Annotated in this window: 102 protein-coding genes, 6 tRNA genes and 1 pseudogene (2 of these 109 running past the window's edge); 35 read left to right on the forward strand and 74 right to left on the reverse strand. The window is 68.1% G+C overall.

Features of this window, described 5'->3' with window-relative positions; all coding sequences use genetic code 11:
• A protein-coding gene (locus FHR90_RS05970) for a carbohydrate porin (protein WP_246330071.1) crosses the window boundary here: on the forward strand, positions 1 to 322 show its final stretch. It extends 1217 nt beyond the left edge of the window; only the last 322 of its 1539 coding nucleotides appear in the window; its start codon lies off the left edge, out of view; it ends in the stop codon at positions 320 to 322.
• 149 nt (positions 323 to 471) lie between these two features.
• On the opposite strand, the gene recO is transcribed toward FHR90_RS05970, so the two are convergent.
• The 3 genes from recO to rpsB form a co-directional block, all read right to left on the reverse strand.
• Positions 472 to 1212, reverse strand: a complete 741-nt coding sequence (gene recO, locus FHR90_RS05975) for a DNA repair protein RecO (protein WP_176622884.1) — start codon at positions 1210 to 1212, stop codon at positions 472 to 474.
• Positions 1213 to 1376: 164 nt separating this feature from the next.
• Entirely contained in the window at positions 1377 to 2285 is a 909-nt protein-coding gene (gene tsf / locus FHR90_RS05980; RefSeq protein WP_176622882.1) for a translation elongation factor Ts, read from the reverse strand.
• Between the two features lie 107 nt (positions 2286 to 2392).
• Positions 2393 to 3175 carry a 30S ribosomal protein S2 gene (gene rpsB / locus FHR90_RS05985; RefSeq protein WP_176622880.1) on the reverse strand — a complete coding sequence of 261 codons (783 nt, stop codon included), beginning with the start codon at positions 3173 to 3175 and terminating at the stop codon, positions 2393 to 2395.
• Positions 3176 to 3473: 298 nt separating this feature from the next.
• Here rpsB and FHR90_RS05990 point away from each other — a divergent pair, with 298 nt between their 5' ends.
• Positions 3474 to 6272, forward strand: a complete 2799-nt coding sequence (locus FHR90_RS05990) for an EAL domain-containing protein (protein ID WP_183274920.1) — start codon at positions 3474 to 3476, stop codon at positions 6270 to 6272.
• A 27-nt stretch (positions 6273 to 6299) separates the two neighbouring features.
• Here FHR90_RS05990 and FHR90_RS05995 read toward each other — a convergent pair whose 3' ends face one another.
• The 5 genes from FHR90_RS05995 to FHR90_RS06015 all read right to left on the reverse strand — a co-directional run bounded on the left by FHR90_RS05995 (position 6300) and on the right by FHR90_RS06015 (position 14047).
• Positions 6300 to 6683, reverse strand: coding sequence for a VOC family protein (locus tag FHR90_RS05995; RefSeq protein WP_176622876.1), 384 nt, complete (start codon positions 6681 to 6683; stop codon positions 6300 to 6302).
• Positions 6684 to 6736: 53 nt separating this feature from the next.
• A complete protein-coding gene (dnaE, locus tag FHR90_RS06000; protein WP_183274921.1) occupies positions 6737 to 10171 on the reverse strand; it encodes a DNA polymerase III subunit alpha in 3435 nt (1144 codons plus the stop codon).
• Positions 10172 to 10494: 323 nt separating this feature from the next.
• A complete protein-coding gene (locus FHR90_RS06005; RefSeq protein WP_183274922.1) occupies positions 10495 to 11964 on the reverse strand; it encodes a hypothetical protein in 1470 nt (489 codons plus the stop codon).
• An 86-nt stretch (positions 11965 to 12050) separates the two neighbouring features.
• The gene (locus tag FHR90_RS06010) at positions 12051 to 13181 is read right to left on the reverse strand and encodes an acyltransferase family protein (protein WP_221188226.1); all 1131 of its coding nucleotides are present in this window, start codon (positions 13179 to 13181) and stop codon (positions 12051 to 12053) included.
• Complete coding sequence (locus tag FHR90_RS06015) at positions 13178 to 14047, reverse strand: S1 family peptidase (protein WP_183274923.1); 870 nt, start codon at positions 14045 to 14047, stop codon at positions 13178 to 13180. The genes FHR90_RS06010 and FHR90_RS06015 overlap by 4 nt, the downstream gene beginning before the upstream one ends.
• 19 nt (positions 14048 to 14066) lie before the next feature.
• Between FHR90_RS06015 and FHR90_RS06020 the strand changes: the two genes are divergently transcribed.
• The 4 genes from FHR90_RS06020 (at position 14067) to FHR90_RS06035 (ending at position 21087) form a co-directional block, all read left to right on the forward strand.
• Positions 14067 to 16016 (forward strand): M1 family metallopeptidase, encoded by a 1950-nt coding sequence (locus tag FHR90_RS06020; protein WP_246330072.1) that lies wholly within the window; start codon positions 14067 to 14069, stop codon positions 16014 to 16016.
• 86 nt (positions 16017 to 16102) lie between these two features.
• Positions 16103 to 17380 carry an MATE family efflux transporter gene (locus FHR90_RS06025; protein ID WP_266152801.1) on the forward strand — a complete coding sequence of 426 codons (1278 nt, stop codon included), beginning with the start codon at positions 16103 to 16105 and terminating at the stop codon, positions 17378 to 17380.
• A 190-nt stretch (positions 17381 to 17570) separates the two neighbouring features.
• Complete coding sequence (locus FHR90_RS06030) at positions 17571 to 19937, forward strand: TonB-dependent receptor (RefSeq protein WP_246330073.1); 2367 nt, start codon at positions 17571 to 17573, stop codon at positions 19935 to 19937.
• Between the two features lie 7 nt (positions 19938 to 19944).
• Positions 19945 to 21087, forward strand: a complete 1143-nt coding sequence (locus tag FHR90_RS06035) for a nucleoside hydrolase (protein ID WP_183274924.1) — start codon at positions 19945 to 19947, stop codon at positions 21085 to 21087.
• 6 nt (positions 21088 to 21093) lie between these two features.
• Here FHR90_RS06035 and FHR90_RS06040 read toward each other — a convergent pair whose 3' ends face one another.
• From FHR90_RS06040 to proS, 3 genes are read right to left on the reverse strand one after another with little or no spacing between them, the layout of a single operon-like run.
• A complete protein-coding gene (locus FHR90_RS06040; RefSeq protein WP_176621651.1) occupies positions 21094 to 21774 on the reverse strand; it encodes an ABC transporter ATP-binding protein in 681 nt (226 codons plus the stop codon).
• Complete coding sequence (locus tag FHR90_RS06045; protein WP_176621650.1) at positions 21767 to 23011, reverse strand: lipoprotein-releasing ABC transporter permease subunit; 1245 nt, start codon at positions 23009 to 23011, stop codon at positions 21767 to 21769. Before FHR90_RS06045 ends, FHR90_RS06040 begins: the two co-directional genes overlap by 8 nt.
• Positions 23011 to 24327, reverse strand: a complete 1317-nt coding sequence (gene proS, locus FHR90_RS06050) for a proline--tRNA ligase (RefSeq protein WP_176621649.1) — start codon at positions 24325 to 24327, stop codon at positions 23011 to 23013. Before proS ends, FHR90_RS06045 begins: the two co-directional genes overlap by 1 nt.
• Before the next feature lie 991 nt (positions 24328 to 25318).
• On the opposite strand from proS, the gene FHR90_RS06055 reads away from it, so the two are divergent.
• Positions 25319 to 25966, forward strand: coding sequence for a hypothetical protein (locus tag FHR90_RS06055; RefSeq protein ID WP_176621648.1), 648 nt, complete (start codon positions 25319 to 25321; stop codon positions 25964 to 25966).
• A 207-nt stretch (positions 25967 to 26173) separates the two neighbouring features.
• On the forward strand, positions 26174 to 26479 hold the full coding sequence (locus FHR90_RS06060; protein WP_176621647.1) for a hypothetical protein: 306 nt from the start codon (positions 26174 to 26176) through the stop codon (positions 26477 to 26479).
• 60 nt (positions 26480 to 26539) lie between these two features.
• Here FHR90_RS06060 and FHR90_RS06065 read toward each other — a convergent pair whose 3' ends face one another.
• The 17 genes and pseudogenes from FHR90_RS06065 to FHR90_RS06145 all read right to left on the reverse strand — a co-directional run bounded on the left by FHR90_RS06065 (position 26540) and on the right by FHR90_RS06145 (position 43206).
• Positions 26540 to 28186, reverse strand: coding sequence for a ribonuclease J (locus FHR90_RS06065; protein ID WP_176621646.1), 1647 nt, complete (start codon positions 28184 to 28186; stop codon positions 26540 to 26542).
• A 159-nt stretch (positions 28187 to 28345) separates the two neighbouring features.
• Positions 28346 to 29113, reverse strand: a pseudogene (locus FHR90_RS06070) (type III pantothenate kinase); the annotation flags it as partial.
• Positions 29114 to 29130: 17 nt separating this feature from the next.
• Positions 29131 to 29955, reverse strand: coding sequence for a biotin--[acetyl-CoA-carboxylase] ligase (locus FHR90_RS06075; protein ID WP_408871429.1), 825 nt, complete (start codon positions 29953 to 29955; stop codon positions 29131 to 29133).
• Positions 29877 to 31313, reverse strand: coding sequence for an NADH-quinone oxidoreductase subunit NuoN (gene nuoN / locus FHR90_RS06080; RefSeq protein ID WP_176621644.1), 1437 nt, complete (start codon positions 31311 to 31313; stop codon positions 29877 to 29879). The genes FHR90_RS06075 and nuoN overlap by 79 nt, the downstream gene beginning before the upstream one ends.
• 13 nt (positions 31314 to 31326) lie before the next feature.
• The gene (gene nuoL, locus FHR90_RS06085) at positions 31327 to 33255 is read right to left on the reverse strand and encodes an NADH-quinone oxidoreductase subunit L (protein WP_176621643.1); all 1929 of its coding nucleotides are present in this window, start codon (positions 33253 to 33255) and stop codon (positions 31327 to 31329) included.
• Between the two features lies 1 nt (position 33256).
• Complete coding sequence (gene nuoK / locus FHR90_RS06090; RefSeq protein ID WP_176621642.1) at positions 33257 to 33574, reverse strand: NADH-quinone oxidoreductase subunit NuoK; 318 nt, start codon at positions 33572 to 33574, stop codon at positions 33257 to 33259.
• Positions 33571 to 34245, reverse strand: a complete 675-nt coding sequence (locus FHR90_RS06095) for an NADH-quinone oxidoreductase subunit J (protein ID WP_176621641.1) — start codon at positions 34243 to 34245, stop codon at positions 33571 to 33573. The genes nuoK and FHR90_RS06095 overlap by 4 nt, the downstream gene beginning before the upstream one ends.
• A gap of 13 nt (positions 34246 to 34258) precedes the next feature.
• Positions 34259 to 34750 carry an NADH-quinone oxidoreductase subunit NuoI gene (gene nuoI / locus FHR90_RS06100; protein WP_176621640.1) on the reverse strand — a complete coding sequence of 164 codons (492 nt, stop codon included), beginning with the start codon at positions 34748 to 34750 and terminating at the stop codon, positions 34259 to 34261.
• Positions 34747 to 35811, reverse strand: coding sequence for an NADH-quinone oxidoreductase subunit NuoH (gene nuoH, locus FHR90_RS06105; protein WP_176621639.1), 1065 nt, complete (start codon positions 35809 to 35811; stop codon positions 34747 to 34749). The genes nuoI and nuoH overlap by 4 nt, the downstream gene beginning before the upstream one ends.
• A 6-nt stretch (positions 35812 to 35817) precedes the next feature.
• Positions 35818 to 37875, reverse strand: a complete 2058-nt coding sequence (nuoG, locus tag FHR90_RS06110; protein ID WP_176621638.1) for an NADH-quinone oxidoreductase subunit NuoG — start codon at positions 37873 to 37875, stop codon at positions 35818 to 35820.
• 6 nt (positions 37876 to 37881) lie between these two features.
• Complete coding sequence (gene nuoF, locus FHR90_RS06115; protein ID WP_176621637.1) at positions 37882 to 39213, reverse strand: NADH-quinone oxidoreductase subunit NuoF; 1332 nt, start codon at positions 39211 to 39213, stop codon at positions 37882 to 37884.
• 1 nt (position 39214) lies between these two features.
• Positions 39215 to 39967, reverse strand: coding sequence for a complex I 24 kDa subunit family protein (locus FHR90_RS06120; protein WP_176621636.1), 753 nt, complete (start codon positions 39965 to 39967; stop codon positions 39215 to 39217).
• A 3-nt stretch (positions 39968 to 39970) separates the two neighbouring features.
• Positions 39971 to 41242: an NADH-quinone oxidoreductase subunit D gene (locus FHR90_RS06125; RefSeq protein WP_176621635.1), complete on the reverse strand. Its 1272-nt coding sequence runs from the start codon at positions 41240 to 41242 to the stop codon at positions 39971 to 39973.
• The gene (locus FHR90_RS06130) at positions 41239 to 41868 is read right to left on the reverse strand and encodes an NADH-quinone oxidoreductase subunit C (protein WP_246330091.1); all 630 of its coding nucleotides are present in this window, start codon (positions 41866 to 41868) and stop codon (positions 41239 to 41241) included. The genes FHR90_RS06125 and FHR90_RS06130 overlap by 4 nt, the downstream gene beginning before the upstream one ends.
• Before the next feature lie 43 nt (positions 41869 to 41911).
• Complete coding sequence (locus tag FHR90_RS06135; protein WP_176621633.1) at positions 41912 to 42478, reverse strand: NuoB/complex I 20 kDa subunit family protein; 567 nt, start codon at positions 42476 to 42478, stop codon at positions 41912 to 41914.
• Positions 42479 to 42483: 5 nt separating this feature from the next.
• The gene (locus FHR90_RS06140; RefSeq protein WP_176621632.1) at positions 42484 to 42849 is read right to left on the reverse strand and encodes an NADH-quinone oxidoreductase subunit A; all 366 of its coding nucleotides are present in this window, start codon (positions 42847 to 42849) and stop codon (positions 42484 to 42486) included.
• A 280-nt stretch (positions 42850 to 43129) separates the two neighbouring features.
• Positions 43130 to 43206, reverse strand: a tRNA-Asp gene (locus FHR90_RS06145).
• Between the two features lie 60 nt (positions 43207 to 43266).
• On the opposite strand from FHR90_RS06145, the gene FHR90_RS06150 reads away from it, so the two are divergent.
• Positions 43267 to 43821 (forward strand): hypothetical protein, encoded by a 555-nt coding sequence (locus FHR90_RS06150; RefSeq protein WP_176621631.1) that lies wholly within the window; start codon positions 43267 to 43269, stop codon positions 43819 to 43821.
• A gap of 32 nt (positions 43822 to 43853) precedes the next feature.
• Here the strand turns inward: FHR90_RS06150 and FHR90_RS06155 are convergent, their stop codons facing one another.
• Genes FHR90_RS06155 through FHR90_RS06165 form a run of 3 tightly spaced genes read right to left on the reverse strand, consistent with a single transcriptional unit; the run spans position 43854 to position 46139 of the window.
• Positions 43854 to 44168 (reverse strand): hypothetical protein, encoded by a 315-nt coding sequence (locus tag FHR90_RS06155; protein WP_176621630.1) that lies wholly within the window; start codon positions 44166 to 44168, stop codon positions 43854 to 43856.
• On the reverse strand, positions 44165 to 45091 hold the full coding sequence (gene msrP / locus FHR90_RS06160; RefSeq protein WP_176621629.1) for a protein-methionine-sulfoxide reductase catalytic subunit MsrP: 927 nt from the start codon (positions 45089 to 45091) through the stop codon (positions 44165 to 44167). Before msrP ends, FHR90_RS06155 begins: the two co-directional genes overlap by 4 nt.
• A 10-nt stretch (positions 45092 to 45101) precedes the next feature.
• Positions 45102 to 46139: a lipid A deacylase LpxR family protein gene (locus FHR90_RS06165; protein ID WP_176621628.1), complete on the reverse strand. Its 1038-nt coding sequence runs from the start codon at positions 46137 to 46139 to the stop codon at positions 45102 to 45104.
• 74 nt (positions 46140 to 46213) lie between these two features.
• Between FHR90_RS06165 and puuE the strand changes: the two genes are divergently transcribed.
• Positions 46214 to 47140, forward strand: coding sequence for an allantoinase PuuE (gene puuE, locus FHR90_RS06170; RefSeq protein ID WP_176621627.1), 927 nt, complete (start codon positions 46214 to 46216; stop codon positions 47138 to 47140).
• Between the two features lie 203 nt (positions 47141 to 47343).
• Complete coding sequence (locus FHR90_RS17620) at positions 47344 to 48042, forward strand: cold-shock protein (protein WP_183274925.1); 699 nt, start codon at positions 47344 to 47346, stop codon at positions 48040 to 48042.
• Positions 48043 to 48109: 67 nt separating this feature from the next.
• Here FHR90_RS17620 and FHR90_RS06180 read toward each other — a convergent pair whose 3' ends face one another.
• From FHR90_RS06180 to FHR90_RS06220, 9 genes are all read right to left on the reverse strand, one after another.
• Positions 48110 to 48334 (reverse strand): hypothetical protein, encoded by a 225-nt coding sequence (locus FHR90_RS06180; protein ID WP_176625790.1) that lies wholly within the window; start codon positions 48332 to 48334, stop codon positions 48110 to 48112.
• Between the two features lie 26 nt (positions 48335 to 48360).
• Complete coding sequence (gene hpxZ, locus FHR90_RS06185; RefSeq protein WP_176625788.1) at positions 48361 to 48741, reverse strand: oxalurate catabolism protein HpxZ; 381 nt, start codon at positions 48739 to 48741, stop codon at positions 48361 to 48363.
• A complete protein-coding gene (locus tag FHR90_RS06190) occupies positions 48738 to 49709 on the reverse strand; it encodes an ABC transporter substrate-binding protein (protein ID WP_176625786.1) in 972 nt (323 codons plus the stop codon). The genes hpxZ and FHR90_RS06190 overlap by 4 nt, the downstream gene beginning before the upstream one ends.
• Positions 49706 to 50467, reverse strand: coding sequence for a cysteine hydrolase family protein (locus FHR90_RS06195; protein WP_183274926.1), 762 nt, complete (start codon positions 50465 to 50467; stop codon positions 49706 to 49708). The genes FHR90_RS06190 and FHR90_RS06195 overlap by 4 nt, the downstream gene beginning before the upstream one ends.
• Entirely contained in the window at positions 50464 to 50880 is a 417-nt protein-coding gene (locus FHR90_RS06200; protein ID WP_176626941.1) for a cupin domain-containing protein, read from the reverse strand. The genes FHR90_RS06195 and FHR90_RS06200 overlap by 4 nt, the downstream gene beginning before the upstream one ends.
• A 5-nt stretch (positions 50881 to 50885) precedes the next feature.
• Complete coding sequence (locus FHR90_RS06205) at positions 50886 to 52550, reverse strand: CocE/NonD family hydrolase (protein WP_183274927.1); 1665 nt, start codon at positions 52548 to 52550, stop codon at positions 50886 to 50888.
• A gap of 4 nt (positions 52551 to 52554) precedes the next feature.
• Positions 52555 to 53328, reverse strand: a complete 774-nt coding sequence (locus FHR90_RS06210; protein ID WP_176625549.1) for an ABC transporter permease — start codon at positions 53326 to 53328, stop codon at positions 52555 to 52557.
• The gene (locus tag FHR90_RS06215; RefSeq protein ID WP_176625547.1) at positions 53325 to 54113 is read right to left on the reverse strand and encodes an ABC transporter ATP-binding protein; all 789 of its coding nucleotides are present in this window, start codon (positions 54111 to 54113) and stop codon (positions 53325 to 53327) included. The genes FHR90_RS06210 and FHR90_RS06215 overlap by 4 nt, the downstream gene beginning before the upstream one ends.
• Before the next feature lie 106 nt (positions 54114 to 54219).
• Positions 54220 to 54720 (reverse strand): DUF2165 family protein, encoded by a 501-nt coding sequence (locus tag FHR90_RS06220; protein WP_183274928.1) that lies wholly within the window; start codon positions 54718 to 54720, stop codon positions 54220 to 54222.
• A gap of 185 nt (positions 54721 to 54905) precedes the next feature.
• On the opposite strand from FHR90_RS06220, the gene FHR90_RS06225 reads away from it, so the two are divergent.
• The 3 genes from FHR90_RS06225 to FHR90_RS06235 are packed head-to-tail and all read left to right on the forward strand — an operon-like array spanning position 54906 to position 58359.
• Positions 54906 to 55742 (forward strand): creatininase family protein, encoded by an 837-nt coding sequence (locus FHR90_RS06225; protein WP_266152804.1) that lies wholly within the window; start codon positions 54906 to 54908, stop codon positions 55740 to 55742.
• On the forward strand, positions 55739 to 57085 hold the full coding sequence (locus FHR90_RS06230) for an FAD-binding oxidoreductase (protein ID WP_183274929.1): 1347 nt from the start codon (positions 55739 to 55741) through the stop codon (positions 57083 to 57085). The genes FHR90_RS06225 and FHR90_RS06230 overlap by 4 nt, the downstream gene beginning before the upstream one ends.
• The gene (locus FHR90_RS06235) at positions 57082 to 58359 is read left to right on the forward strand and encodes a cytosine deaminase (RefSeq protein WP_176624790.1); all 1278 of its coding nucleotides are present in this window, start codon (positions 57082 to 57084) and stop codon (positions 58357 to 58359) included. The genes FHR90_RS06230 and FHR90_RS06235 overlap by 4 nt, the downstream gene beginning before the upstream one ends.
• On the opposite strand, the gene FHR90_RS06240 is transcribed toward FHR90_RS06235, so the two are convergent.
• Complete coding sequence (locus tag FHR90_RS06240; RefSeq protein ID WP_246330074.1) at positions 58286 to 59224, reverse strand: LysR family transcriptional regulator; 939 nt, start codon at positions 59222 to 59224, stop codon at positions 58286 to 58288. The genes FHR90_RS06235 and FHR90_RS06240 overlap by 74 nt on opposite strands.
• A 131-nt stretch (positions 59225 to 59355) precedes the next feature.
• Between FHR90_RS06240 and FHR90_RS06245 the strand changes: the two genes are divergently transcribed.
• From FHR90_RS06245 to FHR90_RS06255, 3 genes are all read left to right on the forward strand, one after another.
• Positions 59356 to 59431: transfer RNA gene (locus tag FHR90_RS06245), tRNA-Glu, on the forward strand.
• A gap of 30 nt (positions 59432 to 59461) precedes the next feature.
• Positions 59462 to 60724: a metallophosphoesterase gene (locus FHR90_RS06250; protein ID WP_221188228.1), complete on the forward strand. Its 1263-nt coding sequence runs from the start codon at positions 59462 to 59464 to the stop codon at positions 60722 to 60724.
• Positions 60724 to 64167 carry an ATP-binding protein gene (locus FHR90_RS06255; RefSeq protein WP_183274930.1) on the forward strand — a complete coding sequence of 1148 codons (3444 nt, stop codon included), beginning with the start codon at positions 60724 to 60726 and terminating at the stop codon, positions 64165 to 64167. Before FHR90_RS06250 ends, FHR90_RS06255 begins: the two co-directional genes overlap by 1 nt.
• A gap of 2 nt (positions 64168 to 64169) precedes the next feature.
• Here FHR90_RS06255 and FHR90_RS06260 read toward each other — a convergent pair.
• The 4 genes from FHR90_RS06260 to FHR90_RS06275 all read right to left on the reverse strand — a co-directional run bounded on the left by FHR90_RS06260 (position 64170) and on the right by FHR90_RS06275 (position 67771).
• Positions 64170 to 64245 (reverse strand) — tRNA-Glu (locus tag FHR90_RS06260).
• Positions 64246 to 64281: 36 nt separating this feature from the next.
• Positions 64282 to 66120, reverse strand: coding sequence for a single-stranded-DNA-specific exonuclease RecJ (gene recJ, locus FHR90_RS06265; protein WP_183274931.1), 1839 nt, complete (start codon positions 66118 to 66120; stop codon positions 64282 to 64284).
• Positions 66105 to 67103, reverse strand: coding sequence for a class II fructose-bisphosphatase (gene glpX, locus FHR90_RS06270; RefSeq protein ID WP_394367834.1), 999 nt, complete (start codon positions 67101 to 67103; stop codon positions 66105 to 66107). The genes recJ and glpX overlap by 16 nt, the downstream gene beginning before the upstream one ends.
• 68 nt (positions 67104 to 67171) lie before the next feature.
• Positions 67172 to 67771, reverse strand: a complete 600-nt coding sequence (locus FHR90_RS06275) for a hypothetical protein (RefSeq protein ID WP_176623476.1) — start codon at positions 67769 to 67771, stop codon at positions 67172 to 67174.
• A gap of 354 nt (positions 67772 to 68125) precedes the next feature.
• On the opposite strand from FHR90_RS06275, the gene FHR90_RS06280 reads away from it, so the two are divergent.
• The 3 genes from FHR90_RS06280 (at position 68126) to FHR90_RS06290 (ending at position 72249) form a co-directional block, all read left to right on the forward strand.
• Positions 68126 to 68758 (forward strand): TetR/AcrR family transcriptional regulator, encoded by a 633-nt coding sequence (locus FHR90_RS06280; protein ID WP_176623474.1) that lies wholly within the window; start codon positions 68126 to 68128, stop codon positions 68756 to 68758.
• The gene (locus tag FHR90_RS06285; RefSeq protein WP_176623471.1) at positions 68755 to 70743 is read left to right on the forward strand and encodes an acyl-CoA synthetase; all 1989 of its coding nucleotides are present in this window, start codon (positions 68755 to 68757) and stop codon (positions 70741 to 70743) included. The genes FHR90_RS06280 and FHR90_RS06285 overlap by 4 nt, the downstream gene beginning before the upstream one ends.
• 93 nt (positions 70744 to 70836) lie before the next feature.
• Positions 70837 to 72249, forward strand: coding sequence for a lipase family protein (locus tag FHR90_RS06290; protein ID WP_176623469.1), 1413 nt, complete (start codon positions 70837 to 70839; stop codon positions 72247 to 72249).
• A 60-nt stretch (positions 72250 to 72309) separates the two neighbouring features.
• On the opposite strand, the gene FHR90_RS06295 is transcribed toward FHR90_RS06290, so the two are convergent.
• The 4 genes from FHR90_RS06295 to FHR90_RS06310 all read right to left on the reverse strand — a co-directional run bounded on the left by FHR90_RS06295 (position 72310) and on the right by FHR90_RS06310 (position 76702).
• Entirely contained in the window at positions 72310 to 73650 is a 1341-nt protein-coding gene (locus FHR90_RS06295) for a homoserine dehydrogenase (RefSeq protein WP_183274932.1), read from the reverse strand.
• A gap of 13 nt (positions 73651 to 73663) precedes the next feature.
• Complete coding sequence (locus tag FHR90_RS06300; RefSeq protein ID WP_176625649.1) at positions 73664 to 74896, reverse strand: LL-diaminopimelate aminotransferase; 1233 nt, start codon at positions 74894 to 74896, stop codon at positions 73664 to 73666.
• A gap of 136 nt (positions 74897 to 75032) precedes the next feature.
• On the reverse strand, positions 75033 to 75737 hold the full coding sequence (locus FHR90_RS06305; RefSeq protein WP_176625651.1) for a transporter substrate-binding domain-containing protein: 705 nt from the start codon (positions 75735 to 75737) through the stop codon (positions 75033 to 75035).
• Positions 75737 to 76702: a hypothetical protein gene (locus FHR90_RS06310; RefSeq protein ID WP_183274933.1), complete on the reverse strand. Its 966-nt coding sequence runs from the start codon at positions 76700 to 76702 to the stop codon at positions 75737 to 75739. The genes FHR90_RS06305 and FHR90_RS06310 overlap by 1 nt, the downstream gene beginning before the upstream one ends.
• A 169-nt stretch (positions 76703 to 76871) precedes the next feature.
• On the opposite strand from FHR90_RS06310, the gene FHR90_RS06315 reads away from it, so the two are divergent.
• Together FHR90_RS06315 and FHR90_RS06320 are read left to right on the forward strand one after the other, a co-directional pair.
• On the forward strand, positions 76872 to 77531 hold the full coding sequence (locus FHR90_RS06315) for an ATP-dependent Clp protease proteolytic subunit (RefSeq protein WP_176626329.1): 660 nt from the start codon (positions 76872 to 76874) through the stop codon (positions 77529 to 77531).
• On the forward strand, positions 77528 to 77776 hold the full coding sequence (locus FHR90_RS06320) for a DUF3126 family protein (protein ID WP_176626331.1): 249 nt from the start codon (positions 77528 to 77530) through the stop codon (positions 77774 to 77776). The genes FHR90_RS06315 and FHR90_RS06320 overlap by 4 nt, the downstream gene beginning before the upstream one ends.
• A 30-nt stretch (positions 77777 to 77806) precedes the next feature.
• On the opposite strand, the gene FHR90_RS06325 is transcribed toward FHR90_RS06320, so the two are convergent.
• Genes FHR90_RS06325 through FHR90_RS06335 form a run of 3 tightly spaced genes read right to left on the reverse strand, consistent with a single transcriptional unit; the run spans position 77807 to position 80336 of the window.
• A complete protein-coding gene (locus FHR90_RS06325; RefSeq protein ID WP_183274934.1) occupies positions 77807 to 79186 on the reverse strand; it encodes an AtzE family amidohydrolase in 1380 nt (459 codons plus the stop codon).
• Positions 79183 to 79386, reverse strand: coding sequence for an AtzG-like protein (locus FHR90_RS06330; protein WP_183274935.1), 204 nt, complete (start codon positions 79384 to 79386; stop codon positions 79183 to 79185). The genes FHR90_RS06325 and FHR90_RS06330 overlap by 4 nt, the downstream gene beginning before the upstream one ends.
• Before the next feature lie 5 nt (positions 79387 to 79391).
• Positions 79392 to 80336 carry an acetamidase/formamidase family protein gene (locus FHR90_RS06335; RefSeq protein ID WP_176625714.1) on the reverse strand — a complete coding sequence of 315 codons (945 nt, stop codon included), beginning with the start codon at positions 80334 to 80336 and terminating at the stop codon, positions 79392 to 79394.
• A gap of 125 nt (positions 80337 to 80461) precedes the next feature.
• Between FHR90_RS06335 and FHR90_RS06340 the strand changes: the two genes are divergently transcribed.
• Positions 80462 to 81583, forward strand: coding sequence for an AI-2E family transporter (locus FHR90_RS06340; protein WP_176625712.1), 1122 nt, complete (start codon positions 80462 to 80464; stop codon positions 81581 to 81583).
• Positions 81584 to 81634: 51 nt separating this feature from the next.
• On the opposite strand, the gene FHR90_RS06345 is transcribed toward FHR90_RS06340, so the two are convergent.
• The 7 genes from FHR90_RS06345 to FHR90_RS06375 form a co-directional block, all read right to left on the reverse strand.
• A tRNA-Pro gene (locus FHR90_RS06345) sits at positions 81635 to 81708 on the reverse strand.
• 76 nt (positions 81709 to 81784) lie between these two features.
• The gene (locus FHR90_RS06350) at positions 81785 to 82369 is read right to left on the reverse strand and encodes a MerR family transcriptional regulator (protein ID WP_183274936.1); all 585 of its coding nucleotides are present in this window, start codon (positions 82367 to 82369) and stop codon (positions 81785 to 81787) included.
• Complete coding sequence (locus tag FHR90_RS06355) at positions 82359 to 82679, reverse strand: integration host factor subunit alpha (protein WP_176624487.1); 321 nt, start codon at positions 82677 to 82679, stop codon at positions 82359 to 82361. Before FHR90_RS06355 ends, FHR90_RS06350 begins: the two co-directional genes overlap by 11 nt.
• Before the next feature lie 141 nt (positions 82680 to 82820).
• Positions 82821 to 83801: a beta-ketoacyl-ACP synthase III gene (locus FHR90_RS06360; protein ID WP_394367843.1), complete on the reverse strand. Its 981-nt coding sequence runs from the start codon at positions 83799 to 83801 to the stop codon at positions 82821 to 82823.
• A complete protein-coding gene (gene plsX / locus FHR90_RS06365) occupies positions 83795 to 84910 on the reverse strand; it encodes a phosphate acyltransferase PlsX (RefSeq protein ID WP_176624483.1) in 1116 nt (371 codons plus the stop codon). Before plsX ends, FHR90_RS06360 begins: the two co-directional genes overlap by 7 nt.
• 38 nt (positions 84911 to 84948) lie before the next feature.
• Complete coding sequence (gene rpmF, locus FHR90_RS06370; RefSeq protein ID WP_176624481.1) at positions 84949 to 85161, reverse strand: 50S ribosomal protein L32; 213 nt, start codon at positions 85159 to 85161, stop codon at positions 84949 to 84951.
• Positions 85162 to 85419: 258 nt separating this feature from the next.
• Positions 85420 to 85968: a YceD family protein gene (locus FHR90_RS06375; RefSeq protein WP_176624479.1), complete on the reverse strand. Its 549-nt coding sequence runs from the start codon at positions 85966 to 85968 to the stop codon at positions 85420 to 85422.
• 152 nt (positions 85969 to 86120) lie between these two features.
• Between FHR90_RS06375 and FHR90_RS06380 the strand changes: the two genes are divergently transcribed.
• A complete protein-coding gene (locus FHR90_RS06380) occupies positions 86121 to 86681 on the forward strand; it encodes an outer membrane protein assembly factor BamE (RefSeq protein WP_176624477.1) in 561 nt (186 codons plus the stop codon).
• Between the two features lie 19 nt (positions 86682 to 86700).
• On the opposite strand, the gene FHR90_RS06385 is transcribed toward FHR90_RS06380, so the two are convergent.
• From FHR90_RS06385 to FHR90_RS06395, 3 genes are read right to left on the reverse strand one after another with little or no spacing between them, the layout of a single operon-like run.
• Positions 86701 to 88068: a sensor histidine kinase gene (locus FHR90_RS06385; RefSeq protein WP_183274937.1), complete on the reverse strand. Its 1368-nt coding sequence runs from the start codon at positions 88066 to 88068 to the stop codon at positions 86701 to 86703.
• Positions 88069 to 88074: 6 nt separating this feature from the next.
• Complete coding sequence (locus FHR90_RS06390) at positions 88075 to 88776, reverse strand: response regulator (protein WP_183274938.1); 702 nt, start codon at positions 88774 to 88776, stop codon at positions 88075 to 88077.
• Complete coding sequence (locus FHR90_RS06395) at positions 88773 to 89282, reverse strand: MarR family transcriptional regulator (protein WP_266152803.1); 510 nt, start codon at positions 89280 to 89282, stop codon at positions 88773 to 88775. Before FHR90_RS06395 ends, FHR90_RS06390 begins: the two co-directional genes overlap by 4 nt.
• A gap of 150 nt (positions 89283 to 89432) precedes the next feature.
• Here FHR90_RS06395 and FHR90_RS06400 point away from each other — a divergent pair, with 150 nt between their 5' ends.
• From FHR90_RS06400 to FHR90_RS06415, 4 genes are read left to right on the forward strand one after another with little or no spacing between them, the layout of a single operon-like run.
• Positions 89433 to 90335, forward strand: a complete 903-nt coding sequence (locus tag FHR90_RS06400) for a branched-chain amino acid aminotransferase (protein ID WP_176625321.1) — start codon at positions 89433 to 89435, stop codon at positions 90333 to 90335.
• Positions 90336 to 90387: 52 nt separating this feature from the next.
• Positions 90388 to 91953, forward strand: coding sequence for a hypothetical protein (locus FHR90_RS06405; protein WP_176625319.1), 1566 nt, complete (start codon positions 90388 to 90390; stop codon positions 91951 to 91953).
• Positions 91950 to 93110 (forward strand): HlyD family secretion protein, encoded by a 1161-nt coding sequence (locus FHR90_RS06410; protein ID WP_183274940.1) that lies wholly within the window; start codon positions 91950 to 91952, stop codon positions 93108 to 93110. The genes FHR90_RS06405 and FHR90_RS06410 overlap by 4 nt, the downstream gene beginning before the upstream one ends.
• Positions 93107 to 94453 carry an efflux transporter outer membrane subunit gene (locus FHR90_RS06415; RefSeq protein WP_183274941.1) on the forward strand — a complete coding sequence of 449 codons (1347 nt, stop codon included), beginning with the start codon at positions 93107 to 93109 and terminating at the stop codon, positions 94451 to 94453. The genes FHR90_RS06410 and FHR90_RS06415 overlap by 4 nt, the downstream gene beginning before the upstream one ends.
• 49 nt (positions 94454 to 94502) lie before the next feature.
• Here the strand turns inward: FHR90_RS06415 and FHR90_RS06420 are convergent, their stop codons facing one another.
• The 4 genes from FHR90_RS06420 to def all read right to left on the reverse strand — a co-directional run bounded on the left by FHR90_RS06420 (position 94503) and on the right by def (position 97213).
• Positions 94503 to 95279 (reverse strand): SIP domain-containing protein, encoded by a 777-nt coding sequence (locus FHR90_RS06420; RefSeq protein WP_266152802.1) that lies wholly within the window; start codon positions 95277 to 95279, stop codon positions 94503 to 94505.
• The gene (locus FHR90_RS06425) at positions 95276 to 95992 is read right to left on the reverse strand and encodes a PadR family transcriptional regulator (protein ID WP_176624527.1); all 717 of its coding nucleotides are present in this window, start codon (positions 95990 to 95992) and stop codon (positions 95276 to 95278) included. Before FHR90_RS06425 ends, FHR90_RS06420 begins: the two co-directional genes overlap by 4 nt.
• A 77-nt stretch (positions 95993 to 96069) precedes the next feature.
• Positions 96070 to 96672: a COQ9 family protein gene (locus FHR90_RS06430; protein ID WP_176624525.1), complete on the reverse strand. Its 603-nt coding sequence runs from the start codon at positions 96670 to 96672 to the stop codon at positions 96070 to 96072.
• A 13-nt stretch (positions 96673 to 96685) separates the two neighbouring features.
• Complete coding sequence (def, locus tag FHR90_RS06435) at positions 96686 to 97213, reverse strand: peptide deformylase (protein ID WP_176624523.1); 528 nt, start codon at positions 97211 to 97213, stop codon at positions 96686 to 96688.
• A gap of 238 nt (positions 97214 to 97451) precedes the next feature.
• On the opposite strand from def, the gene rpsU reads away from it, so the two are divergent.
• A complete protein-coding gene (gene rpsU / locus FHR90_RS06440) occupies positions 97452 to 97655 on the forward strand; it encodes a 30S ribosomal protein S21 (RefSeq protein WP_176612259.1) in 204 nt (67 codons plus the stop codon).
• Between the two features lie 119 nt (positions 97656 to 97774).
• On the opposite strand, the gene guaD is transcribed toward rpsU, so the two are convergent.
• Positions 97775 to 99073, reverse strand: coding sequence for a guanine deaminase (guaD, locus tag FHR90_RS06445; protein WP_176624521.1), 1299 nt, complete (start codon positions 99071 to 99073; stop codon positions 97775 to 97777).
• 53 nt (positions 99074 to 99126) lie between these two features.
• Here guaD and uraD point away from each other — a divergent pair, with 53 nt between their 5' ends.
• The 6 genes from uraD to FHR90_RS06475 all read left to right on the forward strand — a co-directional run bounded on the left by uraD (position 99127) and on the right by FHR90_RS06475 (position 107527).
• The gene (gene uraD, locus FHR90_RS06450; protein ID WP_176624519.1) at positions 99127 to 99636 is read left to right on the forward strand and encodes a 2-oxo-4-hydroxy-4-carboxy-5-ureidoimidazoline decarboxylase; all 510 of its coding nucleotides are present in this window, start codon (positions 99127 to 99129) and stop codon (positions 99634 to 99636) included.
• Positions 99637 to 99691: 55 nt separating this feature from the next.
• Positions 99692 to 101101 (forward strand): sugar porter family MFS transporter, encoded by a 1410-nt coding sequence (locus tag FHR90_RS06455; protein WP_183274942.1) that lies wholly within the window; start codon positions 99692 to 99694, stop codon positions 101099 to 101101.
• Between the two features lie 120 nt (positions 101102 to 101221).
• The gene (locus tag FHR90_RS06460; protein ID WP_256123755.1) at positions 101222 to 102133 is read left to right on the forward strand and encodes a LysR family transcriptional regulator; all 912 of its coding nucleotides are present in this window, start codon (positions 101222 to 101224) and stop codon (positions 102131 to 102133) included.
• A 133-nt stretch (positions 102134 to 102266) separates the two neighbouring features.
• Positions 102267 to 103571, forward strand: coding sequence for an MFS transporter (locus tag FHR90_RS06465; RefSeq protein WP_218061918.1), 1305 nt, complete (start codon positions 102267 to 102269; stop codon positions 103569 to 103571).
• Between the two features lie 51 nt (positions 103572 to 103622).
• A complete protein-coding gene (locus FHR90_RS06470) occupies positions 103623 to 105053 on the forward strand; it encodes an amidase (protein WP_176622010.1) in 1431 nt (476 codons plus the stop codon).
• A gap of 146 nt (positions 105054 to 105199) precedes the next feature.
• Positions 105200 to 107527, forward strand: coding sequence for a TonB-dependent receptor (locus tag FHR90_RS06475; RefSeq protein ID WP_246330075.1), 2328 nt, complete (start codon positions 105200 to 105202; stop codon positions 107525 to 107527).
• A gap of 69 nt (positions 107528 to 107596) precedes the next feature.
• On the opposite strand, the gene FHR90_RS06480 is transcribed toward FHR90_RS06475, so the two are convergent.
• From FHR90_RS06480 to FHR90_RS06510, 7 genes are all read right to left on the reverse strand, one after another.
• Positions 107597 to 107671, reverse strand: a tRNA-Val gene (locus FHR90_RS06480).
• A 61-nt stretch (positions 107672 to 107732) separates the two neighbouring features.
• Positions 107733 to 110180 carry an endopeptidase La gene (gene lon / locus FHR90_RS06485; protein WP_176622012.1) on the reverse strand — a complete coding sequence of 816 codons (2448 nt, stop codon included), beginning with the start codon at positions 110178 to 110180 and terminating at the stop codon, positions 107733 to 107735.
• A 123-nt stretch (positions 110181 to 110303) separates the two neighbouring features.
• The gene (gene clpX / locus FHR90_RS06490) at positions 110304 to 111560 is read right to left on the reverse strand and encodes an ATP-dependent Clp protease ATP-binding subunit ClpX (protein ID WP_176622013.1); all 1257 of its coding nucleotides are present in this window, start codon (positions 111558 to 111560) and stop codon (positions 110304 to 110306) included.
• A 167-nt stretch (positions 111561 to 111727) separates the two neighbouring features.
• Positions 111728 to 112372 carry an ATP-dependent Clp protease proteolytic subunit gene (locus FHR90_RS06495; RefSeq protein WP_176622014.1) on the reverse strand — a complete coding sequence of 215 codons (645 nt, stop codon included), beginning with the start codon at positions 112370 to 112372 and terminating at the stop codon, positions 111728 to 111730.
• Between the two features lie 210 nt (positions 112373 to 112582).
• Positions 112583 to 113914, reverse strand: a complete 1332-nt coding sequence (gene tig, locus FHR90_RS06500) for a trigger factor (RefSeq protein WP_176622015.1) — start codon at positions 113912 to 113914, stop codon at positions 112583 to 112585.
• 135 nt (positions 113915 to 114049) lie between these two features.
• Positions 114050 to 114134: transfer RNA gene (locus FHR90_RS06505), tRNA-Leu, on the reverse strand.
• A 26-nt stretch (positions 114135 to 114160) separates the two neighbouring features.
• Positions 114161 to 114541: the end of an NAD(P)H-hydrate dehydratase gene (locus tag FHR90_RS06510; protein WP_183274943.1), read on the reverse strand. 1098 nt of this gene lie beyond the right edge of the window; the window shows 381 of its 1479 coding nt (coding positions 1099–1479); its start codon lies off the right edge, out of view — the gene reads right to left on this strand; its stop codon occupies positions 114161 to 114163.

Raw genomic sequence — 114541 nt, forward strand, 5'->3', positions numbered from 1 at the left:
CCGCGGCTTCTGGAAGGCGCGTCCGGGCGATGCGATCGCGGTGGCGTTCAGCTACACCAAGGTGTCGGGCGACCTGATCCGCACCGAGGAGCTGCAGGAGGAGCTCGGCCTGCCGATCACCGGCGTGGGCAACTTCTACAACAATGCAGCACCCACCGGCGTGCAGAGCCACACGATGAACTTCGAGGCGAACTACCAGATCCAGATCTACCGGGGCGTGAGCTTCCAGCCGAGCTTCCAGTACTACATCCGCCCGAACGCCCAGAAGGGCCTGCCGGACGCCGCCCTGCTCGGCTTCAAGTCGCATATCGAGTTCTTCTGAGACAGCCTGGCGCTCGCGGGGATCCCCCCCGGGACGCGATCGGGGACAGGGCGCCGGCGGGAGACCGCCAGCGCCCTTTTTTGTCGCGCTCTCCCCTGTCAGAGGTCGGGCATGGGCGGCGCTGGCGGCCGGGTGCCCCCGATTCGGGGTCAGGCTGAAAGGGCGGCGCGATCGGCGAGGCGGATGCGGGCGGCGGGCAGCGGACGGTGCCGGTTGCCGAAGACATCGCGGTCGAGGAAATGTCCGGTCAGTCGCAGCCCATCGCGCCAGTCCGGATCCGAGATGTGCGCGATGGTGTCATCGAGGAGCGCTTCGGGAAGGGTCAGTAGCCGCCCGGCCCATTCACCTGCCCCTGCGCGCGAGACGGCGCGGCCCGAGCGCGGCGAGACATAGACGAGATCGTCGCTGGCGCCGGTGACGGCGCAGGCGGAGAGATCGAGGCCGAAGCCGAGCTCGGCGAGCAGGTCGCGTTCCCAGCGCAGCAGGTCAGCCCGGCAGTCGGAGGCGCGGTCAGGTGCGAGGCTGAGGCGGGTGACGAGGCTGAGCAGCCCGTCGAAGACCGGCTTGTGCGCCTCTCGCTCGGGCAGCGCGCCGTCGGCGACCGCACAGCAGGAGGCCAGCATCGACAGCGCGTCGGGTGCCGCCAGGACGAAGGCGGCAGAGGCGTGGACGGGCTCGCCCGTCAGAGTGCCGAGCTGATCGGCGAGGCGCGCCACCCAGCGCAGGGAGACGAGATTGCCAGGCTGCCACAGCGGCGTCTGCCGCCGTCCCTGCCCGCCTCGCGCCAGGCCACGCCACGCGCCGTGTTGCTCGGTCAGGACATGGATGACGGCGCCCGACTCACCATAGGGCGCGGCCGACAGGACGATCCCCGGAGCGATCCACTCCAAGAACGGACTCTCGTAATCAGGAGGACCTGGCCTGCAATGTGCCTGGGATGGTCAGATGGCGTATGTCCGCGAGCATCACAGCCGAGCGGCCTTCATGGCCGTGAGCAGCAAAGCGAAGCTGACGCGCGTCAGACGGCCGTCCCAGGTGCATTGCAGGCTAGGTTCTAGACGCCGGCGGCGGCGGCGACCTCGGCGGCGAAGTCGCCCTGCTCCTTCTCGATGCCCTCGCCGAGTTGGAAGCGGGCGAAGCCGCCGAGCTTCGCGCCGGCCTTCTTCACCACGGCCGAGACGCGGCTCTCGCCGTCATGCACCCAGACCTGCTCCAGCAGCACCACTTCCTCGTAGTACTTGCGGATGCGGCCATCGACCATCTTCTCGATGATCGCCTCGGGCTTGCCCGACGCACGCGCCTGCTCGACCAGCACGGCGCGCTCGCGCTCGAGCTCGGCCGGGTCGACGGCGTCGATGTCGAGCGCCGACGGACGGGTGGCGGCGACATGCATGCCAACCTGGCGGCCAAGCGTCTCCAGCGCGTCACTCTCGCTTGGCGCCTCGATCGCCACCAGCACGCCGATCTTGCCCAGGCCGGGCTTGAGCGCGGAGTGCACATAGGTCGCGACCACGCCCGACGGCACGCTGAGTACGCGAGCACGGCGGATCGACATGTTCTCGCCGATGGTGGCGACCATGTGGGTCAGCTCGTCGGCGACGGTCCGGCCGGTGCCGGGGAAATCGGCGGCCTTGAGTGCCTCGACATCCTCGCCCACGGTGAGGGCGAGTTCGGCCAGGGTCGCGACGAAGCCCTGGAACTGCTCGTTGCGGGCGACGAAGTCGGTCTCGGCGTTGACCTCGACGATCGACGCCTTGTTGGGTGCCGAGGCGACGCCGACGAGGCCCTCGGCGGCGACGCGGCCGGACTTCTTGGCGGCGGCGGCGAGGCCCTTCTTGCGCAGCCAGTCGACGGCTTCCTCGAGGTTGCCGGCGGTCTCGTTGAGCGCCTTCTTGCAATCCATCATGCCCGCGCCGGTCTTCTCGCGCAGGTCCTTGACGAGGGCGGCGGTGATCTCTGCCATGGTGTGTTGTCTCCACAAGCCAGATGCCCCGCCACCCCCTTCACATGGAGGGCGTGCGGGGCACGGGATTTCGTCAATCGGCCGTGCCAGCCGGCACGGCCAGGCCATCAGGCGTGGACGGCTTCCTCAGCCGACGCCTCGGCGGCGACGGCCTCGACCGGCAGGTCCTCGGACGCGCCGACATCCTGGCCAGAGGCGGCCATCTCGGCGCTGATGCCGTCGAGCACCGCGCCCGAGATCAGGTCGCAGTACAGGGTGATCGCACGGATCGCGTCGTCATTGCCCGGGATCGGGTAGGTGACGCCGGAGGGGTCGGAATTGCTGTCGAGCACGGCGATCACCGGGATGCCGAGCTTGGTGGCTTCCTCGACCGCCAGCTTCTCCTTGTTGGTGTCGATAATGAACAGGATGTCCGGCAGACCGCCCATTTCCTTGATGCCGCCCAGCGAACGCTCGAGCTTCTCGCGGTCGCGGGTGATCTCGAGGATCTCCTTCTTGGTCAGGCCCTGGGTGTCGCCCGACAGCATATCGTCGATCTGGCGCAGGCGCTTGATCGAGCCGGTGATGGTCTTCCAGTTGGTCAGCATGCCGCCGAGCCAGCGATGGTTGACGTAATACTGGCCGCAGCGGTTGGCCGCCTCGGCGACATGCTCGGCCGCGGCGCGCTTGGTGCCGACGAACAGCACGCGCCCACCACCGGCAACGGTGTCACGCACGGCGCGCAGCGCGCGGTCGAGCATCGGCACGGTCTGCTGCAGGTCGATGATGTGGACCTGGTTGCGCACGCCGAACAGGTACGGCGCCATGCGCGGGTTCCAGCGGCGGGTGTGGTGGCCGAAGTGAACGCCGGCCTCGAGCAGCTGACGCAGGGTGAAATCGGGCATCGCCATCGGCGCATGTCCCCTTTCGTATCTCTGGTTGTGCCTCCGCGGGACCGAAAGCCCTGATCAGGCACCAGCAAAGGCGCCCCGCGTGCGAATTATCGGGCCACAGGCTCTCGCTCGGGTCCGACGCGGGTCGCTTAGCCCAACTTCACGTCCATCGCAACAGCAATTCTCCGTGAGATGAATATCGTGCAAAACTCTTCACAAAGACTTAATGAATTCGAACGCATGGTGGGTTGAACAGACTGGGGGTCAGATGGACCGGTTCCTGTGCTGCCTGCTTGGAATGCACGATCTCAGATTCGTGCTGGCCGCCGCGGTCATCTGCTGTGTCTCGGCCGGTACCACCGTCGCCCTGCTCAGACAGATACAGACGCGCCGCCACATGACCGCGACACAGGTGAACGACCGCGCCTATTGGGCGCGCCGGGCCCTGCTGGGTGCGGCCGCCGTCTCCGGCTTCGGGATATGGGCGACCCACTTCATCGCCATGATGGGTTACGATCCCGGTGTTCCCGTCCGCTATGACGTCCCGCTGACTCTCTTGAGCGTGACGGTGGTAGTGGTCCTTGCCACGGCCGGCTTCGCACTCGTGACCTCGGGAACATCCGGCAAGGTCGGGCTCCCGCGCCTGACCTGCGGCGCGGTTCTGATCGGGCTGGGCATCTCGTGTATGCATTACCTGGGCATGGCGGCCCTCCTCGCTCCCGGAAAGATGCAGTGGGAGCGCTCGTTCGTGGTGGCGTCGGTGGCGCTGTCGATTCTGCCCATGGTCCCGGCGCTGGCGCTCACCCTCCGTCGCCATGGTCGAGCCAGTGCCGTCGCCGCCGCGACGTTGATGACATTGGCGGTCGTCCTGCTGCATTTCGTCGCCATGGCCGGCCTCGACATCCAGCCCGTTGCCGGCGTCACACCCACCACCGGGCGCACCGACATGCCGCCGGAAGCGCTGGCCGCCATCGTCGCCTGTGTCACGCTGGGGCTGCTTGCGATGGCCGCGATCATCCTGATCGCCAACCGCCGGGCCGACCAGGCGATCGAGTCTGGCCATCGCGAATTCAGGGCGATGATCAACGCGATTACCGACTGCGCCATCTACCTCATCGACCCCAGGGGCCGCATCCTGAGCTGGAATGCTGGCGCAACCCGGATGTTCGGTTACACGCCCGACGATATCATCGGCCATCACGCAAGCCGGCTTCAGGCCCAACCGATCTGGCCCGAAGCGGACCTGGCTTCGGGCGGGGCGACCGACGGTCTTGCCGTGGCCGCCAATACCAGCAGCTGCAGCGATGTCAGTCTGCGGCTTCGTGCGGATGGCTCGACGTTCTGGGGTGACAGTACCCTGGAGCCGATCCAGGGCACCGACGCGCGTATCGCGGCCTTCGCCTGCGTCGTGCGCGACGTCAGCGTGGCGCGTGAGAACCGCCTGCATCTCGACGCGGCACTCGAACACATGCACCACGGGCTCGTCGTCTTCGACGGCGAAGCGAGGACGCGGCTGGTCAACCGGCAGTTTCGAGAGCTATGGCACCTCCCCGACCAGGAGCGCGTCATCGCAACCCACTACCGTGACCTCGCCGACATCTGCCTGCGCAGTGCGCACTGCGAGGCGACTGGCATGCGAGCCGACACCTTGTTCAGCCAGAATTACGCCGTTTCACATCATACCGCCGCCCGGACGGTCGAGTTGCATGGCGACAGGGTCATCTCCATCACCGGCCGCCCGATGCCGGGCGGGGGCTGGGTATTGACCCTCGAGGACATCTCCGATCGGCGACGTGCCGAGGCCCGCCTGAGCCACATGGCGCTGCATGACAGCCTGACGGGCCTGCCGAACCGGTCCAGCTTCATCTCGGGCCTGACGAAGGCCCTCGGCAATTCCGATGACCGGGTCGCCGTCATTGTCATCGATCTCGACCGGTTCAAGGATCTCAATGACTCCCAGGGACATCAGATCGGCGATGTCGCCCTGCGGGCGGTTGCGGCGCGCCTTCGCGACGCGATGCCGCCGCAGGGATCGGTCGCACGATTTGGTGGCGACGAGTTTGCCGCCTATCTCCCATTTCGATCCATGGACGAGCTGCATGCAGCCCTCGCCCGGCTGACGGCCTGTTTCTCGGCAGCGTTCAGTCTGGGGGACCTTGCCTGCATCGTCGATGCCAGTATCGGTGTCTCCATCAGCCCGACGGATCATACGCAGCCAACGCCGCTGACCGCCTATGCCGATCTGGCCATGTATCGGGCCAAGGCGAAGTTCGGCACCGGTGTCTGCTTCTACGAAAGTTCGATGAACGCTGCGGCACGGCGACGCAACGTCATCGCGGCCGGTCTGCGCCAGGCGCTGGCCTCGAACGAGTTCTCGCTGGTCTACCAGGTCCTGACAGACCTGCCATCCGGGCAGCCGATCGGTTACGAGGCCCTGCTGCGCTGGGAGCATCCGACCGAGGGTCACGTCTCGCCTGCCGAATTCATTCCGATCGCAGAAAGTACGGGCGACATCCTTGGTATCGGCGAATGGGTGCTGCGCGAGGCCTGCACGACGGCCGCCGGATGGCCCGAACCTTACCGGATCGCCGTCAATCTCTCCGGCGTGCAGATCTATCAGTCGGCCATCGATCAGTTGATTGCGAAAGTGCTGCACGCCACGGGGCTGCCGGCGGACCGACTCGAGCTGGAAATCACCGAGACCGCGATCATCGAGGACAAGACGGTGGCGCTCGACATGCTCAGGCGCATCAAGGCACTGGGGGTGACGATCGCGATCGACGATTTCGGCACCGGGCATTCCTCACTCGGAACCCTGCACGCATTTCCGATCGACAAGATCAAGATCGACCGATCCTTCCTCCTCGACGCCATCAACAACGCCCAGGCGCAGGCCATCATCAGGACCGTCGTCGCGCTCGGCCAAAGCCTCGACATCCCGATCCTGGCCGAGGGTGTCGAGACGCCCGACCAGGCCGAGATGCTCCAGCGGCTCGGCTGCAGCCAGGTCCAAGGCTATTATTTTGGACGCCCGGGCCCTCCGCCGCCCCCAGGAACGAGGCTTCCGACGATCGTCGGCCAATCCAGGCCGGTCACGATGCTTGACGTCGCCTGACATCAGCGAGCCGCGCATCGAAAGCGTTCAGCCCTGCCGATTCGATATCTCGATCAGATTGGCGTCGAGATCGCGTATATAGACCGACAGGATCGGGCCGGTCGCGCCGGTACGGGCGACAGGCCCCTCGATCACACCCACGCCGGCTGCGCTGAGGTGCGCGAGCACCGCATCGATCGGTGTCTGGGTGATGAAGCACAGATCCGCCGAGCCGGGTGTCGGCATGCCGGCCTTCGGCTCGAACTCGTGCCCCTGCTGGTGCAGATTGATCTTCTGATTTCCGAATGACAGCGCCCGGCGACCGTTGCCGAAACGCGTCACAGTCATCCCCAGGGCTCGATGGTAGAACTCGCATGTCGCGTCGACATCCGCGACAGTCAGGACGAGATGGTCGAGATGATCGATCTTCATGCGCCGGCTCCGAAGGCAGTGAGGCTCCCTAACGCCGCAGTCGCGCGATCGCTTTACCGCTCCTCGACGCGTTCGACCCCGGAGATGGTCTTGATCGCCTGGCCGAGCCGGGGTGTCACCGCGTAGTCGCCCGGCAGCGATACCTCGACCTCCTGGCCCTCGGCCAGATGCGGCACCAGCACCACCCTGCCCCGGCCGCCGCGTTCGCGGTCGAGAATGGTACGGATCTGCGAGATCGCGGCTGCGTCCTCGATCCAGATGCGCAGTTCGGCACGCGCCTCGCGGGCGGCCTGGTCGAGGCTGGCGACATCGGAGGCGGTCAGGCGCAGCATCTCGCCCTCCGCCTTGAGCTCGGCGGTGACCAGCACTGCCTGGCCGGCGACCAACAGCTCGCGGGTGCGCGACAGCACCTCGGAGAACAGCGTCACCTCGCAGCCGCCGGAGGCATCCGACAGGCGCAGCCAGGCCATGCGGCTGCCGGTACGGGTGGGACGTTCCTTGCGGTCGACGACGCAGCCTGCGAGCTGCACCCTGCCCTTGCCCGCCGCCGCCGCCTCGGCGAGGCGGGCGATGTCGATCGCGCCGAGACGACGCAGCATCGGGCGGTAGGCATCGAGCGGGTGGGCGGTGAGATGGAAGCCGACCGCCTCGGCCTCGAAGGCGAGGCGGTCGAGTTCCGGCCAGTCGTCGATGGCCGGAAGGCGCAGCGCCTCCGCTTGGCCACCGGCGACGGGAGCGCCGAACAGGCCGATCTGGCCGCTCGCCGCCTCCTCGGCCTGGGCGCTGGCGCGGCGCAGGATGGTCTCGGCGCCGGCGAACACCCGCGCGCGGGAGCGCTCGAGCGTGTCGAAGGCGCCGGCGCGGGCGAGGTTCTCGATCTGCATCTTGTTGAGCTGTCGGGGGTCGATGCGGGCGGCGAAGTCGGCCAGATCGGTGAAGGGACGCTCGCCGCGCGCCGTCTCGACCGCCTGCATGGCCGAGAACCCCACCTTCTTGACCGCGGCGAGGGCATAGCGGATGGCGAGGCTGCCGTCGGGCTGGGTCTCGACGGAGAAATCCGCCCCCGAGCGATTGATGTCGGGCGGCAGCACGCGCACGCCGAGGCGTTCGGCTTCCTGGCGCAGGGCTGCGAGTTTGTCGGTGCGCTCGCGGGCCAGCGACATGCAGGCGGCGAGGAACGGCACCTTGTGGTTCGCCTTCATCCAGGCGGTATGGTAGCTGATCAGCGCATAGGCCGCCGCGTGCGACTTGTTGAAGCCGTAATCGGCGAACTTGGCCATCATCTCGAAGACCTCGACGGCCTTGCCGGCCTCCACGCCGCGGGCGGTGGCCCCTTTGGTGAAGATCTCGCGCTGGGTGTCCATTTCGGCGCGGATCTTCTTGCCCATCGCGCGGCGCAGCAGGTCGGCCGCCCCGAGCGAATAGCCGGCCATCTTCTGGGCGATCTGCATCACCTGTTCCTGGTAGACCATGATGCCGTAGGTCTCGGACAGGATCTCCTGCGTGTCGGGATGCGGCGCCTCCCAGGCCTCACCGTGTTTTCTACGGCAATAATCGGGAATGTTGGCCATCGGGCCGGGCCGGTACAGCGCCACGGCGGCGATGAGGTCTTCCAGCCGGTCGGGGCGCATCTGGCGCAGAACGTCGCGCATGCCGGCGGATTCGAACTGGAACACGCCGGCGGTGTCGCCGCTGGCCAGCATCGCGTAGGTGGCGGGGTCGTCGAGCGGCACGCGGGCGAGATCGACCTCGTGGCCGAGCCCCGACAGCATGCGCAGGCCGCGCTGCAGGATGGTGAGCGTGGTGAGACCCAGGAAGTCGAACTTCACCAGCCCGGCCTGCTCGACAGCCTTCATGTTGTATTGCGTGACCAGCGTGTCGGCCTTGGGATCGCGATACAGCGGCACCGAATCGATCAGCGCGCCGCGGCCGATCACCACGCCGGCGGCATGGGTGCTGGCGTGCCGGTAGAGGCCTTCGAGCTGCAGCGCGATCTCCATCAGCCGGCGGACGGCCTCGTCGGAATCGCGCAGTTCCTGCAGACGCGGTTCGCCGTCGATGGCCTGTTTCAGCGTCACCGGCTTGGCGGGATTGTTGGGGATCATCTCGCAGACGCGGTTGACCTGGCCGAACGGCATGCCGAGCACGCGGCCGACATCGCGGACCGCCGCGCGGGCCTGGAGCTTGCCGAAGGTGATGATCTGCGCCACCCGCTCGGGGCCGTATTCGTGCCGCACATAGGCGATCACCTCGTCGCGCCGGTCCTGGCAGAAATCGATGTCGAAATCCGGCATCGAGATGCGTTCGGGGTTGAGGAAGCGCTCGAACAGCAGGTTGAACGGCAGCGGGTCGATATCGGTGATGGTCAGCGCATAGGCGACCAGCGAACCCGCCCCCGAGCCGCGTCCCGGCCCGACCGGGATGTCGTTCGCCTTGGCCCACTGGATGAAATCGGCGACGATCAGGAAGTAGCCGGGAAAGCCCATCTTCGAGATCACGTCGAGCTCGAATTCGAGCCGCTCGCGGTAGCGCGCCCGGGTGGCGTCGTCGGCGGCCATGGCGTCGAGCCTCGCGTCGAGCCCCCTCTGGGCCATCGCGCGCACGGTCTCGTCCTCGGTGGAGCCGGGCTCGACCTTGGGACAGACCGGCAGCACCGGCTTCGTCGGCTCGACCATCACCGCGCACATCCTCGCGATGGCCAGCGTGTTTTCGCAGGCCTCGGGCAGGTCGGCAAACAGCTCGCGCATCGCAGCCGCAGGTTTGAACCAGTGCTCGGGGGTGACGCGCCAGCGGTCCGATTCGCCCAGCGTGCGCCCCTGCGCGATGCACAGCAGCGCATCATGCGCCTCGTGCATCTCGGGGCGCGGGAAGAAGCACTCGTTGGTGGCGACCAGCGGCAGGCCGAAACGGTCGGCGAGCGCGATCATGCCAGGCTCGATGGCGCGCTCGAGCGCAAGGCCGTGACGGTGCAGCTCCATCATCACGCGGTCGCCGAACGCCTCGCGCATCCGCTCGATCAGGGCGCGGGCGGCGGGCTCCTGCGCCTCGCCGAGCAGGCGGCCGATCGGGCCGCGGGTGCCGCCCAGCAGCAGGATCAGGCCCTCGGCCTGGGCGCACAGCGTGTCGAGCGAGACGAACGGATCGGCCGGATCGGTCTCGATGAAGCCGAGCGAGGAGAGGCGCTGGAGGTTGGCAAGTCCCTGCGAGTCGCGGGCCAGCAGCACCACCGGATCGGCCGGCGGCGGGAGCTGGCCGGGGCGCGGAGGGGCGAGGTTGAGGCCGATCTGGCAGCCGATGATCGGCTGCACCCCCTTGGCGGCGCAGTATTGCGAGAATTCCATCGCGCCGAACAGGTTGGCGCTGTCGGTCATCGCCACCGCCGGCATCCCGTCGGCACGCGCCAGCGACGCGATCTCGGCGGGGCGGATCGCGCCCTGGCTGAGCGAGTAGGCGGTGTGATTGCGCAGGTGGACAAAGCGGGCGGTCATGTCGGACAGGCTACCACGCCCTGAAGCCGGTCGAGAAACCGCAGACCGGACCGCTCAGAGGCTGGAACAACCGCAGATCAGCCGGCGAGCAGGTCGACTGCGCGTCGCCGAAGGCGCGCACCCTGGCCAACCACGGCGCCCATGACGAGAGGATGGTCCCGCGCATTGATTGGCGGTCAGTTGCAGAAAGCGCCCCGCGGGAACTCCGACGGGCTGTTTTCTCTCGTGGGCCCGGTGCACCTGATAGACCCGTATCGGGGTTCGTCTGCGAAACGTATCTGGAAAGGTCAGATGACCGCTCCGGCGCGTCCACGGTCAGGCTTTCAGGGGCAGGCGCGGCCGGGATTGGAGGTGTTGACCACCACCACCAGCGGGTCGTCTCCGAGAGCGAGCGAGATCTCGCTCGTCCCGCCGAAGCCGGCGATCGGGCCGCCGCCGCCGATGGCATCGAACACCCAGCCGAAGGCGTCGTCGGCAAGGTCGATGGTCACGGGCCTCGCACTCACCGGCACCGGGACGTGGGCGTCCTTGTTCCAGTCGAGCGGATTGTCCCACCACAGCACGATCGCGTAGGTGCCGCTGTCATTGACCTGCACCAGCAGCGACTGCGCGCCGTCAGGCAGACCGGCCAGCGTGTATGGCAGGCAGTTGTTGCCGCCGGGGCTGGCCATTACGCCCGGCAGGGCGGTGAAACCGAGCAGGTTGTGGATCGCGGTCGCGGCCGCAGTGGGGATGTAGCCGGGCTGGCCCTGCGCGTCGGTGGTGCCGGTGGCGATGAACAGGCCGTAGCGGTTGTCACTGTCGACGACGGGATTGTCCGGCGTCTCGTAATTGTCGAACAACTGGTAGACGTAGGAGATCTGACCGAGCAGGACGTGATCGAGGAGCGAATCGAGCACCTTGATGGCGCGGGTGCCGTCGTCGAAGCCGTTGAGGTAGCCGAGATCGTTGCGAGAGGCATCGGTCGGCTCGACATAGGCGCCGCTCTCGGTGGAGATGCCGGCGATCGTGCTGCCCTGGAGCGGATTGAAGCCATACACGCTCGTGTCGGCGTCGGTGATCGTGTCGAGCACGCTGCGCTGGTAGTTGTTCGACGGCATCACATAGGGATGGTCGTTGGCGAGATCGGCCGGGAACCCCGCACCGGGCGTCGCGGTGGCGGCGACGGGACCGTTCGAGGTGAAGCTCGCCACCAGCGCGCCGGCGACATGGGGGTCCACACTGCCGGCCGGACAGAAATCCGCCTGCCGGGTCAGGCAGAAGAGCTGCCGCTGCCACGTGGTGGCGGCGGCGAGACCGGGAGAGGGCGAGAGATTGTCGATCTCGTTGAGGCCCTCGATGATGCGCAGCGCGCCGGGACGCATCGGCGGCCCGTCGAACTCGCCGCCGACGCCGGCGAACAGGCGATCGAGCTGCTGCGTCTCGAAGGCGATGCCCTGGTCGCGATGGGGGAAGACGAGGGCGAAGCTGTCGCCGGACTGCGACAGTGACTCGATCCAGGCGGCCTGCTGATAGCTCTGGAAATTGCTGTCGGCGTTGGCGGGCAGGCCGCTGCGAAGCTGGGTGATGCCGAGCCAGGCGAGGGCGGACCGGATGTCGGGCAGGCTGGCGTAGAGCCCGTAGCCGCCGGTGTCGTCGAGATTGACGTCGACACCGACCATGGCGGAGATCGACGCGATCGACAGGCCGTGCGGCGAGGGCTCGGCGGTGCCGGCCTGACCGCCGGTCGGGCAGCAAACCCAGAGTGTCAGGCCGGTGAGTGCGCCGAACAGGCCATTTCCGAACACGCGCACGGCCTGCCTCCCGATTTTGTGATGACAGAAAGTATCAGTTCAGCATCGACGGGGGACAGAAGGTTTTGGGTATCGAATGATTTCGGTCAGGAACATGCGCGCGGCGTGAACGCCTGCGCGACGACCGCGCCCAGTCCGCAGGCCAGCAGCAGCGCCGGCGGGAACCAGCAGAAGCCCGCGCCGAGCCATCCGCCGGTGCGGTGGAAGGCCCACACGACGGGAAAGATCACGAACATGTGGGTGAGGTAGATCTCGTAGCTCAGTCGGCCCGGCGCGCGCAGCCAGCCGAAGCCGCGATGGGCGAGGTTCGGGGCCCAGCCGTGGTGGAAGGCGAGCAGCAGGGCGGCGGTGCCCAGCGGGAGAGCGAGTTCGACGGGATTGCCGAGGGCGCCGAACAGGGCCGGCTCCTCGAGCAGGAAGCCTGCGACGCAGAGTGCTGCGAGGCCGCCGAGCACCCGCCGCGCCGAGGGGCCGGGGGGCGGCAGGCGGGCGGCGATCAGGGCGGCGGTGATGCCGGTGGCGATCGCGCACATGCCGGGCCAGGTGGCTTTCTCCTGCCAGATATCGGGGGCACCGGAGAGGGTATGCAGCGCGTAGGGCAGCGACAGTGCGAGGGCCGCGAACAGGACCGCAGCCAGGCGATCGTGCCGGCCGAGCAGCAGGCAGGCCAGCGGGAAGCCGAGATAGAAGGCTTCCTCGATCGACAGCGACCACAGCACGTCCCACCCACCCGGCAGGTAGCCGGTCCGGCCCTCGTAGACGTTCAGCCACATGGTCAGCGCCGAGATCAGCGCCCCGGCCAGCGACTGGGTGGGGCGGAGGATGGTGTAGTTCGGCACGTGCAGCAGGTGCAGTGCTGCGAGCACGGCGAGCAGGACCGCCAGCAGCGGCGCGATGCGCCTGAGGCGGCGGCGGTAGAAGGCGGGCGCGTCGATGCGGCCGAGCGAGCCGTGGCGTTCGATCACGTGGCCGGCGATCAGGAAGCCGGAGATGGTGAAGAACATCGTCACCGCGTTGCCGCCCGACCAACTCAGCGCCGACAGCAGCCTGTGCGGCAGCACCGCGGCGAGGCCGGTGCGGGCGAGCGGGATGCGCAGAGCGAGATGGTGGGTGAGGACCAACAGGATCGAGATGCCGCGCAGCAGGTCGATGCCGGGATTGCGGCCGGTTGACGATACCGACGACACCGTCGGGACCGGGCCTGATCGTGGCATCATGACGGCTGGTTGCTCAGGCACCAGATATTGAGCATGGCGGCGGCGGGGGCCGCCCGCAATGCAGGGTCGGCGCCGTAGACATGGTCCCGTATCCGCGGCGACATGGCATTGATGTAGCCATCGAGGGTCGTGAAGGTCAGATACTGGTGGCGATGGCCGGGGGTGATGGCGGGTTTCGTGGTGACGGTCTCCTCGCCCTTGAGAAGGGCGATCGCGATGTCGCCGCGAAGGGTCAGTGGCCCGCCGCTCGCGCCGTGCAGATCGCCACGCAGGCTGATGTCGTAGTCCGAGATCAGCAGGTGGCTGGAGTCGTCGTAGGTGCCGCCCGTCAAGGCGATACTGCGGATCGGCTCGTGCCCCCACTGCCGGACGCCGAGGCCCGGTATGCCTGTGGCGACCATCGGTGTCATACGATCGACGCTGTAACGACCCCGCGGCAGGGCCAGATAGGGGTGCAGCGCAGCCGTGGTGGCGCGAAGCAGGGCGATGTCGGCCCTCTGGTGGCCGTCGAGCAGGGCAAGGGGGAATACGGTGCCGGCTTCGTCGCGACCGGCCAGCATCGAGCAGTGGTCGACAACATGGCGCGCGGTCAGCACGTAGCCGTCCGGCGAGATGAAGAAGCCGGTGCCGTGCGCGAAATGCGCGTGCGCCGCGTGATCCTCGGGCGCCTCGAGTGCGGCCCGCAACGCCGCATCGGGTCGCGACGGCGCGTAGACCGCCCATGCGACGACGGCCCGCATTGCCAGGGCCACGAACGCGAGCCAGGGCAGCAGGACCCTCTGCAGCAGCCAGCGCAGCAGTCGCCGCGACCGACCGCCGGTTGCCCGGCGTGGCCGGCTCCTGCACTCTGTCGCGTCGGTTTGCATGGTGCGGGAGTATCACATCTTGAGTCGTCGTGCTGTCCTGTCCCTTGTCGTTCTGGCCGCCTGCCCTGCCCTGCCCTGTGCTGCCGCCGATGCGGGCTGGTCGGACCCGCTCGCGCCGCTGGAGCTGCCGCGGGCGGCGAATGCGTTTCGCGACGGGGCCGGGTTGCCGGGACCGGCCTACTGGCAGAACCGGGCCGATTATCGCATCGCGGTGGCGATCGATGCGAAAACCGACGTGTTGAGCGGGCAGGAGACGATCACCTACGCCAACAACTCCCCGGATTCGCTCGACAGGATCTGGCTTTATCTGGACCAGAACATCTACCGGCGCGATGCGCGAGCCTCGGTGATCGCCAGCAAATGGTTCGGACAGCACTTTACCGATGGCGACGTCATCGAGAGCGTGCAGGTGATCGACGGCACGGGCAGCTATACGCCGAAGACGATCGTGTCGGACACGCGCATGGCGGTGGAACTGCAGCGCGATCTGGGCAGCCATCACGCGCTGAAGCTGAAGATTGCCTGGCATTACACCGTCCCCGGGCCGTGGGGCGGGCGTACGGCGGTGACGCCCGACTCAGAGGGCAAGATCTACGAGATCGCGCAGTTCTATCCGCGCGTCGCGGTCTATGACGATCTGCGTGGCTGGGACACGCTGCCGTATCTGGGGGCGGAGTTCTACAACGAGTACGGCAGCTACGATTATTCGGTGACGGCGCCGGCGAACATGGTGGTGGCCGGCTCCGGCGCGCTGGTCAATGAAGCACAGGTGCTGGATGCCGCGCAGCGCGCGCGTCTCGCGCAGGCGCGCGCGAGCGACAAGACGGTGATGATCCGCACGGCGGCGGACGTGGATGCGGCGCCGCGCGAGACATCGCGGACCAGGACATGGCACTTCACGATGACGCCCACGCGCGACGTGGCCTTCGTCGCCTCGCGCGCCTATCTGTGGGACGCGGCGCGGATCAACCTGCCCGACGGGCGGCATGCCACCGCGATGTCGCTGTATCCGAAACAGGACCAGGGTGCGGACAAATGGGGCCGCTCGAGCGAATATCTCAAGGATTCGGTCGAGAACTTCTCGCGCCGCTGGTACCCTTATCCGTGGCCGAACGCGATCAACATCGCAGGGCACGGTGCCAACATGGAGTATCCCGGCATCGTCTTCGACGGCATCAGGGATGTCGGGCGCGAGCTGTTCTGGGTGACGGCGCACGAGATCGGCCATGGCTGGTTTCCGATGATCGTGGGGTCGAACGAGCGGCGCTGGGCGTTCATGGACGAGGGGTTCAACACCTTCATCGACACAATCGAGTCGGATGACTTCAACCACGGCGAATACGCGCCCAAGCGCGACAGCGAGTATGCGCCCGGCGGCGGCAAGCCGGCCGACGAGATCGTCGGGCTGCTGCGCGATCCGAAAGCGCCGGTGATCCTCACCCCCGCCGACAGCGTTGGCGAGGCCTATCGGCATCCGGTGGAGTATTTCAAGCCGGCTTTCGGGCTGACCATGCTGCGCGAGACGATCCTGGGGCCGGAGCGCTTCGACCGCGCATTCCGCCGCTACATCGCCGCCTGGGCATTCAGGCATCCCGATCCGTCGGATTTCTTCCGGGCGATGTCGTCGGACTCGGGCGAGGATCTGGGCTGGTTCTGGCGCGGCTGGTTCATGAACAACGCGCCCCTGGACTATGCGCTGGAATCGGTGCGCTACGTCGATGGCGATCCGGCGAAGGGAGCGGAACTCACCCTGCTCGACAAGGGCGGGCTGATCTTGCCGGCACCCTTGCGGCTGACCTTCGCCGACGGGCATGTCGAGAACCGGGTGTTGCCGGTGGAGACCTGGCGTTACCGTCCGAACGTCACCATCGGGCTGCACACGAGCGCGAAACTCAGCCGCGTCGAGCTCGATCCGGACCACGCGATCCCGGATGCGGATCGCAGCAATGACAGCCTGACCGTCCCCTGAGCGGGCGGTTCCTCTCGCAGGAGCCCACCACCATTTCCAGACTTCGCACCGAGCTCGCGGCGCTGGTCCCGCTTGCCCTGCCGCTGATCGCGGGCCAGCTCTGCGCGATGGGGGGCGGTGTGGTGGACACGCTGCTGGCCGGCCATCTTGGGCGCGATATCCTGGCCGCCGTGGCCCTCGGACAGAGCATGTGGTCGCTGCTGATGGTCGGCGGCTCGCTGGGGCTGATGATGTCGATGCAGCCCTCGGTCGCCCAGCTCGACGGGGCGGGACGGCGCGCCGAGGTGTGGCCGGTGGTGCAGCAGGGCATCCTGCTCGGCGCCGGCGCAGGCGTGCTGCTGGCGATCGTGCAGGTGGTGCTGGCCCCGATCCTGGCGGCTTCGATGGGCCTGCCGGCGCGGCTGCTGCCGGATGTGCGGGCCTATCTGTATGCCTCGGCCGCGTCGCTGCCGGCGTTCGGGGTGCTGTTCGCGTGTCGCGGGGCGTCGGAGGGCATGTCGGTGACGCGGCCGTCGATGCTCTCGGCGCTGGCCGGGCTGCTGATGGTGCCGGTGGTGGGCTATCCGCTGATGTACGGGCTGGGACCGATCCCGCGGCTGGCCGCGTTCGGCAGCGGGCTGACGCTGAGTGTGGTGACCACAATCCAGGCGATCGGCATGGTGGTGTGGATGTATCGGGCGCGGCGGACCTATCCGGGGCTCGACCGCAGTCGGGGCGGCTGGCGGCCCGATCGCCGCACGATCGGCGCGCTGGTGCGCATCGGCGTGCCTATGGGGCTGATGCTGGCGATGGAGGTGGGGATGTTCAGCGCCTCCACCCTGCTGATCGGCCGGCTCGGGCCGGTGCCGGTGGCAGCGCATTCGATCGCGCTCAACGTGACGTCGCTGCTGTACATGGTGCCGCTGGGGCTCTCGATGGCGGTGACGGTGCGGGTGGGCCGCGCGGTCGGCGAAGGTGACCGACGCGGCACCCGGATCGCGGGCCTGGCCGGCTACGCGCTGGTGGCGCTGACGCAGTGTGTGGTGGTGGCGATCAACGTGCTGCTCGGGCGGCCGATCGCCTGGCTGTATACCGACGATCCTTCGGTGGTGGCGCTGACGGCGACGCTGCTGCTGTGCGCGGCCCTGTTCAGCCTGTCGGACGGATTGCAGGGGGTCTCGGCCGCCGCCCTGCGCGGGATGAAGGATACGCGCGTGCCGATGCTGATCGCCGCCCTCGCCTATTGGGGGATCGGTCTGCCCTGCGGCGCGTGGCTCGCCATCGGCTGCGGCTATGGAGCGCCGGGCATGTGGATCGGGCTGACCTCGGGTCTGAGCTTCGCGGCGGTGCTGCTGACGGTGCGTTTCCTTCGCGCCACAGGCTGAGACAGATCGCGACCGAGCGAAAAAACAGCGCAGTGCAGGCGTATTTCGGCACTTCCGTTCACCATTGCGTGATGATTACATTCCGATACGCGATGAAACGCGGATGGGTCGATGCAACCCGCCGCATCGCACGCTCGGGGAAGAGCCAGACATACGGAGGATCGTGACGGGAACAAGGAAGAGACGTCTCATGAAGATGACCCCGCGGCGCATGCAGGCTCGACACTTGCTGTTGGCGAGCACGTTGCTCGGCCTGTCCGTCGGCAGTGCGACCGCGGCGAGCGATACGAAACACCGCAAGCCTCATCACGCGACACGGAAAGCTGTACCGGCTCCGGCCGCGGCACCGCGCGCCGCTGCCGGGCCGCGCATGGTGCATGCCCGCCCGGCGGTGATCCGCGAGAGCTCCGAAAACCTGGTCGTCTCGGGCGCGCGGCGCAGTGCCGGCGGCGGTCTGATCCGCGTCGAGACCGCGCCCTATAGCGTGCAGACGATCGGCAAGCAGTACATCCAGAGCCTCTCACCGGTCGCCACCGTGCTCGATATCGCCAAGATGAGCCCGAGCATGAACGTCTCGACCGCCGACACCTCGGGCATGCAGGGCGGCCAGATCCAGGCGCGCGGCCTGACGGATGCGGATATGGGGCTGCTGCTGAACGGCGCGCCGGCGACGGCGGCGAACTACCTCAACGAGGATGCCGATTCCGAGAACGTCGAGAGCGTGACCATCACGCCGAGTTCGTCGCGCATCGACCTGCCGGTGACGGCGGCGGCGGCCGGCGTGCTCGACGAGACGACCCATACGCCGATGGACAAGTTCGGCGGCCTGATCGATTTCTCCTACGGCACCAACAACCTTTCGCGCGAGTTCCTGCGCGTCGAGAGCGGCGTGCTGGGGCAAAGCGGCATCAAGAGCTATGTGTCGTTCTCCAACAGTCATGCGCGAAGCTGGCTCGGCACCGGCGTGAGCGATCGCAAGCACATCGATTTCGGCGCCCGCAAGACCTGGGCCAATGGCTCGACCAACGACGTGTTCCTGTCGTGGAACTACGAGGACTTCACCATCGACGTGAAGCCCACAGAGGCACAGTTCCTCAGCTACAAGCACACCGGGATCAGCTACAACCGCAACGCCGATCCGACATCCGGAAATTACTGGAAGAACAACAACGACCACTGGAGCCAGATCTTCCTGTCGGCTCCGCAACATTTCGTCATCACGCCAAAGATCGCTTTCGACCTGACCGGTTACTACAATCTCGGCATGGGGTGGGATGGATCTGATGGCGGGCTGAGCACCGGCAAGACCTATGACTATACCGGCGCACTGATTCCCAAGGGACGCCAGCTGACGTCGTATTACTGGCAGTTCCAGGACCAGAAACTCGGCGTGATCAGCCGGCTCGGCCTGGACCTGACCCCGCACAACCACCTCTCGTTCGGCTATTGGTTTGAGAACTATGTCACCCCGTTCGGCCTGCCGAAGAGCTACACTGCTGCCGGTGGTGTCGATCCCGACCCGGCAGATCCGATCTATCAGGTCTGGGTGACAAACTCGGCCGGGCGGAGGGTGCTGAGCACCACAAACATCCGCCCTGGCTACAATCTGCACGGTCTGTTCGTCGAGGATAGCGGCTGGTACCTGCACAACAGGCTGAACGTCACTGCCGGCTTCAAGTATGTGATGACCAATTTCTGGGACAAGGTCACGACGACGTCGGGGACATTCAATTCGGGGCTGAATACCACCGCGCCGCTGCCTCATCTGTCGGTGGGCTACAAGATCAACAGCACCAGCCAGGTCTATCTCAACGCCGAGGGCGACTTCCGCCAGCCGAGCCCGAGCGCACTGACGCTGAACAGCAAGGGTGAGCTGCCCAAGCCCCAGTACTCGATCAAGGAAGAGCTCGGCTACCGCTATGGCGGGCCAATCTTCATCGTCGATCTCGCACTGTTCAACATCAACATCACCGACCGGCTGCTGACGACCTATACCTCGACAACGCAGAGCGGCACGATCAACGTGGGCAACCAGACCTCACGCGGCTTCGATGTCTCCCTGGCCACGAAGCCGTGGCATCATTTCAGCCCGTTCGTCGGCTTCGAGTATCTCGATGCGAAGTTCGACAGCAATATTCCGTACATCAACTCGTACCTCCCGACGAAGGGCAAGCAGGCCGTTGCCTCGCCGCATGTCATCACCTCCGTGGCGCTGACCTATGACGATGGCAGCTTCTTCGGCAACGCGACGCTGAAATATGTCGGTCCGCAGTCGGCGACCCTGGTCGATGACCAGCGCATGCCGGGCTACATCACCAATGCGGTCTCGCTCGGCTATCATTTCAAGCCGATCGGGCCGGCGAAGACGCCGACCTTCCGCCTCAACCTGCGCAACCTGACCGGCGCGGTCGTGCGCAGCTCGATCTACGGCGTCGCACTCAACCGCAATGCGGTGACGCTGGTCGATGGCACCGCAGGCCCTGCGGCCGGCGCGGGCGCACAGTTCTGGCTGGAACCGCGCTTCACGATCACCGGCACGATCTCGACGGATTTCTGAGAGCCTCATGAAAAATCCAGCTCGATGGGCCGCGCGTGCAGTGTGCGCGTGGCTGACGGTGGCCGGACCGGTTGCAGTTGCACAGGATCCGGTCCTGGTCATCGTCGACCAGGATGTCGACGACATTGTCGGCGTCAATGCCGACCCGATCACCATGCTGGCCACGGCCCCGAACGTCCGTCTGCTCGGGGTGACCACCGTGACGGGCGACGGGTGGAGCCTGCAAGGCACCGCCGATACGCTGCGGCTGCTCGAACTGATCGGGCGCAGTGACGTGCCGGTGTTTCAGGGCGCGCAGGCGGCGCTGGTGGAAACGCCGGCCACCTTCGCCCGCGACGTGCATCGTTTCGGCGGCATCCGGGGGGATCCGTGGCTGGGGGCGTATGCCGAAAGCAGCCCGAAGCCTCAGACCGTGACGGCGCCGCCGGGCGGGTTCGCGCACGCGCGGGCGCAGACGATGCCGGCGGCGGAATTCATCGTCGAGACGGTGCGCCGTCATCCTCACCAGGTGGTCCTGTTCTGTGGCGGCCCGCTGACCAACCTCGCGCTGGCCGAGACGATGGCCCCCGACATCGTCTCGCTGGTGCGCGAGGTCGTATTCATGGGCACCAGCCCGTTGCTGCAACCGAAGACGATCAACGTGCTGCTCGATCCGGAGGCGGCGGCGAAGGTGTTTCACACCGACTGGCCGAAGCTGACGGTGTTCACCGTCGACGTGACGGAGAAGGTCCATCGCAGCCTCGAGCTTTCGGAAACGATCGCCCACTCCGCCTCGGCACTGGCGCCAGACTATCAGGAGCGGTTCGTGACACCCGCGAAGAGCGGCGCGAAGGTGAAATGGTTCCGCATGCCGGACGAGTTGATGGCGGCCTACATCATCGATCCGTCGATCGTCACCCATACCGAGCGCGATTACGTCGACATCGATGTGGCGACCGGACTCGGCCGCGGCAATTCGGTGTTCTGGGACATGCAGCCACGTGACTATGGCAGCACCGCCACGGCGTCCGGCCCGCCCGCCAGGGGCGTGCAACCCTCCGTGCCGTCAGCGGAAGCGCGTCTGGTCGATGTGGTCACCGATATCGATACCGCACGGTTCCGCGCGCTGTTCGTCAGGCTGATGAGCGAGGCGGGAGCCAGAAAACCCTGAGCTGGCCTATAGCGGCACGATACGGCCCTCGCGCAGCGTCAGCACGCGGTCCATGCGGTCGGCGAGATCGCGGTTGTGGGTGGCGATCAGGGCGGCGACGCGCTGCTCGCGCACGGTGCGCAGCAGTTCGGTGAACACCGTCTCGGCGGTGGCGGCGTCGAGATTGCCGGTGGGCTCGTCGGCCAGCAGCAGGCGCGGGGCGTTGGCGAGCGCGCGCGCGATGGCGACGCGTTGCTGCTCGCCGCCCGAGAGCTTGCCAGGCAGATGGTGGTGGCGGTGCGACAGGCCGAAACCGTCGAGCAGGGTGGCGGCTCGGGTGGCCGCATCGCGTCGGGTCCGGCCGGCGATCATCTGCGGCAGGACGACGTTCTCGAGCGCGGTGAACTCGGCCAGCAGGTGATGGAACTGGTAGACGAAGCCCACCGCGTGGCGGCGCAGGCGGGTGCGCTCCGCATCGGCCAGCCGTGCGGCGTCGCGTCCGTCGATGCGCACCGCGCCGGCGTCGGGCGCGTCGAGCAGGCCGGCGACGTGCAGCAGGGTGGACTTGCCGCTGCCGGACGGGGCGACGAGGGCGACGATCTCGCCGGGGGCCAGGGCGAGATCTGCGCCGCTCAGCACGTCGAGCACGCCATCGCCCGATCGGTAGCGGCGGACCACGCCGTCGAGATGCAGGGCGGGCTCACTCATGGCGCAGGGCCTCGACGGGATCGGTGCGGGCCGCCTTCCAGCTCGGGTAGATGGTGGCGGCGAGCGATAGGGCGAGCGCGATGGCGACGATCTCGACCACCTCGGCCGGGTCGAGCTGCGCGGGGAGGTGTTCGAGGTAGTACACGGTCGGATCGAACAGCGTCGTGCCGGTCACGTGCTGGAGCCATTGGCGCAGGCGCTCGATGTTGAGGCAGAACACCACGCCGAGCAGCGTGCCGATGGCGGTGCCGGTCACACCGACGAAGGCGCCGCACATCAGGAAGATGCGCAGGACCGCACCGCGCGAGGCGCCGATGGTGCGCAGGATGGCGATGTCGCGGCTCTTGTCCTTGACCATCATGATCATCGACGAGATCACGTTGAAGGCGGCGACCAGGATGATCAGCGTGAGGATCAGGAACATCACGTTGCCTTCCACCGTGACCGCAGCGAAGAAGGCGTTGTTCGAGGTGGTCCAGTCCATCACCCGCACCGGCCGGCCGGCGAGTGCTGCGCGGATGGCCTCGGTGCGGCTCTGCACATGAGTGGGGTCGGCCACCGAGACGGTAATGTCGGAGGCCGTGTCGCCGGTCTGGAAGAAGGTCTGCGCGGCGTCGAGCGGAATGAACACGTAGCCGAGATTGTAGTCGCTGACACCGGTGTCGAAGATCGCCACCACGCGGTAGGCCTTGATGCGCGGGATGGTGCCGAAGGCGGTGGCCGCCCCGTTGGGCGACAGCAGGGTGACCTGGCTGCCGATCGCGAGGCCGGCCCGGGCGGCGAAGGTGGCGCCCACCGCGATGGTGTCGCCCTTCAGATCGGCGAGGTTGCCGTCGATGATGTGGCCGCCCACCGCGGGCACGCGGTCGAGATCCTCGGCGCGCATGCCGCGCACCATCCCACCGGTATTGGTGCTGCCGACCGAGAGCAGCGCCTGGCCCTCGACGACCGGGGCGGCACGGATGACGCCCGGCACGTGCAGGATGCGGTCGCGCACGGCATCGTAGTCCGACAGCGTGGGTCCGGCACCGTACACGGTGAGGTCACCCTGCATGCCGAGGATCCGGCTGAGCAGGTCGGCCTTGAAACCGTTCATCACCGACATGACGATGATGAGCGTGGCCACCCCGAGCGCGATGCCGACCAGCGAGAAGATGGCGATGATGGAGACGAAGCGCTCGCCCTTGCGGGCGCGCAGGTAGCGGACCGCGACTGCGCGTTCGAACGCGCCGAACATCAGGCGCCGAAGACCCTAGCCAGCGCCTCGGCGAGCGGCAGTTCCTCGCGGGTGCCGTCGGCGCGGCGCTTGAGCTCGACGGTCCCGGCGGCCGCCCCGCGCGGACCGACGATGAGCTGGAACGGATGGCCCATCAGGTCGGCATCGGCGAACTTCACGCCTGCCCGGTCAGGGCGGTCGTCGTAGAGGAGGTCCTCGCCATGGCGGGCGTAGATGTCGTTGCAGATCGCATCGCAGGCGGCATCGCCGGGCTTGAGGTTGAGCAGGGCCGCCTTCCACGGGGCCACACCCACCGGCCATTTGATGCCCGCCTCGTCATGGCTCGCCTCGATGATCGCACCGACCAGACGGGAGACGCCGATACCGTAGCTGCCCATCTCGGGATGCAGCGCAGCGCCATCGGGGCCGGCCACCGAGATGTCCATGGATTTCGTGTATTTGGTGCCGAAATAGAAGATGTGGCCGACCTCGATGCCCCTGCCCTCGCGGCGGCGATCGGGCGCGAGCGCGTCCCAGGCCGAAATGTCGTGTTTCTCGTCGGTGGCGGCGTAGAGCGTGGTGACGCGGTCGTAGAAGGCGGCGAGTGCCGCGGGGTCCTCGACGTCGACCGCCTCGCCGACCCAGTCCATCTCCTCGTAGCCGGCGTCGAAGAACACGCCGGACTCGCCAGTGGGCGCAAGGATGATGAATTCGTGGCTGAGATCGCCGCCGATCGGGCCGGTATCGGCAACCATCGGGATCGCAGCCACGCCCAGGCGGCGGAAGGTGCGCATGTAGGCCAGCATCATGCGCCGGTAGGACTGCACAGCGCCGTCATAGTCGACATCGAAACTGTAGGCGTCCTTCATCAGGAACTCGCGGCCGCGCATCACGCCGAAGCGGGGGCGGACCTCGTCGCGGAACTTCCACTGGATCTGGTAAAGCGTCTGCGGGAGGTCCTTGTAGGAGCGCACGGAACTGCCGAGGATGTCCGTGATCATCTCCTCGTTGGTCGGCCCGTAGAGCAGGTCGCGCTCGTGACGATCGACCAGGCGCAGCATCTCGGGGCCGTAGGCGTCGTAGCGCCCGGAGCGCTTCCACAGCTCGGCCGATTGCAGGGTCGGCATCAGCACTTCCTGCGCACCAACCCGGTCCTGCTCCTCGCGCACGATCTGCGCGATGTTGCGGAGCACGCGCAGGCCCGCCGGCAGCCAGGCGTAGATGCCGGATGCGGTCTGCCGGACCAGCCCGGCCCGCAGCATCAGCCGATGCGAGACGATCTGGGCTTCGGCGGGGTTTTCCTTGAGGGTCGGCTGGAAGGCACGCGACAGACGCATCGGCGAGCAGGGCTTTCGGATTGAGGCTGCGGGTCCGCAGAGTCGCGGCCGGCGCGGAACCTACCGGCTTTTCAGCCGCCCTCCAAGTCGCCGACCTGTCTGGCGGCCTATGGCGTTCGGACGAACGTGCAGACGAAACTCCGGCTTCACCTCATGCGCGCAAGATGTGACAGATACTTCTGGAGCGGACGATCATGCTGCAATGCAGCATCGTGAGTTTGCAGAACTTTCCAGTGAAAAGTCGAAAAAAGCGGGAAATGGAGCGTGACAAACCGAAACGGGGCGACTGCGGAAAAAAGGCCCGCAGCACCACCTAGGGCGCGCGGGCCAAGTTTAGGGAGGAAACGCCAGTCACACGGCAGGTCAAGCAAACTTGGCCTGTAAGACAATGATCGCGTGACCCGGCTCCCGACGTCCATCTAAAAATGCCGGTCTGGGCTGCAAAAATTGGCACCCCAGCCGGATATGCTACCAAAAAGGGCAGCGGGCCTCGGCCCCCTGCCCTTTTTGGTGGCATTGCGGCATCGGGCCTCGTGCAGCATCGTCGGACCACCCGCCTGCGCCCGCAGACGGGCATCGACGATCGCCTGATACAGCCGCTCCGATACGGTCGCGATGCCAGGGTCCGACGACGCATCAGTACTTCCCGAAATCAGGTGCAGCGTCCGTCGCCAGCATCCATCCGGCGATCTCGATGCATATTGAAAGGAAACTGATAAATACGATTGACACATGGCACTGCGGAGCACGTAACAATTATTTTATCAGATCAGATTCCGTCAATCACGGCGCCCTGAGCAGATCGCAGTTCGAATCATGATTCAATTCGATCAAGACTGGTGACAATCATGATCCGCGCATTCACCGGACATATCCATGGATGCTCTCCGAGCAGTTTCCAGACTGCTGTCTCGTGACAAAGCCGTATTGAAGTTTCACAGACATTCCGCTCAAAACCCTTGCGGCACTCCTGCCGTGAACCGGGTGATCCATGCTGAATATCCACACCGACAATCCGTTTCTCGATCAGCTCGAAAACGGGCTGCTGAACGCGCTTGGCGTCACGGTCTATCAGGCCCAGGCCTCCACAGACGGCACCGCCGCCAATGCGACCGTCAGCTATCTCGCGTCGATCCCCGAGGCGCTGATCGGCAACCTCACCTTCACCGACCTGTCATTCCTCAACCAGCACACCGCGATCGCGGTGCCGAACTCGGCGGTGAGTGCTGCGCACTCACCCACCGTCGACCAGCTGTTCCAGGCCGCCAATGCCGCCTATGCGGTGGCCGGGATCCCGTCGAACCTGCAGCCGTTCCTCGTCGACGGACGCCAGCTCGCCTATACCGACCTCGCCTCCGGCAGTTCGGCGAAGGTCTGGCAGACCCCCTCCAACCAGGTGATCATCGCCTACACAGGCACCACCGGCGGTGACACCCAACTCACCAACCCGCTCCAGGTGCCGCAGCAGGTGCTGTCGGATGTCGACGCGCTGGTCGGCGATCACTCGCAGGCGCAACACGATGCGCTGTCCTTCGCGGGCTATGTGACCGGGCTGGCCGCCCGGCGCGGCATCACCACGGACAACATCTATGTCACCGGCCATTCGCTCGGCGGCATCCAGGCCTCCTATGTCGCGTAGCAGACCGGACTCGGCGGAGCCGCGTTCGAATCCACCGGCATTCCGAGATCGGCCACCGCGGTCGGCGACGGCCGCAACTTCCTCAGCTTCGCGACCTATGGCGACCCGGTCGCCAGCCTTGGCTCGGACATCCAGGGCTTCCAGCCGGTCTCGCCGTCCTATGCCGCGGGACAGGCCGGAGACCTGCCGCATTACGGCACGCTGGTCATGATCGGCGACGTCGCCGATCAGGTGTCGATGGCCGCCGAGATGAGCCTGTGGAACACCGGCGCGCTGACCACCGCGGCAGTCGCGACGGACATGCTCACAGTGCGCCTCATCGCCTATCACCTGCCCGGCACCCAGGCCGCCGATCTCGGCATCACCCCATCGGTCTATTCGGTCACGACCGATTCGACCGCGGTGCAGCATGGCCAGGTGTTCAATGCCGGCGGCTATACCGTGGCGCAGGCGATCGCCGCCGATGCGCTGCGCACCGGCTATCATTCGACGGTACTGCCGACCGGCTCCTGACGAGCCACTCCTTCTCCGACCCCATCGTGGGGTCGGAGAAGGACCGCATCGCGGGACCGTTCAGACCCGCAGCAGGTGGACGTCGACCAGCGGCCGTTTCTGCAGGCGCTTGCCGAGCAAACGACGCAGGGTCGAGCGCGCCGCCTCGGCCAGCGCCTCGTCGTCGAGGCGGAGCGAGTGCGGCAGGTCGGCGAGCGCATCACCGAATTCGGCGGCCACCGTGTTGTAATCGGGATCGTCGAGATCGAGCAGGCCAGGCGCACTGACCGCCGGCTGGCCGGCGATGCGCCCCTCGCGGTCGATCGCGACACTGCCGACCACCACGCCATTGGCCAGCATGCGGCGACGCGCCTGCAGCACCCCGCCGGAGAGCGGCACCACGCGGTTGCCGTCCAGCACCAGCTTGCCCACCGGCGCGCTGTCGACCACTTCGAAGGCGTTCGGCGCGAGGGCGAGGATGTCGCCGTCCTCCAGCATCACCGGCTTGGCCCCCTCCTCCTTTGCCAGCGCCGCATGGGCGGCGAGATGACGCCACTCGCCATGCACCGGCACCGCGTAGCGCGGCCGCACGATCTGGTAGAGCTTGCGAAGCTCGTCGCGGGCCGGGTGGCCGGAGACATGCACCATGTGATCGGCATCGGTCAGCACACGCACGCCGCGGCGGACCAGATTGTCCTGCACCGCGCCGACCGCGCGCTCGTTGCCGGGGATCATGCGGGAGGAGAAGATCACCGTGTCGCCGGCACCGAAGGCGATGTTGCGATGCGTGTCGGACGCGATGCGGGCGAGGGCCGAGCGGGGTTCGCCCTGGCTGCCGGTGATGATGATCAGCAGGTTGTCGTCGGGCATGTCCTCGATATCGTCCTCGCGGATGAATTCGCGGACATTGGCGAGGTAGCCGCACTCGCGCGCGGCGGCGGTCATGTTGCGCAACGAGCGCCCGACCAGCCCGACCGAGCGGCCGGCGGCCTCGGCGGCGAGCGCGATGCTCTCGACGCGGGCGATGTTGGAGGCAAAGCAGGTCACCGCGATGCGGCCGGAAATACCGGCGATGAGCCCGGTGAGCGCCCGGCGCACGGTGGCCTCCGAGCCCGTCTCGCCCTCGACCATGGCGTTGGTGCTGTCGCAGACCATCGCCAGCACGCCCTCGTCGCCGAACGCCTCGAGGGCGGCGAGATCGGTGGACCTGCCGACCAGCGGGTGGGCATCGAGCTTCCAGTCGCCGGTATGCAGGATGTTGCCGTAGCGGGTGCGGATGGCGAGCGCCTGCGCCTCCGGCACCGAGTGGCTGACATTGATGAACTGGAGCGCGAACGGCCCGATCTCGAAGCTGCCGCCCGGCTCGATGGTGCGGATGCGGGCCTCGTTGAGAAGCTGCGCCTCGCCGAGCTTGCGGCGCAGCACGGCGGCCGCGAACGGGGTGGCGTAGATCGGGCAGCGCAGCCGGCGCCACAGATGCGCGACCGCGCCGATATGGTCCTCATGCGCATGCGTGATCACCAGCCCGAGCAGATCCTCGCGGCGCTCGGCGATATAGCGCGGATCCGGCATCAGGATCTCGGCCTCTGGGAACTCGTTGCCGCCGAAGCCGATGCCGCAGTCGATGGCCAGGTACTGGCCGTCGCAGTTGTAGAGATTGAGATTCATGCCGATCTCGCCCGTCCCGCCGAGTGGCAGGAAGGACAGACCGTGTCGTGTGTCGCTCACCTTATGGTTCTACCTTCGTCGAACGCCTTCCTCAGGAAGGCGGGATGAGACCCCGATGGGGTCGGATTTGCGGCGCTTCGCACCGGATGATGTCGCAGCCCCGGGCGCGCTGTCGGCGCGGCTCGTCGGGGCGGCAGTGGAAACCGTGTCCGTCCATGTGGGGAGCGGATTGCGCTGTGCCAACAGCCGCAGCCCCTCCAGGGTGAGGTCTTCGTCGACATGGTCGAGAATATCGGTGCCCTCGGCGAACAGCGGCGCGAGACCGCCGGTGGCGATCACCTTCATCGGCGCGCCATACTCGGCCTTGATGCGGCTGACGATGCCCTCGACCAGCCCGATATAGCCCCAGAAAATGCCCGAACGCATGGCCGGCATGGTGGAACGGCCGATCACGTCGGCCGGGCGGCCGATGCCCATGCGGGGCAGCCGGGCAGCGGCCTTGTGCAGCGCGTCGAGCGAGAGATTGGCGCCAGGTGCGATGACGCCGCCGAGGAACGCGCCGCGATCGTCGACCACGTCGAAGGTGGTGGCGGTGCCGAAATCGACCACCACGAACGGGCCGCCATGCAGGGTCTGCCCGGCAAGCGCGTTGAGCAGCCGGTCCGCACCGACCTCGTCGGGATTGTCGGTGGCGATCTCGACGCCCCAGTTGAGGCTGGCCTGGGCGACGAGGGGTTCGACGCCGAGCCAGTCGCGGCAGAAGCGGCGCAGATGGAACAGCGCCGCCGGGACCACCGTGCCGATCACCGCGCGGTCGAAACGGGCGTGGGCGAGACCGGCGAGTTGCATCAGGGTCAGCACCCAGACGGCATATTCGTCAGCGGTGCGGCTGTCGTCGGTGGCAATGCGCCACTTGCCGACCCAGGCCTTCCCGTCATGGGCGGCGAAGACGACGTTGGTATTGCCGGCGTCGATGACCAGAAGCATCGGTTTCCTGCGTCCCCTCATCGCTGCGCCACCGCAGCCCCTGACAGTTCCAGAACATCGCCGGTGGCGATGCGTTCGATGCCGCCCGGCGTGTCGAGCAGCAGGGCGCCCTCCGCGTCGATACCGGCGAAGCGGCCGTGTCGCGCAGCGCCATCACGGGCGTTGACGACAAGCGGCGTGCCCAGGGCATGGGCACGCTCGAGCCAGGCGGCGCGGATCGCCGCGAATGCCTTATCTTCGGCGATTTCGGTCCAGTGTGCCAGCCGCGCGAGCAGCGTTTCGGCCACGGCATCGACGCCATCGACGAGGCCGAGGCCGCCGGGGCGGGTGCGGCCGGGGGCGATCAGGGGAGCGGCGGCGAGATTGGCGCCGATACCGATCACCACGAAGCCGCCCGACGCGCTGCGGCCGGATTCGACGAGGATACCGGCGACCTTGCCGCCCGACGCGTCGAGCAGGTCGTTGGGCCATTTGAGATGCAGCTCGCGCGCGCCATGGGCGACGAGCGCGTCATAAGTGGCGCAGGCGGCGGCGAACGGCCAGAGCGTGGGCACGATCTCCCGGCGCAACAGCACCGAGAGGGCGAGATTGCCGGGCGCATCGAACCATGAGCGGCCGCGACTGCCGCGCCCGCGGGTCTGCACATAGGCCAGCACGGCCTCGCCATCCGGGGCGTCCGCCTCGGCCAGGGCGAGGAGATGGTCGGAGGTCGAGGGCAGTGCCGGATGGCGGGTGAGCCGGAACAGCGGCGCCGTCGCGTCGGTCAGCCGACCGTCCCCGCGAGCAGGGAACGTGCGGCAAGTGCCGCCGCGGCCATCACCGGCGCCCAGATCAGCACGAATCCGGCCGTGGCGAGGCCGGAGACCAAAGCGACGGCGGAGGTGCTGCGGGCGCGGGCGTCGAACGCCTCGGCAGGGGTATCGAAATACATCACCCGCACGACACGCAGGTAGTAGAACGCGCCGATCACGCTGGTGACAATGCCGACCCCGGCCAGCACCCACAGGCCGGACTTCACCGCGGCCACGAACACCAGCAGCTTGCCGAAGAAGCCCGCCAGCGGCGGCACGCCGGCCATCGAGAACATGAAGATCGCCATGCCCATCGCCAGCGCGGGATCACGTCGGCCGAGACCGGCGAGCGCCGCGATGTCGGTCTGCGCCTCACCGCGGCGACGCATCGCCACGATGCAGGCGAAGGCGCCGGCATTCATCACCACATAGGTGAACAGATAGACCAGCGTGGCGGTGGTGCCGGCTTCGTTGCCGGCGGCGATGCCCATCAACGCGTAGCCCATATGGCCGATCGAGGAGTACGCCATCAGGCGCTTGATGTCGGTCTGGGCGATGGCGGCGAGCGAGCCGAGCACCATCGAGCAGACGGCGACGATCTCGATCAGCAGCTGCCACTGATGGGCAAGAGCGCCGAGCGGCCCGAGCAGCACGCGGATCAGCAGCGCGAAGGCCGCGACCTTGGGCGCACCGGCTAGAAAAGCCGTGACCGAGGCCGGCGCGCCTTCGTAGACGTCTGGCGTCCACATGTGGAACGGCACCGCCGAGAGCTTGAACACCAGCCCGACGACGACGAACACCATGCCGACCAGCAGGCCGGGAGAAATCGCGCCGGCATGAAGCGCGGTGGCGATGGCAGCGTAATCGAGCGACCCGGAGAAGCCGTAGACCAGCGACAGCCCGTAGAGCAGCAGGCCGGAGGCCAGCGATCCGAGCACGAAGTATTTCAGGCCGGCTTCCGACGAGCCCAGCCGGTCGCGATCGATCGCGCACAGCACGTAAAGCGCGAAGGATTGCAGTTCCAGGCCGATATAGAGCGTCATCAGGTTGGCCGAGGACGCCATCACCATCATGCCGGCGGTGGAGAACACCATCAGCACCGGGAATTCGAAATGGCGCAGACCGGCGCGGCGGTTGGAGTCAAACCCCACCGCCATCGCCAGGATGGCGCCGCCGATGGCGACGATCTTCATGAACCGCGCGAAGGCATCGTTGATGAACACGCCGCCGAGCCCGATGCCGGAGGGCGAGAGGAGCACCAGCACTCCGGCGAACAAAAGCGAGGCGATCGACAGCCAGGTCGCCAGACCGGCATGGCTCTTCGCTTTGTCGCCGAGCACGCCGATGGTCAGCGTCGCCAGGCCGCACAGCACGAGCACCAGTTCCGGGACCGCCAAAGTCCAGTTCATCTCTTGCATAACCTCAGCGGACCAGCAGGAAGGTCGAGATCAGCACCACAAGGCCGATCAGCATGGTGAAGGCGTAAGTTGCGATCGAGCCGGTCTGCAGGCGCGAGGCGGTGGCCGCCCCGCCCGCGGTCAGTGCAGTCAGGCCGCGCGGGATACCGCCGACGACGCCCTCGTCGCCGACATGCCACAGGGCAGAGGCCAGCGCGCGGTAGGGGCGCACAAGGATCGCGTCATACAGCTCGTCGAAATACCATTTGTGAAGCAGGAAGCGGTACAGCCCCGGCATCGCCCGCGCGAGCCTGGCGGGCAGGGCCGGGTTGGCCAGATAGGCATACCACGCCACCGCCAGACCGAGCACGCCGAGCACGGTCGGCAGCCACTCCAGCAGCGGGTTGGCGAGCTCGAGATGGTCGATCAGCGCATGGTCGGGCCGGTTGAAGATCGCACCGTTCCAGTAGGCGGCCTGATGCGGGCCGATCAGCCAGGGATACAGCGCCCAGCCCGCGACGGCGGCGCCGAGGGCCAGGATCACCAGCGGGCCGAGCATCACCGGGCCGCTCTCATGCGGGTGCAGATGGGCGGCGTCATAGCGGGACTGGCCGTGAAAGACCAGAAACAGCAACCGGCCGGAATACAGCGCGGTGAGGAAGGCGACGATCACGCACAGCGCCCAGGCGAAATGGCCAAGGCCGGTTCCCGTCGCCCAGGCGGCGGAGATGATCGCGTCCTTCGACCACCAGCCGGCGAACGGCGGGATGCCGGCGAGCGCGAGCGAGCCGATCCACATCACGATCCAGGTGACGGGCATCGCGCGGCGCAGGCCGCCCATGCGGAACATGTCCTGTTCGTCGTGCATGGCGTGGATCACCGAGCCGGCCGAGAGGAACAGCAGCGCCTTGAAGAAGGCGTGTGTGGTCAGATGGAACATCGAGGCCTGGTAGACCCCTGCCCCGGCGGCCACGAACATGTAGCCGAGCTGCGAGCAGGTCGAATAGGCGATGGTGCGCTTGATGTCGGGCTGCACAAGACCGACGGTGGCAGCGAAGAAGCAGGTCAGCGCGCCGATCACCAGCACGATGTCGCGGGTGACGGGGGTGAATTCCAGCAGCGGCGACATCCGCGCCAGCAGGAACACGCCCGCAGTGACCATGGTGGCGGCGTGGATGAGCGCCGAGACCGGGGTCGGGCCCTCCATCGCATCGGGCAACCAGGTATGGAAGAAGAGCTGTGCGGACTTGCCCATCGCGCCGATGAACAGCAGCACGCCGATCACTTCCAGAACCGGCAGCGTGGTGCCGAACAGGTGATAGACCGTGTCGAAATGCGCGGGGATGGCGGCGAAGATGCGGTCGTAGCTGACCGACCCGGTGACGAGATACAGCAACACGATGCCGACGATGAAGAACAGGTCGGCGACACGGTTGACCATGAACGCCTTGAAGGCGGCCGCATTGGCGCTCGGGCGGTTGTACCAGTAGCCAATCAGCAGGTAGCTCGCGAGGCCCACGCCCTCCCAGCCGAAGAAGAGCCCTATCAGGTTGTTCGCACTGACCAGCATCAGCATGGCGAAGGTGAACAGCGACAGATAGGCGAAGAAACGCGAGGTCGGCCATTCCTCGTGGCTCATGTAGCCGATGCTGTAGATGTGGATCAGCAGCGAGATGAAGCTGACCATCGCCACCATCTCGAGGGCGAGCATGTCGTGGCGCAGCACCCAGTCGGCGTGGAAGTCGCCCGCCGAGATCCATGTCAGCAGATGCAGCACGCCGACCGGCGAGCCGGCCTGCACGGCACCGGTCCAGACAGCGACACCGCACGCGGCGGAGACCGCCATGCACAGGATGGAGACGGACTGGGCCGCACGGTCGCCGATGACACGACCGAGCAGGCCCGCGACCAGCGCACCGAGCAGTGGTGCGAGAATGGCGACGGCGTAGATCATCTCAGCCCTTCATCAGCTTGACGTCCTCGACCTGGATCGAGCCGCGATTGCGGAAATAGGTCATCAGGATCGCCAGACCGATCGCAGCCTCGGCGGCGGCCACGGTGAGTACGAACAGCACGAACACCTGGCCCGAAATCTCGTGCAGCACGGCCGAGAAGGCGATCAGGTTGATGTTGGCAGCCAGCAGGATCAGCTCGATCGACATCATGATGACGATGATGTTGCGACGATTCATGAAGATGCCGAAGATCCCGAGCGTGAGCAGGATCGCGCTCAGCGTCAGGTAGTGGCCGATGCCGATGCCGGGGGCGATCATGACGTGGTCTCCAGGCGCGCCGGCGCGGGTTTGTCGAGTGCCGGCGTCCAGCCCGGCGCGCGCAGGATCTGTCCGTCCATGCCGGAACCGGCGACGGGGTCGGCCATCACCAGCGTATCGGCCGGGTGGCGGGCATGCTGGACGGCGATGTCCTGCTTGCGGCTGGATACCCGCTCGCGCAGGGTGAGCACGATCGCACCGATCATCGCCACCAGCAGCACGATGCCGCAGGCCTGGAACAGGAAGATGTAGCGCGTGTAGATCACCAGCCCGAGTTCGGCACTGTTGGTCAGCCCCGACGCCGCCGGCGCGGCCGCCTCGACCGGGGCGATCTTCAGACCGGCCAGGGTCGCGACCAGCTCGGCGAACAGCACCAGACCCACTGCGGCCCCGATCGGGGCGTAGCGTTGCAGCCCCTCGCGCATCTGGTCGAAGCGGATGTCGAGCATCATCACCACGAACAGGAACAGCACCGCGACGGCGCCGACATAGACGATGACCAGGATCATCGCCAGGAACTCCGCGCCTGCGATCAGGAAGAGCCCCGCCGCGTTGAAGAAGGCGAGGATCAGGAACAGCACCGCATGCACGGGATTGCGCGCGGCAACCACCATGCCGGCGGAGGCGACCAGGATGGCGGCGAAGATGTAGAAGAAGGCGGTGACGATCATCTTTCTGCCGCCCTCAGCGATACGGGGCGTCGGCGGCGAGCCGCTGCGCAAGGGCCGACTCCCAGCGATCGCCGTTGGCGAGCAGTTTGGCCTTGTCGTACATCAGCTCCTCGCGGGTCTCGGTGGCGAACTCGTAGTTCGGCCCCTCGACGATCGCATCCACCGGGCAGGCTTCCTCGCACAGCCCGCAATAGATGCACTTGGTCATGTCGATATCGTAGCGCGTGGTGCGGCGCGAGCCGTCCGGACGCGGTTCGGCCTCGATGGTGATCGCTTCCGCAGGGCAGGTCGCCTCACACAGCTTGCAGGCGATGCAGCGTTCCTCGCCGTTGGGGTAGCGGCGCAGCGCGTGCTCGCCGCGGAAGCGCGGACTGAGCGGGCCCTTCTCCATCGGGTAGTTGATGGTCACCGACGGCTTGCGGAAGAAGTATTTGAGCGTGATGGACAGGCCGCCGAGCAGCTCGGTCAGCAGGAAGGTCTTTCCCAATCGGGCGACGGCGCTCATTTCGTGTCTCCCGAGGCGATGGCGGGCGGCGTGTGTGCGAGGCCCGGGTTCTGCGGCAGCAGGCCGGTCGCCATCAGGAAGCCGGCGGTCAGCACCATCCAGGCCAGCGAGAACGGCAGGAACACCTTCCAGCCCAGCCGCATCAACTGGTCGTAGCGATAGCGCGGGAAGGTGCCGCGCACCCAGATGAACACGAACAGGATGCACAGGATCTTGGCGATCAGCCAGAGCGGACCGGGGATCCAGGTGAACGGCGCGATGTCGAACGGTGCGAGCCAGCCGCCGAGGAACAGGATCGCGGTGAGCGCGCTCATCAGGATCATGTTGGCGTACTCGCCCAGGAAGAACAGCCCGAACGACAGCGACGAGTATTCGACCATGAAGCCGGCGACCAGCTCGCTCTCGCCTTCGGGCAGGTCGAACGGGGCGCGGTTGGTCTCGGCCAGGGCGGAGATGAAGAACACGACGAACATCGGAAAAAGTGGGATGCAGAACCACACATGCCGCTGCGCGAGGATCACGTCGTTGAGGTTGAGGCTGCCCACGCAGAGCAGCACGCACACGATCACAAGGCCGATCGAGACCTCGTAGCTGACCATCTGGGCGGCCGAACGCAGGCCGCCGAGGAAGGCGTATTTGGAATTCGACGCCCAGCCGGCGATCAGGATGCCGTAGACGCCAAGCGAGCTGATCGCGAACAGATACAACGTGCCTACATTGAGGTCGGCCACCGCCCAGCCATTGTTGGTCGGGATCACCGCCCAGGCGATCATCGCCAGCGCGAAGGTCAGGATCGGGGCGATCAGGAACAGCGCGCGGTTGGCATCCGCCGGGATCACCGTCTCCTTGGTGAGCATCTTGATCGCGTCGGCGAAGGGCTGCATCAGCCCGAACGGACCCGTCACGTTGGGGCCCTTGCGGATCTGGATCGCGGCCAGAACCTTGCGCTCGCCATAGGTCAGATAGGCCACCCCCATCAGCAGCGGCACCAGCACGGCCAGCGCCTGAGCCAGGGTGAGGATCGTGAAACCGAGATCGGTGTTGAAGAAGAAATGCTGCACCGGGGCTTACTCCGCCGCTTCCAGAGCGGGTTTCGGCCCCAGCAATGCCGCACATTCGGCCATGGTCGGGCTCGCACGCGAAATCGGGTTGGTCAGGTAGTAATCGGTCGGTGTCGGACGCAGCGGCGTCGCATCGAGCGGCCCGGGGGCGACAGGCGCGGTGGTGTCGCTCATTCCGAAGCGCGGCAGTCCGGCACGGCCGAAGGAGGGGTGGTCCGCCTCCAGCTTCGCCCGCAGCGCCTCGAGCGTGTCGAACGGCAGGGTGACGTTCAGCACCGCCGACAGGGCGCGCAGGATGCGCCAGTCCTCGCGCGCCTCGCCGGGCGGGAAAATGGCCCGGAAGCCGCGCTGCACGCGACCTTCAGTGTTCACCCAGGTGCCGTCCTTCTCGACATAGGCCGCACCCGGCAGGATCAGGTCGGCACGCGCCGCACCGCGGTCGCCGTGATGGCCGAGATAGACCACGAAGGTCTCGGGCGGGATCGCGGCGGCGTCGATCTCGTCCGCGCCCAGCAGGAACAGTACCTCGACACCGCCGGCCAGCATCGCCGCCGTCCCCTGCCCGCCCGGTCCGGGCAGGAAGCCCATGTCCAGCCCGGCGACGCGGGAGGCGGCGGTCTGCAGCACGTTGAAACCGTTCCACTCCGGCGTGAGCGCGCCGATCTCGTTTGCCAGCCCCCAGGCACGGGCAAGGATGGCCGCACCGTCGGGGCGCGCGAGCGTGGCCGCACCGACGATCACCATCGGCTTCTTCGCCGCCCGGAACGCCTCGGCGAACCCCGCTTCCGCCTGGTCCAGCCAGCCATCGGCGATGGTCTCGCCGAGCGAGGTCACCGCATAGGTCTGGTCCACCGCGCCAGGAACGCCGAACTGGCCGACCGGGAACGGACCGCCGAGCCAGCGGCGACGGATACGGGCGTTGAGCACCGGCGCCTCATGGCGCGGCCAGCTGCCGACCAGCAGCAGCGCATCGGCCTCGTCGATGCCGGCGATGCCGGAGCCGAAAGTGTAGAACTCGCGGCGCGAGACATCGTAGGTCGCGCCGTCCTGACGGCAGTCGAGGTTGGTTGACCCCAGCGCGCCGAGCAATTCCTTGAGCGCGAACAGGCTCTCCGCATCGCACAGATCGCCGGCGATGGCGCCGATCCTGTCGCCCGCGACGCCGGCGAGACGACGGCCCAGCGAGATGAACGCCTCTTCCCAACTTGCCTTGTGCAGCTTGCCATGCACCCGCACCCAGGGAGAGTCGAGACGGCGGCGGCGCAGCCCGTCGACCGTGTGACGGCCCTTGTCGGACAGCCACTCCTCGTTCACCTCGTCATTGACCCGCGGCAGGATGCGCAGCACCTCCGCGCCGCGCGCATCGACGCGGATATTGGTGCCCAGGCCATCCACCACGTCGATCGCGTCGGTCTTCTTGAGCTCCCAGGGACGCGCGGTGAACGCGTAGGGCTTGGAGGTCAGCGCGCCGACCGGGCAGATATCGACCAGATTGCCCGACAGCTCGGAGGTCAGCGCGCGCTCGACATAGGTGCCGATCTCCATGTTCTCGCCGCGCGAGGTCGCCCCCAGCTCCGGCACGCCCGCCACCTCGGTCGCGAACCGCACACAGCGCGTGCACTGGATGCAGCGCGTCATCACCGTCTTGACGATGGGGCCGAGATACTTGTCCTTCACCGCGCGCTTGTTCTCGGCATAGCGCGACGTATCGGCGCCGTAACCGAACGCCTGGTCCTGAAGGTCGCATTCGCCGCCCTGGTCGCAGATCGGGCAGTCGAGCGGGTGGTTGATGAGCAGGAACTCCATCACCGCCCGGCGCGCGCGACGCACCACCTCGGTGTCGGTGCGCACCACCATCCCTTCCGCCACCGGATAGGAGCACGACGCGATCAGCTTCGGCGCGCGCTCGACGGCGACGAGGCACATGCGGCAGTTGCCGGCGACCGAGAGGCGCTCATGATAGCAGAAGCGCGGGATCTCGCGCCCCGCCACCTCGCACGCCTGCAGCACGGAGGTATCGCGCGGAACATCCACCGCGATGCCGTCGATCGTGACCTTCACCATCGCCGTCTACTCCGCCGCCTGGGGGAGCGGCAGGTTGCCCGGGCTCGGCACCGCGAGCGGCCCCGGATGCTTCGCCTTATAGGCCATGATCCGCTCCTCCATCACCGGGCGGAAATGCCGCATCAGCCCCTGGATCGGCCAGGCGGCAGCGTCGGCGAGCATGCAGATCGTGTTGCCCTCGACCTGACGGGTGACGGAATGCAGCAGATCGATTTCCTCGATTTCGGCGCGGCCCTCGACCATGCGCTCCATCATCCGCATCATCCAGCCGGTGCCCTCGCGGCACGGCGTGCACTGACCGCAGCTCTCGTGCTTGAAGAATTTCGAGAACCGCGCGATCGCGGCAATCAGGTCGGTGGACTTGTCCATCACGATCATCGCCGCGGTGCCCAGGCCCGACTGCGCCGCCTTGAGGCTATCGAAATCCATCAGCGCGGTCTCTGCGACCGAGCGCGGGATCATCGGTACCGAACAGCCGCCCGGAATCACGGCAAGCAGATTGTCCCAGCCGCCGCGCACGCCGCCGCCATGACGCTCGATCACCTCGCGCATCGGCGTGCCCATCGCCTCCTCGACCACGCAGGGGCGGTTGATATGCCCCGACATCGCCATCAGCTTGGTGCCGGCATTGCCCTTGGTGCCGATTGAACTGAACCAGTTGGCACCGCGACGCAGGATGGTCGACGCCACCGCAATGGATTCGGTGTTGTTGACCGTGGTCGGGCAGCCATACAGCCCCATACCGGCCGGGAACGGCGGCTTCAGCCGCGGCATGCCCTTCTTGCCCTCAAGCGATTCGAGCAGCGCGGTTTCCTCGCCGCAGATATAGGCGCCGGCCCCGCGATGGATGCGGAAGTCGAAATCCCAGCCCGAATTGCAGGCATTGGGCCCGATCAGCCCGGCCTCGTAGGCCTCGTCGATGGCGATCTGCAGATGGCGGGCCTCGTTGTAGAACTCGCCGCGGATGTAGATGTAGGCGGTGTGCGCGCCCATCGCGAACGAGGCGAGCAGCGCGCTCTCGATCAGCTTGTGCGGCTCGTGACGCAGGATCTCGCGATCCTTGCAGGTACCGGGCTCGCTCTCGTCGCCGTTGATGACCAGGTAATGCGGCAGCTTGCCGATCACCTTGGGCATGAACGACCATTTCAGCCCGGTGGGGAAGCCCGCGCCGCCACGGCCGCGCAGGCCCGAGGCCTTCATGATGTCGACGATCTTCTCACGGCCGAGCTCGATGATGGCCTTGGTATTGTCCCAGTCGCCGCGCGCGCGCGCGCCGGCAAGGTGCCAGTCGCCCTGGCCGTAGAGATTGGTGAAGATGCGGTCCTTGTCGCTGAGCATGTCAGGACCCCTTCCCTGCCTGCGGCGCCGGTTCGGTCGGATTGTGGTCGTTGGGCCGCTTCGACAGCGGCCGCTCCGACGCACCCGGCTCGGAAGTCGGTTCCGTCGCCTGCGCCTCGGTCTCCTCGGTCAGCGTCGTGCGCCCGCCGACCGGCGAACTCGCCTGTCGGCCGATCATCGAGCCCGGCGCCGGCGGCTCGCCACGACGCAACGCCTCGATGAGCTCCAGCGTGTTCGCGCCGTCCAGATCCTCATAGTAGTCGACATTGACCTGGATCACCGGTGCGTTGGCGCAGGCGCCCAGGCACTCAACCTCGCTCATGGTGAACAGTCCGTCCGCGCTGGTCTCGCCCCAGTGATGGATCCCCGTCGCCTCGCGACAGGATTTCACCACAGCGTCGGAATCACGCAGCCAGCACGGTGTGGTCGTGCAGACCTGCAGATGCCAACGACCGACCGGCTTGAGATTGAACATCAGGTAGAAGGTGGCGACCTCATAGACTCGGATCGGCGCCATGCCGAGACGGGCGGCGACCACGTCCATCGCCACCTTCGGTACCCAGGCGCTGCCGGTGGTGCGCCCCATCTGGAACTGCACCACCCACAGCAGCGGGATCACGCCGGAGGCCTGCTTCTCGGCCGGATAACGGGCGAGAATCCTGCTGATCTCGGCCTCGCTCTCGGCATCGAAGGCAAAGGCGGCGGGCTGGAACGGCTCGGCGCCGGGCGGGAATGAGGGAGGGAGTGCGTCCATGACCTACCTGTCCACCTCGCCGAACACGAGGTCCAGCGAGCCGATGATCGACACCGCATCGGCCAGCATGTGGCGGTGCGCGAGAACGTCCATCGCCTGAAGATGCGCAAAGCCGGTCGGCCGGATCTTGCAGCGATAGGGTTTGTTGGAACCGTCGGCGACCAGATAGACGCCGAACTCGCCCTTGGGGCTTTCCACCGTGGTGTACGTCGCACCCGCCGGCACGTGATAGCCCTCGGTGTAGAGCTTGAAATGATGGATCAGCGCTTCCATCGAGCGCTTCATCTCGCGCCTGGGTGGGGGCGTGATCTTGTGATCGACCACCTTGACCGGGCCCGGCCTGATCTTGTCGCAGGCCTGCTGGATGATGCGCAGGCTCTCGCGCATCTCGGCGACTCGCACCAGATAGCGGTCATAGCAGTCGCCATTGCGCCCGACGGGAATCTTGAAGTCCACCTCGGCGTATTTGTCATAGGGCTGCGAGCGGCGCAGATCCCACGGCACGCCCGACCCGCGCAGGCACGGCCCGGAGAAACCCCAGGCCATCGCCTGCTCGGCGGAGAACGTGCCAATGCCGACGGTGCGCTGCTTCCAGATCCGGTTCTCGGTCAGCAGGCCTTCCATGTCGTCGAGGAAGGTCGGAAACGTCGTCGTCCAGCTCTGGATCTTCTCGATCAGGCCATCCGGAAGGTCGCGCGCCACACCGCCGGGACGGAAATAGTTCGCATGCAGACGCGCGCCGGACGCCGCCTCGTAGAACTCCATCAGGATCTCGCGTTCCTCATAGCCCCACAGCGAAGGCGTGAGCCCGCCGCAATCGAGCGCGAAGGAGGTGACGTTGAGGATGTGGTTCAGGATTCGCGTGATCTCGGCGAACATCACCCGGATCCACTGCGCGCGCTCAGGTGCGGTCACGCCAAGCAACTTCTCGACGGCGAGCGCGAAGGCATGCTCCTCGCACATCGGCGAGACGTAATCGAGCCGGTCGAAATACGGCAGCGCCTTCATGTAGGTCTTGTATTCGATCAGCTTCTCGGTGCCGCGATGCAGCAGTCCGACATGCGGATCGGCGCGCGCGACCACCTCCCCATCCATCTCCAGCACCATGCGCAGCACGCCGTGGGCGGCCGGGTGCTGGGGGCCGAAATTCATCGCATGGGAATCGATCTCGACCGTGCGCAGCGCACGCTCCTCGACCGCGGCCTCGGGCAGCAGCGCCTCGGGGATGTCGGCGAGATCGAGCGAAGCCTCGGTGGGCGCCTTGTACTCGCTCATCGTGCGGCCTCCGGCGGCACCCGGTATTCGGGCCCCTGCCGCGTTTCATGCACCTTCTCGTCGCCAGGCAGGGTGAGCACCCCTTCCCACGGCGATTCGAAATCGAAATTGCGGAAATCCTGGGTCAGCGACACCGGCTCGTAGATGCAGGCGCGGCGGTCCGCGTCGTAGCGCATCTCGACATGGCCGGTGAGCGGGAAGTCCTTGCGCAGCGGATGCCCCTCGAACCCATAATCGGTGAGGATACGGCGCAGGTCGGGCTGGCCGGAGAACACCACGCCGAACAGGTCGTAGCATTCGCGCTCCCACCAGGTCGCGCAGGGCCAGATGCGGTGCACGGACGGCACCGGCTGCGTCTCGTCGGTGGTGGTGATGACGCGGATGCGGTTGTTGTGGGTCAGCGACAGCAGATTGTAGACGACCTCGAAGCGCTCTCGTCGCGCCGGGAAATCCACCCCGCACAGATCCATCATCTGCTCGAAGCGGAAACCCGGATCGTCGCGCAGACGCAGCATCAGATCGAGCAGCCGGTCGCGACGAACGCGCAGCACGAGCTCGCCCTTCTCGATGCCGACCGAGTCGAGCCCGGTGAAGGTGGTGGTGAAGCGGACCGCCAGCACGCCCAGACGGGCAGCGGTACGATCGGCCGGGAGGGAGACATAGGCGGCGTCAGTCACGCAGGATGGTCCCGGTGCGGCGGATCTTCTTCTGCAACTGCATGATCCCGTAAACCAGCGCCTCGGCGGTCGGCGGACAGCCCGGCACATAGACATCGACCGGCACCACACGGTCGCAACCGCGTACCACCGAATAGGAATAATGGTAGTAGCCGCCGCCGTTGGCACAGCTGCCCATCGAGATCACCCAGCGCGGCTCGGCCATCTGGTCGTAGACCCGGCGCAAGGCGGGCGCCATCTTGTTGGTCAGCGTGCCGGCGACGATCATCACGTCGCTCTGCCGCGGCGAGGCGCGCGGAATGATGCCGAACCGATCGAGATCGTAGCGCGGCATGTAGGCGTGGATCATCTCCACTGCACAGCAGGCCAGCCCGAAGGTCATCGGCCACAGCGAGCCGGTACGCGCCCAGTTCACCACCCGGTCGAGATTGGCGACCACGAAACCCTTGTCGGCCATCTCGCCGGTGATGCCGCGCACCACGGCTTCCTGTTCCGGACCCGGCGGCAGCGCCTCGCGGTTCCAGACCAGATCGTTGCTGCCCGTCGTCGTGACGCTCATCGCGCTCACTCCCACTCCAGCGCGCCCTTGCGCCACTCATAGATGAACCCGACCGTCAGCACGCCGAGGAACCCGAGCATCGACAGGAAGCCGAACATCCCGATCCGCGACAGGCTGACCGCCCAGGGAAACAGGAATGCGACCTCGAGATCGAAGATGATGAACAGGATCGACACCAGATAGAACCGCACGTCGAAGCGTCGACGCGAATCGTCGAATGCCTCGAAGCCGCATTCATAAGCGCTCAGCTTCTCGGGATAGGGCTTCTGCTTGCCCGCCAGCAGCGAGCCGCCGACCATCGCGAGCGCGATCACGAAGGCGATCACGACGAACACCAGAACCGGGAAATAGTCGTTGATGACCGGTGCCAATGTCTGTCCCCTTCGTCTGTGGGCGACCCTCGGCAGCCTGTCCGGCGGCGTCGGGCGCACGCAGGGCGAGGCCGCCGCTCGGGGCGGCATACCTCGCTCGTTGCGGCGACCCTAGCCCCAATGCGCGGCGCCCGCCAGTGTGCAGCGCAGCAAGATTACGGGTTTTTGACGACGCGATTGCGTCGAAAGCGAGACAACGCGTCTGAACGAACTCGTTCAAACGCCTGTGTTTGAGACAGATTGTGCGGAGCGCCGTGCATGCCGGATGCGGCACGCACCATGGCGCGAGTGACGGGGCTCGAACCCGCGACCTCCGGCGTGACAGGCCGGCGCTCTAACCAACTGAGCTACACCCGCGTGGTGTGGAGCGCTGTCTAATGGCCCGACCCGGGGGCGTCAAGGCGGGTTTTTCATCGAATGCAGCGCATGTCGGCTTACGGCGTTGAGCCGGCACCAGCCCCGGACGATTTCAATGCTGAACACCTTGCGATTCCTGCTGTCGGCGCCATGCGTCGCCTGGTTCGCGCTCGCCGCACCGGCGATGGCATCACCCGGCAACGGCCATTCCTCAGCCTCGATACTTGGCTGCATGACCATTTCAAGCGTCAGGCACCGTCCGCCTACCGTGTCAGCGAGGTCAGGCTGCAGGACGGCGGTGGATCACAGATGCTCGTCCTTCTCGAAGATCCGTCCTTCTGCGGATCGGGCGGCTGCACGTTGCTGGTTCTCGACCGTGAATCAGTCGGCATGCGGCTGGTATCGCAAATCACCCTCGCCCGCCCGCCGATCCGGGTGCTACCGACACGCCATCATGACTGGCACGACCTGGGTGTGCTGGTTTGCGGCGGCGGCATCCGCGTCTGCTACGAGGCGAGACTTCCCTTTGATGGTCACAGTTATGCGACCAACCCCACCATGCCACCCGCCGAACCCCTGAGGACGAATACGGGAGTCGCGGTTTTCGACCGGTAACGGCAGGCTCGCCGATATCCGCTGCCGAAAGCTCAGCGGCGGGCGCGGCGACCGCTGGAGACGGTCCAGGCTAGGGTTGCGGCAAGCGCACCGGCCATGGCGGGCAGCAGCCAGGCGGGGCGGACCAGGATCGGTCCGATCAGCCCGGTCCACAGCGCACCGCCGGCGTGGCGTTGCAGCCAGGCATGCAGGGACGGGTCGAGCATCAGAAGCCACTGGCCGAGGTCGATGCCTTCCGGGGCGAGCAGCGAGATCACTGCGGAAAGGCCGAAGCACAGCGCGCTGGCGATCCCGGCAATGCGGGCGGTCCGGTCGCGACGGTGCCTCGGCGATGCGCGCCCGTTCATCGAAACAGCACCTGCGGCGACATCTGCGCGAACGCGCCGCCCTTGTAGAGACCAGCCACCCACTCGCCATAGCCGTTGAAGATCTGCGTGGGCACGCGTTCATCGGAGCCGAGCAGGCGTTCTGAGGATTGCGTCCAGCGCGGATGCGGCACGTCGGGGTTCACATTGGCCCAGAATCCGTACTCGTTCGGGCCGAGCGACTGCCAGAAGGTCTCGGGCTGGCGGTCGGTGAAGGTGATGCGCGTGAGGGATTTCGCGGATTTGAAGCCGTATTTCCATGGTAGCAGCAGCCGGATCGGCGCACCGTCCTGCTTCATCAGCGGACCGCCATACATACCGGTGGCAAGGAAGGCGAGGTCGTTGGTGGCCTCGGCGAGCGTGACCCCCTCGCGATAGGGCCACGGGTAGAGCGGGCTGGAGATCCCCGGCATCGACTCCTGCTCGGCGGAGGTGAAGCGCAGATATCGCGCCTGGGGCTTCGGCGAGACCTTCGCCACCAGGGCGGCGAGCGGAAAGCCGGTCCAGGGCACGGTCATCGCCCAGGCCTCGACGCAGCGATGACGCAGGGTCCGCTGCTCCACCGGCATCATCTTCGCCAGCTGGTCGGGGTCGAGGGTGAGCGGGTGATCGACGAGGCCGTCGATGCTCAGCGTCCAGGGCGTGGTCTTCAGCGCCTGGGCGGCGTCGGCGATGTCCTTGTCCTCACCGAACTCGTAGAAATTGTTGTAGCTGGTGACGGCGGATTTGGGCGTCACGCCGCGACCGGGCGGATAGTCGCGCGCATGGGCGGGCGCGGCGAGGCCCAGGGCGAGCCCGCCGCCGATCAGGCCCCGGCGGCCAAGGGTGCCGCGCCGGCGCACCACTGCCTCCGGCGTGGCCCGGTGCTCCGCGATCTCCCAGGCACGGGGGATACGGATCAGCATCGGCTGTGGGTCAGAACTTCGCCGACAGCGCGAGCGAGCCGAAATTGAACAGGCCCGCCTTCTGGCCGCGGAACTCCTGCGTCTGCCAGGTCTGGGTGTAGGAGAGGCGTACGCCGTGGTAGAGCAGGGCCAGGCCGGCCTGCATCTCGCCCACGTCCCAGATCTTCGAGGGGCGCGCATAATCCGTGGTCGAGCCGTCGAGCAGCGCGTCATAGCCCACCGCCTGGCCGTCCACGCCGGCGAAGGCATACCAGGCGAAGGTGCGGGTGTTGCGGTAGGCATCGCCGCCGGACAGGCCGGGGCTGATGCGCGACACACCGAAATCGCTGTCCAGCCCGTGGCCGATGCGCAGGGTGGAACCGAGCATCACCGAATCGCGCAGGTTGCCGATCTCGGCACTGACCGCCGGCAGCACGTCGACGCCGATGCCGTAGGCGCCGATCACCGGCAGGCGCCAGGTGCGCGAGGCGTCGACCTGGAAGATCGGCTGGTTGGAGCGCTGGGTGTCCCAGCCGCGGTTCTCGGTGTCGCCGATGATGTCGTGGAAGCCGTTCTGCACCTGCCGGCCGAGCGCCCACGGACCAAGTACACCGGCCTGGATGCCGAAGGTGGAGCGTGACAGCGCGGTGTCGTTGATCAGCGTCGCGGTGCCGATCAGCACGCCGGCATAGGGGCGCGAGCGGGTCGGCGGCAGGGCGATCTGGGTGTTGTCGGGCGTGTAGATCGACTGCTGCAGGCCGAGCGCGATGCGCTGGCGACCTTGTCCCATCACCACATGGCCGAGATTGTCGAGTCCGGCAGGCAGGATGTCCTCGGGCGAGGTCCAGCCCAGCCGCAGGCCGGAGGTGTAGTAGCGGTCGGAGGTGCCCTTCTGGGTCGAGACGGCGTCGTTCTCGCCCTGGATCGTGTAGATGCCATAGGGGTCGGGGCTGGCGAGGCTGACGGTCTGGGCGTGGGCGGCGATCGGCGCCGCGGTAGCCAGCGTCGCGGCGAGGGCCGCCTGGCGGAAAGGGGCACGGCCGAAGCCACTTGCGAATCTGGTGGTCATCGAATCCCTATGTCCCCTGCGGAGAAGTCCATCTGTTCTTAGAGAGTTCTTCGACAAGACGAAAGGCGTCCCTGATGACCGGCCCCGCCCCCTACCCGCGCGACATGATCGGCTACGGCGCCACCCGGCCCGATCCGGCCTGGCCGGGGGGCGCACGGGTCGCGGTGCAGTTCGTGATCAATTACGAGGAGGGCGGCGAGAACAACATCCTGCATGGCGACGCCGCCTCGGAGGCATTTCTCTCCGAGATCGTCTCCGCGCAGCCGATCGTCGGCGCGCGGCACATGAACATGGAAAGCCTGTATGAATATGGCAGCCGCATCGGGGTCTGGCGGCTGCTGCGGCTGTTCAGCGAGCGCGGACTGCCGTTCACCGTGTTCGCGGTCGGCATGGCGCTGGAGCGGTATCCCGCGCTTGCGGAGGCGTTCGTCGCCGCAGGGGGCGAGATCGCCTCGCATGGCTATCGCTGGATCGATTACCAGAAACTGCCCGAGGAGATCGAGGCCGCGGATCTCGCGCGTGCCGTCGAGGTGCAGCGGGCGATCACCGGCAGCCGGCCGCTGGGCTGGTATCTCGGCCGGTGCAGCCCCAACACCCACCGCCTCGTCGCGGCCGAGGGCGGATTTCTCTACAACGCCGATTCGTATGCCGACGACCTGCCCTACTGGGACACCGCGCACCCGCGCCCGGATGGCGCGGCACAGCTCATCGTGCCCTACACGCTCGATGTGAACGACATGCGGTTCTCGACCCCGGCCGGATTCGCGCAAGGGGAGGATTTCTTCACCTATCTGCGCGACACGTTCGACCAGCTCCATGACGAGGGTGCGCACAGCCCGGCGATGATGTCGGTCGGGCTGCATTGCCGCCTCGCCGGGCGGCCGGGACGCGCGCGGGCGCTGGCGCGGTTCATGGACCATGTGATGCAGCGCGGCGGTGCGTGGGTGTGCACGCGCGAGGCGATCGCGAGGCACTGGATGGCGACCCATCCCGCCGGCTGACGCGGTTCGTGCAACACAGCGTTCACAAAACTCTCTTGACAGCCTCCCCTCGTCGCTATGGCAATGCGATCGGGGAATGTGCTACGCATCCTCCTGACGCTGCTTCAGTCGCTGGCCTCGTGCCCAGGTTGTTGTTTGTTCGTCTGTATCCACTCGGGGCGTCATCGACCGGCGCCACCCCCCAGTTTTCGGGATTATGACCGTTGAGAAGTAACCGGACCGACCGCAGCAGCCGCTCCCCGCGCCGCGGCGGCTTTGACGACGATTTCATGTCTTCCCCGCCGCCCTCGTTCGACCGTGGCGGCCCGCCGCGCCGTCCCGGCTTCGGTGGCCCCTCCTCCGGCCCGTCGGTGATCGCCTCGGGTCCGGATCAGGACGCCTCGGTGAAGTGGTTCAACGGCGAGAAGGGCTTCGGCTTCGTCGAACTGTCGGACGGCTCGGGCGACGTGTTCCTGCACGCCAATGCGCTCTCGCAGTCCGGCCATGACAGCGTCAGCCCCGGCGCGACGCTCCGCGTGCGCATCGGCCAGGGGCCGAAGGGCCGCCAGGTCGCCGAGGTTCTCTCGGTCGACGAGAGCACCGCGACCCCCGAGCGTCCCCGCTCGCCCGGCCCGCGTGCCGGCGGCTTCGGCGGTGGTGCCGGCGGCGGCGGTTTCCGCTCCGGCGGCCGTGCGGCTCCCGACCTGTCGCAGGCCGAGGAAGTCCGTGGCATCGTCAAGTGGTACAACGCCACCAAGGGCTTCGGCTTCATCACCCCCGACAGCGGCGGCAAGGACATCTTCGTCCACGCCTCGGCGCTCGAGCGCTCGGGCCTGTCGAGCCTGAACGAAGGCCAGGCGACGACCGTGCAGGTCGTGCAGGGCCACAAGGGTCCGGAAGCGGCTGCTCTCAGCGTCGGCTAACCGCCCCTTCCCGATCGGGATTGAAGGACCCCCGGAGGCGCCAGCGCTTCCGGGGGTTTTTTCTTGTTCAGTTAGGGCCGGCACCACCGGACATATAAGGGCCCGCCCCGCCTGTCGGAGGCGCATCGGTCGGGCTGCGGCCGGTGCCGACGCTCGGGTCGGCCGCGGGGCCGACATTGCGGGCGACATGACCGACATAGAAGGGATCGGCGGGGTCGTGTTTCGGCGTCGAGTCGCAGCCCGAAAGGGCGAGTGCGGCCAGCGCGGCAGCGGCAAGGGTAAGTCTGGTCACGGCGATGATGCGTCCTCGGATGTCGATCAGGGCATCAGTGAGACATGGGCGGCGATCACGCGCCAGCCCGAAGGGCCGCGCCACCACGTCTGGCTCTGGCGTCCGGTGCGGCCGTCGGCAAGGCGGCGGAACTCGATATTGACGCAACCGAGATCCGGACCGATGGCGGTGATGGCGCGGCGGGTGTTCTCGCGCGGCGGCGCGCCACCAGTGCGCGCGCGACGGAAGGCGGCGATCTCGTCAGCGCCGTAGAGGCATTCGGTCGCGCCATAGCGCACCACCTCCGAACCGTCATGGAACAGCGCGTCGAGCTCGGCGATGTCGTTGTCGGCGAGCGCCCGCTCGTAGCGGTCCGACATCGCGGTGAGTTCGGCGAGGATGGCGGGGGTGTCGAGGGCGAGGGTCATGCGATCCGGGACTCCATCGCGGGGGCGAAACCATAGTCGCACGCCGCCTTCCACGAATCGCCCGGGCCGATCTGGCCGGCGGCGATCAGCGCGTCGTGAATCGGCCCGGCGCGCGCCGGATCGAGCCGGCCGTAGAAGCCGCCGTTCGGGCCGAAGGCGGCGGTGTCGCGGAAGCGCTGACGCGACCACATGATCTGTGCGAGGCTCATCTGCGGGTTGTCGGCGCGGATCGCGTCGTTGGCCGGGCCGGGATCGGCGCTCATCCAGTCCGCCCAGCCGCGCATGCTGGCGGCGAGAAAGGCGGCGATGTCGGCGCGGCGCTCGGCGATCAGCGGCGCGGTGGTCAGCAGCGGGTTGCCGTAATCTGTGGCCACCACGTCGGAGAAGGACAGGAACCGGTACGGCACCTTTGCCTGCTGCAGCGCGTAGGGCTCGGAGGTGGCGAAGGCCTGCATCGCGATGGTCGGGTCGAGCACGAAGGGCTGGATGTTGAAGGTGTAGGGACGCACCTGGGCGTCGGTGAAGCCGAATTTCGCCTTCAGCAGCGGCCATGTGGTGGCGCGGACCTCGGTGCTGAGCAGGATAGTGTGACCCTTGAGATCGGCCATGGTGTGGATGTCGGGATGCACGACCAGCCCGGCCAGCGCATGGGCGAAGGTGGTGGCGACGGTGACCACCGGCATCGAGCGGCCTTGTGCGATCATCGCCTCGCCGGCACCGCCGAGGATCATGTCGCAATTGCCGGCCAGCAGGAGCTGCATGTCGTTGACCTGCGGGCCGCCATGGGCAATCTCCACCTCGAGCCCGGCGTCGCGATAGAAGCCCCGCGCCAGCGCCTGGTAGAAGCCGGCATGTTCGGCCTGGGCATACCAGTTGGTGGTGAAGCGGAACGGGCGCGTCGTGGCGCGGGCGACATGCGGGGCGGCGAGGACCGATGCGGCACCGGCGAGGAAGTGGCGGCGCTTCATGCGGCGATCCCCGCCAGAAGATCGGTCGATCGGGTGGTGAAGCCGAAGCATTGGCGCACGTTATAGACCGTTGCCTGCGCGCAGAAGCCCGGCGAGGTGGTGGCGGCGCAATCCTCCAGCAGCACCACGTCGTAGCCGAGACAGGCGGCATCGGTCAGCGTGCAGAACACGCACTGGTCGACGTTGACGCCGGCGAACAGCAGCGTGTCGACGCGCAGGTTGCGCAGGATCGAGTCGAGCTCGGTGTCCCAAAAGCCGCTCATGCGGTATTTCGCCACCGTAATGTCGCCGGGCGGGGGGCTGAGTTCTTCGACGATGGCGGCGTTCCAGCTCGCCGCTTCCAGCACGCCGCCGTCCTGGCCGGGCAGGCGGGCGCCGAGCCCTCTCCCCTCCCCGGTCGGATCGTAGACATGCAGCACGCCGGGCGGGAGGTTGAGCCGGTCGGGCCGGTTGCCCCAGTTGACCCACACCACCGGCACCGAGGCCTCCCGCAACACCGGCAGCAGCGTGCGCAGCGGCGCGATCGGCGTGCGGGCGGGAGCGATGTCGACGCCGATGCCGGCAAGCCAGCCGGCCGGGTGGCAGAAATCGTTCTGCATGTCGATCACGACCAGCGCGGTTCGTGCCAGATCGAGCGTGAGGCGCTGCGGGCTGGCGGCCAGGGTGATCGGGCGGGCGGGGCGGGCGGGGCGCAGCAGGCTGACCGCCTCCGCCGAGACCTGCCAGGCATTGGCCGCGGTCGCACCCAGCGCCCTCATCCGCACAGCACCGCGCGGTCCTCGGCATCGAGCTCGACGCGCTCGCCGGCACGGATCAGCGCGCCGAACTCCTCGTCGGGCATCATCACCGTCAGCGTGTAGAGCTTCGACGAGCCGGTGTTCTCGACGATGTGCTCCGCGCCCGGCTTGACCAGCAGGGCATCCCCCTTGCGCACCGTGGTTTCGCGTCCGTCGCAGATCGCGCGGCCCTCGCCGCTGAGCACGAAGAACATCTCGTCGGCATCGCGATGCGTGTTGGGCGGGGTGCGGCCGCCGACGGTGAAGATCTCGACCACCGCCACCGAGGCGCAGTCGCCGGCCTCACGGTCGAACAGCATGACGAAGTAGTTGCTGTCGGCAGGCGAGATGCGGAACGCTTCGAGCTGGTCGGCGGAAGCCTTGAAGAACGACATCGGGTTCACTCCTGGGCGACGGGGTGGATCGGCAGGTTCAGGCGGCTGTCGCGGCAGCGCACATGCAGCACGGTCACGCGCTGATCGGCGAGGCTGGCGGTCCAGGGGGGCTGTCCGGTGCCGGGATTGACCGTGAAAGCGGGGAAAGCGGCCGGCGAGATCGACAGGCGCAGCGCCTCGCCAGTCTCGAGTCGGCAGCAGGTGGCGCGCATCGGGAGCGTGGCCGATCCGGGGGCGAGAGTCGCGAATCCCTCGGCCAGCGGCCAGACAGCGCCGGTGGCGTCGATGCGCGAGAGCACCGCATGCAGGTCGAAGCTCGGCGCGGCACTGTCGACGGCGATGTCGATCGTGATCGCACCCGCCAGCAGCAGCGGCGTCGTGAGCGGGTCGGTGGTGAAGGTGAGCACGTCGGAGCGCGCATCGCTCGCCGCCCGGTCGATCGGGCCAGCGGGGACGCCGAACGTGCCGCCGACGGGGGTGGCCGGGCGCCAGGGGTCCAGCGTCAGGCGTTCGGCGATGTCGCCCGCAGGCGGGTCGAAGACGACGTCGCCCGCAAGCGGGACGAAGACGAGGCGCCCGTCACGGCTGTCGATCGCCGAGCGGCCGCGGCCGTCTAGGCAGAGGCTGGTCGTCGGATCCGGCAGGGTCTCGAGATCCCGCCAGAGCTTCGCGCCCATGTCGAACAGATGCACGCCGCGTTCCGGCGTGGTGCCGGGCGTGTCCTTCAGCCAGCGGTCGAAGAAGGCGAGCTGGGCGTGATCGACCGGCATCATCGCCGCCGCGCCGAAATCCAGCGCGCCCACGCGTCGGTCCCAGGGGAAATGTGTCCATGGCCCGACCGCGAGGCGGGTGGGCATGTGCGGGGCAAGAGCGCGATACGCGGCCAGCGTGCCGGTCAGATGGCTGTCGTACCAGCCGCCGATCAGCAGCACCGCGGGCGCATTGGCGATGATCGCATCGAGATGGGCGGCGGGCGAGATGGCGGCCCAGTAGGGATCATCGGCCGGGGTATCGCGCCAGCGCGCGTAATGGCTGTAACGGGCGAGCAGCGTATCATGGGCGGGAAAGGCCGGGCGCGGGCCGGAGAACCCCAGGGCTCGGCTGGCGGCGAACAGGGCGGCCTGCGCGTCGTGATCGCCGGCAAGGCGCGCGGTCTCGGCCGCGAGCTGCGTCGCCCAGCCGAGATTGGCGCGCAGCGCGAAGGCGCCGTTCTCGTAGGCCCAGTCGGAATACAGATCCCAGCCGATCATCGCCGGGGCGATGGCGCGCAGCTCGGGCAGCTTTTCGGCCAGCGCGAGGAGCTGGTTGGTGCCCTGGAACGAGAAGCCGAACATGCCGACGCGGCCATTGGCTCCGGGAAGACCAGCCGCCCAGCGCACGGTGTCGGCGCCATCGGCGGCCTCGTGCTCGAAGAGTTCGAACGCGCCTTCGGAGTCGCCCCGGCCGCGGACGTCCTGGATCACCACGATGTAGCCGTGCGCGGCGTACCATTCCGGTGGCGCGTAGCACAGCGAGGTGCCGATCGCGCGGCCATAGGCCTGACGCATCAGCAGCACCGGACAGGCCACGTCGGTGTCGGGGCGCCAGATATCGGCGACGAGCGCCATGCCGTCGCGCGCGCGCATGGTCGCGGTCTGTGGCGGCAGCACGGTGTGGCGCGTGCGCGTCATCGGCTCAGCCCTGCCCGTGCCAGCGATGCAGCGCGAGGCGTTCGAGCAGCGCCATGGCGAAATACAGCGCAAGCCCCGCAAGCGTGATCAGCGACAGGGCGGCGAACATGCGCGGGATGTCCATCTGGAAGCCCGATTGGAGGATCTCGTAGGCCAGTCCGGCGGAGTTGCCGCCGGTGCCGGCAACGAACTCGGCGACGATCGCACCCACCAGGGCCAGGCCGGCAGAGATGCGCAGGCCGGCCATGAACATCGGCAGCGCCGAGGGGATGCGCAGCCGCCACAGCATCTGCAGGCGGCTCGCCTTGTGCATGCGGAAGAACGATTCCAGCCCCGGATCGACGCTGCGCAGCCCGGCGAGCGTGTTGGAGATGATCGGGAAGATCGCGATCAGGGTGGCGCAGACGATCAGCGCCGGCAGGGTGGATTTGACCAGGATGATGATCAGCGGCGCGATGGCGACGATCGGCGTGACCTGCATGATGATGACGTAGGGCATCAGGCTGCGTTCGATCAGCCGGCTCTGCACCAGCACGAAGGCGGCGAGCACGCCAAGCACCACCGAGATCAGCAGGGCGGCGAAGGTGACCAGCAGCGTGCTGCGCAGCGCATGCAGCAGCGGGACGGCGTTGGCGACCAGAGAGGCGGCGATGTCGGTCGGTGCCGGCATCAGATAGGGCGGGATATGCCATAGCCGGCAGATCGCCTGCCACAGGGCCAGCACGGCGATGCCGACAATCAGCGGGCCGAGCACGGTGGAGAGCTGGGCGCGCTTCATGCGTCGGCCGCCGCCCGTGCGTGCGAGACCTCGTTGAGCAGGGCTGAGAGATCGCGGCAGATGGCGGCGAACTCCGCGCTCAGCCGGAACGCCTCGTCGCGGACGATGGTGGGGTCGATCGCGTACTCGGCGTGGATGCGGCCCGGATCGGGGGCCATCACCAGCACGCGGGTGGAGAGGAACGCGGCCTCTGTGAGTGAATGGGTAACGAAGATCGTGGTCAGCCCGCCCTGCGCGCATAGCAGCGCCATGTCCTCGTCGAGACGGTTGCGGGTGAATTCGTCCAGCGCTGCGAACGGCTCGTCCATCAGCAGCAGGTCGGGCCGGGTGACCAGGGCGCGGGCGATGGAAACGCGCATGCGCATGCCGCCCGAAAGCTGCGCCGGGGTGCGATCGGCGGCATGGGACAGGCCGACCTGGGCGAGGGCCGGGGCGACACGTGCGCGGGCCTCGTCGCGCGGGATGCCGTCGAGATCGAGCGGCAGGCGCACGTTGGTCGCCACATCCGCCCAGGGCATCAGGGTCGGGTCCTGAAAGACGAAGGAGAGGCGCCGCCCCGCCTCACCGACGCGGGTGAAATCCTCGCCCCACCAGCGCATCTCTCCCGCCGAGGGCGTGTGCAGGTTGGCGATCAGCTTGAGCAGCGTGCTCTTGCCGCAGCCGGACGGCCCGATCAGACCGATCAGCTCGCCCGGACGCACCGAAAGCTCGACCGGCGCGAGCGCCTGCACCCCGCCGGGGAAGGTCTTTTCGGCGGCCAGCATCTCGACGATCGGCAGGCTCAAGGCGGCTCCTGTAGGATTGCGCTGTCGAGCGGAGCCTAGAGACCGCTCCCCTGCCCCGGCTAGCAGTGTTTGTCGCACGCAGTGCTGCCTTTAAGGCAGCGCTGGCTCAATCTGGCTGCTGGACGTAGAGGCACACCACCAGCATCGAGATGTAGAAGCGGAAGGCGGGCTGCTGGCCGTTCCAGACCGGCGACTGCCACATCGCGAACCACTCGCCGCCGACCACCGAGAAGCCGAGGAACCAGACCAGGAAGCCCAGCGCGGTCGCCGCCGGCACCCAGGCCCGCGCCCGCGCGAAGCCGGCCGCGTCGGCGCGCAGGGCGCGGGCCATCGCGACCGAGGCGGCCACGAACAGCACCCCGGTCAGCGCCTCGCCGAGAATGATGGTGACGTAGGCGAGATGCCAGACCCAGGGCCGCGCGATCGCACGCCACAGCAGGTGGTTGCCGGCGAAGGTGGTGTCCATCGCCAGCACATGATGCACGAAGGCGAAGTTGGAGCCGTAATCGGTGAGATTGTTGAAGGCGACCAGCAGTCCGAAGGCGCCGAGACTGGCCACCATCGCGCTCTTGGCCAGCCGCGAGATGATGGTGGGCGAGAGGGGCATGGGGGGCTCTCCTTGGCGCGCGTCGCGGCCAGCATCGCCGGGCGCGATGGGGGTGCGCAAGCCGGGATGTGCCATCAAAAAAGCAGCAGCGGAGGGTGAAAATGATGCTTTGAGCGGGGCGTCCGGCCGCGCCACCATCGCCGCAGCAACAGCAGCACATCGGCAGCAGGGCAAAGGCAGGCATCGTGACATCATCCGCACCCGACCAGGCCCTGCCGAGACGACGCTGGGTGGAGATGGTCTCGCGCGAGTTCCGCGAACTGTCGGAGGCGACGGTCGCGATCCTGCCGGTCGCGGCGGTCGAGCAGCACGGACCGCATCTGCCGGTCTATGTCGATGCCTGCATCAATGCCGGGCTGCTCGACCTCGCTCTCGAACGCGCACCGCGCGAGCTGCCGATCACCGCGCTGCCGATGCAGGCGGTCGGCAAGAGCGACGAGCACATCGCCTATCCCGGCACGCTGACGCTGTCGGCGGCGACGCTGACCGCGGTGCTGCTGGAGCTCGGCGCCTCGGTCGCCCGGGCCGGGATCCGGCGGCTGGTGCTGGTGAACTCGCATGGAGGACAGCCGCAGATCCTCGACATCGTCGCGCGGGAGCTGCGGCGGACACACCAGATGTTCGTCGTCACCGTCGGCTGGTGGGCGTTCGGCACACCGGAGGGGATGTTCAGCCCCGTGGAGCGCCGCTTCGGCATCCATGGCGGCGATGCGGAGACCTCGATGATGCTGTATCTGCGTCCCGACCTGGTCCACATGGAGCGGGCGGAGAATTTCGTGCCCTGGCCGGCGGAAATGGCAACGCAGAATCGCTGGCTGGAGGCGGAGGGCCGCATCGGCTTCGGCTGGCATACGCAGGATCTGCACCCCGCCGGGGCGGCGGGCGATGCCTCGGCCGCCACCGCCGAGAAAGGCCGGGCCGTCGCCGAGCGGCTGGTGAACGGGTTCATCGAGCTGCTGGCGGAGGTGTCGCGCTATCCGCTCGACCGGATGCTGCCCGATGGCGGGGAGTATGGACGTTGAGCGATTTCGTCAGCCTGCTCGGCGATGTGCCGCTGACCACCGACGCGGCGATCGTCAAACGCAAGAGCCGCGATTTCTACTGGTACAGCCCAGTGCTGAAAGCGCGGCTGGACGGGCTGAGCGCGGATGTGCTGCTCACTCCGCGCGACGAGGCCGACCTGCTGGCGATCGCGCAGGCGGCGCGGGCGAGCGGCACGCCGCTGACCGCGCGCGGCGGCGGCACCGGCAATTACGGTCAGGCGGTGCCGCTCGCCGGGGGTGCGGTGGTGGACATGAGCGGGTTCGACCGGCTGCTGTGGGTACGCGACGGGGTCGCGCGGGTGCAGGCGGGAATGAACATGCTCGCACTGGACCGCGCCCTTCGCGAGAACGGGCGCGAGCTGCGCATGTTCCCCTCCACCAAGCGTACGGCGACGATCGGCGGCTTCATCTGCGGCGGCTCCGGCGGCATCGGCTCGGTCACCTGGGGCGGGTTGCGCAATACCGGCAACCTGCTCGGCGTGCGTCTCGTCAGCCTCGAGGACGAACCCCGTGCGGTCGAGCTGCGCGGCGCCGAGACGCGGGTGGTCAACCACGCCTATGGCACCACCGGGCTGGTCAGCGAACTCGAAATCCCGGTCGCCGCAGCGGTGGCGTGGCAGGATCTCGCCCTCGCCTTCCCCACACTGGCCGAGGCCTGCGCCTTCGCCCGCCGCTTCGCCATGCAGAACGGGCTGGAAAAGAAGCTGGTCAGCGTCGCTGACGCCGCCCTGGTGCCGTATTTCGCGCCGCTGCGCGAGGCGACCCCGGCGAGACATGCGGTGGTGCTGCTGATGGTGGCACCCTCGGCCCTCGCCGCAACGGAGGAACTCGCCGGCGACATGGGCGGCGTCGTGGTCCATCGCGCCGTCACCGCCGAAGCCGAGGACGATCCCACCCGGGTGCCGCTCTACGAGCTGACCTGGAACCACACCACGCTCCAGGTCCTCAAGAAGGACCGCGCCCATACCTATCTGCAGACCGGATTTCCGGTGCGCGACACGCTCGCCCTGGTCGCGAGGATGGCGGATCTGCTCGGCGACGAGATGATGACGCATCTCGAGTTCATCCCCAATGAGGGCGAAATGAGCTGTGCGGGCCTGCCGGTGCTGCGCTACACCACGCCCGAGCGGCTCGCCGAGATCATCGCGCTGTACGAGAGCCACGGCATCGTGGTCGCCAACCCTCATGTCTACACCATCGAGGATGGCGGCGCGCATCGCGTGGTCTCGCCGCAGCTCGCCGCCGACAAGCAGCGCTTCGACCCGCTCGGGCTGCTCAATCCGGGCAAGATGCGCAGTTTCGACGCGCTGAAACCGGCATGAGCGCACTGCGGCGCGGCGTGCTGCGCGACCTGCGCCTGCTGCCCTGCCTGATCGGCGATCATGCGCGGCCGGCACTGCCGCGATCCGGACCGGATGGCGCGCTGGCCGTCGATCTGGTGATCGAGGACGGGCGCATCGCCGATCTGCTGCCGGCGCGCAGCGCACCGGCCGAGCTCGACGTGCTGCACGATCATCGCGGCGGGCTGGTGTTTCCGAAACCCGTCGATATCCACACGCATCTCGACAAGACACTGATCTGGGAGCGATGCGAGAACCCCGATGGCTCCTTCGCGGGCGCAATCGCGGCGGTCAGCGCCGATCGCGAGGCGAACTGGACGCGGGAGGATGTCGAATCGCGCATCGAGGCTGCACTGCATCGCGCGCATGCGCATGGGACGGCGGCGATCCGCACCCATCTGGACACGTTCGGCGGCCATGGCGAGCGGGTCTGGCCGCTGTTTGGAGAGATCCAGCGGCGCTGGGCGGGCAGGATCGCGCTCCAGGCGACGGCGCTGGTGACACTCGATCGCTATCTCTCCGACGATGCCGAGGCGCTGGCGCGCACCGTCGCCGCCACCGAGGGCGGACAGCTCGGCGTGGTGATCATGGCCGACAGCGTCAGCGAGGACGGGCTTTGTGCGATGTTCGCGCTCGCCGAGCGCTTCGGCTGCGATCTCGACCTGCATGTGGACGAGAACGGCATGGTGGGTGCGACAGCGCTGGAGGCGGTCGCGCGCACCGCGATCGCGCGGCGGTTCCGCGGCCGCATCCTGTGCGGGCATTGCTGCGCGCTGTCGCGCCAGACGGTGGCCGAGCGCGACAGGATCATCGCGCTGGTACGCGAGGCCAGCATCGGCATCGTCAGCCTGCCCGGCTGCAACCTCTATCTCCAGGACCGCGCCTCGGGGCGCACCCCGCAATGGCGCGGCGTCGCGCCGCTGCACGAGCTGGCCGCCGCCGGGGTGCCGGTAATGGTCGCCAGCGACAACGTGCGCGACCCGTTCTATGCCTATGGCGATTACGATCTGTTCGGCGTGTTCGCCGATGCGGTGCGGATCGCGCATCTGGACACACCGTTCGGTGACTGGCCGCGGATCTTCACCCTCACCCCCGCGGCCTGGATGGGCCACGACATCGCCATCGCCCGCGGCCGGCCCGCATCCGTGGTACTGCCCGAAGCCCGCAGTCTCAACGAGCTGGTCAGCCGACCGTCGGTGCCGCGGCGAGTGTTCGATCCGGCCCGCGGCCTGGCGCCGAATCCAGGATCTGGGTGATCCGCTCGACCAGCAGATGCAGGAACGGGTTGGCGTTGGAGGCATGGGCGAGCAGGGCGAGGTGCTGCGGCCACTGGCTGCGCTCGCGCAGCGGCAGGAACACCAGGCTGCCGGCGCTGGCTTCCTCGATGATGTCGAACGGGGTGAGAAACGTGATCGCGTCTTCCGCCAGGACCATCTGGCGCATGAAGGCGATCGAATTGGTTTCCATCGCCGGCACCAGACGCAGGTTCAGCCGCGCGTGCAGTGCATCGAGATGCGGACGGATCGCCATCGAGGCGTCGGCGACCACCAATGGCCAGGCGCCGCAATCGGCGAGGCTGATGCCCCCTTCCCGGGCCAATGGGTGGTCGCGCCGCACCACCGCGCCCAGATGCACGGCACGCGAGGCGAGCACGCGTAATCCCGTCTCGCGTGGCAGGTCGAAGCCGATGCCGAGATCGGCCTCGCCCTGCTGCACCGCCTCCATCAGCTCGCGATGGCCGCACATGCGCAGATGAACGAGCAGGTTGCGATGGCTGCGGCGCAGCTCGGCCAGCGCGCGCGGCAGGATCGCCGAGGTGGGGCCGGCCATCGCCGCGATCACCAGTTCGCCACGATGCAGGCCGCGCATGTCGTCGATCAGCCGTCGTGCCTGCACCATGCCCTTGAGTGTGTCACGTACATGCGCGATCAGGATCTCGCCGGCCGCGGTCAGCACCAGCTTGCGCGGTAGGCGCTGGAACAGCGGTGTTCCGAGCTCTTCCTCCAGGGCGAGGATTTGCCGGTTGATCGCGGTCGAGGCGACATTGAGCTGCGCGCCCGCCTTTCGGATCGAGCCGCAGCGCGCCACCGTGTCGAGATAGAGCAGGATGCGGCTGTGCAAGACGAAGATCTCCCGGCGGATGCCGCAAGCCTGTTCCCCCCTGCCGCCTCCCGTCAAATCGCCTCCGCCAAAGCCGCATTTTGGCCCTTGTCACCCCACAAGCTTCGCACTAGAAGCGCGTCTCCGGCCACGTCCCGTTCGTCTAGAGGCCTAGGACACCGCCCTCTCACGGCGGTAACAGGGGTTCGAATCCCCTACGGGACGCCAGAGACATCGGTCCATTGACCGGAGGGTGGCGTGGCGTCCGACATCAGGATCCTGCACACCGCCGACCTGCATCTCGATTCCCCCCTGCGCTCCCTCGCACTACGTGACGCGGGCTTGCGCGATCGCGTCGCCAATGCGACGCGCATCGCGCTGGGCCGCATCGTGGAGACGGCCATCGACCGCGAGGTGGCGGCGGTGCTGATCGCCGGCGACCTGTTCGACGGGCGCGAGCGCAGCGCCCATACCGCGGCCTTCCTGCTCCACGCGCTCGACCGCCTGCGCGGACACGGCATCCGGGTGTTTCTGATCCGCGGCAACCACGATGCCGAGAACCCGGTCACCGGCGCGATCGAGTGGCCCGACAACGTGCATCTGTTCAGCGGCCGGGGCGGCAGGGTGATGCTGGCGGACGGCGTGTGGATCCACGGGGTGAGCTTCGCGCGACCGCACGCGCCCGAGAGCCTGCTGGGTCATTTCCCGCCACCGGTGCCCGGCGCGGTCAACATCGCGATGCTGCACAGCTCGCTCGCCGGCGCGCCGGGGCACGACGTCTATGCCCCGTGCAGCGTCGCCGAGCTGGTGGCGATGGGCTTCGACTACTGGGCGCTCGGCCATGTCCACAAGCGCAGCGTGCATGCGACGGCGCCGCTGGTGGTGATGCCGGGCACGCCGCAGGGTCGCGACATCGGGGAGGCTGGGGACAAATCCGCCACCCTGCTGACCATCGCCGACGGCGCGATCGCCATCGAGGAGGTGCCGACTGCCGCGGTGCAGTTCCGTCACGGCACGCTCGACGTGACCGGGATCGACAGCGAGCAGGGCCTGCGCGAGCGTCTGCGCGCGCATCTGCGCGAACACGCCCCCGCCGCCGGCGCGCCCGCCTGCGTGCTGCGCGTCGTGCTGCGCGGGCAGACGGCGCTGCACTGGCAGATCGAGCGCGATCGCGACGTCTGGACTGAGTTCGCGACACAGACGGCGCGCGAGTTCGCCACCCTGTGGATCGACCGGCTGCTGCTGGAGCTCACCCCGAAGCCGACCGCCGCGGCCGGGGTCGGGGCCGCCGACGAGCTGGCCGGGCTGATCGACACGCTGCGCGGCGAGCCGGGTTTCGTCGCGCAGGCGCGGGACGAGGTCGATACGCTCCTGCGCGCGCTGCCGCCGGAAATCCGCGCGCGGCTGCTGCCAGACGAGACGGCGATGGGCGCGCTCGTCGAACGGCTCGCGCGGGATGGCGGGCGGGTGGTGCTGGCCAGGATGCGCGGTGCGGCACTGTCGGAGCGGGAGCCGGGCTGATGCGGCTGCAGACGCTCGATCTGATCCGGTTCGGCCATTTCACCGACCGGAGGTTCGATTTCGGCGCGAAGCCGAAGGGAGCGGATTTCCACATCATCTACGGCCGCAACGAGGCCGGCAAGACGACCACCATGGAAGGGCTGCTGCGGCTTCTCTACGGATTCAGGCCGCGCAACGAGCCGTATGAGTTCCGTCATCAGCGCGCCAATCTCCGCGTCGGCGCGACCATGGAGATCGCCGGCGGGGTGCGCAGCTTCGTGCGCATCGCCTCGGGCCGCGCCACGCTGCTCGATGGCAATGGCGCAGTACTGCCGGAGACCGCGCTGTCCCAATGCCTCGGCGGGCTGACGGAGAGCGACTACCGCAACCTGCTGTGTCTCGACGACGCCACGATCGAGCGCGGCGGCGAGGAGATCGTGCAGGCGCGGGGCGATACCGGGCGATTGCTGTTTGCCGCCGCCGCCGGACTGTCCGACCTCAGCCACATCCTCGACACGCTCCGCCGCGAGGCGGACGCGATCTGGGCCGGGCGCACCACCACCACCGTGATCGCGAAGCTGCGTCAGGAACTCAAGGTTCTCGACGAGGAGATCCGCCGCCACGAGGTCTCGGCGAACGAATGGACAACGCGCCGCAAGGCCGCCGCCGCCGCCGCCGCGACGGAAGCCGCCGCCCTGGCGCGGCGGCGCGACCTGCTGCGGCACAAGGGCGCGCTGGAGGCGCGGCTGCGCGCGCTGCCGATGCTCGACATCATCGCCGGGCTCGACCGGCGGATCGCCGCCCTGCCCTCCTGCCCGGAGCGGCTCGGCTTCGACCCCGACGAGCTGAACGACCTGCAGGCCGACGCGCGCAGCGCCGGCGACGCGATCGAACGGCTGGAGGCGGAGATCGCCGAGGCCGGCGCGCGGCGCGAGGCGCTCGCCGCGATCCCCGCCGCCCCCGGCCTGGACGCAGCACTTGCGGCGCTCGCGGAGTTGCACGCCGTCGAGACCGGCGCCGTGCGCCAGTCTGCCGTGCTGGGCCGCGAGATCGAGAGCGCCGAGGCGGAACTCCGGCGCGCGTCGGAGCGGCTCGGGCTGTCGGCTGCGGTGGCGGACGCGCCGGACGTCCCGTCGGCGGCCGTGATGAACGAACTCGCCGACGCCCGGGACCGGCTGCTGGCCGCCCGGCTGCCGCTGCCGGCGGCGCTGTCGGAACTCGAGGCGCTCGATCGCCGCCGCAGCGCGATCCGCGACACGCTCGGCGCCGATCAGGCCGCTTCCGCCCGCCCGGAGGACGGGATCGCCGCACTGCTGGCCCGTTACGACCTCGACCGACTTGCACCGCTTCATGCCACCGCCCGGCAGGTCCTGCGGGAGGCGGAGACCCAGGCGCAGAAGCGGCTGGCCGCGCTGTCGCATGCCGGAACCGCCTTCGCCGCCTTGCCCGGGTGTCGCCATTCCGCCGCGCGGGCCCAGGCGCTGGCCGACGAGCACGACTCGTGCACGGAGCAGGCGGGCCACATCGCCGATCTGATCGAACAGGCCGGCATCGACTCCGCCGCTCGTGCGGCTCGGATCGACCATCTGGCGGCGACCCATGCGGTGCTGCGGGATGCGGAGACGGAGCAGCTCCGTGACGAACGCGACAGGCTCTGGCGCCAGCACCGCGCCGCGCCCGACGAGGAATCGGCGCGCGCGTTCGAGAGCGCGCTCGACCGTCACGACGCGGCGGTGGCGGCGCGGCTGTCGCAAGCCAGCGCGCTCGGCGAGATCCGCGCCCTGGAACGCGAGCAGGCCGGGGTCGATGCGGGTGTGGCCGAGCGTCGGCGCCTGCTGGCCGAACGTCAGGACCAGCTCGCGCGCCTCGCCGGGGAGATCGAGGCGGCAGCCTCGGCGAGCGGGCTGGACGGGACGACGCTACTGCCGGCGGAGTGGGCAGGCTGGGTGCGGGCCCATGACGAGGCGCGCGCGGCCCTGCTGGCCCTCGACCAGGCGCGGACCGGGCAACGCGAGATTCTCGACAGGGCGGAGGCGCTGCGTGTGGCCCTCGCGCCGCTTCTGGGGCTCGAGGCGCCCGATTTCGAGACGGCGATCGAGGTCGCGCGGCCGCGCGCGCAGGTCGAACGCGCCGCAGCGCAGGAACGGCTCGCTTTGCAGCAGGAGCTGGACCGGCTCGATCAGGACGCCGCGCGCCGGTCCGCCGGCATCGCGACGCTGCACGCGGCGATCGACGCCGCCTCGGTCGCCTGGCACGGCGCGCTCGCCGCCCTGCCCTGGCCGATCGAGGCCCAGCTCCTGCTCGACTCGCTCGAGCCGCTGCGCAGGTTCCAGGAGGCGGCCCTTCGTCTGCGGCAGGCGCGCGGCAGGATCGCGGAGCTCGAACGCGACCGGCGGCAATTCGCCGATTCCGTAACAGCCCTTGCCTTGCGGTTCGAGGTCGCCGAAGGCGCGGATGCCGCCGCCACCCATGCCGCGCTGTCGGCGCGCCATGCCGCAGCGACGCAGGCGGCGACCGATCTTTCCACGCTCACCGACCGGATCGAGGCCGCCCGGCGCGCGCTGGCGCAGCAACAGGCCATACGCCTGCGGGTCGACGATCGGCGGCGCGCGCTTGCCGCGCTCGTAGCCCCGCAGACCGCGGATTGCGGCATCGATTCGCTGCGCCAGGCGACTCGCGCGGCGCTGGACGTGATCGCGGCGCGACAGGACCGGTCCGAACGGGTCGCCACGATGCTGCGCGATCTCGACGCGCCCGACCTGGAGGCGGCATCGGCGCTGCTCGCGGGCGCGTCGGCCACCAGCCTGCGGGCCGAGCTGGACGCCGTGGGGCATGAGCTGGGCGAACTCGAAACCCGCCTCCCCCAGGCGACCGAGGCCCGTTATGCCGCGGCGGCGGCGCTCGGCGCGATCGGTGGTGACGACGCAGCCGCCTTGCTCGGCGAACGGCGCGCGACCGTCCTGCTGGCGCTGGAAGAGGCAGCCCTCGATCACCTCGCGCTCAGCCTGGGGCACCGGTTGGCCTCGGATGCCATCGGTCGCTACCGCCACGCGCATCGCAGCGAGATGATGCAGGCGACCGAACGCGCCTTCCGGACCCTGACCGGCGGCGCCTATCACGGCATCGTCGCCGAGCGCGACGGAGAGGCTGAGGTGCTGCGCGCCGTCGACGCGACGGGTGTGTCGAAACAGGTCGCGTCGCTGTCGAAGGGGACGCGGTTCCAGCTCTTCCTCGCCCTGCGCACCGCCGCCTACGAGCGGCTCTGCGCCGAGGGGGTCAGCCTGCCGTTCCTGTGCGACGATATCTTCGAGACGTTCGACGAGGACCGCACGCGCGCCGCGTGCCGGATGATGGAGCAGGTCGGCCGGAGCGGACAGGCGATCTATCTCACGCATCATCGACACGTGGTCGACATCGCGCTGGCCAGTTGCGAACGGCCGCCGACGGTGCATTGCATCGAGTGAGATGGCGTCCCGTAGGGGATTCGAACCCCTGTTACCGCCGTGAAAGGGCGGTGTCCTAGGCCTCTAGACGAACGGGACGAGGCCGGGGGGAGGTAGCGGAGGGCACGAGCCCGGTCAAGTGCCGCTTGCGCGTTCGCCCAGCAGGCGGTCGAGATGCCCGGCGGGGGCGGCGTCGACGATGAACAGCGTCACCGAGACGGTGCCGTTCCAGCTCTCGGCGCGGAGCTGGCCGGCGAGGTCCCACCAGGTGCCGTCGCGGCGTTCGAGTTCGGCGGCGATGCGAGCCGGCGCGCCGTCGAGCGCGCGGAACAGCATCGCCTTCAGCCGCGGGCCACCGCCCTCACCTTCCACAGACAGGCGCAGCGTCCCCTGGTCCCGGCCCACCCGCTCGGCATAGGCGACCCGGACGCGGGTGACGACCACGATCGGTTCGCCATGTCCGGCACCGAACGGGGCCAGCGTCTCGATCGAACGCGCCAGCTCCACCGTCGCGGCCGCACAGGCGAGCGCGCCCTCGACGACGAGGTCGGGGGCGGTCGGCAGCTCGCGCGCGCCCGACAGCGCGCGGTCGAGATGCGTCGCGAAGGCGGGCAGCGCGGCCGCGTCGAGGCCGAAACCGGCCGCCATCGCATGACCGCCGCCGGTCTCGAGCAGCCCCGCCGCGCGGGCGTCGGCCACGGCGGCGCCGAGATCGAATCCGGGCACCGAGCGGCCGGAACCCTTCGCGCTGCCATCCGGCCCGATCGCCGCCGCGCAGGCCGGACGGTTGAAGCGTTCCTTGATCCGCCCGGCGACGATGCCGACCACGCCGGGATGCCAGTCGCGGCCGCTGACCAGCAGCACCGCGCGGCCTTCGGCGAGCTGGTCGCGCGCCTGCGCCATCGCCTCGGCCAGCAGGGCGGTCTCGACTTCCTGGCGGTCGCGGTTGACGCCGTCGAGGGTCGCTGCGATCTCGCGCGCCTCGTCCTCGGAGCGGGTCAGCAGCAGGCGCAGACCGAGATTGGCGTCGCCGATACGGCCGCCGGCATTGATCCGCGGGCCGAGGGCGAAGCCGCAGGTGGCGGCGGTGTAGGGCGCGCGCGCGCCGGCGATGTCGAGCAGCGCGGCGAGGCCGGGACGCCTGCGCTGGGCCAGCACCTTGAGCCCCTGCGTGACCAGCACGCGGTTGAACCCGGTCAGCGGCATCACGTCGCAGACCGTCGCCAGTGCCACCAGATCGAGCTGGCCGAGCAGATCGGGCGGGGCGCGATCGGCGAAGAACCCGTCGAGACGCAGCGCTCGCAGCAGCGCGGTCATGGTCAGGAAGGCGATGGCCGCCGCACACAGCCCGTGCAGCCCGGAGCCGCAGTCCGGCCGATGCGGATTGATGGTGCCGACGATGCCGGCCGGCACCTGATCGGCCTTGTGGTGATCGAGCACCGCGATGCTGGCCGCGCCCTGCATCTGCGCGAGCACGACACCCGCCGCGGTGCCGCAATCGACACAGAGCAGCAGGCTTGCGCCGCGCGCGACCAGCCCCTGCAACGCCGGCAGATTGGGTCCGTAACCCTCGGCGATACGGTCGGGGATATGGGTGTGCACGGTGCAGCCGAGGGCGCGCAGCGTCTCGGCGAGGATCGCGCTGCCGCAGGCGCCGTCGACGTCGTAATCGCCGAAGACGCCCACCGTCTCGCCGGCCCGCACCGCGCGCACCAGACGCGCGACGACGCGGTCCATGTCGGCGAGGCAGGCAGGATCCGGCATCAGTGCGCGCAGCGTAGGCGCGAGGAAATCCGCCGCCGACTCCAGTGCGATCCCGCGCCCGGCGAGCAGGCCGGCGACCAGTTCGGGGAGGCCGAGACGCTGGGCGAGTGCCAGGGCGATGCGGGATTCGCCCTCGCGCCAGACCCAGCGCCGCTCGCTCAGTGTGGACGCACGCGTGTCGTCGGATGCCGCGATCAGCGCGCCGTCCATGTCTTAATCTTGAAGTCGTGCTGGCCCTCGATGAAGCGGATGGTGCCCGACTTGCTGCGCATGACGATGGTATGGGTGATGGCGCGGCCATGCGCGAAGCGCACCCCGCGCAGCAGCGCGCCGTCGGTGACGCCCGTGGCCGAGAACAGCACGTCGCCCTTGGCCATGTCGTAGAGGCCGAGCTTGCGGCGCGGATCGCCGGACGGATCCATCTCGCGGGCACGGGCGACCTGGTCCTCGTCCTCGAACAGTAGCCGCCCCTGCATCTGGCCGTTGACGCAGCGCATCGCGGCCGCGGCCAGCACGCCTTCCGGCGCGCCACCGGAGCCGGCGAAGATGTCCACGCCACTGCCCGGCATCGCGGTGGCGACCACGGCGGCAACGTCGCCATCGGAAATCAGCATCACCCGCGCGCCGGCCTCGCGGGTGCGGGCGATCAGCTCCTCGTGGCGTGGGCGATCGAGCGTGCACAGCGTGAGTTCGGAGATGTCGCGCTTCTGCGCACGCGCCAGCTCGCGCAGGTTGGTACCGATGGTGTTGTCGAGATCGACCACGCCGTTGGGCAGGCCGGGGCCGACTGCGATCTTGTCCATGTAGATGTCGGGCGCGTGCAGGAAATTGCCGCGTTCGGCGAGGGCCACCACGGTGAGCGCGTTGGGCGCGTTCTTGGCGGTGAGGTTGGTGCCTTCAAGCGGATCGACGGCAATGTCCATCGCCGGGCCGCCAGCGCCGACCTGCTCGCCGATATAGAGCATCGGCGCCTCGTCCATCTCGCCCTCGCCGATCACCACCGTGCCGGAGATGGCGACAGCGTCGAAGGCCAGACGCATCGCTTCCACCGCGGCGCCATCGGCCTCGTTCTTCAGGCCGCGCCCGGTCCAGTTGGCCGCGGCGAGGGCCGCCGCCTCGGTGACCCGCACCAGTTCGAGCGCGAGATTGCGGTCATCGGACTGGTAGGCGCGCTTGGTGCTGGACATGGGCATCCTGTCAGGTCTGGAAATACGACCCGCAACGTCGCCCGAAAGGGCGCGTTCCGCAACGGGCCGGACCGCTATTTCGGCAGGATCGGGCTGATGGAGAAGTGGTTCGAGCAAGGCGTCTGCGGGGCAAAGGTGACAGGCACCGGGATGTCGTGCCCCGCGATCGGCGTCGTGCAGAGCTGGGCGGTCGCGCCACTGAGCGAGACATGCGTGCCGCTCATCTTCGGACTTCCGAGCCACCAGTTGTTCGCGGTGGCGAAATGACCTTGGCCGACGACGAAATCGTTGCAGGTGAACGCCCGTCCGCCGGCGGTGAACCTCAGCGTGCCGCGCACGGCGAAATTCAGCTCGTCGGGGAAGGTGCCGCGACTGTCGCAGACCAGTGTCTGTCCCGCACCCACCGCCGACTTGAACCAGGCGGCCACGAAGCTGGAGGCCTTACGCCCGGCCTTGACCAGGATACGCCCTTGCCCGCCCGGCCTGCTGACATCGGCACTGACCCCGCCCCAGGGCTGCTTGCTGTGGATGCTGTGACCCGCTTCCTGGAACGAGAATGCCTGCACGCCGGCGACATCGAAGAAGACCTCGTTGTCGCGCATCGTCACCGCAAACGCGGCACTGGCAATGACACCTGCCAGAGCGGCGCAGGGCAGGATGAGCTTGTTTCGCATTGATGTTCTCCCGACCGGAATGGACGCAGCGCGCCAAAACTGGTCGTGGATCGACACCACTTCAATATGAATCGTTACAAAATCGGGAAGTTTTTTATTCCCTGTTTCCGAATTTTTTCTATCCCGATTTGGCGGACCGCACCAGTTCGAGTGCATGGCTGTGGTCGCCGGACTGGTGGACGCGTCTGGTGCTGGACATGGAGATCCTTTGCGTCCGCAAGAAAGCACGGTCGTAAGTCGCCCGAATGGTCGGTCCCCGCAACGTCAGACTGGCTCAATACGATACGATACCATATGGAATTGAATTACGGATGGACTTGGATTACGGATCGCTGGACGGCAGGGAGAACGACCATGGCGCGCCGGCGTGAGCGACAACGCCCGACCCGAGAGCAGACCGGCGAGCAGATCCTCGACGGCGCGGCACAGGCCTTCGCGGAGCGGGGCTTTCACGGGGCGTCGCTCGACAACATCGCCGGACGCGTCGGTCTCACCAAGGGCGCGTTCCAGTCGAGCTTCCGCTCCAAGGAGGAGCTGTTTCTGGCGCTCTACGACCGCGTGATCCTGCGCATCCACGAACGGCTGGTCACGGCCCTGCGCAGTGTCAACGACGACGACATCTCGCTGGTGGACGCGCTGCGTGGTTTCGCGCGCGCCTACCCGCTCGATCGCAACTGGTATCTGCTCAACGCGGAATTCACCCTCTATGCGATCCGGCAGCCCGCGATCGCGCCGATGCTGGCGGAGCGCAAGCGCCGCCTGCTCGACGACATCGCCGGGACCATCGAGGATTTCCTCCGCCGGCGCGGCGCGCGCCTCGCCGCGGCACCCGAGCGCGTCGCGCGCCTGCTGATGGCGATCTACGACGGCAACCTCGCACAGAGCCTGGTCGATCCGCAGGCCATCGCCCCCGGGGAGCTCCTGGTCGATCTCGGCGTGCCGCTACTGGAATCGCTGATCCAGCCCGACGGGCAGGCTGGCGCATGAACCACCGTCCGGCCGGAGGGAACGCCGCGCCGGCGTTCGACGCGCGCCAGGCGTCGCTGCGCACCATGACGGAGATCCGGGCCATCGAGCCGTTCGGACTGCCTCCCGATCTGCCGTGCAACACCTACGCTGTTCTCTGCCGGGCCGCAGGGAAGACACCGGATCGGATCGCGCTGAGTTTCTTCGCCGAGGCGCGTGCGTTTCGCCGGGCGCGGCACTGGAGCTTTGCCGAGCTTCTCGGCGAGGTCACCAAATTCGCCAACGTGCTCTACGGACTCGGCATTCGGGCGGACGACGTCACCGCGATCATGCTGCCCAACCTGCCGGAGACGCACATGGCGCTCTGGGGGGCGGAGGCGGCCGGGATCGCGATGCCGCTCAACCCGCTGAGCGAGGTCAGCATGCTGGCCGCGCTGCTCAACGCGGCGAAGGCCCGCGTGCTGGTGACGCTGTCGCCGTTTCCAGGCACGGATCTGCATGAGAAGGCCACTGCCCTCGCCCGGATGGTACCGACATTGCGGCACATTCTGCTGATCGATCCGGCGGCCCATGTGCGCGGCTTGCGCGGCGTCGCCGCCCGGCTGACGTCATGGCGCTCACGTCTGCGCCACGCGGCGTTTCCGCCGGAAGTCAGCGTGTCGTCCTTGGCCGTGCGGATGCGGACGGCGCAGAGCCTTGCCCTGCGGGGTGCGCGCCTGATCGCGCCGACCGACATTGCGTCGTATTTCGCGACCGGGGGCACCACAGGCCTGCCGAAGATCGCGGTGCGCACGCATGGGCAGGAAGTCGCCAACGTGTGGATGATGACGCGCACGCTCGGCGGCGCGATCAGCAGCGAGTCGACGATGTTCTGCGGCCTGCCGCTGTTTCACGTCAATGCAGCGCTGGTCAGCGGACTTGCCTGTTTCCTGCGCGGCGCGCGCGTCGTGCTCGGCAGCCCGCAGGGCTTCCGGGGACCGGGGCTGATCGACCATTTCTGGCAGATCGTCGAACATTACCGCATCAATACGTTCAGCGCCGTGCCGACCGTGCTGGTGGCACTGCTCGACCGGCCGGTGGGCGCGTCCGACATCTCGTCACTCGCCTGCGTGTTCTGCGGCGCAGCCCCCCTTTCGGCCGATCTGCTGCGCCGCTTCGAGGCCCATGCCGGCGTGGCCGTCATCGAGGGCTACGGCCTGACCGAGACGGCCTGTGCCGCGGCGGTCAACCCGATCGAGGGGGAGCGCCAGCCGGGATCCGTCGGCTTCGCCCTGCCGCTGACCGAGATCCGGATCCTCCTGCGCGACGCCGAGGGACGCTTCATCCGCGATGCGGCGCCCGACGAGGTCGGCACGGTCGCGATCTGCGGTCCGCATGTGTTCAGCGGCTATCTTGATGGATCGCACAACAAGGGGCTGTGGATCGATCGGGGCGATGGCCGGCGCTGGCTCGACACCGGCGATCTGGGGCGGCTCGACGCGCGCGGCTGCCTGTGGCTCACCGGCCGGGCGAAGGACCTGATCATCCGCGGCGGCCACAACATCGACCCTGCGATCATCGAGGAAGCGCTGCTGCGGCACCCGGCCGTGCTGCACGCCGCGGCGATCGGCCGCCCGGACGCCTATGCCGGCGAGATCCCTGTCGCCTATGTGCAGCTCCGCCCCGGCGCCACCACGACGCCTGCGGCCCTGCTCGCCGATGTGTCCGGCCAGATCGCCGAGCGCGCGGCCATTCCCAGGGCGATCATGATCCTCGACGCGATGCCGCTGACACCGGTCGGCAAGATCCACAAACCCAGCCTGCGTCTTCTCGAATTGACCGAACTGGCGACGTCGCAGCTGCGAGAGCGCGGGATTGCGTTCTCATCCGTACGCGCGGAACCCGGATCCGAAGGCGTCCCGACCCTCGTGGTGCACGCCGGATCCTCATCGCAATCCGCCGTCCTCGGGGCGTTCGAGCCGCTCGGGACGCCCGTCCTCTTCACCCAGGACGCCGGCGGAGGGTGAAGATCGCAACACGAACGCAGAGGAAAGGAGGCCCCGGTCCGATTGGAGAGATGTGATCGTCACGCCTGACAATGACAAAAAAGGAAACGTCCGTTGAGAAACAAAACAAGATCGAGGCGCCTGCTCGGCGTGATCGCCGCGGCCGCGGCAGCTGTCGGCCTGGGCGGGGGCGCACAGTCAGCCGCGGCCATTCCGCTGCCGGCGGAGGATGCGTTCTACACGCCGCCGCCGAATCTGGCCTCCCTGCCCAATGGCGCCATCATCCGTCAGCGGGATGCCGTCTTCGGTCTCAGTCCGAGCGGCGTCGCGAAACTGGCGGCGGATGCTTTCGGCCTCGCCGCAGGCCAGCTCCTGTCGTCCGCAACGCAGGCGATCGCCAATGGCTTCGTGACCTACCAGGTTCTCTACAAATCCACCGATGGCGCCGGAGCGCCGGTCGCGGAAGCAGCGACGATCCTGATCCCGAACCTGCCCTGGGCCGGTTCCGGCACGCGCCCGGTGATTTCCTATCAGACGGCCGAGGACTCGGTCTCGACAAATTGCCAGCCGTCCTATGTCCTGCAGGCCGGCCTGCTCGCGCAAGGAGGGGGCGCCCTGTCGGGCTCGCTGGAGGCGCTGCTCGCCCTGCCGGCGCTGCTGAAGGGGTATGCCATCGTCTATCCCGACTATGAGGGACCGCAATCACAATGGCTCGCCGGCCCGCAGGCGGGACATGCGACGCTCGACGGCCTGAGAGCGGCACTGCATTCCGGGCACGGGCTGAGCCCATCGACGCAGGTCGCGCTGTGGGGCTATTCGGGCGGCGGCGGCGCTACCGCGTGGACGGCAACGCTCGCCGGGTCCTACGCGCCGGAGTTGAACGTCGTCGGTGCTGCCATCGGGGCCACCTCCAATTCCGACCTTGCCGCGGTGTTCAAATCCGTCGACGGCAGCCTGATCGTGGGCTTCCTGCCCACAGGCATCGTAGGGACGACGCGAGCGACACCGATCGATCTCGGCCAGGTTCTGACGAATGACGGCATAGCCCTGGTCCAGAAGGCAGCCGATCCGAACAAGTGCCTCGGACAGGAGATCCTGACCTTCGCGACGGCGGGTCGAATGGAGAAATACTCCGTCGATCCAAACAGGGATTTCACCCAGATTCCGATCGTCAGGCAGTTGCTGACGGCAAACAGCATCGTCGGGCAGAGCGTCGCGCCAGCATTGCCGATCCTCAACTACCATGAGGCCTTCGACAAGGTCGTGCCGGTCTCGGCGGACAATGCCATGGCCCAGCAATGGTGCCGTGCCGGGACATCCGTTGAGATCATCCGTTATTCCACGCCGATCGTCATCGATCCCACCCGACTGGCCGGGCATGTGCTGGGCGCAGCGGAGGGATATCTCGCGGCCCTGCAGTACATCTCCAACCGCTTCGCCGGACTGCCGCAACGCAATGACTGCCCCAATGCCAATCTGTGGGCAGGGCTGCCGCTGCTGCCCTATCTGCCGGGCCTGGCACGCTGACCCGCAGGCCCGCTCCGGGGATGCCGGGGCGGGTCTGTCGCGGCGGATTCACAACACCCTCTAGCCGGCCTCGATGCGGATCATCGCCGGCGGTTCCAGAACCACCGACAGGCCGGCGAGGCGCTCGATCGCCTTCTGCATCGACGATTCGCCGGTCTCGTGAGTGAGCAGCACGATCGCCACCGCCTCGCCGGGCGCGCGGCCGTGCTGCAGCATGCTTTTCAGCGACACGCCCGCATCGCGCAGGGCGGCGGCGACCTCGGCGATCACGCCGGGACGGTCGGTGACGTTCAGCCTCAGGTAATAGGCGCCGCGATGCTGGCTCATCGGCATCGAGCTCGCCGATTGCAGCGTCGCACTCGCTGCCCCCCAGACCGGAGCGGCATGGCCGCGGGCGAGGTCGATCAGGTCGGCGACCACCGCGGTCGCGGTCGGGCCCGCGCCGGCGCCGCGCCCTTCGAGCATCACCCGGCCCACGAAATCGCCCTCGGCCACCACCGCGTTGAACACGCCCTCGACCTGAGCCACGGGTGCGGATTGCGGCACCAGGCAGGGATGCACCCGCGTCTCGATGCCGGCAGCGCTGCGGCTGGCGATGCCGAGCAGCTTGATGCGGTAGCCGAGCTGGCGGGCGAAATCGATGTCCTGCGCGCTGATGCGGCGGATGCCCTCGACATGCACGGAGGCGAAATCCACCGGCCGGCCGAAGGCGAGCGCGGCGAGGATGGCGAGCTTGTGGGCGGCGTCGATGCCGTCGATGTCGGTGGAGGGATCGGCCTCGGCATAGCCGAGCGCCTGCGCATCGGCGAGCACAGAGGCGAAGTCGCGCCCGGTCTCGCGCATGGTGGTCAGGATGTAGTTGCAGGTGCCGTTGAGGATGCCACCGATCCGGGTCAGACGGTCGGCGGCCAGCCCCTCGCGCACCGCCTTGATGACCGGGATGCCGCCGGCCACCGCCGCCTCGAAGGCGAGGGCCACGCCGCGGCTCTCGGCCAGCCGGGCGAGGCGCGCGCCATGCACGGCGATCAGCGCCTTGTTGGCGGTGACCACCGGCTTGCCGGCGTCGAGTGCGGCCTCGACCAGTCGCGCCGCCGGCCCGTCCGCCCCGCCGATCAGCTCGACCACGACATCCACCTCGGGGTCGGTGGCGAGGGCGCCGCTGTCGTCGTGCCAGCGCAGGTCGGAGACGTCGATGCCGCGCTCGCGGGCACGGTCGCGCGCCGAGATCGCGGTAACCACGATCGGCCGGCCGGCGCGCGCGGCAACGAGATCGGCATTGGCGCGCAGCAGGCGCACCACCCCCGCGCCCACCGTGCCGAGCCCGGCGATGCCGATGCGCAGGGCGGTGGTGCAGGCGCGGTCCGCGCCGTGCTGGCGGGGCTTTTCGGCGACGTCGCTCATCATCGGGTCCGCTTCAGGAGGCTTTTTCGAGCGACGCGCCGGTGTCGGTGTCGGCACCCGGCGAGTTCTGCCGCCCGGTCAGGAAGGCGCGGATGTTGCGCGTCGCCTGGCGCAGGCGCTGGGTGTTCTCGACCAGGCCGATGCGCACGAAGCCGTCGCCATGCTCGCCGAAGCCCAGCCCGGGGGCGACCGCCACGCCGGCATTGGCCAGCAGCAGCTTGGAGAACTCCACGCTGCCGAGATGGGCGTATTTCGGCGGGATCGGCGCCCAGGCGAACATCGAGCCGTCGGGAGCAGGCACGTCCCAGCCGGCCGCCGACAGGCCGCGCAGCAGCACGTCGCGGCGCTCCTTGTAGAGCGCGCGGATGTCGGCGACGCAGTCCTGCGGCCCGTTGAGCGCGGTGACGGCGGCGACCTGGATCGGGGTGAAGGCGCCGTAGTCGAGATAGGACTTGATGCGCGTCAGCGCGGAAATCAGATGCGGGTTGCCGGCGGCAAATCCCATCCGCCAGCCGGCCATCGAATAGGTCTTCGACATCGAGGTGAACTCGACGGCGATCTCCTTCGCCCCCTCCACCTGCAGGATCGAGGGCGGCGGGGTGTCGCCGAAATAGATCTCGCAATAGGCGAGATCCGACAGGATCCAGATGCCCTCGCGGCGGCAGAAGGCGACGATTTCCTTGTAAAAGTCGAGATCGGCGACGAAGGCGGTCGGGTTGGACGGGAAGTTGACGATCAGCGCGGTCGGTTTGGGCACCGAATGGCGCACCGCGCGGTCGAGCGCGCGCAGCATCTCCTCGCCCGGCTCGGCCGGGATCGAGCGCACCGAGGCGCCGGCGATGATGAAGCCGAACTGGTGGATTGGATAGGACGGGTTGGGCACCAGGATGGTGTCGCCCGGGCTGGTGATGGCGGAAGCGAGATTGGCCAGCCCTTCCTTGGAGCCGATGGTGGCCACCACCTCGGTCTCCGGGTCGAGCTTCACGCCGAAGCGGCGCGCGTAGTAGCCGGCGAGGGCCTTGCGCAGGCCGGGGATGCCCTTGGAGGTCGAATAGCGGTGGCTGCGCGGGTCGGCGACGGTCTCGACCAGCTTCGCGACGATATGCGGCGGGGTCGGGCTGTCGGGATTGCCCATGCCGAGATCGATGATGTCCTCACCGGCGGCGCGCGCGGCGGCCTTGGCCTTGTTCACCTCGGCGAACACGTAGGGCGGCAGGCGGCGGATGCGGTGGAATTCTTCGGTCATCACTCAGGTCTCGGTTGAACGTCCCCGTGCGCCGGTGGCGGGCACGGGGCTGGCAGCAAACGCGCTCGGAGCGGGCAGCGCAAGCACGAACAGGCATCGCAGGGCTCGTCCATGCGTCATTTTCGACCCCGCCCCCTCACGGGGCGATCGTCACCGCCCCGGCGCCGTTGCGGCGGAGGATGTCGGCGAGCGCTCCCGAGCGCTTCAGCCCGTCGACAAAAGCGCTCAGCGCGTCGATCGCCTCCACCCCCTTGTCGGCGGAGGTGCCGATCGCCTGGCCGATGGTCATGAACGCACCGTCCAGCAGACGCAGGCCGCCCAGGCGCTGACGGTCGGCCTCGAGCTGCTGGCGCACCCCGGCCGCCACCTCGCAGCCCTGGGCGATGAATTGCGGCACCACCTCCTGCGAGGTCGGCACGCGGACGATCCGGGCATGCCGCAGGTGGCGGGTGAGGAACAGGTCATAGGCGCTGGCGGTCGCGGTCACGACGCGGTGGGCCGCATCGTCCACCTCGTCAAGGTCGCGGATCGGCGAGGTATTCGCCACCAGATAGCAGCCCTCGATCAGCACGTAGGGCGGGGTGAAGGCGATGCCCTGCCCGCGCTCGGGATCGACGGCGAAGAAGCCGATATCGGCCTGCCCGTGCCGCACCGCTTCCACCGCCTGCCTGGCGGAATCGACCACCAGATGCGTGACCTCGACGCCGAGCTCATGCGCGAGCGCTGCGGCGATGTCGACCGACACACCGCTCACGCTGCCATCCGCCGCGCGTCGCGCCAGCACCGCGTTGCCCGGATTGATCGCCGCGCGCAGCCGGCCGTCGGGAGCGAGGGCGGACATCAGGGCTGCTCCACGATTCGCACGTCGTGACCGAACGCATCCGCCGCCAGCCGCACTGCGCCCTGCGGCACGCCATCAGCGACCAGCATGCCGGCAACGACCTTCGCCCGACGCCAGGCGAGGGCGAGGGCGGCGACCTGCGCGTCCGGCTGCGCGGAGATGGCGTCGCCATAGCCATGCACGATGATCGTGCCGTGCCGCCAGCGCCCGGCGACGCCGCGCACCTGACCGCCCTCGCCGTTCTGAAGGGTATCGGCGCGCCAGTCGAAGGCGACGTCGGTGCCGGTCTCGACCAGGGGCGGGATGTCGGGCGGCTTCGGGGTGGCGTGGTGGGTGACGGTGATGCCGTGGATCCAGGGAATCGGCGGCGGTGCGGGGGCGAAATCGGGCATCGGCGCATTGGTCGCCTCGGCCGGCGGGGCGGCCTGCAACTCCGGCATGGCGATGTCGGGCGCGTCGTCCGCCGCGGCATTCGGCGCCGGCTTCGCGGCCGGTTTCGGTGTCGGAGCGGGAGGCGGTGCCGTTTCCGGCGTGGAGGCGGCAAAGACGAGCTGCGAGCGCTGCGAATCGGCGGCGGGCGCCGGTGGTGCGGCTGGAGGCGCGGGCTTTGCCGGCACGCCCGGCTTCGCTCCGGTAGCCGGTGCGGTGCCGACCTGCGTGCCGGGCGGCGGCAGCGGGTTGTCCGCGTCGCGTCGCAGGGCGGCGTTGCGCTGGTCGACCAGAGTGTTGGTCAGCGCGATCCGCTCCTGCGGGCTGGGCAGGGCGGGAGGTGCGGTCGGCGTGGTGCCGATCAGCGGATAGGGCTGGCCGAGCCCGGGCGGCGGCGGGCGGTCCTGGGCGATGCGGCCGCCCTCGAGGCCGTGCCACCAGTCGACCGGCGTCTCGACGGCGTCATGATGCCCGCAGCCGGACATGCCCAGCAGGACCGGCAGGCACAGGCCCCATCCGCGTTTCGACCCGAGCACCCTGATGACCTCCTGCGGTGGCGTGTTGCGTTTGCGCGCCCCCTTCCTATCTCAGCAGAGACAAATTAACGACTGCCTGCCAATCGACATTCCACCCCCCTTGCCACAGGATGACGCGAAAGCCGCCTCGTCCTGCGGGGCGCACGCGATGGATGAACCGGAGACCAGCATGACTTTCCACAACCTCACGCGGGCCGATGACGAGGACCCCGATGTCCCCGCCCCGCAGGGGCCGGAGCCGAAGGAGCCGGATGACAACAAGAGTCTCGGCAGCCCGGTCAACGAGCTGGAGCGCCGGCTGTTCGACCAGCGCAAGGTGCTGCTGTTCGGCGCCATCGACGACAAGGTGGCCCGGGACGTCACCGGCCGGCTGCTCGCCCTGGCGGGTGCGTCCGACAAGCCGATCGATCTGTATGTCAACTCGCCCGGCGGTCATGTCGAGAGCGGCGACACCATCCACGACATGATCCGCTTCGTCGATCCGATCGCCCCGGTGCGCATCATCGGCACCGGCTGGGTGGCATCGGCCGGCGCGCTGATCTTCGTCGCCGGCCACAAGGACCGCCGATTCTGCCTGCCCAAGACCCGTTTCATGATCCACCAGCCGCTCGGCGGCGTGCGCGGTCCGGCGGTCGACATCGACATCGAGGCACGCGAGATCGTCAAGATGCGCGAGCGGCTGAACCGGCTGTTCGCCGAGGAGACCGGCCAGACCTACGAGAAGGTCGCCAAGGACAGCGACCGCAACTACTGGATGAGCGCGGAAGAGGCGATCGCCTACGGCATGGTGACGAAGATCATCACCTCGGCCAAGGAGCTGTCGTCGTGACGCCGAGCGACATCGACCGCGTCCAGACCTACCTGCGCCGGCTGTTCGGCACGGCGCGGCTGAAGGTGGTGCCGCCGCCGAAGAAGGGCCTGACCGTCGAGGTCAGCATCGATGACGAGGTGATCGGCACGCTGCATCGCGACGAGGAGGAGGGCGAGGTGTCGTATTCGATGAACGTCATCATCCTCGAGGAGGACCTGCCTCCGGTGCCCAAGACTCCGGCACGGGCCGGCGCGAGAAAATAGGAAAAAGCGGCCCCCACGGGCCGCTTTTTTTCATTGGAATGCACGTTCCAAACGCCGGGCGGCTGCGAACAGGCGCGCCTCGGCCCAGGGCGGTGCGATGAGCTGCACCCCCAGCGGCAGTGCGGCGCCCGGGACCGGGGCGGCGATCACCGGCAGGCCGACGAAGCTGATCGGCTGCGCATACAGACCGAGATTGGCGCGCGCCGAGACCTCCACCCCGTCCAGGATGATGGTCGCATCGCCGATCGGGGGCGCCGACACGGGTGTCGCCGGGGCGAGCAGCAGGTCGAACTCCTCGAACACCGCCGACACCTGCGCGGCGAAGGCGCGGCGGACGCGCTGGGCGTGGTGGACCACCGACGCCGGCAGCATCGTCCCGGCCAGCAGGCGGTCGCGCACCGCCGGGTCGTACAGATCGGCATGGGTGCGCAGGATCGGCAGATGCAGCGCACCGCCCTCTGCGCCCGTGATGCAGAACGCCGCGGAGCGCGCCGCCTCGGCCATCGGCAGTGTGACGTCATGGCGCGTCCCGCCCTCGGCGAGCATGGCGGCAGCGCGCTCCACCGCCGCCCCGGCCTGGCCGTCGGCGCGATCGGCGAACCAGCCGCCGAGCACGCCGATGCGCAGGCCCGGCGCCTGCGCGTCGAGGTCGCCGACCGGATCGACACGACCGGTGCAGGCCGGATCGCGCGGGTCGCCGCCCTGCATCAGCTCGTAGGCAAGGGCGAGATCGCGCACCGAGCGGGCGAACGGGCCGACATGGTCGAAGCTGGCGACGAACGGCCAGGCGCCGGCCCGCGACAGTCGGCCATAGGTCGGCTTGAGGCCCCAGATGCCGCACAGCGAGGCGGGCACGCGGATCGAGCCGTTGGTGTCGCTGCCGAGCGTGATCGCCGCGAGTCCCGCCGCCACCGCCGCCGCCGAGCCACCTGACGAGCCGCCGGCGATCCGCTGCGGATCGGCAGGATTGCGGGTCGGGCCGACATGGGCATTCTCGGTCGAGAACCCGTAGGCGAACTCGTCCATGTTGAGCGCGCCGACCAGCACCGCACCGGCGCCCCGCAGCCGGGCCAGCGCGGTGGCGTCCCGGGTCGGTGGCGGCAGGCCCAGGGCGCCGAGCACCTTCGATCCGGCCCGGGTCGGCAGGCCGGCGATATCGAACAGGTTCTTCACCGCCACCGGCACCCCGGTGAGCGGGCCAGGGTCCTCGCCACGGGCCAGGGCGGCGTCGATCGCCGCCGCCTCGCCGCGGGCCGCGTCCACGCGCAGATCGGTGTAGCAGTTCAGCACCGGATCGCGGGCCGCGATGGCGTCCAGCGTCGCCTCCAGCAGGGCTGCGGCGCTGGTGGTGCCGTCGCGGATCGCGGTGGCCTGTGCGACCGCGTCGTCCATCAGCAGCGTCGCGCTCATGGCGCGTCGCCGGGACGAAACACCGGCGCCGGCTCCGCCTCGGGCGGCAGCGGCACCGCCAGCGCGATCGCCGCATGGCGCGACAGCAGCGCGAGATTGGCGGCGATCCCCGGCCGGTGCTCCGGCAAGACATGGAGGCCCAGGATCGCGGCTGCCTCATCGATCACACCGTCGATCAGCCCGTCGGAAAGCTCGGCCATGCGACTCAGCCCGGCAGGATCGATTTGGGGATCATCGCATGGATGCCGACCTCGCCGTTCACCGTCTGGGTGACGCGGAAATCCACCGCCAGCGAACAGGTCTGGTAGGCCTGGCCCGCGCTCCAGCCGGCCCTGTGCGCGATCAGCGCGATCGCCTCGCGCAGCGCCTGCTTCATGGCGTCATCGAGATTGGGGGCGAACCCCATGGTGATCAGATGCGTCGGCGTCTCCGCACGCGGCATCGACGCATGCACCGCCTTGTGGAGCTGGAAGGTGAACACGCCGTTCAGCGCCGTCTCCAGCGCGTTGACGCAGACCTCGCCATCGCCCTGCAGACCATGTCCGTCGCCGGCGGAGAAATTCGCGCCCGGAACCCAGACCGGCAGATACAGCGTCGATCCGGCGGTCAGTTCGCGATTGTCCATGTTGCCGCCGAACTTGCGCGGCTCCTTGCTCGACAGCCGGCCATATTCCGGCGGCGGCGCGACGCCCATGATGCCGAAGAACGGCCGCAACGGCAGCTCGGGCCCCCAGGGCAGCTTCGCCACCTTCCGTGTGCGGTCGATGGGGATATGGGAGAGATTGGCGGTGGTGAAATCGCCCGGCAGCGTGCCGGCCAGCGGGCGATAGCCGCAATAGCCCCAATCCATGCCCGGCTCGATCGAATCGATGCGGATTTCCAGCAGGTCACCGGGTTCGGCACCGCGGATCGCCACCGGGCCGGTGGTCATGTGGGTGCCGATGCGCGGCAGGCCGGCATCGTGGATGCGTCGCAGCAGGCCCGGCACGACGAAATCGGTGCCATCGGCGGGCATCACCTCCGGACCGCCGGAGAGACACTCGAAGCTGACGGTGTCGCCCGGGTCGATGGTCAGCACCGCGGGGATCTTCGAATCGAAGATGCCGAGGGTGATCGTCTCGGGTGTGGCGGCAAGATGATGCGTCGTCACGTCTGTCAGGCCTCGTTGCGTCTGTGGGCCGCCGCCGCCGACGAAGGCCCGGCATGGTGCCCGATGTGAACCTGGCGCACAGTGTGACGCGCGGCGCCGTGGAGCGCCATCCTTGAGGAACCGAAATGGCTGCCGATTCCGTCCCTTCCCCGACCGCGGAGAGCACCTGCGCGGCGACGGCGCGGGGAGAACAGCAGCGCGACGTCGCACGCCTGCAGCGCATCGCGCGCACGGTGCTCGCGATCGCGCTGGTGCTGCTGGGGCTCTACACGCTGGGTAATTTCCTTCCCGCGATCGCCTGGGCCGTGGTGTTCGCGATCGCCACCTGGCCGCTGTATCAGCGTTGCGCGGCGCGGTTCGGCACTGGCGGCAACATCGCCCTGCCACTGGTGTTCAGTGCCGCGGTCGGGCTGGTGTTCATCATCCCGCTCAGCCTGGTGGCGCTGGAGGCGGGGCGCGAGGCGCACGGGCTGATCGCCTGGGTCAACCAGGCCCGCCACCAGGGCCTGCCGGTGCCGGGCGCGGTGCATCACCTGCCGTTCGGCCGCGAGGCGGTGGCGAGCTGGTGGAGCGAGCATCTCTCCGATCCCGACGACGCCTCCGACCTGCTCGACCGGATGAACGAGGGCGGGCTGCTCGCACTCAGCCGCAACATCGGCACCCAGCTCGCCCATCGCGGCACGCTGTTTCTGTTCACGCTGGTCACGCTGTTCTTCCTGTTCCGCGAAGGCGACAGCATCACCGCACAGATGCGAATCGCCTCGCGCCGGCTGTTCGGCCCGCGCGGCGAGACCATCGCACGGCAGGTGGTGGCCTCCATCCACGGCACCGTGGACGGGCTGGTGCTGGTGGGTCTCGGCGAAGGCGTGCTGCTCGGCATTGCCTATATCCTCGCCGGCATCCCGCACCCGGCCCTGCTCGGCGCGGTCTCGGCGGTGGCGGCGATGATCCCGCTCGGCGTGATCGTCGCCCTCGGCGTCGCCTGCCTGTTCGCGCTCGCCAAGGGCATGGTGGCGGTGGCGATCGGGCTCGGCGCGTTCGGGCTGCTGGTGGTGTTCGTCGCCGACCATTTCATCCGCCCCACCCTGATCGGCGGTGCGACCCGGCTGCCGTTCCTGTGGGTGCTGCTCGGCATTCTCGGCGGGGTGGAGAGCTGGGGCCTGCTCGGCTTGTTCGTCGGCCCGGCGGTGATGGCAGTGCTGATGCAACTCTGGCGCGATTTCACCGGGCGCGGCTTCGAGACGTAGGGATCAGCGGCGGCAACCCGAACGAGAGAGGCGATCGACCTTACGGAAATATCGGGCAGGCGGGATTCGAACCCACGACCCCCAGTCCCCCAGACTGATGCGCTACCAGGCTGCGCTACTGCCCGTCAGGACCGCCTCTCTCGCGGTGCCGGCGGGATGTAGCAGCCTGGGCGGCGCGCGGCAAGACGAAGCAATGCGTCTTCAGCCACGCAGGCTAGCGCGCAGGCTGAGCAGACTGTCGAGCAGTTCGCGCAGCGCCGCGCGGTCGACAGGTCCCGCTTCCGGACGGGCGGCGGCAGGGCGCGGCAACGGCACCGGCGGCCCGACCGGACGGGCGGGGATCTCGAGCACGCGCTGCGGCGGCGGATCGAACGGCAGCTCGTCCGGCTCGTCGGCCTCGGCCGCGCCCGGCGGCGGCAGCCCTGGCCCGTCGAGCGGCGCGCCCTCGCGCAGCAGCCGCTGCACGCCCTTGATCGTGTAACCCTGCACATAGAGCAGGCTGGAGATCCGGCGCAGCAGCTCGACGTCCTCGGGCCGGTAGTAACGTCGGCCACCGCCGCGCTTGAGCGGGCGGACCTGCGGGAAGCGCTGTTCCCAGAAGCGCAGCACATGCTGCGGGATGTGAAGGTCGTCGGCCACCTCGCTGATCGTGCGAAAAGCCGTCGGTGCCTTCTTCACCCGGGCGCGATAGCCTGCCGGGCCGTCTTCGGCAGGGTCGTGCAGGGGCTCCGACGGATCGTCATGCCCCGTCTCGGGCCACGGCTCGTCGTCCGGCTCAGTCGTCATCGCCCAGCTCCGACATATCGCCGGTCTGGCCGTTCACCCGCGCCTTGAGCACCTGGCTCGGCCGGAACACCAGCACCGAGCGCGGCAGAATCGCCACCTCGATGCCGGTCTTGGGATTGCGCCCGACACGACGCCCTTTCTGCCTGACAGAAAAGGTTCCGAACCCACTGATCTTGACGGATTTTCCTGCTTCGAGCTCAGCAGCGATGCGCTCGAGTACGGTCTCCAGCAGGCTGGCCGACTCGTTGCGCGACAGGCCGACCTCGGCATAGATCCGCTCGGCAAGCGTGGCGCGCGTGATCGTGCTCATGGCACAACCCTACGCAGCCGCGACGGTCGGCGTCAATTTGCATCCGACACGAAACAGGCGGGTGAACACCCTGCATTTCAACGATAAAACGTCGAGTGTTGCCGTAACACCGCACTGGTTGGCCCCACCTCGCCGAGCCCGTCACATGCGCAGGAGTGCCGAGCCCCACGTCATGCCGCCGCCGAGCGCCTCGAGCAGCACGAGCTGCCCGGGCTGGATGCGTCCGTCGCGATGCGCCTCATAGAGGGCGAGCGGGATCGAGGCCGCCGAGGTGTTGGCGTGACGGTCCACCGTCACCACCACCCGGTCCGCCGGCAGGTTCAGCTTGCGACCGACTCCGTCGATGATGCGCAGATTGGCCTGGTGCGGCACCAGCCAGTCAATGTCCTCGGCAGTGAGCCCGTTCGCCTCCAGCGCCTCGCTGACCGCGCCCGACAGCTTGCCGACTGCATGACGGAACACCTCGCGGCCGTTCATATGCAGATAACCGCTCCGCTCGCGCTGGCCGACGGCGCCATCGACATAGAGCAGATCACCCAGGCTGCCATCGGCATGCAGATGCGTCGACAGGATGCCGCGCTTCGGCTGGCCCTCGCCCTGAGGTTCGGCGCGCAGGAACACGGCCCCTGCGCCGTCGCCGAACAGCACGCAGGTGCGTCGGTCGTTCCAGTCCATCAGCCGCGAATAGACCTCGCTGCCGATCACCAGCGCGTTGCGGATGCGCCCCGAGGCGATGAACGCCTCCGCCACCGACAGCGCATAGATGAAGCCGCTGCACGCAGCGGAGATGTCGAAGCCAAAGCCGTCGATCGCACCGAGTTCGTTGAGCACGCGCACCGCCGAGGCCGGGAACGCGTCATCCGGGGTTGCGGTGGCGAGGATCACCGCCTCGACGCCGTCATGCGCCACCCCGGCCGCGTCGAGGGCAATCCGCGCCGCTGCGGCGGCCATCGAGACGGTGTTCTCTCCGTCCTCGACCAGATGTCTCTGGCGGATGCCGGTCCGCTCGACGATCCAGTCGTCGGTGGTCTCGATCGTCGAGGCCAGGTCCGCGTTCGTGACCACCCGGCGCGGCAGATACCCGCCAATACCGGCCACGACCACCTGTGTCGGATTCACGATACCACCTGCCCCATGTCGCGGGCCGTTTTCGGATCAGCCTCGCCTGTCACGACCGTCGCCGCGGCGGCCTGTGTGCCGTGAGCCACTTGGGCCAGCCCGTCGCGGATACGGCCGATCGCCTGATGCGTCACAAGATCCCAGGCGAGGTCGGTGGCGTGGGCGAAGCCCTCCGCATCGGCGCCGCCATGCGACTTCACCACGATGCCGTTCAGCCCGATCAGCACCGCGCCGTTGTAGCGGGCCGGATTGAGCCATTCGCGCAGCCGCTCCAGCCCTGGCCGGGCCAGCAGATAGCCGATCTTGGCCAGCAGGCTGCCGCCATAGACCTGCTTGAGCAGGCTGCCGACCAGGCGGAATGCGCCCTCGCCGGTCTTGAGCGCGATATTGCCCGAGAACCCGTCGGTAACCACCACATCGGTGGTGCCGGCGGTGATGTCGTGGCCCTCGACGAAGCCGTGGAACTGGTCGGCGAGCGGGCTGGCGCGCAGGGTCTCGGCTGCCTGCCGCAGCTTCTCGTCGCCCTTCTGCTCCTCGGAGCCGACATTCAGCAGCCCGACCCTCGGCGATGGCAGGCCGAGCACGCAGCGGGCGAAGACCTCGCCCATGATCGCGAACTCCACCAGATTGCGCGGATCGCAGGCGAGATTGGCGCCCAGATCGAGCATCACCACATCGCCCTTCGCCGACGGACCGATCGCTGCCAGCGCAGGACGGTCGATGCCGGGCATGGTCTTGATGACGATCTTGGCGAGGGCCAGCATCGCACCGCTGTTGCCGGCGGAAATCACGCCTGCCGCCTCGCCGGTGGCGACCGAATCGATCGCCCGACGCAGCGACGAGTCGCGCAGTCGCAGCGCGACGGTCGGCTTCATCTCGCCGCTGACCCGCTCCGAGGCGTGGCGCAGCGTGACCTGGCCGGGCTGAAACGCCTTGGCCGCAATCAGCGGTGCGACCACCGCCTCGTCGCCGAACACCAGGAACCGCCCGCGTGGATGACGCGTGGCGGCGATGGCGAGTCCGTCGATGACGATTCCGGGGGCGCCGTCACCGCCCATCGCGTCGACCGCAAGGTCGAAGCGGTCGAGGGACGGATCGATTCCAGCATCCATGTCCGGTTCAGCCGTGCCTGCGTGCGCCGTGGGGCGGTTCAGGCGCGCACGGCACCCTTGAGGCCGCGGCCGTCATTGCCGCCGGCGACGACCTCGCGGCCGTCATAATGGCCGCAATGGCTGCAGACATGATGCGGGCGCTTGAGCTCGCCGCAGTTGCTGCACTCCGCGTAGGAGGGCGCGCTGAGCGCATGGTGGCTGCGGCGCATGCCGGCACGCGAAGGCGAAGTCTTTCTCTTGGGAACAGCCATGGGACTGAGCCCCTCCGGTTGATGACGGTCGGTGCGGACGCGTGATCGGCGTCCATCCGGTTCCGAATGGTCGATATGTAAGCGCGGCCGTCTATCAGAGCACCCGGCGCGAAGCAAGGGATTCCCGCCATTGCCTGACGCCGGCAGGCTGCCGAGCGACCGGCCGGGGTGACTGGGCGACGCTTTTGCGTGCCGGAGCCGTCCTCGACCCGCCAGGATCCGCTCGCCCATCCTCGCCGCTGCTCTCCCCGCCGCCGGCTAGCCTGGCTCGCCGCGCCGCGCCAGCACCGCGAACGGGTTCGGCCGGGCACCGTCGGCCTCGGCGTCGTCGGCATCGATCGGCGCGCTGTCGATCGAATCGACGCCATCGAGCACCACGCCAGGCCGGCGCGGATACGGGTCGAGGGCGAGGCCGAGCTGCTCGACCGCCGCCTCGCCAAGGTCGATCTGACTGCCGCCATAGCCGATCTCGTCGACCGCATCGATGTCGTCATCCTCGGCGAGTTCCCCCTCGGGCACGAAGCGCAGCGCGAAGCGCTCGCGCGTCACCTCCTCGAACGGCTCCAGAGAGGCGACGCAGATGCGGGTAGTGTGCGCCTCCAGTTCGCCCCGTGCATCGATGGTGCCGCCATGCACCGCGCCGAGTTCGAAGCGGCAGCGCAGCGACGCCACCGCCGGCACGTTCAGCCGACGCGCCAGCGGCGCCAGTTCCTCCGGCCGGGCCTCGACCTCCACGGTCAGGCCCTGACGGCCGATCCGGTCGACGGGAATGCGCCGGCTCAGCTCCGGCGGATGCTCTGTGGTCATGCGTCTGATCTGAGCGCATCGCCCCGCCCTTGCAAGCCCGTCGCCAAGAGGCAGCACAGCCGAATTGACAGCGTGATGCCGATAGGGCACCCGATCAGCAACAAGCCGGTCCCCCGCCATCGCGGGGTGCGGCGGGATGTCGAGGCGGCCCGATGCGATCTTCTCTTGCGCAAACCCCTGCCAGGCGCCGCCGGCTCGGCTGGGCGGCCGTGATCGTGCCGACCCTTGCCATCGCCCTGAACGGATGTTCGCTGTTCGCCCCAATCCCGACCCAGCGCGGCCTGCTGTTCGAGCAAAACGACCTCGCCAACATCCAGCCCGGCTCCTCGACCCAGGCCGACGTGCAGCAGATCCTCGGCACGCCCACCACCCGCGCCACCTTCGATGACAACACCTGGATCTATATCAGCGAGGTCACCGAGCCGGTGGTGATGGGCTTCCCGCGCATCGACCAGCAGCGGGTGATCGCGCTCAGCTTCGCGCCCTCCGGCACGCTGCAGACGATGAAACTGCTGACCGGCAAGGACGCGCGCGAGGTCGCCATGGTCAGTCAGACCACCCCCTCGCCGGGCTCCAAGGCCTCGATCCTGCAGCAGTTGCTGGGCAATGTCGGCCGCTACAACCCGGCCTCGGGCCTGGGTGGCCTCGGCGGTCTCGGCAGCATGGGCAACAACGGCTACGGCCACGGCGGCAGCGGCAACTCCCTGCCCTGAGCCATCCGCGGATGCGTCGTTACAAGGGCAGGAACACCCGCGCCCTGGCGCCGCCTTCGGGACTGGTCTCGATCGTCACCTCGCCGCCATGGGCGCGCAGGATGTCGCGGGCGATGGCGAGGCCCAGCCCGGTGCCGCCGCCCGCACCCGCCTCGAAGGCGCGGAAGATCGCCTCGCGACGCGCCTGAGGCACGCCGGGACCGTCATCATCGACGAACAGCAGCGCCTGCCGGTTCAGCGCGGTCAGCCGCAGCGTGACATGCGCCGCATGACGGCGGGCGTTGTCGACCAGATTGGTCAGCGCGCGACGCACCGCATCGGCCCGCAGCACGATCGGCAGGCTGCGCGGCGCCTCCACCACCACCTGCGCGGCCCCGGCCCGGCGCGCGCCGACGGCGATCTCCTGCACCATCGCGGCCAGGTCGGTGAGTTGGGCGGCTTCGGCCCCCTCGCCGCGTGCGAACGCCAGATAGCCGCCGACCATCCGTTCCATCTCCTCGACATCGTCGACCAGCCCGGCGATGTCGGGGGCGAGATCGGCCGCCTCGATCGTGCCCTGCTGCGGCAGCATCGCCAGCGTCAGCCGCATGCGTGTCAGCGGCGTGCGCAGGTCGTGCGACACGCCGGCCAGCAGGTCGGTGCGCTGGGCGACGAAGCGGATCAGACGCTCGCGCATGCGGTTGAAGGCGCTTGCCGCCTTGCGCACCTCCTGCGCGCCCTCCGGCTTGATCGGCCCATCGTCGCGGCCGATGCCAAAATTCTCCGCCGCCCGTGCGAGGCGCCGGATCGCGCGCACCTGGTTGCGCATGAACAGCGAGGCGACCGCGGCGAACAGCACCGACGAGCCCGCCACCCAGGCGACGAACAGATACAGCGGCTCGGTGTCCAGACGCTTGCGCGGCGCATCGACGTCCAGCACCCCGTCATGGAGCTGGATATGGAGCTGGACCGTGTGCGGATCCGACACCCAGTCCATGGTGAAGGGGCGCGCGATGGTCTGGCGCAGGGCGGAGGCGAGGTCGTCGTCCATCGGGCCGATGATGTTGGACCGGCGCAGCGGCACCAGGGTGGCGCCGGGGCGGATGCGCATCGAGAGCTGGAAATTGTCCTGCGCGCGCAGCAGCGTCTCGGCGCGGTCGCGAGGGTCGTGGTCGTGTTCGAGCAGCACGATGGTCTGCATAATCTCGCCGGCCACCGCGCTCGACAGCCGCCGCGACAGCAGGTTGAGATGCGCGCCGTAATAGAGGAACAGCGCCACCGCCTGGGTCGCCACCAGCGGGATCAGCACGATCAGCAGCGAGCGCCCGAGCAGACTGCGCGGCAGCACCCGGCGCAGCGGCCGCTCCACCTTCTGCCCCAGGTTGAACCCGCCGATGCCGAGGCGCATGGAGCGCTAGTTCCCCGGCCGCAATACGTAACCGCGACCCCGCACCGTATGCAGGAAGCGCGGCTCGCGCGGGTCGGTCTCGAGCTTGCGGCGCAGGCGGGTGACCTGCACGTCGATCGCCCGCTCGGCGGTCTCGTCCATCCCCAGCGCACGCACGATCTCCTCGCGCGAGAGGATTTCGTTCGGGTGCCGCGCCAGCAGGGTCAGCAGCGCCGCCTCGCCGCCGGTCAGATGCGCCGCCCCTTCGCCTTCCAGCCGCCCGCTGACGGGATCGAACTCCGCCGCCCCCAGCCTTACCGGACGGTCGTTCTCGCTCGGCGCGGGCGGCGCGATGCGCCGCAACAGCGCACGCAGCCGCAGCAGCAGCTCGCGCGGCTCGAACGGCTTGCCGAGATAATCGTCCGCGCCCGCCTCCAGCCCGGCGATACGGTCATCCGGCGCCCCGCGCGCGGTCAGCAGCAGGATCGGCAGGCCGCTGCCGGCCGCGCGCAGCGACTCGGTCAGGTCCAGCCCGCTCTCGCCCGGCATCATCACATCCAGCACCAGCGCATCGGGCATCATCGCGTCGAGCAGCCGACGTGCCTCCACTGCGGAAGCAGCCCCCGACACCCGAAAGCCGTTCTCGGTCAGATAGCGCTGCAGCAGCCGCCGCAGGCGCGCATCGTCATCGACGACCAGCACATGACCCGGCTCGTCCAGACTGTTCATCGACGCGCGTCCCGGTTCGGCTCCGGCTCGACCAGCCCACGCGTGTCGGTCTCCATCAGCCCGCGCAGCACGCGGCGGAACCCCTCCACCGCCGGCCCGCCCGCCTCGCGATACGCGGCCACCAGCCGCTCGCGCTGCGCCTCGAACAGCCGCCGTTCCAGTGCCCGGCCCGCCTCGGTCAGCGACAGGCGGCGCTGGCGTCGGTCGCGCGCGCCGCGGGCCTGCAGCACATAGCCGCGCGCGATCAGCGCGCCGAGCACGCGGGCGAGGGACTGCTTGGTGATGCGCAGCAGACCGAGCAGCTCGCTCACCGTCAGCTCCGGGCGCGAGCCGACGAAATGCAGCACCCGGTGATGCGCCCGGCCCAGGCCGAGTTCGTCGAGCACCGCATCCGCCGCTCCGGTCAGGTCACGATAGGCGAAGAAGATCATGTCCTGCGCCAGCCGCAGCTGCTCCTCGCGCAGGAACAGCAATCCCGCCCCGGCCGGGTTCGGCGCGGTCTCCACCGGCGCCGGCCGGAGGGCGGGATCGGATCGACTCGGAGGCGTGGCGCGGGCAGGGGTCGGCATCGATGGCAAGTAAGACAGCTTCGTTGACTTGCCTCAACGCCCCTCCTAGGAGTCGAGGCCTCTCTTCGACACGACAGGACGGACCCGATGGCCCTGGTGCCCTTCGACGATCGCGACGGTTTGATCTGGTGGGATGGCGAGTTGATCGACTGGCGCGACGCCAAGCTGCATGTCCTGTCCCATGGCCTGCACTATGCCTCGGTCGTGTTCGAGGGCGAGCGCGCGTATGCCGGCAACATCTTCAAGCTGCGCGAGCACACCGAGCGGCTGATCGCGTCCGCGCGGATCCTCGGCTTCGAGATCCCCTGGACCGCCGAACAGATCGATGCCGCCTGCGTCGAGACCCTGGCGGCCAACAACTATACCGATGCCTATGTGCGCCCGCTGGCCTGGCGCGGCTCGGAGCAGCTTTCGGTGTCGGCGCAGAACACCAAGATCCACCTGATGATCGCCTGCTGGGCCTGGCCGAACCTGTTCGGCGAGAACCGCATGAAGGGCGTCCGGCTGGGCCTGGCGAACTGGAAGCGCCCGCACCCCGAGACCGCGCCGACCGCATCCAAGGCCGCCGGCCTCTACATGATCGGCACGATGAGCAAGCACCATGCCGAGGCCGAGGGGTTCGATGATGCGCTGATGCTCGACTGGCAGGGCAATGTCGCCGAGGCCACCGGTGCGAACATCTTCTTCGCCATCGACGGGAAGCTGCACACCCCCACCCCGACCTGCTTCCTTGATGGCATCACCCGCCGCACGGTGATGGCGTTGGCCGCCAAGCGCCAGATCGAGGTGGTGGAGCGCATCATCGCGCTCGACGAGATCAAGGACGCCCAGGAAGTGTTCCTCGCCGGCACCGCCGCCGAGGTCACGCCGGTCCGCGCGATCGGCGACCTCACCTTCACCCCCGGCGCGATCACCGAGACCCTGCTGGGCGATTACGAGGCTCTGGTGCGGCTCTCGCCCGAGGAAGCGGCCCAGCGCCTCGCGGCCTGACGCCTGGCGAAGGCGTATCGTCACGTGCAGGAAATGATTCTAGCCTGACGCGATGGCGACCCAGGACTCCGATCTCGAACGTCCGGCGGTACTGGGTGCCCCGTTCATCGCCCATCATCCGATGTGGCGACGCATGCTCTATGTGGCGATCGGCATCTTCCTCTCGCTCGCCGCCGCCACCGAGAATGCGCTGCTGAGCGCCAACATCTCCTCGGTCGCGGGCGAGGCCGGGCTGACCAGCGCCGAGGCGAGCTGGCTGGTGATCGCCTTCGTCTCGGGCTCGTCGTTCGCCAATCTCGTCGTCATCAAGGGTCGCCAGCAGTTCGGCCTGCATCTGATGCAGCGGCTGATGCTGGGGCTCGACATCGCAAGCGGCCTGGTCTGCGTGGTCTGGCCGGCCTATCCGGCGCTGCTGGTCAACCGCGCCCTCAACGGGCTGATGGTGTCGACCTGCGTGGCGAGCGGCATCTACTACTTCATCCAGGCGCTGCCGAAATCGTACCGGCTGTCGGCGATCGTGCTCGGCATCTGCAGCGTGCAGATGGCGACCCCACTCGCGGCGATGGTGCCGGTCGACACCCTGACGGCGCTCGGCAATGCGGGCTTCATCCGGCTGGCGACAGCGATGTCGGCGCTGTGCCTGCTGCTGGTGGTGGCGTTCCCGCTGCCGCCGACCTACACCGCCCGCGTCATCAACCCGCTCGACGGTCTTTCGGCCGGGCTGCTCTACGCCACCATCCTGCCGCTCACGGCGGTGCTGGCGCTGGGCCGGACGTTGTGGTGGACCGACACGCCCTGGCTCGGCGCCCTGCTGGTGATGGCGACGCTGTTCGGTGCGGCGGCGATCGCGATGGAGCTGTGCCGGACGACGCCGCTGCTGCAGGTCGAATGGCTCTCGAGCTGGGTGGTGATCCAGTTCGTCGCCGTCGCCGTGATGGAGCGCATCGTGCTGGGCGAACAGAGCACCGGGGTCTCGGGGCTGTTCTCGCAGGCCGGGCTGATCAACGACCAGCTGCATACGTTCTACGGATTCGTGCTCGCCGGCATGGTGTGCGGCGCGATCGCAGTCGCCTTCCTGATCACGCCGAAGACCATCCCTGTGCTGTGCATCGCGGCACTGTTCCTGATCGGCGTCGCAGCCTGGATCGATACCGGCAGCAACGAACTCAGCCGGCCGCGGGAGTTCTGGTTCTCGCAGATGCTGCTCGGCCTCGGCACGACGATGTTCGTCGCCCCGGCACTGGTCTACGGGATCTCGCTGGTGCTGAAATCGGACCCGTCGCATTTCATCTCGACGATCCTGGTGTTCTCCGCCGCCCAGAGCCTCGGCAGCGTGATCGGCTCTGCGGTGCTCGGATCGTTGCACTACTACTATCAGCAATACACGCTGCTCTCGCTCAGCCAGCAGCTTCCCGCCACCGCCGACACCGCCGCCCGGCTGCGCGCGCTGGGCCGGTCCGCGCTGTCGTCGATGCTGCAGACGCAGTCCAATACGCTCGGCTATCTCAACGTCTTCGGCTTCGTCCGCGACCTTGCGATCGCCGTCGCCCTGTTCATGCTCGGCCGCATCCTGTGGCGCGCATGGCGCGAGACCGGCCAGGAGAAGCCCACCCGATGAGCGGACAGACCGACCAGCCCGCCTCGTCCGAGGACGCGCCGAAACAGCCCCCCGCCACCTGGCGGCCACCCTCGCGGACCATTCCGGTGCTGCTCGGCATGATGGTGCTGGCCGTGGTCATCGTGCTGTGCATCCTCAGCGCCTTCGAGCTGACGCCCTTCGGCGCCGGCGGCCCGCACACCGACGATTCCTACGTCCACGGCCGCGTCACCGTGATCGCACCGCAGGTCTCGGGCTATATCGCCCGCGTCACCGTCAACGACTACCAGCGCGTCCACAAGGGCGACGTGCTGGTGCAGATCGACCCCAGCAGCTACCGCGCCCAGGTCGAGCAGGCGCAGGCGAACGTCGCCAGCGCGGCCGCCAACCTCGCCAACAACCAGCAGGCCCGGGAAACCGCCGCCGCCCAGTTGCAGCAACGTCGTGCAGCCCTGCTGTCCGCGCAGGCGAGCGAGGTCCGCGCCCGGCGTGACTTCGACCGCGCCCGCGCCCTGGTCGGCGACGGCAGCGTCTCGCGCGCCATCTACGACCAGGACGAGGCGACGCTGCGCAGTGCGCGCGCCACCGTCGCGCAGGCCGAAGCCGATATCGCCGCCGGGGTCGCCGCCGTCGATTCCGCCCGCGTGCAGGAGCGTTCCCTGGCCGCCAACCTGCAGAACGCCCAGGCGGCGCTGGATTCGGCGAAGATCGATCTCAGCCGCACCACCATCACCGCCGCGGCCGATGGCCGCCTCGGCGAGACCGGCGGCACCTGGGTCGGCGCCTTCGTCTCGGCCGGCACCACCCTGTTCTCGCTTGTGCCGGACGAGCGCTGGGTGGTCGCCTATTTCAAGGAGGCGCAGACCGCCCGTATCCGCGTCGGGCAGGCGGCCAGCTTCACCGTCGACGCGCTCGGCGGCCAGCGCTTCACCGGCCGCGTACTGCGCATCTCGGATGCGACGGGCAGCGAATTCTCCGCCGTCAAGCCCGACACCGCGACCGGCAATTTCGTCAAGATCCCGCGCCGCATCGGGGTCTATATCGCCGTCGACCCGAACCAGCCGCTCCTCGACCGGCTCGGTCCCGGCATGTCGGTGGAGAGTTTTGTCTCGACAACCGGCGGCACGGCGCCCCCTGCCGACGCCCAGACCATCACCGCGACCCAGACCGCGCCATGAAGTGGCGCGCACTCGTGCTGCTGGCGGCAGGGCTGGCCGGCTGTCGCGGCCCCTACCCGACGCCTCCGAAAGGCGCCGCCGTCACCGCCCCGCCCTTCTGGCGCCACGAACTTGGCAGCGGCGCGACCGACGCCAGACTCGACCCACATTGGTGGGACCGTTTCGGAGATCCGGTGATCGGCCAGCTCGTCGCCCGGGCCCTCGCCCACAACCCTGACCTGCAGAGCGCCATCCAGCGCGTGTTCGAAGCCCAGGCGGAAACCCGTCTCGCACTGAGCGCACAGTTGCCGCACATCACCGGCGAGGTCGACGGCACCGGCCGGGCGCATGTCAACGGCATCGACTACAGCCAGTACATCATCGGCGGGGCACTGTCCTTCGATGTCGACCTGTTCGGCCGCCTGCGCGAGGCGACCCGCGCCGCCCGCGCCCAGGCGCTCGCCACCGCCGCCGACCGCGACACCGTCCGCCTGCGCCTGATTGCCGACACCGTACGCGACTACGTGGCGCTGCGCGCCTCCGACGCCGCCCTGGCGCTGTTACAAGACACGCTGACCAACCGCCAGGCCGAAGCCGCGCGCGTGCGCCATCAGGTGGCGGTCGGCTACGCACAGGCCTCCGCCGCCTATCAGGCGGATTCCCAGGTCGCTGCGGCCCTCGCCCAGATCGCCTCCACCCGGCTGACCATCACCCAGCAGGAGACGGCGCTCGCCACCCTGCTCGGCAGCCCGCCTGCCGACATCCCGCGCGGGCGGCCGCTGATGGAGCTGCCGCTGCCTGGCCCCGTGGCGCCGATCCCTGCCCGCGTGCTCGCCCGGCGCCCCGACCTGATCTCGGCGGCCGACCAGATCGTCGCCGCCGACCACTCGCTGGCCTCCGCGCGCGCCGCCTTCCTGCCCGACATCACGCTTTCGCCCGAGATCGTGACCTCGGCCGGCGGGCTGCAGTTCAGCGGCACCATGTGGTCGGTCGGCGGCAGCCTGCTCGCCCCGATCTTCGTCGGTGGACAGCTCCGCGCCAATGCCGACATCGCCGCCTCGGAACGCGACCAGGCCGCCTGGGCCTACCGCGCCGCGTCCCTCGCCGCATTTGCCGAGGTCGAGAACGCGCTGGCCGCCATCACCCGCCTCGCCGAGCAGGAACAGGCGGCAGCGCGCCTGCTCGACGACAACGACCGCACGCTGCGCGACACGAAGCATCGCAACAGCGTCGGCTACACCGACTATCTCACCGTGCTCGACGCGGAACGGACCTCACTGTCCTCCGCCCTCGACCTGATCCAGATCCGCGCGGCGCGCCTGTCGCAGGCGGCAACGCTGTACCAGGCGATCGGCGGAGGATAATCGTCTCAAAGCCTGTTCCGGCCGGTGCCGGGCCTTTTGAAACGGTCTCTCAGCCCTCGATCCGCGCATGCGCGCCGGCTTCGCCAAGACGCCAGTAGCCGGCGGCATGGACACGTGCGCGCGGGATCTGGCGTTCCTCGACCAGATGGCTGCGCAGGCGGCGGGCAGTGTCGATCTCGGTGGCGATCCAGATCTCGCCTGCGAGCAGCGGCGCGTCGAGCGATTCGATTGCCTGGTCGAGCAGGCGGGTGCAACCCGGCGCGGCGGCGCGGCGGTGGCGCCACAGGAGATGCAGCCCGGCAGGGGTGGAGAGCGGCAGTTCGGCAGCCTCGTCGGCAATCTCGATGATCGCGGTCACAGAGGTTCCGAGCGGCAGTTCCTCGAGCCGGCGCGCGATCGACGGCAGGGCGGTCTCGTCGCCGATCAGCAGCCAGCGGTCGGTGGGCGGCACCGGGCGGGAGCCGCGCGGGCCGCCTATCGACAGGCGCTGGCCGATCCGCGCCGCTTCGGCCCAGGCCGAGGCCGGCCCGGCATGCCGGTGCAGGACGAAATCGATCGTCAGCTCACCGCGCACCGCATCGAAGCGGCGCGGCGTATAATCGCGCGCCACGCTCTCGCCCTCCGGCGTGTCGAAGAACAGCTTCACATGGTCATCCGGGGCGAGGGAGGTGAAGCCCTCCATCTCCGGACCGCCGAAGACGATCCGGCGCATCGCCGGACTGATCGTCTTCACGGCCACCACCTCGCCGGTCCGGCGCGGAACACCTGCACGCGGAGCGGCCAGGCCGCCTACGCCTCGCGGGCTCGCGGGAAACAGCGCGCTCACCGCTCGCTCTCCGGCGTCGGACGGAGGATCTGCCGCGTGGCCTCGTCGAGGATGCGGGCAATCCGCCGCGCCTCGTCAGGAGCAGCCCCCCGGGCGCGGATCAGTGCCGATTTGAGCGCGTGACGGGCACGGTGGAGCTCCTCCGCGGCGGCGGGATCGGCGTCGCCCACCCCGCTGAACGCCTCGCGGACCGCCTCCATCCGCCCACCGATGCGGTCGAGAAAGCCGAAGATCGCCTCGACCTCCTGGCGGCCGGCATCGAGATGCGCCCGACCCGCGCCGGTGATGGTGTAGAGCTTGCGATTGCCCTCGGCGGTCGCCTCCGCGAGCCCGGTCTCGTCGAGGAAGGTGAGCGCCGGATAGACCATGCCGGGGCTCGGCGCATAGAAGCCGCCGGAGCGCTGCTCCAGCTCCCGGATCAGCTCGTAGCCATGGGCAGGCGCCGATTCCAGCAGGGCCAGCAGCAGCAGCTGGAGCTGGGCGCTGGTGAACTTTCGCGCGGCGATGTGCTCGCCGAAACCGGCGGTGAAGTCACGGCCGAAGCGACGGCCGAACCGTCCGCCGCGGCGCCCGTCGCCACGCGGGTCATCATCGCGACCGCGCGGTGGACCGCCATCGCGCCCGCGGTCGGGGCCGCCGTGGCTGGCCCAGCGGGCGAAGGCATCGAATTGACGCTCGAAGGCATCGTGGATGGGCTCGCGTCTGAAACGCATCGCATTTACTCCGTAAGACATGTCTTACGATATGTTTTGCGATAGATGAGTTGCAAGCGAAATCGGCACACGCCCCCTCACCCGACCTGTGGCGCCACGCGGCGCAGCCGGCCCGTCAGCCGCGCCCGCAACCGGCCGAGCCGCGCCACCCCCGCGAGACGGCGGTCGAGGAACTCCATCGTCGCCTCGCCGCCACTCATGTCCGACAGCCAGAACAGCAATGTGGCACTCCACACTGCCGCGAGGATGGCGCGCTTGGTGTACCAGGAGAAATCCGCCGAGGTGTCGCCGGCCGCATGCCAGATCGAATCAACCGTGCGCGCGGTGATCCGCGCCGTCGCGCGCGCATGGAGGGGGAGTGCGAGGATCGCCAGGGCCCGGCGGATCGCCTCGCGCTCGCCGGCCGCCTGGTCCAGCCGCAGTCCGATCAGCGCACGGATACGCTGGGTCAGCCCGGCGGTGCGGCCGGCGAAAAGGGCACGAGCGGCCGTCTCCATGCGGCGATCGGCATAGTCGACATAGGCCTCGACGAGGTCGATGGTGCCGCCGGGAAACAGCAGGTCGGCATCCGCTCCGGCGGCCTCGCGCAGATTGGCGATCGTCCAGCCGCCGAAGGCGATGGCCGGCAGCACGGCCTCGATGGCTGCATCACGTTCGGCGCTGCGTTCGATCGGCGGCATGCTCGTTTCCTTCTTACATCGGCCCGAACCGGGCCACCTCGTCCTCGAACCCCATCCGCGACGCGTCCTCCATCCTGGCCGGGTAGAGAATGCCGTCGAGGTGATCGTATTCGTGTTGCAGCACATTGGCGAGGAACCCGCCCGCCTCACCCTCGACGACTGCGCCGCTGCGGTCGACACCGCGATAGCGTACCCGTTCGGCGCGTGGCACCACCCCGCGCAGGCCCGGGATCGACAGGCAGCCTTCCAGCCGTCCCACCCGTGACTCGCCCAGCAGTTCGAGTTCCGGATTGATCAGGACCCCAGCCTCGACCGGCGGATCACCCTCGCCGGCGCTGCGTTCGGCGGGCACGCGATAGACAAACAGACGCAGCGAGCGATGCACCTGGGGTGCGGCGAGCCCCACCCCTCGCGCATCCAGCATCGTCTCCAGCATGTCATCGACCAGCCGGGTAATTTCGGGATCGGTCGGATCGGTGACAGGATCGGCACGTCGCAGCAGCACCGGGTGGCCCATGCGGGCGATTTTCAGCAAGGCCATGCGGACCAGTCTAGCGTCTCTCCGGCCCAGGCCAAAACACCCTGACGCGGAGGACAGAGCTCACCGCGCCCCGCCGGTCGGCCATGCGCAAAAGGCTTGGAGAATCGCAAACCGGCATGTTATACGCCGCGCTCCTTGGCGGACTGGCCTGGGGCGCACAGACACATGCGCCCGATGCTGTGGCCGCAAAACCGAAAGAGTTCGTCGCGCGAGCGCGCGACCAGGAGATGACGGCCCAGTGCAGGTTCTCGTTCGCGACAACAATGTCGACCAGGCGCTCAAGGCGCTGAAGAAGAAGATGCAGCGCGAAGGAGTGTTTCGCGAGATGAAGCTGCGTCGCCACTACGAGAAGCCCTCCGAGCGCAAGGCGCGCGAGGCGGCCGAGGCCGTGCGCCGTGCGCGCAAGATGGAGCGCAAGCGCATCGAGCGCGAGGGGTTCTAAAAACCTCTCCGCGTGGGGCCTGCGGGCCTCGCGGCTTGACGCCGAGGACGGATACGAGAAACCGGAGCTTCCCAGCGGGGGGCTCCGGTTTTTTTGCGGCCGGCCGATCCGTGCCGCCGTCAGTGCCGGGCCACCCGTCGACCGCCAACGATGGTTTCGGCCACGGCGCGGTCGTCTCCCATCGTCATCAGCATGAACAGCGTCTCGTCGAGGTCACGCATCGGCCGGTCGGCGCGATGCGCCATTGCCGGGGTGGCGCGAGGGTCGAGCACGACCAGATCGGCGGCCAGACCCGGCGCGATCCGGCCGATCTCGCCCGCCAGACCCAGCGCCTCCGCATTGCCGCGCGTCATCAGCCGAAACGCCGCCCGCGCCGGCCAGCTCTGCCCCTGGAGCTGGAGGATCTTGTAGGCCTCCGCGGCGGTGCGCAGCATCGAGTAGTCGGTGCCGCCGCCGATATCGGTGGCCAGCGACAACCTGACCCCCGCCGCGCGCATCCGGGCGAGATCGAACAGCCCTGAGCCGAGAAAGAGGTTCGAAGTCGGGCAGAACACCGCCACCGAGCGCCGCCGCGCGATCACGTCGAGCTCGCGATCCGACAGATGGATGCAATGCCCGAGCAGGGTGCGCTCGGTGAGAAGACCGTGCCGGTCATAGATGTCGGTATAGTCGCGCGCCTCAGGATAAAGACCGCAGGCGGTGGCGATCTCGGCGTGGTTCTCGCTCAGATGCGTCTGCACCCAGCATTCCGGATGCGCGCGCACCAGTGCCGCGCTCGCTTCGAGCTGGGCGGGGGTGGAGGTGATCGCGAAACGCGGCGTGATCGCGTAGCCGGCCCTGCCCTGCCCGTGCCATCGCGACAGCAGGGCGACACTCTCGGCCGCCCCCGTCTGCGCCGTATCACACAGCTCGGGCGGCGCGTTGCGGTCCATCATCGTCTTGCCGGAAATCAGCCGCATCCCGCGCGATGCCGCCGCGGCGAACAGTGCGTCCGCCGCAGCGGCATGCACCGACGAATAGGCGCACACGCTGGTGGTGCCGTTGCGGAGCAGTTCATCGAGAAAGAAGCCGGCCAATGTGGCGGCATGGGCCGGGTCGGCGGCACGGGCTTCCTCGGGAAACACGTAGCCGCCCAGCCAGTCCAGCAACTGCTTGCCATAGGAGCCGATCACCTGGGTCTGTACATAATGCGCATGGGTATCGATGAAGCCCGGCAGGATCAGCCGGCCGCGATGATCGAGCGTCTCGATGCCCGGATGGGCGTCCAGCAGTGCTGCCGGTCCCACCGCGGCGATGCGGCCACGCGACACCACCACCGCGCCGTCGTCGAACACCGTCGGGGTGTCGTCTTCGGCATCGAAGCTGACGATGCAGCCGCGCAGGGCGTAGCTGTCGGGCGGGGTCGGTTCGGCGGGCATCCGGCCAAACTAGCCTCTCGCCAGCACCGCCGAGAAGGTCCATGCTCCATTGCATGAGCGATCCGGTCATCGACGCGCTGAACAGTGGCACAGAGGCGGAATTCGTCGCCCGGCTCGGTGCGGTCTACGAGCACTCGCCCTGGATCGCCGAAGCCGCCTGGGCGAAGCGGCCGTTCCGGGACCGCGACGACCTCGCCCGCCGCATGCAGGACGTGCTGATGCAGGCGCCGCGCGCGCAACAGGATCAGGTGATCCGCGCGCATCCCGATCTCGGCGGCCGGCTGGCACGCGCGGGCGTGCTGACGCCGCATTCGCGCGACGAGCAGGCCTCGCTCGGCCTCGATCACCTCGCCAGCGAGGATTACGACCGGCTCGACCAGTTCAACCGCGACTATGCGCAGAAATTCGGCTTTCCGTTCATCGCTGCCCTGCGCGACCACAGCCTCGGCAGCCTGATCGACTCGATGTCGCGGCGCGTCAGCAACACGCCCGACGAGGAACATGCGGCCGCCCTGTTCCAGATCGGGCGCATCGCCTGGTACCGCATCAACGACCTGCGCTGAACGCCAGCGCCTCCGCCACGTTGATTCCTGACAAGAACGAACCAGCGGGATGGAAATGCCGGATACGACCCTGTCGAACTGCGTGCGGGATGCCGCGACCCAAGCCGCAGGCCTGCCGCGCCGACGCTCGGTACCGGTCTCGCTGATCGCCGCCGTCGCAGCCCTGGGCGGGCTGCTGTTCGGCTACGACACAGGCATCATCTCCGCCGCCCTGCTCTTCATCGGCGACACCTTCGCCCTCGACGACACGGTCAAGCAGATCGTCACCGCCGCCATCGTCGCCGGCGCGCTGGTCGGCTGCCTGGCGGCCGGCCCGGCAGCCGACCGGCTCGGACGGCGGCTGGGGATCATCCTGTCGGCGACCATCTTCGCGGTCGGCTCGATCGCGTCGGCCTATGCGGGATCGCCCCTCACGCTGGTCGCCTCGCGCCTGCTGCTGGGCCTCGCGGTCGGCGCGGTCACGCAGGTGATCCCGGTCTATATCGCCGAGCTCGCCCCGGCCGCGCGTCGGGGCTCGATGGTGGTGCTGTTCCAGCTCGCCATCGTCGGCGGCATCCTGGCCTCGACCATCGTCGGCTGGTGGCTGGGCGGGTCGGGCAACTGGCGGCTGATGTTCGCCCTCGGCGTGGTACCTGCGGCGGTCCTGCTCGCCTCGATGCCGTTCCTGCCGGAAAGCCCACGCTACTTCGTGCTCAAGGATCGTCTGGCCGAGGCGTTCGCCATCCTGCGCGATGTGCGCGGCAGTGAGGCCGAAGCCGCCGCCGAGCTGGAGGCGATCCTCGCGCAGCCGCGCGAGGACGGTTCATGGGCATTGCTGTTCTCGCCGAAGATCCGTCCCGCGCTGATCGCCGGCATGGGGGTGGCGATGTTCAGCCAGATCACCGGCACCAACGCGACGATCTACTACGCGCCCACCATCCTCGCCTCGGCCGGGTTCGGTGCAGGCGCGGCACTCGCCACCCAGCTCGCGATCGGGGTGACGATCGTGATCGCCACCATCATCGGCCTTTCGGTGGTCGATCGCTGGGGACGGCGGACGCTGATGCTGCGCTTCCTGCCGGTGGCCGCCATCAGCCTGGTCCTGCTGAGCGTGTCGTTCATCGGCGGCAATCCCACGGGGGCGGCCCGCTACACGGCAGCGGCGGGGCTGTTCGGCTACGAGATCTTCAACATCGGCTCGATCTCGGTGGCGATCTGGCTGGTCGGCGCGGAGGTGTTCCCGCTGGCGATCCGCGGCAAAGGAATGAGCATGGTCGCACTCAGCCACTGGCTGTTCGACCTCATCGTGTCGCTCACCACGCTCACCCTGGTGGCGAAGCTGGGCACGGCGGGTGCGTTCGGCCTGTTCGCGCTCATCAACGCGGCGGCCTGGCTGTTCGTCTGGCGGGCCGTGCCGGAGACCAAGGGGCGCTCGCTCGAGGAAATCGAGGCAAGCCTCAACGAGGGACGGTTCGCGCGCCACTGACGATCCCACCCCTCAAGCGCGGCCGGATGGAGGCTTACGGACCGGGTGTCAGCGTGGGATATCTGCGGTGGTCGGCCGACGCAAGGCAACGCCAGCGATATCTGGAGGCGGGAGGGGCGGATGAAATTGCATCACCTACGTGCGCTGGTCGCAATGGCCGACGCCGGGACGTTCAATGCCGCCGCCGAGACGCTGCATATCACGCAGGGCGCGCTGAGCAAGGCGATCAAGGAACTGGAAGCCTCACTGGGGATCGCGCTCTTCGAGCGCTCGAACAGGGGCGTCCGCCTTACTGCACAGGGGCATCGTCTGGTGATCCATGCCCGCCACATCGGCGAGAGCGTAAGACGCGCCAAGGATGACCTTCACGAGACCGAGGATGGCGGACGCGTCATCGCCACCATCGGTGTCACGCCCGTCGTGTCGATCATGCGCGAGATCAGCGACGCGATCATCGCGTTCCGCCGCCACAATCCGAAGACCCGTCTGCGGGTTCTGGAGATGAGACCCAGCCAGATGATGCAGGAGCTGCGCGACGGCACGCTCGATTTCGCCGTCAGTTCGCAGATGCCAATCAACAGCCGCCCGGACGAGTGCGTGTTGCTCAGACAGATCCCCACCCTTGTCACCTGCCACAAGGCTCACAAGCTGCGCGGAGCCGACAGCGTACGAGATCTGCTCGACGAAGAATGGGTGGCACAGGACTCGATGGACGACGTGACGTCGCCGTTCTACCGAATGTTCACCGAGCTCGGACTGCCGTTTCCCCAGCGGGTAACGGAATGTACGGCTTCCGTCACCGCCCATCTGCTGGCCGTGCATACCGACAGCATCATGCTTCTGTCGGGTGCGTCCTTCACCCATCAGACGATCCTGCAGTCACTGGTGCCGATCCGGGTCCGCGAGACACTCCCGTCACGCGATCTGGTGCTGATCGCACGTAATCGACATGTTTTTGCGGCGCCGGTGCTGCGGCTCTACGAGACATTCCGCAAGACCCTGTCCAGCCCGGAGCGGTCCAGCACGCTCTGAGAAACGGTTCCAGTGGCGGATCATGCCCTCCACGCGGCCGGGATCAATTTTCATACCCTTGAATAAAATTACGCTGCCTCATCGCATCCGTCACGATAGGTTCACAACGGAAGCACAATGAAGAGGCAGCAACATGGCTTGCCACGCAACTAACGTCACCGAGATGCAAATTGACGCTTTCCATCATGGGGAATTCGGAAAGTCATCAAAAATCGGCACCATGGCAGCAGTGACCGGAAACGCGCTCGAAGTCTATGACTTTACTGTATACAGCTTTTTTTCAATCTACATTTCTCGTGAATTCTTTCCGGTGGGCAGCGAACTCGTATCGCTGCTCGTCTCGCTGGCCACGTTCGGCGTGGGATTTTTCATCCGGCCGTTCGGGGCGGTGCTCATCGGCCATTACGCCGACCGGCATGGCCGCAAGCCGGCCCTGACATTGACCATCGGCCTGATGTTCATCGGAACCGCGGCCATCGCATTCACCCCGTCCTACGCGCAGATCGGCATCGCCGCGCCGCTGCTGGTGGTCGTCGGACGGCTGCTGCAGGGCTTCTCCTCGGGCGGCGAGATCGGAACGGCCACGACCTGGCTGCTCGAAAGCACTGTCCGTCGACGGCGCTGCGAGCTGGTAAGCTGGCAGGCGGCCAGCCAGGGCGCCGCCGCAGCGTTCGGCGCCCTCGTGGGGCTTTCGCTGCACGCCCTCGTGCCCGAGACCGCCATGCAGGCCTGGGGATGGCGCACCGCCTTTCTCATCGCGCTGCTGATCGGTCCGGTCGGTCTGTATATCCGCGCCAAGCTGCGCGAGACGGCGCTGCCCGCCACGGACGTTGCGCTGCACTGGTTCGACATCTTCGCCGCTGAATGGAAGATCCTGCTCCAGGGGGTCCTGCTGATGGCAGGCAGCACGGTCTCCTCGTACGTCATGATCTACTACATGCCGGTCTATCTGGTGCGTTCGCTCGGGTTTTCTCAGACCCTGGCGTTTGTCGTGCCGTGCATCGCCGGCCTCACCATGCTGATCGTCAGCCCGCTCGGCGGACGCTTGGCCGATCGCCACAAACTGCGCCGGTCCCTGCCGCTCGGACTGGGCGTGGTACAGATGGTACTGATCCTGCCGCTGTTTCATCTGCTGGTGTCGAAATCGCCGATGCTCGTGATTCTCCCGGCGATGTCGGCGTTCTTCGCCTTGGGCGCTCTGGGCTCCGGCGCGGGGACGGCCCTGATGATCGAGGCCTTTCCGCGTCGCCACCGCGCGGCCGGAATGGCGATCTCCTATAGCTGCGGTGTCACCGTCTTCGGAGGGTTCGCTCCGATGATCGTCACCTGGTTGATCTCGGTCACCCACAGCGTCATGGCGCCGGCCTGGTACCTGCTCGCGGCCACGACCATCAGCCTGATAACGGTGCTCTTCTATCCACCGGAAAACGCGAAATAAGCCTCGACGACGCGACCGTCGGTTTTCCCAAAGCAATATCGAGAACCCGAAATGAATCACATTGACTCGACCGGTTCGCCGGCCGACCTCAGCGCACGCGATCTTCACGAACGCTATCGCGACGGCTCCCTCTCGCCGGTTGACGTCGTCCGCTCGGTGCTCGATCGGATCGAGGCATGCGAGCCTGCCCTGCATGCCACCTACGCGATCAGCGCCGACGCGGCACTGGCGGAGGCCCGGGCATCGGAGACACGCTGGCGCGGCAACGCTTCGCTCGGCCCGCTGGACGGCGTCCCGGTCACGGTCAAGGAGAACGTCGCCAGCAAGGGCACTCCGGTCCCGCTGGGCAGCGCGGCGAGCGACCTCGTCCCCGCCGAGGACGATGCACCGCCGATGGCACGGCTTCGCGAAGCAGGCGCCATCCTGGTGACCAAGACCACGATGCCGGATTTCGGTCTCCTGGCGGCCGCACCCTCCAGCTTCCATGCACTGACACGCAACCCGTGGGACCTTAGCCGAACCCCGGGCGGATCGAGCTCCGGAGCCGCCGCCGCCGCGGCGGCCGGCTACGGACCACTGCATGTCGGCACCGACATCGGCGGCTCCATCCGCATTCCCGCCGGCTTCTGCGGCGTCTTCGGTCTCAAGCCAAGCTGGGGGCGCGTTCCGCATCTCAATCCGTATTTCCTGCGTGTTACCGGACCGATCACGCGCGAGGTTGCCGACGCAGCAAAGATGATGGAGGTCCTGTCCCTACCGGACGAGCGCGACTACATGAGCCTGCCTTACCAGCCGCTGCCCTGGAGCGATCTCGCGCCCACCGACCTGAGGGGTCTTCGGCTGGCACTGCTGCTGGATGCTGGCAGCGACCTTGCTGTCGATCCGGAAGTGGTCGCTGCGGTGAGCGGCGCTGCGAGAATTCTCGAGGCACAGGGAGCGACGATCGTGCCAGTCGACAACTGGGTCGAAGACGAGATGCGGCAGGGTTTCAGCACCTTCATGCATATCCGCGCGGCAGCCGATCTGGAGGAACTCAGGCCGGAGCAGCAGCAAAAGCTCCATCCCATCATCCGCGAGGCGATCGCGCGGCAACCCGAGATCGACGCAAAGGCGCTCCATCGGGCGCAACGCAGTGTTCTCGCCATGAAGCAGCGGACGACTCAGGTGAGCGCCGGGTTCGATTTCGTGCTGTCGCCGGTGTCGCCCGGACCCGCTTTCGCCGCGGAACTGTGGTGTGCGGATCCTGAGATCGGAATCGTGAGCGATACCGTGTTCACGTCCGTCCACAACGTCTCGGGACAGCCAGCGGCCTCGATCACGTGCGGCTACACGAAAGCCGGCCTGCCGATCGGCCTGCAGATCGCCGGCCGCCGGTTCGACGACGTCGGCGTGCTGAGGCTGTCGCGTGCCTGGGAACTGCTGCGTCCCGAGCCGCGCGCCTGGCCCACGCAACAGGTCATTCGATCGGCCGCGATGACCTGATCGACCGCAAGGCCTCCATGCGCCGCGCCACCGCACACCGATCAATGAAATCGCGAAGCGAGCCACGCGCGAGGGACAGGATCGGGGTCGGCCGCGCACGACATCCACAAGACCGGAAAGAGTTTTCGCAAGTTAGGAAACAACGCATGTCCTCACGACAAGGTGCCGCTCTCGTCTGCGTCCTGCTCGACAGCACGGTCATGACAGATCCTGCAGCAAGGGCGGCGACAGGGTCCGGCCCGAAGGCGGATGTCGCTCACGCCTCGGCACAGATGCGCCCCGCCTCTCCAGCGTCGCACGGCACGGGCCGCCGAACCCGCATCGCGACAGCGGAGGAGACGCTCAACGTTACCGCGTCGCGCAACGCCTTTCGCTTCTCCAGCGCGCAGCACATCGCCGATTCCGCAACCCGGATCAGCGCCGAGGAACTCATCAACCGCAACGTCGTCGCGGCGACCGACCTGCAGCAGATCGTTCCCAACGTGACGATTCAGACGATGAACGGAACCTCGACGGTCAACTACCTCGTGCGCGGCATCGGCATGAACGACTACACTCAGAACGCAATGCCTTCCGTTCTGACCTACGTCGACGGCGTGGCTTTCCCGCTCGCACAGATGAGCAATGGCATGCTGTTCGACCTGGGCTCGGTCGATGTCGTGCCGGGGCCGGTGGGCACCCAGCACGGACAGTCCGAGACCGGCGGCGAGATCAACATCCAGACCGCCGATCCGACGCCGCAATGGCATGGCGGGGTCTCGCAGGACATCGCAAGTTACGCGCGCGCGCGGAGCAACTTCTTTCTCTCCGGACCGCTGTCACCGACCCTTTCGTGGCGACTGTCGGGACAGTCGCAGCAGGGCGGCGGGTGGCAAACGAGGCCACTCGATGGCGCGCATCTTGGAGACGCCAGCCAAGGCGCACTGAGATCGAAGCTGCGCTGGCAGCCGGATGACAAGACCGACATCACGCTGACCGGCCACTGGGTGCAGGACAATTCGGAGGTCGTCACTGGAAAGCCGTTCCTCAATGTCCAGCCGGTCGGGACGATACCGAAGATGGGTTTCGAACAGGCGGTGTGGGACCTGCGGCCACAGTTCGCAGCCCTCGTGGGACGTCCGGCCGGCATCAAGCCCTCCGAGCACAACACGTTCTGGGGCTCGGATTTGAGGGCGTCGCGCGTGCTCGGCCCGGTCACGCTGAGCGCCATCAGCGCATTCGAAACGGAGCGGATCGCCGAATACACCGATCAGGACGCCACCCAGTATGCGACCGGCGACCAATACCGCAATGTGGTTGCGAATTCGTTCTCACAGGAGATCGACCTGCGGAATACGGATCGGCAGTCCCGCTTCCAGTGGAGCGTGGGCGCCTATTACAACCGGGTTCGCATGGCGCAGCAGTTCTTCTACGACTTCACCAACTACCTGCCGCAGCGCGGCTATCTGTCGGAAACGTCCTACCGGCAGAACCAGCAGACGTTTTCGCAGTTCGCCCACGCGTCATATCGGTTCGCACATGACGTCACGCTGTTCGGCGGGATCACGCACGAGGCCGATGACCGCCAGCTTCTGGGGCTGAGGACGCGGCGGTTCGGCGTCAGCGACCTTCACTTCGACAACGAAGCGACATCGGCAAACCAGTTCAGCGGTGTCGCGGGGATACAGTGGCAGCCCACGTCGAAGACGATGACCTATTTCAAGGTCTCGAAGGGGTTCAAACCCGGCGGTTTCACTGCCAACAATACCGTCATTCAACAGCAGCTTGCGCCTTACAAGCCGGAAACACTGCTGGCCTACGAACTGGGCTTCAAGAGCGACATCATCTCCCAGGTATTGCGGCTCAACGGCGCCGCATTCTTCTACGACTACCACGACCAGCAGGTGCTGACCTCGCTCCTGGTGCCGAACTACGGGCCGATCGGCGTGTTTCTCAATGCTCCCAAATCGCAGGTCTGGGGCATCGAACTGAGCGCCGGGCTCCATCCGATCAAACATGTCTTTCTTAGCGGCAACATGGGCTACCAGCGCGCGACCTATCAGAACTACCAGGCGCTCGATACGACGGCGGTCGCGGCCTATGCCAAGGCGCATAACGGGACGTGGCAAGCCTTCTACACAGACTACGCTGGGGTCGATACCGGCCTGCCGAAGCTCTCGCTTAACGGCACCGCTGAATACCGGTTCGAACCGTTCAGGCGTTACGAATGGGCCAACGGCGTCGATGGAAGCTATCGCGGTGCGCAAGCTCTCAGCCCGGGCGTCAGCTCCGGGCCGTTTCTGCTGCCGGCATATTTCCTGCTGGGAGCCCATTCGACCCTACGTCCAGCATCGGGCCGCTGGTCGCTCACGGTCTATGCCTCGAACATCTTGCAACGACACTACCAGATCAGCGCCGGCATGGTCACCACGACCTACTACTACATTCCCGCAGCACCTCGTTTTATCGGCGGACGGTTCGGCGTCAGTTTCTGACAGAGGGGATTCCCCTCGTTCCAGGGGCCCGCTCGCTGCACCGTTCCGTGTCGTAGGAGCCTCGTGGGATGGTGGGCGGTGACGGTTTCGAACCGCCGACCCTCTCGGTGTAAACGAGACGCTCTACCGCTGAGCTAACCGCCCAAACCGTTGCGAAGCGATTCAGACCGCCGGCTTTACCGGCGGTCATCGCACCCTGCCCGCTCTAATGCGGCAGCGAGGCGCCGGCCGCAACCGGGGCCGGGTTGGTCACCACCTCGGGCGGCTCCTCCCATTCGATGGCTTCCGGCGGACGCACCAGTGCATGGGCGATAACCTCGTCGACATGGGCCACCGGAATCAGGGTAAGACCGCTTTTGACGTTGTCGGGAATCTCGACGAGGTCCTTCTCGTTCTCCTTGGGGAAGAACACCGTCTTGATGCCGGCGCGCAGGGCCGCGAGCAGCTTCTCCTTCAGACCGCCGATCGGCAGCACCCGGCCACGCAAGGTGATCTCGCCGGTCATCGCCACATCACGACGGACCGGAATGCCGGTCAGCACGCTCACCAGCGAGGTCGCCATCGCGATGCCGGCCGACGGGCCGTCCTTCGGCGTCGCGCCCTCTGGCACGTGCAGATGGACGTCGCGCTTCTCGAACACGGTCGGCTTGATGCCGAAATGGATCGAGCGCGAGCGCACGTAGCTCATCGCGGCCGACACACTCTCCTGCATCACCTCGCCGAGCTTGCCGGTCTGCTTCACCTGCCCCTTGCCGGGCACCACCACGCTCTCGATGGTCAGGATCTCGCCACCCACCTCGGTCCAGGCCAGGCCGGTGACGACACCGACCAGATCTTCCGCCTCGACCTCGCCGTAGCGGAATTTCTTCACGCCGGCATATTTCTCGAGGTTGTCGAGGGTGACGCGCACCGTCTCGGTTTGCCCGGACACGATCTCTCGGGTCGCCTTGCGTGCCAGCCGGGCCAGCTCGCGCTCGAGCGAACGCACGCCTGCCTCGCGGGTGTAGGTACGCACCAGCTCGCGAAGGGCCTCGTCGTCGATCTCCCACTCGCCGGGCTTGAGGCTGTGGGCCTCGGCCTGCTTGGCGATCAGGTGGCGACGCGAGATCTCGACCTTTTCATCCTCGGTGTAGCCCGACAGGCGGATGATCTCCATGCGGTCCAGCAGCGGCTGCGGCATGTGCAGGGAGTTGGCCGTGGTGACGAACATCACGTCGGAGAGGTCGTAATCCACCTCCAGATAATGGTCCGCGAAGGAGGCGTTCTGCTCCGGATCGAGCACCTCGAGCAGGGCCGAGGACGGATCGCCGCGCCAGTCCGCACCCAGCTTGTCGATCTCGTCGAGCAGGAACAGCGGGTTGGAGGTCTTGGCCTTCTTCATGCCCTGGATGATCTTGCCGGGCATCGAACCGATATAGGTGCGGCGATGGCCGCGGATCTCGGCCTCGTCGCGCACGCCGCCGAGCGACATGCGCACAAAATTGCGGCCCGTCGCCTTCGCGATCGACTTGCCGAGCGAGGTCTTGCCGACACCGGGCGGCCCGACCAGGCACAGGATCGGCCCCTTGAGCTTGTTGGCCCGCACCTGCACGGCAAGATATTCGAGGATGCGCTCCTTGACCTTCTCCAGCCCGTAATGGTCGGCATCCAGCACGGCCTCTGCGGCAGCGATGTCGTGGCGCACCTTGCTGCGCTTCTTCCACGGCAGCGAGACGATCCAGTCGAGGTAGTTGCGCACGACGGTCGACTCGGCGCTCATCGGGCTCATGCCGCGCAGCTTCTTGAGCTCGCCCATCGCCTTGTCGCGGGCTTCGCGGCTCAGCCGCGTCTTCTTGATCTTCTCCTCGATCTCGGCGGTCTCGTCGCGGCCTTCCTCGCCCTCGCCGAGTTCCTTCTGGATCGCCTTCATCTGCTCGTTGAGGTAGTACTCGCGCTGCGTCTTCTCCATCTGCCGCTTGACGCGGTTGCGGATGCGCTTCTCCACCTGCATGACGCCGATTTCCGACTCCATGTGAGCGAACACGCGCTCCAGACGCTCGGAGACGCGGCCGATCTCCAGCGTCTCCTGCTTCTCCGCCACCTTGAGGCTGAGATGCGAGGCGATGGTGTCGGCAAGCTTGCCGGCATCCTCGATCTGGTTGAGCGAGACCAGCACCTCGGGCGCGATCTTCTTGTTGAGCTTGATATACTGCTCGAACTGCTGGACCACGGTACGGGCGAGTGCTTCGACCTCGCCGGAGGCATCGGCCTCCTCGGCGATCGGCTCGACCTTCGCCTCGAAATGCGCCTCGGTCTCCACAAACTCGGTGATGCGCGCGCGCTGGCCGCCCTCGACCAGCACCTTCACCGTGCCGTCGGGCAGCTTGAGCATCTGCAGGATCGTCGAGATCGTGCCGACCTCGTAGATATCCTCGACGCCGGGATCGTCCTGGGCGGCATTGCGCTGTGCCACCAGCAGGATCTGCTTGTCCTCACGGGCCACCGCCTCGAGTGCCCGGACCGATTTCTCGCGGCCGACGAACAGCGGCACGATCATGTGCGGGAACACCACGATGTCGCGCAGCGGCAGCACCGCGATCGAGGCGCGGTCGATGGCGCCCGTCGCCACCTTGGGCTCGGGCGCGTTGTCCTGTGTGTTGTCGTCGTCAGACATTGTCGATTGACCTCCGATGGGACAGTCCGGCCCGTCCGCACCCGTTCGTGGCATGCGCAGCGCCGTCTGTGTCCTGCCCGCCTGCGTCCCGCATGGGCCCGCCGGGCAGGGATGATCCGTGCATCAGGCCGACTGCTCGGCCTTCTGCTCCTTGCCGTAGACGAAGACCGGGGCCGCCTTGGCATCGGCGACCTCACGGTTGATCACCACCTCGTCGACATTCTCCAGACCCGGCAGGTCGAACATGGTGCCGAGCAGGATGCCCTCCATGATCGAGCGCAGGCCGCGCGCGCCGGTCTTGCGGGCGATGGCGCGGGCAGCGACGGCCTTGAGCGCATCCTCGGTGAAGGAGAGCTTCACCCCCTCCATCTCGAACAGCCGCGCATACTGCTTGATCAGCGCGTTCTTCGGCTTGGTCAGGATCTGGATCAGCGCCGCCTCGTCGAGATCCTCCAGGGTGGCCACCACCGGCAGGCGGCCGATGAACTCCGGGATCAGGCCGAACTTGAGCAGATCCTCGGGCTCGACCTCATGCAGGATCTGCCCCGTGCGGCGCTCGTCGGGGCCGCGCACATCGGCACCGAAGCCGATCGCCGAGCCTTTTCCGCGCGCACCGATGATCTTCTCCAGGCCCGCGAACGCACCGCCGCAGATGAAGAGGATGTTGGTGGTGTCGACCTGCAGGAACTCCTGCTGCGGATGCTTGCGCCCGCCCTGCGGCGGCACCGAGGCGACGGTGCCTTCCATGATCTTGAGCAGCGCCTGCTGAACGCCCTCGCCGCTGACGTCGCGGGTGATCGAGGGGTTGTCGGACTTGCGCGAAATCTTGTCGACCTCGTCGATATAGACGATGCCGCGCTGGGCGCGCTCGACATTGTAGTCGGCGGCCTGGAGCAGCTTGAGGATGATGTTCTCGACATCCTCGCCGACATAGCCGGCCTCGGTCAGCGTGGTCGCATCCGCCATGGTGAACGGCACGTCGAGGATCCGGGCCAGCGTCTGCGCGAGCAGCGTCTTGCCCGAGCCGGTCGGCCCGATCAGCATGATGTTGGATTTGGCGATCTCGATATCGTTGTTCTTCGCCCCGTGCGCCAGCCGCTTGTAATGGTTGTGCACCGCGACCGAGAGCACCTTCTTGGCGTGGCCCTGGCCGATCACGTAGTCGTCGAGGACCTTGCAGATCTCCTTCGGAGTCGGCACCCCGTCGCGCGACTTGACCAGATGCGTCTTGTGCTCCTCGCGGATGATGTCCATGCACAGCTCGACGCACTCGTCGCAGATGAACACGGTCGGCCCCGCGATGAGCTTGCGCACCTCGTGCTGCGACTTGCCGCAGAACGAGCAGTACAGGGTGTTCTTCGAATCGCCGGCCTTGCTCATTGCCACTCCCGCCCCGGGACCCCGTCTTGGCTTCGGGTCCCGGTCCTCGCCTGGAAGGTGATGCCCCTTGTTCTGGGCACAACCCTCCCGTTGTATGAAACAGGGCAGGCCTGTTTCAGTCCCATGTCAAGCGCGCGATCGCCCCGACCGCGCGGTGACAGCCCAATTCAGGCCTTCGCGGCGCCTTCCGCGTCGCGCGGATGCTTGCGCACCACCTCGTCGACCAAGCCGAATCCGACCGCCTCCTCCGCCGAGAGATAGGAGTCGCGGTCGAGCCTGGCCTCGATCGCCTCCAGGGTCTGCCCGGTATGCTGCTCGTAGATCTCGTTCAGCCGGCCGCGCAGGTAGAGGATCTCGCGGGCCTGGATCTCGATGTCGCTGGCCTGACCCTGCGCACCGCCCGAGGGCTGATGCACCATCACGCGCGCGTTGGGCAGGATGTAGCGCTTGCCCTTCTCGCCGGCGGCGAGCAGCAGCGAGCCCATCGAGGCCGCCTGGCCGATGCAGACGGTCGAGACCGGCGAGCGGATATACTGCATCGTGTCGTAGATCGCGAGCCCGGCCGAGACCACGCCGCCGGGGCTGTTGATGTAGAACGAGATGTCCTTGCCCGGATTGGTGCTCTCGAGGAACAGCAGCTGGGCCGAGATCAGCGAAGCCACCCCGTCATAGACCGGACCGGTCAGGAAGATGATGCGCTCCTGGAGCAGGCGCGAATAGATGTCGAAAGCACGCTCGCCCCGGGCGGTCTGCTCGACCACCATCGGCACCAGCGCGTTGTTGTAGACCTCGACCGGATGACGGTCACGCATAGCGCTCAAACCCCCGATTACCCTGCCATCCGGGTGGACGGCGCCAACTTTGATCATGTCCCAAGGAAGATAGCGCGCTTTGGCGCCCGCACCAGACCCCCGAACGAAAAGGGCCCGGCCGGCCATGCCGGGCGGACCCCTTTTTTCTGAACCCGGGTGCCCGTCGTGGATTGCGTCCGGCGTGGTCAGATGGCGCAGGCCACAATAGGCTCAGAGGTCGGCGGGCGGCATCTCGGCCAGCTCTTCCGGCGTGACGGTCTTGTCCTCGACCTTGGCCAGCTCGATGACGTAGTCCACCACCTTGTTCTCGAAGATCGGACCCCGCAGCGATTCGGCGGCCTGCGGGTTCTTGGAGAAGAACTCGATCACCTGCTGTTCCTGACCGGGGTAGCGCATCGCCTCGGCGCGCATCGCCCCGAACAGCTCCTCCTGGGTCACCGAGATGTTGTTGACGCGGCCGGCTTCGGCTAGCAGCAGGCCCAGCTTCACCCGACGCTCGGCGATCTTGCGGTAATCGGCCTTCAGCGTCTCCTCGTCCTTGCCCTGGTCGTCCGCGTCCTGCTGGCCAGCCTTGCGGTCGGCCTCGACGCGTTGCCAGATGGCGCCGAATTCGGCATCCACCATGCCCGGAGGGGCTTCGAAATCGGTCTTGTCGGCGAGCTGGTCGAGCAGTTCGCGCTTGATGCGCATGCGCGAAATCTGCTCGTACTCGCCGCGCACCTGACCGGCGATCGCCTCGCGGATCTCACCGATGTTCTCGAAGCCGATCTTCTCGGCCAGTGCATCGTCGAGTGCCGGGTCGATCGGGCGCTTGAGATCATGGACGGTGATGTCGAAGGTCGCATCCTTCCCGGCCAGCTCGGTGGCGGTGTAGTCGGCCGGGAAGCTGACATTGATGGTGCGGGTGTCGCCCTTCTTCAGGCCGGCGAGCTGCTCGGTGAAGCCGGGGATGAAGCCCGGACCCTCGACCTCGACATCGACGCCGTTGGCGGTGCCGCCCTCGAAGGCCTCGCCGTCGATCTTGCCGACGAAATCGACGTTCAGCACCTCGCCCTTCTCGGCGCCGCGATCCTCCTCGATGGTCTCGAAGCTGCGCTGGCGACGGGCGATGTCGGTGAGCGCACGCTCGACCGTGGCATCGTCCACCTCGGCGGTCAGCCGGGTCAGCGAAAGCTCGGAGAAGTCAGGCAGGGTGATCTCGGGCAGCAGGTCGAGCGCAATCGAGAATTCCAGATCGCCCTTGCCGTCACCGCCGCGCACCAGTTCGACGCGCGGCTGGCCGGCGGGGCGCAGGGCGCGCCCGTCGAGCACCTCGCGGGTGGCGTCGTTGACGGTCTGCTCCAGCACCTCGCCCTCGACGGCCGCACCGTAGCGCTGGCGCACGATCGACAGCGGCACCTTGCCGGGACGGAAGCCCGGCATGTTCATGGTCTTTCCCAGCTCGACCAGCCGCGCGCTGCGCTTGCTCTCCAGCGCATCGGCGGGCACGGTGACGGTGAAGCCGCGCTTGAGCCCCTCGGAGAGCGTCTCGGTGACCTGCATTGGTCGGGAAATCCCTTACAAAAAATCGGCCCATCCGGCGATCGGGCCACGAAAAGCGATGACGGGGCTGCGGGGCATCGACGGGAGCGGCGGGTCTGACGAGAGTGGGCGCTCCCTGCCCCGTCCCGCCTGGTCTGGTGCGGGCGGAGGGACTTGAACCCCCACGGCTTGCGCCACCAGAACCTAAATCTGGCGTGTCTGCCAATTCCACCACGCCCGCTTCAGCCGCAGCCGTGAGCGGCGGCTTTAGCCCAACGCCTTCCGCCGGGCAAGGGCGTGCGCCTCCGCCCAGGCGGTGCCGAGCCAGGGGGCGATGTCCTCGGCGATCACGCCATCGCCGGACCGGCCGTGCCGGGCGAGTTGGGCGGCATGGCCGTGCAGCCAGACCGCAGCACAGGCGGCATCGAAATCGTCGATCCCGCGTGCCAGCAGGGCCCCGGTGATACCCGACAGCACGTCCCCTGCCCCGGCCGTCGCCAGCACCGGCGGCGCGTCGGTATTGATCGCGATCCGGCCATCGGGAGCGGCGATCACGGTATCGGTGCCCTTGAGCACCACCACCGCGCCGATCGCCTTCGCCGCCGCACGCACCTCGTCGGGGCGTCCGCGCCAGTCGGGCGAGGTGGA

It is taken from the genome of Endobacter medicaginis (assembly GCF_014192375.1).
Classification (GTDB): domain Bacteria; phylum Pseudomonadota; class Alphaproteobacteria; order Acetobacterales; family Acetobacteraceae; genus Endobacter; species Endobacter medicaginis.

Bases quoted from the DNA above. Each gene is read 5' to 3' on its own strand.
- tsf (WP_176622882.1), bottom strand. From the start codon at position 2,285: ATGGCAGAGATCACCGCCGCCCTCGTCAAGGACCTGCGCGAGAAGACC.
- rpsB (WP_176622880.1), bottom strand. From the start codon at position 3,175: ATGGCGATGCCCGATTTCACCCTGCGTCAGCTGCTCGAGGCCGGCGTT.
- FHR90_RS05995 (WP_176622876.1), bottom strand. From the start codon at position 6,683: ATGAAGATCGATCATCTCGACCATCTCGTCCTGACTGTCGCGGATGTC.
- dnaE (WP_183274921.1), bottom strand. From the start codon at position 10,171: ATGACCGCCCGCTTTGTCCACCTGCGCAATCACACCGCCTACTCGCTC.
- FHR90_RS06010 (WP_221188226.1), bottom strand. From the start codon at position 13,181: ATGATGCCACGATCAGGCCCGGTCCCGACGGTGTCGTCGGTATCGTCA.
- FHR90_RS06015 (WP_183274923.1), bottom strand. From the start codon at position 14,047: ATGCAAACCGACGCGACAGAGTGCAGGAGCCGGCCACGCCGGGCAACC.
- FHR90_RS06030 (WP_246330073.1), top strand. From the start codon at position 17,571: ATGAAGATGACCCCGCGGCGCATGCAGGCTCGACACTTGCTGTTGGCG.
- FHR90_RS06035 (WP_183274924.1), top strand. From the start codon at position 19,945: ATGAAAAATCCAGCTCGATGGGCCGCGCGTGCAGTGTGCGCGTGGCTG.
- FHR90_RS06040 (WP_176621651.1), bottom strand. From the start codon at position 21,774: ATGAGTGAGCCCGCCCTGCATCTCGACGGCGTGGTCCGCCGCTACCGA.
- FHR90_RS06045 (WP_176621650.1), bottom strand. From the start codon at position 23,011: ATGTTCGGCGCGTTCGAACGCGCAGTCGCGGTCCGCTACCTGCGCGCC.
- proS (WP_176621649.1), bottom strand. From the start codon at position 24,327: ATGCGTCTGTCGCGTGCCTTCCAGCCGACCCTCAAGGAAAACCCCGCC.
- FHR90_RS06055 (WP_176621648.1), top strand. From the start codon at position 25,319: ATGCTGAATATCCACACCGACAATCCGTTTCTCGATCAGCTCGAAAAC.
- FHR90_RS06060 (WP_176621647.1), top strand. From the start codon at position 26,174: ATGATCGGCGACGTCGCCGATCAGGTGTCGATGGCCGCCGAGATGAGC.
- nuoN (WP_176621644.1), bottom strand. From the start codon at position 31,313: ATGAACTGGACTTTGGCGGTCCCGGAACTGGTGCTCGTGCTGTGCGGC.
- nuoL (WP_176621643.1), bottom strand. From the start codon at position 33,255: ATGATCTACGCCGTCGCCATTCTCGCACCACTGCTCGGTGCGCTGGTC.
- nuoK (WP_176621642.1), bottom strand. From the start codon at position 33,574: ATGATCGCCCCCGGCATCGGCATCGGCCACTACCTGACGCTGAGCGCG.
- FHR90_RS06095 (WP_176621641.1), bottom strand. From the start codon at position 34,245: ATGATCGTCACCGCCTTCTTCTACATCTTCGCCGCCATCCTGGTCGCC.
- nuoI (WP_176621640.1), bottom strand. From the start codon at position 34,750: ATGAGCGCCGTCGCCCGATTGGGAAAGACCTTCCTGCTGACCGAGCTG.
- nuoG (WP_176621638.1), bottom strand. From the start codon at position 37,875: ATGGTGAAGGTCACGATCGACGGCATCGCGGTGGATGTTCCGCGCGAT.
- nuoF (WP_176621637.1), bottom strand. From the start codon at position 39,213: ATGCTCAGCGACAAGGACCGCATCTTCACCAATCTCTACGGCCAGGGC.
- FHR90_RS06120 (WP_176621636.1), bottom strand. From the start codon at position 39,967: ATGGACGCACTCCCTCCCTCATTCCCGCCCGGCGCCGAGCCGTTCCAG.
- FHR90_RS06125 (WP_176621635.1), bottom strand. From the start codon at position 41,242: ATGAGCGAGTACAAGGCGCCCACCGAGGCTTCGCTCGATCTCGCCGAC.
- FHR90_RS06135 (WP_176621633.1), bottom strand. From the start codon at position 42,478: ATGAGCGTCACGACGACGGGCAGCAACGATCTGGTCTGGAACCGCGAG.
- FHR90_RS06150 (WP_176621631.1), top strand. From the start codon at position 43,267: ATGCAGCGCATGTCGGCTTACGGCGTTGAGCCGGCACCAGCCCCGGAC.
- FHR90_RS06155 (WP_176621630.1), bottom strand. From the start codon at position 44,168: ATGAACGGGCGCGCATCGCCGAGGCACCGTCGCGACCGGACCGCCCGC.
- msrP (WP_176621629.1), bottom strand. From the start codon at position 45,091: ATGCTGATCCGTATCCCCCGTGCCTGGGAGATCGCGGAGCACCGGGCC.
- FHR90_RS06165 (WP_176621628.1), bottom strand. From the start codon at position 46,139: ATGACCACCAGATTCGCAAGTGGCTTCGGCCGTGCCCCTTTCCGCCAG.
- puuE (WP_176621627.1), top strand. From the start codon at position 46,214: ATGACCGGCCCCGCCCCCTACCCGCGCGACATGATCGGCTACGGCGCC.
- hpxZ (WP_176625788.1), bottom strand. From the start codon at position 48,741: ATGACCCTCGCCCTCGACACCCCCGCCATCCTCGCCGAACTCACCGCG.
- FHR90_RS06190 (WP_176625786.1), bottom strand. From the start codon at position 49,709: ATGAAGCGCCGCCACTTCCTCGCCGGTGCCGCATCGGTCCTCGCCGCC.
- FHR90_RS06195 (WP_183274926.1), bottom strand. From the start codon at position 50,467: ATGAGGGCGCTGGGTGCGACCGCGGCCAATGCCTGGCAGGTCTCGGCG.
- FHR90_RS06200 (WP_176626941.1), bottom strand. From the start codon at position 50,880: ATGTCGTTCTTCAAGGCTTCCGCCGACCAGCTCGAAGCGTTCCGCATC.
- FHR90_RS06205 (WP_183274927.1), bottom strand. From the start codon at position 52,550: ATGACGCGCACGCGCCACACCGTGCTGCCGCCACAGACCGCGACCATG.
- FHR90_RS06210 (WP_176625549.1), bottom strand. From the start codon at position 53,328: ATGAAGCGCGCCCAGCTCTCCACCGTGCTCGGCCCGCTGATTGTCGGC.
- FHR90_RS06220 (WP_183274928.1), bottom strand. From the start codon at position 54,720: ATGCCCCTCTCGCCCACCATCATCTCGCGGCTGGCCAAGAGCGCGATG.
- FHR90_RS06235 (WP_176624790.1), top strand. From the start codon at position 57,082: ATGAGCGCACTGCGGCGCGGCGTGCTGCGCGACCTGCGCCTGCTGCCC.
- FHR90_RS06255 (WP_183274930.1), top strand. From the start codon at position 60,724: ATGCGGCTGCAGACGCTCGATCTGATCCGGTTCGGCCATTTCACCGAC.
- recJ (WP_183274931.1), bottom strand. From the start codon at position 66,120: ATGGACGGCGCGCTGATCGCGGCATCCGACGACACGCGTGCGTCCACA.
- glpX (WP_394367834.1), bottom strand. From the start codon at position 67,103: ATGCCCATGTCCAGCACCAAGCGCGCCTACCAGTCCGATGACCGCAAT.
- FHR90_RS06275 (WP_176623476.1), bottom strand. From the start codon at position 67,771: ATGCGAAACAAGCTCATCCTGCCCTGCGCCGCTCTGGCAGGTGTCATT.
- FHR90_RS06280 (WP_176623474.1), top strand. From the start codon at position 68,126: ATGGCGCGCCGGCGTGAGCGACAACGCCCGACCCGAGAGCAGACCGGC.
- FHR90_RS06285 (WP_176623471.1), top strand. From the start codon at position 68,755: ATGAACCACCGTCCGGCCGGAGGGAACGCCGCGCCGGCGTTCGACGCG.
- FHR90_RS06295 (WP_183274932.1), bottom strand. From the start codon at position 73,650: ATGAGCGACGTCGCCGAAAAGCCCCGCCAGCACGGCGCGGACCGCGCC.
- FHR90_RS06300 (WP_176625649.1), bottom strand. From the start codon at position 74,896: ATGACCGAAGAATTCCACCGCATCCGCCGCCTGCCGCCCTACGTGTTC.
- FHR90_RS06305 (WP_176625651.1), bottom strand. From the start codon at position 75,737: ATGTCCGCCCTCGCTCCCGACGGCCGGCTGCGCGCGGCGATCAATCCG.
- FHR90_RS06315 (WP_176626329.1), top strand. From the start codon at position 76,872: ATGACTTTCCACAACCTCACGCGGGCCGATGACGAGGACCCCGATGTC.
- FHR90_RS06325 (WP_183274934.1), bottom strand. From the start codon at position 79,186: ATGAGCGCGACGCTGCTGATGGACGACGCGGTCGCACAGGCCACCGCG.
- FHR90_RS06330 (WP_183274935.1), bottom strand. From the start codon at position 79,386: ATGGCCGAGCTTTCCGACGGGCTGATCGACGGTGTGATCGATGAGGCA.
- FHR90_RS06340 (WP_176625712.1), top strand. From the start codon at position 80,462: ATGGCTGCCGATTCCGTCCCTTCCCCGACCGCGGAGAGCACCTGCGCG.
- FHR90_RS06350 (WP_183274936.1), bottom strand. From the start codon at position 82,369: ATGACGACTGAGCCGGACGACGAGCCGTGGCCCGAGACGGGGCATGAC.
- FHR90_RS06355 (WP_176624487.1), bottom strand. From the start codon at position 82,679: ATGAGCACGATCACGCGCGCCACGCTTGCCGAGCGGATCTATGCCGAG.
- plsX (WP_176624483.1), bottom strand. From the start codon at position 84,910: ATGGATGCTGGAATCGATCCGTCCCTCGACCGCTTCGACCTTGCGGTC.
- rpmF (WP_176624481.1), bottom strand. From the start codon at position 85,161: ATGGCTGTTCCCAAGAGAAAGACTTCGCCTTCGCGTGCCGGCATGCGC.
- FHR90_RS06375 (WP_176624479.1), bottom strand. From the start codon at position 85,968: ATGACCACAGAGCATCCGCCGGAGCTGAGCCGGCGCATTCCCGTCGAC.
- FHR90_RS06380 (WP_176624477.1), top strand. From the start codon at position 86,121: ATGCGATCTTCTCTTGCGCAAACCCCTGCCAGGCGCCGCCGGCTCGGC.
- FHR90_RS06385 (WP_183274937.1), bottom strand. From the start codon at position 88,068: ATGCGCCTCGGCATCGGCGGGTTCAACCTGGGGCAGAAGGTGGAGCGG.
- FHR90_RS06390 (WP_183274938.1), bottom strand. From the start codon at position 88,776: ATGAACAGTCTGGACGAGCCGGGTCATGTGCTGGTCGTCGATGACGAT.
- FHR90_RS06400 (WP_176625321.1), top strand. From the start codon at position 89,433: ATGGCCCTGGTGCCCTTCGACGATCGCGACGGTTTGATCTGGTGGGAT.
- FHR90_RS06405 (WP_176625319.1), top strand. From the start codon at position 90,388: ATGGCGACCCAGGACTCCGATCTCGAACGTCCGGCGGTACTGGGTGCC.
- FHR90_RS06410 (WP_183274940.1), top strand. From the start codon at position 91,950: ATGAGCGGACAGACCGACCAGCCCGCCTCGTCCGAGGACGCGCCGAAA.
- FHR90_RS06415 (WP_183274941.1), top strand. From the start codon at position 93,107: ATGAAGTGGCGCGCACTCGTGCTGCTGGCGGCAGGGCTGGCCGGCTGT.
- FHR90_RS06425 (WP_176624527.1), bottom strand. From the start codon at position 95,992: ATGCGTTTCAGACGCGAGCCCATCCACGATGCCTTCGAGCGTCAATTC.
- FHR90_RS06430 (WP_176624525.1), bottom strand. From the start codon at position 96,672: ATGCCGCCGATCGAACGCAGCGCCGAACGTGATGCAGCCATCGAGGCC.
- def (WP_176624523.1), bottom strand. From the start codon at position 97,213: ATGGCCTTGCTGAAAATCGCCCGCATGGGCCACCCGGTGCTGCTGCGA.
- guaD (WP_176624521.1), bottom strand. From the start codon at position 99,073: ATGCCCGCCGAACCGACCCCGCCCGACAGCTACGCCCTGCGCGGCTGC.
- uraD (WP_176624519.1), top strand. From the start codon at position 99,127: ATGAGCGATCCGGTCATCGACGCGCTGAACAGTGGCACAGAGGCGGAA.
- FHR90_RS06455 (WP_183274942.1), top strand. From the start codon at position 99,692: ATGCCGGATACGACCCTGTCGAACTGCGTGCGGGATGCCGCGACCCAA.
- FHR90_RS06460 (WP_256123755.1), top strand. From the start codon at position 101,222: ATGAAATTGCATCACCTACGTGCGCTGGTCGCAATGGCCGACGCCGGG.
- FHR90_RS06465 (WP_218061918.1), top strand. From the start codon at position 102,267: ATGGCTTGCCACGCAACTAACGTCACCGAGATGCAAATTGACGCTTTC.
- FHR90_RS06470 (WP_176622010.1), top strand. From the start codon at position 103,623: ATGAATCACATTGACTCGACCGGTTCGCCGGCCGACCTCAGCGCACGC.
- FHR90_RS06475 (WP_246330075.1), top strand. From the start codon at position 105,200: ATGTCCTCACGACAAGGTGCCGCTCTCGTCTGCGTCCTGCTCGACAGC.
- lon (WP_176622012.1), bottom strand. From the start codon at position 110,180: ATGTCTGACGACGACAACACACAGGACAACGCGCCCGAGCCCAAGGTG.
- clpX (WP_176622013.1), bottom strand. From the start codon at position 111,560: ATGAGCAAGGCCGGCGATTCGAAGAACACCCTGTACTGCTCGTTCTGC.
- FHR90_RS06495 (WP_176622014.1), bottom strand. From the start codon at position 112,372: ATGCGTGACCGTCATCCGGTCGAGGTCTACAACAACGCGCTGGTGCCG.
- tig (WP_176622015.1), bottom strand. From the start codon at position 113,914: ATGCAGGTCACCGAGACGCTCTCCGAGGGGCTCAAGCGCGGCTTCACC.